General features: G+C 64.1%; 94 protein-coding genes, 1 tRNA gene and 5 pseudogenes (2 of these 100 running past the window's edge). 72 read left to right on the top strand and 28 right to left on the bottom strand.

Annotated elements, in window-relative coordinates:
• Positions 1-715 carry the final stretch of a prolyl oligopeptidase family serine peptidase gene (locus tag OKW41_RS33725; RefSeq protein WP_429575297.1) on the top strand. 1,403 nt of this gene lie to the left of the window's left edge, so only the last 715 of its 2,118 coding nucleotides appear in the window; its start codon lies off the left edge, out of view; the stop codon is at positions 713-715.
• 51 nt (positions 716-766) lie between these two features.
• Here the strand turns inward: OKW41_RS33725 and xth are convergent, their stop codons facing one another.
• From xth to OKW41_RS33685, 8 genes and pseudogenes are all read right to left on the bottom strand, one after another.
• Complete coding sequence (gene xth / locus OKW41_RS33720) at positions 767-1,543, bottom strand: exodeoxyribonuclease III (RefSeq protein ID WP_090800854.1); 777 nt, start codon at positions 1,541-1,543, stop codon at positions 767-769.
• A gap of 246 nt (positions 1,544-1,789) precedes the next feature.
• Positions 1,790-1,915, bottom strand: a pseudogene (locus tag OKW41_RS33715) (integrase); the annotation flags it as partial.
• A gap of 50 nt (positions 1,916-1,965) precedes the next feature.
• Complete coding sequence (locus OKW41_RS33710) at positions 1,966-2,985, bottom strand: ABC transporter ATP-binding protein (RefSeq protein ID WP_184006046.1); 1,020 nt, start codon at positions 2,983-2,985, stop codon at positions 1,966-1,968.
• On the bottom strand, positions 2,982-3,983 hold the full coding sequence (locus OKW41_RS33705; RefSeq protein WP_429450464.1) for an ABC transporter ATP-binding protein: 1,002 nt from the start codon (positions 3,981-3,983) through the stop codon (positions 2,982-2,984). Before OKW41_RS33705 ends, OKW41_RS33710 begins: the two co-directional genes overlap by 4 nt.
• Position 3,984: 1 nt before the next feature.
• Positions 3,985-4,839: an ABC transporter permease gene (locus OKW41_RS33700; RefSeq protein WP_429454474.1), complete on the bottom strand. Its 855-nt coding sequence runs from the start codon at positions 4,837-4,839 to the stop codon at positions 3,985-3,987.
• Positions 4,840-4,936: 97 nt separating this feature from the next.
• Positions 4,937-5,872, bottom strand: coding sequence for an ABC transporter permease subunit (locus tag OKW41_RS33695; protein ID WP_184022273.1), 936 nt, complete (start codon positions 5,870-5,872; stop codon positions 4,937-4,939).
• Between the two features lie 17 nt (positions 5,873-5,889).
• Positions 5,890-7,506, bottom strand: coding sequence for a peptide ABC transporter substrate-binding protein (locus OKW41_RS33690; protein WP_429575296.1), 1,617 nt, complete (start codon positions 7,504-7,506; stop codon positions 5,890-5,892).
• Positions 7,507-7,636: 130 nt separating this feature from the next.
• Positions 7,637-10,327, bottom strand: coding sequence for a TonB-dependent receptor plug domain-containing protein (locus OKW41_RS33685; protein WP_429575295.1), 2,691 nt, complete (start codon positions 10,325-10,327; stop codon positions 7,637-7,639).
• Between the two features lie 1,074 nt (positions 10,328-11,401).
• On the opposite strand from OKW41_RS33685, the gene OKW41_RS33680 reads away from it, so the two are divergent.
• The 12 genes from OKW41_RS33680 (at position 11,402) to OKW41_RS33625 (ending at position 26,233) form a co-directional block, all read left to right on the top strand.
• The gene (locus OKW41_RS33680) at positions 11,402-12,013 is read left to right on the top strand and encodes a MotA/TolQ/ExbB proton channel family protein (RefSeq protein WP_429575294.1); all 612 of its coding nucleotides are present in this window, start codon (positions 11,402-11,404) and stop codon (positions 12,011-12,013) included.
• 24 nt (positions 12,014-12,037) lie between these two features.
• Positions 12,038-12,457 (top strand): ExbD/TolR family protein, encoded by a 420-nt coding sequence (locus OKW41_RS33675; RefSeq protein ID WP_429575293.1) that lies wholly within the window; start codon positions 12,038-12,040, stop codon positions 12,455-12,457.
• Complete coding sequence (locus OKW41_RS33670) at positions 12,454-13,194, top strand: energy transducer TonB (protein WP_429450456.1); 741 nt, start codon at positions 12,454-12,456, stop codon at positions 13,192-13,194. The genes OKW41_RS33675 and OKW41_RS33670 overlap by 4 nt, the downstream gene beginning before the upstream one ends.
• 178 nt (positions 13,195-13,372) lie before the next feature.
• Complete coding sequence (locus OKW41_RS33665; protein WP_429454472.1) at positions 13,373-15,271, top strand: extracellular solute-binding protein; 1,899 nt, start codon at positions 13,373-13,375, stop codon at positions 15,269-15,271.
• Positions 15,272-15,278: 7 nt separating this feature from the next.
• A complete protein-coding gene (locus tag OKW41_RS33660) occupies positions 15,279-16,331 on the top strand; it encodes a microcin C ABC transporter permease YejB (RefSeq protein ID WP_429575292.1) in 1,053 nt (350 codons plus the stop codon).
• Complete coding sequence (locus OKW41_RS33655) at positions 16,285-17,397, top strand: ABC transporter permease (protein ID WP_429450452.1); 1,113 nt, start codon at positions 16,285-16,287, stop codon at positions 17,395-17,397. Before OKW41_RS33660 ends, OKW41_RS33655 begins: the two co-directional genes overlap by 47 nt.
• On the top strand, positions 17,397-19,043 hold the full coding sequence (locus tag OKW41_RS33650) for an ABC transporter ATP-binding protein (protein ID WP_429450450.1): 1,647 nt from the start codon (positions 17,397-17,399) through the stop codon (positions 19,041-19,043). The genes OKW41_RS33655 and OKW41_RS33650 overlap by 1 nt, the downstream gene beginning before the upstream one ends.
• Entirely contained in the window at positions 19,040-20,479 is a 1,440-nt protein-coding gene (locus OKW41_RS33645; protein ID WP_429575291.1) for a TldD/PmbA family protein, read from the top strand. Before OKW41_RS33650 ends, OKW41_RS33645 begins: the two co-directional genes overlap by 4 nt.
• Positions 20,476-21,864, top strand: coding sequence for a TldD/PmbA family protein (locus OKW41_RS33640; RefSeq protein ID WP_429575290.1), 1,389 nt, complete (start codon positions 20,476-20,478; stop codon positions 21,862-21,864). The genes OKW41_RS33645 and OKW41_RS33640 overlap by 4 nt, the downstream gene beginning before the upstream one ends.
• Before the next feature lie 34 nt (positions 21,865-21,898).
• Positions 21,899-22,480: a GNAT family N-acetyltransferase gene (locus OKW41_RS33635; protein ID WP_429575289.1), complete on the top strand. Its 582-nt coding sequence runs from the start codon at positions 21,899-21,901 to the stop codon at positions 22,478-22,480.
• Positions 22,477-23,040 carry a GNAT family N-acetyltransferase gene (locus tag OKW41_RS33630; protein WP_429575288.1) on the top strand — a complete coding sequence of 188 codons (564 nt, stop codon included), beginning with the start codon at positions 22,477-22,479 and terminating at the stop codon, positions 23,038-23,040. The genes OKW41_RS33635 and OKW41_RS33630 overlap by 4 nt, the downstream gene beginning before the upstream one ends.
• Positions 23,041-23,047: 7 nt before the next feature.
• Positions 23,048-26,233 (top strand): multidrug efflux RND transporter permease subunit, encoded by a 3,186-nt coding sequence (locus tag OKW41_RS33625; RefSeq protein WP_429575287.1) that lies wholly within the window; start codon positions 23,048-23,050, stop codon positions 26,231-26,233.
• A 5-nt stretch (positions 26,234-26,238) separates the two neighbouring features.
• On the opposite strand, the gene OKW41_RS33620 is transcribed toward OKW41_RS33625, so the two are convergent.
• Positions 26,239-26,502 (bottom strand): GNAT family N-acetyltransferase, encoded by a 264-nt coding sequence (locus OKW41_RS33620; RefSeq protein ID WP_429575286.1) that lies wholly within the window; start codon positions 26,500-26,502, stop codon positions 26,239-26,241.
• A 101-nt stretch (positions 26,503-26,603) separates the two neighbouring features.
• Between OKW41_RS33620 and OKW41_RS33615 the strand changes: the two genes are divergently transcribed.
• Positions 26,604-26,680: transfer RNA gene (locus tag OKW41_RS33615), tRNA-Met, on the top strand.
• Positions 26,681-26,900: 220 nt separating this feature from the next.
• Here OKW41_RS33615 and OKW41_RS33610 read toward each other — a convergent pair.
• Positions 26,901-26,996, bottom strand: a pseudogene (locus OKW41_RS33610) (aspartate racemase); the annotation flags it as partial.
• A gap of 113 nt (positions 26,997-27,109) precedes the next feature.
• On the opposite strand from OKW41_RS33610, the gene OKW41_RS33605 reads away from it, so the two are divergent.
• The gene (locus OKW41_RS33605) at positions 27,110-27,946 is read left to right on the top strand and encodes an RNase A-like domain-containing protein (RefSeq protein ID WP_429575285.1); all 837 of its coding nucleotides are present in this window, start codon (positions 27,110-27,112) and stop codon (positions 27,944-27,946) included.
• A gap of 7 nt (positions 27,947-27,953) precedes the next feature.
• Positions 27,954-28,244 (top strand): contact-dependent growth inhibition system immunity protein, encoded by a 291-nt coding sequence (locus OKW41_RS33600; protein WP_429575284.1) that lies wholly within the window; start codon positions 27,954-27,956, stop codon positions 28,242-28,244.
• A gap of 161 nt (positions 28,245-28,405) precedes the next feature.
• On the opposite strand, the gene OKW41_RS33595 is transcribed toward OKW41_RS33600, so the two are convergent.
• Positions 28,406-29,104, bottom strand: coding sequence for an aspartate/glutamate racemase family protein (locus tag OKW41_RS33595; protein WP_184057359.1), 699 nt, complete (start codon positions 29,102-29,104; stop codon positions 28,406-28,408).
• Positions 29,105-29,267: 163 nt separating this feature from the next.
• Between OKW41_RS33595 and OKW41_RS33590 the strand changes: the two genes are divergently transcribed.
• Complete coding sequence (locus tag OKW41_RS33590) at positions 29,268-30,569, top strand: amidohydrolase family protein (protein WP_184057358.1); 1,302 nt, start codon at positions 29,268-29,270, stop codon at positions 30,567-30,569.
• A 130-nt stretch (positions 30,570-30,699) separates the two neighbouring features.
• On the opposite strand, the gene OKW41_RS33585 is transcribed toward OKW41_RS33590, so the two are convergent.
• The 4 genes from OKW41_RS33585 to fixL form a co-directional block, all read right to left on the bottom strand.
• On the bottom strand, positions 30,700-32,805 hold the full coding sequence (locus tag OKW41_RS33585; RefSeq protein WP_429575283.1) for a M3 family metallopeptidase: 2,106 nt from the start codon (positions 32,803-32,805) through the stop codon (positions 30,700-30,702).
• A 332-nt stretch (positions 32,806-33,137) separates the two neighbouring features.
• Positions 33,138-34,001 carry a bifunctional methylenetetrahydrofolate dehydrogenase/methenyltetrahydrofolate cyclohydrolase FolD gene (folD, locus tag OKW41_RS33580; RefSeq protein ID WP_429450431.1) on the bottom strand — a complete coding sequence of 288 codons (864 nt, stop codon included), beginning with the start codon at positions 33,999-34,001 and terminating at the stop codon, positions 33,138-33,140.
• A gap of 436 nt (positions 34,002-34,437) precedes the next feature.
• The gene (gene fixJ / locus OKW41_RS33575) at positions 34,438-35,082 is read right to left on the bottom strand and encodes an oxygen response regulator transcription factor FixJ (RefSeq protein ID WP_062129599.1); all 645 of its coding nucleotides are present in this window, start codon (positions 35,080-35,082) and stop codon (positions 34,438-34,440) included.
• Positions 35,079-37,595 carry an oxygen sensor histidine kinase FixL gene (gene fixL, locus OKW41_RS33570; RefSeq protein ID WP_429576524.1) on the bottom strand — a complete coding sequence of 839 codons (2,517 nt, stop codon included), beginning with the start codon at positions 37,593-37,595 and terminating at the stop codon, positions 35,079-35,081. Before fixL ends, fixJ begins: the two co-directional genes overlap by 4 nt.
• 275 nt (positions 37,596-37,870) lie before the next feature.
• Here fixL and aceE point away from each other — a divergent pair.
• From aceE to lpdA, 3 genes and pseudogenes are all read left to right on the top strand, one after another.
• Positions 37,871-40,568 (top strand): annotated as a pseudogene (gene aceE / locus OKW41_RS33565) (pyruvate dehydrogenase (acetyl-transferring), homodimeric type).
• An 83-nt stretch (positions 40,569-40,651) separates the two neighbouring features.
• Positions 40,652-42,310: a dihydrolipoyllysine-residue acetyltransferase gene (gene aceF / locus OKW41_RS33560; RefSeq protein ID WP_429575282.1), complete on the top strand. Its 1,659-nt coding sequence runs from the start codon at positions 40,652-40,654 to the stop codon at positions 42,308-42,310.
• A gap of 137 nt (positions 42,311-42,447) precedes the next feature.
• Positions 42,448-44,226, top strand: a complete 1,779-nt coding sequence (gene lpdA, locus OKW41_RS33555) for a dihydrolipoyl dehydrogenase (protein ID WP_429575281.1) — start codon at positions 42,448-42,450, stop codon at positions 44,224-44,226.
• 318 nt (positions 44,227-44,544) lie between these two features.
• On the opposite strand, the gene OKW41_RS33550 is transcribed toward lpdA, so the two are convergent.
• Entirely contained in the window at positions 44,545-45,120 is a 576-nt protein-coding gene (locus tag OKW41_RS33550) for a phasin family protein (protein WP_013089827.1), read from the bottom strand.
• Between the two features lie 745 nt (positions 45,121-45,865).
• Between OKW41_RS33550 and pbpG the strand changes: the two genes are divergently transcribed.
• Positions 45,866-47,056 (top strand): D-alanyl-D-alanine endopeptidase, encoded by a 1,191-nt coding sequence (gene pbpG, locus OKW41_RS33545; RefSeq protein ID WP_429575280.1) that lies wholly within the window; start codon positions 45,866-45,868, stop codon positions 47,054-47,056.
• Between the two features lie 136 nt (positions 47,057-47,192).
• Here the strand turns inward: pbpG and OKW41_RS33540 are convergent, their stop codons facing one another.
• The gene (locus tag OKW41_RS33540; protein WP_429450422.1) at positions 47,193-48,023 is read right to left on the bottom strand and encodes an IclR family transcriptional regulator; all 831 of its coding nucleotides are present in this window, start codon (positions 48,021-48,023) and stop codon (positions 47,193-47,195) included.
• A 178-nt stretch (positions 48,024-48,201) separates the two neighbouring features.
• Here OKW41_RS33540 and OKW41_RS33535 point away from each other — a divergent pair, with 178 nt between their 5' ends.
• Together OKW41_RS33535 and OKW41_RS33530 are read left to right on the top strand one after the other, a co-directional pair.
• Positions 48,202-48,924: a (Fe-S)-binding protein gene (locus OKW41_RS33535; protein ID WP_429450420.1), complete on the top strand. Its 723-nt coding sequence runs from the start codon at positions 48,202-48,204 to the stop codon at positions 48,922-48,924.
• Between the two features lie 111 nt (positions 48,925-49,035).
• Positions 49,036-50,452, top strand: a pseudogene (locus OKW41_RS33530) (lactate utilization protein B).
• Positions 50,453-50,547: 95 nt separating this feature from the next.
• On the opposite strand, the gene OKW41_RS33525 reads toward OKW41_RS33530, so the two are convergent.
• Positions 50,548-51,075, bottom strand: a complete 528-nt coding sequence (locus tag OKW41_RS33525) for a hypothetical protein (protein ID WP_429575279.1) — start codon at positions 51,073-51,075, stop codon at positions 50,548-50,550.
• 274 nt (positions 51,076-51,349) lie between these two features.
• Here OKW41_RS33525 and OKW41_RS33520 point away from each other — a divergent pair, with 274 nt between their 5' ends.
• The 10 genes from OKW41_RS33520 to iscX all read left to right on the top strand — a co-directional run bounded on the left by OKW41_RS33520 (position 51,350) and on the right by iscX (position 58,568).
• Positions 51,350-51,589: a hypothetical protein gene (locus OKW41_RS33520; protein WP_429450415.1), complete on the top strand. Its 240-nt coding sequence runs from the start codon at positions 51,350-51,352 to the stop codon at positions 51,587-51,589.
• A gap of 152 nt (positions 51,590-51,741) precedes the next feature.
• The gene (locus OKW41_RS33515) at positions 51,742-52,239 is read left to right on the top strand and encodes a low molecular weight protein-tyrosine-phosphatase (RefSeq protein ID WP_429575278.1); all 498 of its coding nucleotides are present in this window, start codon (positions 51,742-51,744) and stop codon (positions 52,237-52,239) included.
• Positions 52,240-52,400: 161 nt separating this feature from the next.
• Complete coding sequence (gene iscR / locus OKW41_RS33510; RefSeq protein WP_018417524.1) at positions 52,401-52,931, top strand: Fe-S cluster assembly transcriptional regulator IscR; 531 nt, start codon at positions 52,401-52,403, stop codon at positions 52,929-52,931.
• 83 nt (positions 52,932-53,014) lie between these two features.
• Entirely contained in the window at positions 53,015-54,238 is a 1,224-nt protein-coding gene (locus tag OKW41_RS33505; protein WP_184005994.1) for an IscS subfamily cysteine desulfurase, read from the top strand.
• A gap of 72 nt (positions 54,239-54,310) precedes the next feature.
• On the top strand, positions 54,311-54,724 hold the full coding sequence (gene iscU / locus OKW41_RS33500) for a Fe-S cluster assembly scaffold IscU (RefSeq protein ID WP_184022374.1): 414 nt from the start codon (positions 54,311-54,313) through the stop codon (positions 54,722-54,724).
• 78 nt (positions 54,725-54,802) lie between these two features.
• Positions 54,803-55,126: an iron-sulfur cluster assembly protein IscA gene (gene iscA / locus OKW41_RS33495; RefSeq protein ID WP_184022376.1), complete on the top strand. Its 324-nt coding sequence runs from the start codon at positions 54,803-54,805 to the stop codon at positions 55,124-55,126.
• A 137-nt stretch (positions 55,127-55,263) separates the two neighbouring features.
• Positions 55,264-55,791, top strand: a complete 528-nt coding sequence (gene hscB, locus OKW41_RS33490) for a Fe-S protein assembly co-chaperone HscB (protein WP_090800792.1) — start codon at positions 55,264-55,266, stop codon at positions 55,789-55,791.
• A gap of 164 nt (positions 55,792-55,955) precedes the next feature.
• Complete coding sequence (gene hscA, locus OKW41_RS33485; RefSeq protein ID WP_429575277.1) at positions 55,956-57,827, top strand: Fe-S protein assembly chaperone HscA; 1,872 nt, start codon at positions 55,956-55,958, stop codon at positions 57,825-57,827.
• Between the two features lie 186 nt (positions 57,828-58,013).
• Positions 58,014-58,355, top strand: coding sequence for an ISC system 2Fe-2S type ferredoxin (gene fdx / locus OKW41_RS33480; RefSeq protein ID WP_429450407.1), 342 nt, complete (start codon positions 58,014-58,016; stop codon positions 58,353-58,355).
• A gap of 15 nt (positions 58,356-58,370) precedes the next feature.
• Positions 58,371-58,568: a Fe-S cluster assembly protein IscX gene (iscX, locus tag OKW41_RS33475; protein ID WP_027198111.1), complete on the top strand. Its 198-nt coding sequence runs from the start codon at positions 58,371-58,373 to the stop codon at positions 58,566-58,568.
• 97 nt (positions 58,569-58,665) lie between these two features.
• Here iscX and OKW41_RS33470 read toward each other — a convergent pair whose 3' ends face one another.
• From OKW41_RS33470 to OKW41_RS33450, 5 genes are all read right to left on the bottom strand, one after another.
• Positions 58,666-59,364 (bottom strand): glycine zipper 2TM domain-containing protein, encoded by a 699-nt coding sequence (locus tag OKW41_RS33470; RefSeq protein ID WP_429575276.1) that lies wholly within the window; start codon positions 59,362-59,364, stop codon positions 58,666-58,668.
• A 346-nt stretch (positions 59,365-59,710) separates the two neighbouring features.
• The gene (lysS, locus tag OKW41_RS33465; RefSeq protein ID WP_429450403.1) at positions 59,711-61,237 is read right to left on the bottom strand and encodes a lysine--tRNA ligase; all 1,527 of its coding nucleotides are present in this window, start codon (positions 61,235-61,237) and stop codon (positions 59,711-59,713) included.
• 178 nt (positions 61,238-61,415) lie between these two features.
• A protein-coding gene (gene prfB, locus OKW41_RS33460) for a peptide chain release factor 2 (RefSeq protein ID WP_113061858.1) occupies positions 61,416-62,520 on the bottom strand; the annotation gives its coding sequence in 2 pieces (ribosomal slippage) (positions 61,416-62,438 and positions 62,440-62,520; 1,104 coding nt in all).
• A gap of 110 nt (positions 62,521-62,630) precedes the next feature.
• On the bottom strand, positions 62,631-64,337 hold the full coding sequence (gene recJ, locus OKW41_RS33455) for a single-stranded-DNA-specific exonuclease RecJ (RefSeq protein ID WP_429575275.1): 1,707 nt from the start codon (positions 64,335-64,337) through the stop codon (positions 62,631-62,633).
• A 16-nt stretch (positions 64,338-64,353) separates the two neighbouring features.
• Positions 64,354-65,463, bottom strand: a complete 1,110-nt coding sequence (locus OKW41_RS33450; RefSeq protein ID WP_429575274.1) for a regulator — start codon at positions 65,461-65,463, stop codon at positions 64,354-64,356.
• A 306-nt stretch (positions 65,464-65,769) separates the two neighbouring features.
• Here OKW41_RS33450 and OKW41_RS33445 point away from each other — a divergent pair, with 306 nt between their 5' ends.
• The 9 genes from OKW41_RS33445 to ftsB all read left to right on the top strand — a co-directional run bounded on the left by OKW41_RS33445 (position 65,770) and on the right by ftsB (position 76,982).
• Positions 65,770-67,023, top strand: a complete 1,254-nt coding sequence (locus tag OKW41_RS33445; RefSeq protein WP_429450398.1) for a lipoprotein-releasing ABC transporter permease subunit — start codon at positions 65,770-65,772, stop codon at positions 67,021-67,023.
• 31 nt (positions 67,024-67,054) lie between these two features.
• Positions 67,055-67,771 carry a lipoprotein-releasing ABC transporter ATP-binding protein LolD gene (gene lolD / locus OKW41_RS33440; RefSeq protein WP_429575273.1) on the top strand — a complete coding sequence of 239 codons (717 nt, stop codon included), beginning with the start codon at positions 67,055-67,057 and terminating at the stop codon, positions 67,769-67,771.
• Between the two features lie 44 nt (positions 67,772-67,815).
• Positions 67,816-68,604: a TatD family hydrolase gene (locus tag OKW41_RS33435; RefSeq protein ID WP_184067570.1), complete on the top strand. Its 789-nt coding sequence runs from the start codon at positions 67,816-67,818 to the stop codon at positions 68,602-68,604.
• A 115-nt stretch (positions 68,605-68,719) separates the two neighbouring features.
• A complete protein-coding gene (locus OKW41_RS33430; protein ID WP_429575272.1) occupies positions 68,720-71,356 on the top strand; it encodes a DNA internalization-related competence protein ComEC/Rec2 in 2,637 nt (878 codons plus the stop codon).
• 116 nt (positions 71,357-71,472) lie between these two features.
• The gene (locus OKW41_RS33425; protein WP_429450394.1) at positions 71,473-72,276 is read left to right on the top strand and encodes an alpha/beta fold hydrolase; all 804 of its coding nucleotides are present in this window, start codon (positions 71,473-71,475) and stop codon (positions 72,274-72,276) included.
• A gap of 142 nt (positions 72,277-72,418) precedes the next feature.
• A complete protein-coding gene (locus tag OKW41_RS33420; RefSeq protein WP_184022401.1) occupies positions 72,419-74,080 on the top strand; it encodes a CTP synthase in 1,662 nt (553 codons plus the stop codon).
• Positions 74,077-74,931 carry a 3-deoxy-8-phosphooctulonate synthase gene (kdsA, locus tag OKW41_RS33415; RefSeq protein WP_429575271.1) on the top strand — a complete coding sequence of 285 codons (855 nt, stop codon included), beginning with the start codon at positions 74,077-74,079 and terminating at the stop codon, positions 74,929-74,931. Before OKW41_RS33420 ends, kdsA begins: the two co-directional genes overlap by 4 nt.
• Before the next feature lie 215 nt (positions 74,932-75,146).
• Entirely contained in the window at positions 75,147-76,430 is a 1,284-nt protein-coding gene (eno, locus tag OKW41_RS33410) for a phosphopyruvate hydratase (protein WP_176108207.1), read from the top strand.
• A 114-nt stretch (positions 76,431-76,544) separates the two neighbouring features.
• A complete protein-coding gene (ftsB, locus tag OKW41_RS33405) occupies positions 76,545-76,982 on the top strand; it encodes a cell division protein FtsB (RefSeq protein ID WP_090800763.1) in 438 nt (145 codons plus the stop codon).
• A 95-nt stretch (positions 76,983-77,077) separates the two neighbouring features.
• Here the strand turns inward: ftsB and OKW41_RS33400 are convergent, their stop codons facing one another.
• The 3 genes from OKW41_RS33400 to OKW41_RS33390 form a co-directional block, all read right to left on the bottom strand.
• The gene (locus tag OKW41_RS33400) at positions 77,078-77,440 is read right to left on the bottom strand and encodes a hypothetical protein (protein ID WP_429334813.1); all 363 of its coding nucleotides are present in this window, start codon (positions 77,438-77,440) and stop codon (positions 77,078-77,080) included.
• A 198-nt stretch (positions 77,441-77,638) separates the two neighbouring features.
• Positions 77,639-78,589 (bottom strand): Hsp33 family molecular chaperone HslO, encoded by a 951-nt coding sequence (gene hslO / locus OKW41_RS33395; RefSeq protein ID WP_429450388.1) that lies wholly within the window; start codon positions 78,587-78,589, stop codon positions 77,639-77,641.
• A 63-nt stretch (positions 78,590-78,652) separates the two neighbouring features.
• Positions 78,653-79,177 (bottom strand): gamma carbonic anhydrase family protein, encoded by a 525-nt coding sequence (locus OKW41_RS33390; protein WP_429575270.1) that lies wholly within the window; start codon positions 79,175-79,177, stop codon positions 78,653-78,655.
• Positions 79,178-79,457: 280 nt separating this feature from the next.
• Between OKW41_RS33390 and OKW41_RS33385 the strand changes: the two genes are divergently transcribed.
• The 10 genes and pseudogenes from OKW41_RS33385 (at position 79,458) to OKW41_RS33340 (ending at position 88,641) form a co-directional block, all read left to right on the top strand.
• Complete coding sequence (locus OKW41_RS33385) at positions 79,458-80,363, top strand: ferritin-like domain-containing protein (RefSeq protein ID WP_429575269.1); 906 nt, start codon at positions 79,458-79,460, stop codon at positions 80,361-80,363.
• 70 nt (positions 80,364-80,433) lie between these two features.
• Positions 80,434-81,318, top strand: coding sequence for an alpha/beta fold hydrolase (locus OKW41_RS33380; protein WP_429575268.1), 885 nt, complete (start codon positions 80,434-80,436; stop codon positions 81,316-81,318).
• A gap of 178 nt (positions 81,319-81,496) precedes the next feature.
• Positions 81,497-82,327, top strand: coding sequence for a 3',5'-nucleoside bisphosphate phosphatase (locus tag OKW41_RS33375; RefSeq protein WP_429575267.1), 831 nt, complete (start codon positions 81,497-81,499; stop codon positions 82,325-82,327).
• Between the two features lie 113 nt (positions 82,328-82,440).
• Positions 82,441-83,077 (top strand): annotated as a pseudogene (locus OKW41_RS33370) (L-threonylcarbamoyladenylate synthase).
• Between the two features lie 56 nt (positions 83,078-83,133).
• Positions 83,134-83,796: a site-2 protease family protein gene (locus tag OKW41_RS33365; protein ID WP_429450381.1), complete on the top strand. Its 663-nt coding sequence runs from the start codon at positions 83,134-83,136 to the stop codon at positions 83,794-83,796.
• A gap of 6 nt (positions 83,797-83,802) precedes the next feature.
• Positions 83,803-85,005: a tryptophan--tRNA ligase gene (locus OKW41_RS33360; protein ID WP_429450380.1), complete on the top strand. Its 1,203-nt coding sequence runs from the start codon at positions 83,803-83,805 to the stop codon at positions 85,003-85,005.
• Positions 85,006-85,033: 28 nt separating this feature from the next.
• Positions 85,034-85,636 carry a methyltransferase domain-containing protein gene (locus OKW41_RS33355; protein WP_429450379.1) on the top strand — a complete coding sequence of 201 codons (603 nt, stop codon included), beginning with the start codon at positions 85,034-85,036 and terminating at the stop codon, positions 85,634-85,636.
• A 43-nt stretch (positions 85,637-85,679) separates the two neighbouring features.
• A complete protein-coding gene (gene dapA, locus OKW41_RS33350; RefSeq protein WP_429450378.1) occupies positions 85,680-86,597 on the top strand; it encodes a 4-hydroxy-tetrahydrodipicolinate synthase in 918 nt (305 codons plus the stop codon).
• Positions 86,598-86,720: 123 nt separating this feature from the next.
• Entirely contained in the window at positions 86,721-87,860 is a 1,140-nt protein-coding gene (bamC, locus tag OKW41_RS33345) for an outer membrane protein assembly factor BamC (RefSeq protein ID WP_429450377.1), read from the top strand.
• A 7-nt stretch (positions 87,861-87,867) separates the two neighbouring features.
• Positions 87,868-88,641, top strand: a complete 774-nt coding sequence (locus OKW41_RS33340; protein WP_429575266.1) for an MBL fold metallo-hydrolase — start codon at positions 87,868-87,870, stop codon at positions 88,639-88,641.
• A 145-nt stretch (positions 88,642-88,786) separates the two neighbouring features.
• Here OKW41_RS33340 and OKW41_RS33335 read toward each other — a convergent pair whose 3' ends face one another.
• A complete protein-coding gene (locus OKW41_RS33335) occupies positions 88,787-89,485 on the bottom strand; it encodes a Bax inhibitor-1/YccA family protein (protein ID WP_018417558.1) in 699 nt (232 codons plus the stop codon).
• Positions 89,486-89,753: 268 nt separating this feature from the next.
• Here OKW41_RS33335 and ndk point away from each other — a divergent pair, with 268 nt between their 5' ends.
• From ndk to OKW41_RS33250, 17 genes are all read left to right on the top strand, one after another.
• Entirely contained in the window at positions 89,754-90,179 is a 426-nt protein-coding gene (gene ndk / locus OKW41_RS33330; RefSeq protein ID WP_429450375.1) for a nucleoside-diphosphate kinase, read from the top strand.
• Positions 90,180-90,389: 210 nt separating this feature from the next.
• Positions 90,390-91,541, top strand: coding sequence for a 23S rRNA (adenine(2503)-C(2))-methyltransferase RlmN (gene rlmN / locus OKW41_RS33325; RefSeq protein WP_429575265.1), 1,152 nt, complete (start codon positions 90,390-90,392; stop codon positions 91,539-91,541).
• A 212-nt stretch (positions 91,542-91,753) separates the two neighbouring features.
• On the top strand, positions 91,754-92,893 hold the full coding sequence (locus OKW41_RS33320) for a helix-turn-helix domain-containing protein (RefSeq protein ID WP_429450373.1): 1,140 nt from the start codon (positions 91,754-91,756) through the stop codon (positions 92,891-92,893).
• 85 nt (positions 92,894-92,978) lie between these two features.
• Positions 92,979-94,295: a flavodoxin-dependent (E)-4-hydroxy-3-methylbut-2-enyl-diphosphate synthase gene (gene ispG / locus OKW41_RS33315; RefSeq protein ID WP_429575264.1), complete on the top strand. Its 1,317-nt coding sequence runs from the start codon at positions 92,979-92,981 to the stop codon at positions 94,293-94,295.
• A gap of 21 nt (positions 94,296-94,316) precedes the next feature.
• Complete coding sequence (gene hisS, locus OKW41_RS33310; protein ID WP_429575263.1) at positions 94,317-95,657, top strand: histidine--tRNA ligase; 1,341 nt, start codon at positions 94,317-94,319, stop codon at positions 95,655-95,657.
• A gap of 66 nt (positions 95,658-95,723) precedes the next feature.
• Positions 95,724-96,353, top strand: a complete 630-nt coding sequence (locus tag OKW41_RS33305) for a YfgM family protein (RefSeq protein WP_429575262.1) — start codon at positions 95,724-95,726, stop codon at positions 96,351-96,353.
• Between the two features lie 79 nt (positions 96,354-96,432).
• The gene (gene bamB / locus OKW41_RS33300) at positions 96,433-97,578 is read left to right on the top strand and encodes an outer membrane protein assembly factor BamB (RefSeq protein WP_429450369.1); all 1,146 of its coding nucleotides are present in this window, start codon (positions 96,433-96,435) and stop codon (positions 97,576-97,578) included.
• A 471-nt stretch (positions 97,579-98,049) separates the two neighbouring features.
• Positions 98,050-99,387, top strand: a complete 1,338-nt coding sequence (gene der / locus OKW41_RS33295) for a ribosome biogenesis GTPase Der (protein WP_429575261.1) — start codon at positions 98,050-98,052, stop codon at positions 99,385-99,387.
• Between the two features lie 175 nt (positions 99,388-99,562).
• Positions 99,563-99,799 carry an RNA chaperone Hfq gene (gene hfq / locus OKW41_RS33290; protein ID WP_006051315.1) on the top strand — a complete coding sequence of 79 codons (237 nt, stop codon included), beginning with the start codon at positions 99,563-99,565 and terminating at the stop codon, positions 99,797-99,799.
• A gap of 30 nt (positions 99,800-99,829) precedes the next feature.
• Complete coding sequence (gene hflX, locus OKW41_RS33285; RefSeq protein ID WP_429450367.1) at positions 99,830-101,044, top strand: GTPase HflX; 1,215 nt, start codon at positions 99,830-99,832, stop codon at positions 101,042-101,044.
• 49 nt (positions 101,045-101,093) lie between these two features.
• Positions 101,094-102,488 carry an FtsH protease activity modulator HflK gene (hflK, locus tag OKW41_RS33280; protein ID WP_429450366.1) on the top strand — a complete coding sequence of 465 codons (1,395 nt, stop codon included), beginning with the start codon at positions 101,094-101,096 and terminating at the stop codon, positions 102,486-102,488.
• Positions 102,489-102,503: 15 nt separating this feature from the next.
• Positions 102,504-103,409 carry a protease modulator HflC gene (gene hflC, locus OKW41_RS33275; RefSeq protein ID WP_429575260.1) on the top strand — a complete coding sequence of 302 codons (906 nt, stop codon included), beginning with the start codon at positions 102,504-102,506 and terminating at the stop codon, positions 103,407-103,409.
• A gap of 43 nt (positions 103,410-103,452) precedes the next feature.
• Positions 103,453-103,644 carry a DUF2065 domain-containing protein gene (locus tag OKW41_RS33270; protein ID WP_013089773.1) on the top strand — a complete coding sequence of 64 codons (192 nt, stop codon included), beginning with the start codon at positions 103,453-103,455 and terminating at the stop codon, positions 103,642-103,644.
• Between the two features lie 217 nt (positions 103,645-103,861).
• A complete protein-coding gene (locus tag OKW41_RS33265) occupies positions 103,862-105,013 on the top strand; it encodes an ATP phosphoribosyltransferase regulatory subunit (RefSeq protein WP_429450365.1) in 1,152 nt (383 codons plus the stop codon).
• Between the two features lie 221 nt (positions 105,014-105,234).
• Positions 105,235-106,581 carry an adenylosuccinate synthase gene (locus OKW41_RS33260; protein WP_429450364.1) on the top strand — a complete coding sequence of 449 codons (1,347 nt, stop codon included), beginning with the start codon at positions 105,235-105,237 and terminating at the stop codon, positions 106,579-106,581.
• Between the two features lie 18 nt (positions 106,582-106,599).
• On the top strand, positions 106,600-107,172 hold the full coding sequence (locus tag OKW41_RS33255) for a phosphoribosyltransferase (protein WP_429450363.1): 573 nt from the start codon (positions 106,600-106,602) through the stop codon (positions 107,170-107,172).
• 260 nt (positions 107,173-107,432) lie between these two features.
• Positions 107,433-109,319 (top strand): potassium transporter Kup, encoded by a 1,887-nt coding sequence (locus tag OKW41_RS33250; protein WP_429450362.1) that lies wholly within the window; start codon positions 107,433-107,435, stop codon positions 109,317-109,319.
• A 149-nt stretch (positions 109,320-109,468) separates the two neighbouring features.
• Here the strand turns inward: OKW41_RS33250 and OKW41_RS33245 are convergent, their stop codons facing one another.
• Positions 109,469-111,823, bottom strand: a complete 2,355-nt coding sequence (locus tag OKW41_RS33245) for a Tex family protein (RefSeq protein WP_429575259.1) — start codon at positions 111,821-111,823, stop codon at positions 109,469-109,471.
• 319 nt (positions 111,824-112,142) lie between these two features.
• On the opposite strand from OKW41_RS33245, the gene OKW41_RS33240 reads away from it, so the two are divergent.
• The 3 genes from OKW41_RS33240 to OKW41_RS33230 all read left to right on the top strand — a co-directional run.
• Positions 112,143-113,090, top strand: a complete 948-nt coding sequence (locus tag OKW41_RS33240) for a hypothetical protein (RefSeq protein WP_429575258.1) — start codon at positions 112,143-112,145, stop codon at positions 113,088-113,090.
• A 148-nt stretch (positions 113,091-113,238) separates the two neighbouring features.
• Positions 113,239-113,457 carry a DUF465 domain-containing protein gene (locus OKW41_RS33235; protein WP_429575257.1) on the top strand — a complete coding sequence of 73 codons (219 nt, stop codon included), beginning with the start codon at positions 113,239-113,241 and terminating at the stop codon, positions 113,455-113,457.
• Positions 113,458-113,520: 63 nt separating this feature from the next.
• Positions 113,521-115,343, top strand: the 5' portion of a protein-coding gene (locus OKW41_RS33230; protein ID WP_429575256.1) for an ATP-dependent DNA helicase. It continues 442 nt past the right edge of the window; 1,823 of the gene's 2,265 nt are visible here — the first part of the coding sequence; its start codon is at positions 113,521-113,523; its stop codon lies beyond the right edge, outside the window.

The following is a 115,343-nucleotide window of genomic DNA, read 5'->3' as shown; positions in this document are numbered from 1 at the left end:
GGGCGATGACAGCCCGACGCGCCCATGTCTGCTGAGCGGCTACGGCGGCTTCGCGATTCCGCTGCTGCCGAGCTATCTGACGGGGCAGGGCATCGGCTGGCTCGAACGCGGCGGCGTGTACGTGGTCGCGCATATTCGCGGCGGCGGCGAGTTCGGCACGCGCTGGCACACGGCGGCGCAAGGCGAGCATCGCCAGCGCGCGTTCGATGATTTCATCGCGGTCGCCGAGGCACTGATCGCGACCGGCGTGACGAGCGCCGCACAGCTCGGCATTCAGGGCGGCAGCAACGGCGGTTTGCTGGTGGCCGCCTGCATGGTGCAGCGGCCGCAGCTATTCGGCGCGGTCGTCTGCGAGGTGCCGTTGCTCGATATGAGCCGCTATCACCTGCTGCATGCGGGCGCCTCGTGGATCGACGAGTACGGCGACCCCGACGAACCCGATGAAGCGCGTGCGCTCGCCGCGTATTCGCCGTATCACAACCTCGCGGCGGGTGTCGCGTATCCGCCGGTGCTATTCACGACGTCGACCGCCGACGATCGCGTGCATCCCGGCCATGCGCGCAAAATGGCCGCGCGCATGCAGGCGCTGGGCGCGCAGCACGTGTGGTATCGGGAGAATACGGAAGGCGGCCACGGCGGCTCCGATGAGCTGGAGCAGGCCGAGCATGATGCGATGGTGTTCGGGTTCCTGTGGGGTGTGCTGGGCGGCGCTTGAAGCAATAGGGACACGAGGCGGCGCTGCCTCGTTTCGTCGCTGTATTCCGGATCAACCCAGCTGCGCGAACACTGGCGCGTGATCCGACGGCTGCTCCCACTTGCGCGGCACCTTGTCGATGTCGCACGCCGAGCAGATGTCGGCCAATGCCTTCGACAGCAGGATGTGATCGATGCGCAGTCCCGCGTTGCGACGGAACGCCATCATCCGGTAGTCCCACCACGAATAGATTTTTTCCTGCTGCTCGAACTGGCGGAACGCGTCGAGCAGGCCGAGGCCGATCAGCCGCACGAACGCGGCGCGTTCCTCGGGCGACACCAGATTCTGACCTTCCCATGCCTTCGGATCGTGCACGTCGCGATCGTCGGGCGCGATGTTGTAGTCGCCGAGCAAGGCGAGCTTCGGATGCAGCGTCATCTCGGTTGCGAGCCAGTCGTGCAGCGCGTCGAGCCAGCGCAGCTTGTACGCGAACTTGTCGGTGCCGGGCGCCTGGCCGTTGGGGAAATACGCGGAGATGATGCGCACGCCGTCGATGGTTGCCGCGATCACGCGCTGCTGCGGGTCCTCGAAACCGGGGATGTTGCGCACGATGCTGCTTTCGTCGACGTTCAAACCTTCGCGCACCAGAATGCCGACACCGTTATAGGTTTTCTGACCCGCGTACCAGCTTCGATAGCCGACCGCCTCGAGTTCGGCGCGCGGAAATTTTTCGTCGGGAAGCTTCAGTTCCTGCAGGCACAGCACGTCGGTGCCGCTGCTCGCGAGCCAGTCGATGACGTGTTGCTGGCGGACTTTGAGGGAGTTGACGTTCCAGGTGGCGATTTTCATCAGTTGCACAAGTTGTTGATTTTCAATAAATATTTGACTTGATGTGGTCGTGATATACGTATCGATATACCATTGCGCGACTGGTGTTCCGTTACTCAGGAGTCACACGCCAATGCCAGTCCGGCGTCGCAGCCTATATGATACGGCGTGTCAGGCCGGGGGCGCGGGTTCGAGTCCCGTCCACTCCGCCAGAAAGCCCGTTCATGGGAACTTGAACGGGCTTTTTTCTGTTGGCCCATCACCAGGCTGGTGCTTGAGGTTGCCGGCCGCCTCGATGAGACGACGCACTTCATCGGGACTGAGCACGACGGGCAATGTGCGGGGCACGCGCACCGGGTGCATTCTGACCATCAGCTCGGGCCGGTCGAGCGTGGGCTTTCGCCGCTGTCCCGGTTGTTGAGCTGCCGCCCATGAAACAGGCGCTATTCGGTAGGAACGGGAACCCGGATGCACGCAACCCGCCGTGCATCGCCTTGCTGGGAAACCGCTTGCGGTTGCGCATCGCCGCATGCGTCGATCGCGGCGGGGCAGCGCGTGCGGAACGCGCATCCCGACGGCGGTTGCAAGGGCGACGGAATCTCGCCTTGAAGCAGCAGATGCCGTCGCGCGCGCTCGACGGTCGGGTCGGGAACCGGTACGGCCGACAGCAATGCACGGGTATAGGGATGCGCAGGTGCCGCGTACAGCGCGCGTTTTTCGCCGAACTCTATCACGCGCCCCATATACATCACCATCACGCGATGGCTGATTGCTTTCACCACGGCCAGATCGTGTGCGACGAACAGCAGCGACAACGACAGTTCGCGTTGCAAGTCGCGCAATAGATTAACGATTTGCGCTTGAATCGACACGTCGAGCGCGGACACCGGTTCATCGCAGATCACGAGTTGCGGCTCGCTGATCAATGCGCGCGCAATTCCGACGCGCTGACATTGCCCGCCCGAAAACTCATGCGGATAGCGCCGCAGATGCTGCGCATTCAGGCCGACGCGTTCGAGGATGGTCAGCACGCGAGCGCGCACATCGGCGCGCGCGACATCGGGCCGATGCGTGATCAACGGCTCCGCGACGATCTGCTCGATCGTCATGCGCGGATCGAGCGACGCCAGCGGGTCCTGAAAGATCATCTGCACGTCGCGCCGCAAGATGCCGAGATCGCGCTTCGCGCCTTGCACGGTTTCGACGCCATGAAGCTTGACGCTGCCGCCCGACGCAGGCGCAAGACCGACGATCGCGCGCGCGAGCGTGGACTTGCCGCAGCCGGATTCGCCCACCAGCCCGACGGTTTCGCCGCGCCGTACATCGAACGACACGCCGTCGACAGCGCGCAGCGTGGCCTTGCCAGACCACGGTAATTTGCCGCGCGGCACGCTGAAATGCACCTTCAGTTCGTTCACCGACAGCAGCGGTTCGGTACTGTTGCAAGCGGAATGCTGGTTCATCGAACGGCCCCCAGAATGGCTGGAACCGGACGGTGGCACGCGCGCAATGCACCCGCCAGATCGCTACGCGCATCGAGCGACGGCACTGTGGTGCGGCAAGTATCGTCTGCAAACGAACAACGCGGTGCGAACGCGCAACCCGCGCCGATTTGCCCCGGCAAGGGCGGATTGCCCGGAATGGTTTGCAACGGGCGGTCGTCGTCGTCGGTGATGCGCGGCAGCGCGTTCAGCAGGCCGATCGTGTACGGATGGGTCGGCGCGGCGAACAGCGCGTGCGCGTCTGCCTGCTCGACCGTGCGCCCTGCATACATCACCATCACGGTATCGCACAACCCGGCAACCACGCCCATGTCGTGCGTGATGAGGACGATTGCCGTGCCGCGCTCGCGATTCAGTTCGCGCAGCAATTCGATGATTTGCGCCTGAACGGTGACGTCGAGCGCGGTAGTCGGTTCGTCGGCAATCAAAATTTCCGGTTCGGACAGCAACGCCATCGCAATCATCACGCGCTGCCGCATACCACCGGAAAACTCATGCGGATACATGCCGATGCGGCGTGCGGCATCGGGAATCCGCACCGTGTCGAGCACCTCGATGGCACGCCGGCGCGCTTCGCGACGCGACAGCTTCTTGTGCAATTGCAGCGATTCCGTCATCTGCCGTTCAATGGTCAAAAACGGATTGAGCGCCGTCATCGGGTCCTGAAACACCATGCCGATCCGGTTGCCGCGAATCCTGTTCAGCGCTGCGTTGTTCATCGTCAGCAGATCGCCGCCGTCTTCGCCACGATACAGTGCGGTGCCCGACACGCTGCCGTTCGACGACAGCAGACCGAGCAGCGCCATCACGGTCTGACTCTTGCCCGACCCCGATTCGCCGACGATGCCCAGCGTGCTGCCCGCGTCGAGCGAAAACGACACGCGTTGGACCGCATCGACCGGCGGGCCTTCGCGGCGCGTGAAGCGCACACTCAGGTCCTTCACTTCGAGTAGCGCCATGTCAATGATCCTTGGGGTCGAGAGCGTCGCGCAAACCGTCGCCGACGAAGTTCACGCAATAAAGCGTCACGCACAGCATGACGGCAGGGCAGAGCAGCAGCCACGGCATCGATTCGAGTTTTTGGGCACCGTCTTCGATCAGCACGCCCCAACTCGTCATCGGCTCCTGGACGCCGAGTCCGAGAAACGACAGCACCGATTCCGTCAGCACGATCGAGGGCACTGTGACCGTGGCATACACGACCACCACGCCGATCAGGTTCGGCACGATATGCCGCGCGATGATGGCGCGGGTGCTGACGCCAGTCGCACGCGCCGCGTCGACGAATTCGCGCGAACGCAGCGACAGCGTCTGACCGCGCACCACGCGCGCCATATCGAGCCACGAAAACGCGCTGATGGTCAGCACGACCAGATAGAATGCGCGGCCGAACAGCGTCATCATCATGATCGCGATCAGCATGTACGGAATCGCGTACATCACGTCGACGACGCGCATCATAACGGCATCGACGCGTCCGCCCATGAAGCCGGCTGTCGCGCCCCACGCGACGCCGATCAGTCCGGACACCAGCGTGCCGAGCAACCCGACTTCGAGCGATACGCGCCCGCCCACCAGCGTGCGCGCGAGCAGGTCGCGACCGAGTTCGTCGGTACCGAACAGATGCATGCCGAGCCACGACGGCGGCAGACTGATCGATCCCCAGTCGCTGTCGACCGGATTGTTGGGCAGAAACAGCGGCCCCGCAAAGCATGCGACGACGATCAGCAGCAGGATCACCAGACTTGCAAATGCCGCGCGATTACGTAAAAAGCGCATGCCGGCAATCGCGAACGGTCCGCGCGAAGTCTTCATGACGATGCCGCCGGACAGACAGCCGCCTGCGGACGCCGCATCGGCCGGCGGCGCGACGAACGCACGCGCGGCCAGGTTGAATCGACGAATCTTCATGTCAGTACCGGATGCGCGGATCGAGCCATGCGTAAGCAAGATCGACCAGCAGATTGAACAGGACCGCGAATGCCGTGATCAATGCGACCAGACCGAGCACCAGCGTGTAGTCGCGATTGATCGCGCCGTTCACGACCAGTTGCCCGAGACCGGGCAGCGCGAATACGGATTCGGTGACGACCGCAGCGGTGATCGACGAAATGCACAGCGAGCCGAGTAGCGATACGACCGGCATCAGCGCCGGTTTCAGCGCATGACGCAAGACGATGGTGCGCCCGGCCAGACCTTTCGCGCGCGCGGTCCGGATGAAATTGCCGGACAGCACTTCGATCATGCTGCCGCGCATCACGCGCGCAATCGTCGATACGTTGATAATCACGAGCAGTACGATCGGCAATACGCGGTAGTGCCAGTCGCCATCACCCCAACCGCCAGCGGGCAGCAGACCATGCTCGCCGCGCTTGATCAGGATCGCGAAGACCCACACCAGCACGGGGCCGAGAATGAATGGCGGCACCACACCGCCGAGATTGCCGAGCAACATCACGCCGTAGTCGATCACACCATTGCGGCGCACCGCCGCAACCGTGCCGAGCGCCACACCGATCACCAGCGCGATCGGCACCGAAATGCCGCCGACGCCGAGGCTGACCGGTAGGGCTTTCCACACCAGTTCGCTGACCGACCAGTCCGTGTAACGGAACGACGCGCCGAGATCGCCGTGCAGCAGCGAGTCGATGTACAGCAAATACTGCTTCCACAGCGGCTGATCGATGTGGTATTTCGCGTCGAGATTGGCAAGCACGGCCGCCGACAGATGCTTCTCCGAATCGAACGGGCCGCCGGGCGTTAGGTGCAGCAGCAGGTAGCACGCGGTGATCACGGCGAGAATCGTCGGGATCGCCCATAACGCGCGGCGCAATGTATAAGCCAGCATGGCAAGGCTCCTTGCGCTCAGTGCTTGATGATGTACATGTCCTGCGACTGCCGCTGATCGACGTAGTTGGTCGGCGAATAGCCGCCCACATACGATTTCACGAGCCGCACTGCCGAGTACTGGAACATCGGAATCAGCGGATAGTCGTTCATCGCGATGTCGTGCGCCTGCGTTAGCATCGCGGTGCGCTTCGCTTCGTCCATCTGCTGGTTCGCCTGATCGATCAACGCATCGACCTTCGGATTGCAGTAGTGCTGGTCGTTCTGCAGGCTGTTGCAGCGGATCAGGTCGAAGAACGACATCGCGTCGTTGTAGTCGACGAACCAGCCGTCGCGCGACGCCTGCACCTTGCCGTCGTGGCGCATTTTCAGCAGCACGCGGTTCTCGACGTTTTCGAGCTTCACGTTGACGCCGAGCTTGGTGCGCCATTCCGATGTCGTGAATAGCGCGACCTTCTTGTGCAGGTCGTTGGTGTTGTATGTCAGCGTGAACGTCAACGGCTTTGCAGCGGAATAGCCCGCCTGTTTCAGCAGGTCTCGCGCGGTTTCAATGCGCTTCGCCATCGGCCACGCGGCCCAGTCGGGCTGGAATTGCGCCGCGCCTTGCGTGCCTGTCGCAATCAGGCCGTACAGCGGCAACTCGCCGCTTGCGGTCAGTTTAGACGTCAGCAGGTTGCGGTCGATCACCATCGATAGCGCCTCGCGCACGCGCTTGTCCCTGAAGGCCGGGTCGGCGTTGTTCAGCGAGTAGTAGTAGGTGGCGATAAACATCCCGGTCTTCAGCTCGGAACCGAACTGCTTGCTGACCTGGTTATAGATGCCGGACGGAATGGTATACGTGTAATCGAACTGGCCGGCCTGATACATCCGCATTGCCGTTTCGTCGCTTTCGATCGGCAGATAGGTGACTTTCGTGATCGCGACCTTGCTCGCATCCCAGTACTTGTCGTTCTTCACCATCACGAGACGGTTGCCCGGTTGCCAGTCGCTCAATGCATACGCACCGTCGCTGACCATGTGGCCGGGACGGGTCCATTCGTCGCCATACTTCTCGACCGTCGCGCGGTTCACCGGCGCCATCGTCGACATCGCGGTCAGTTGCGGAAAGAACGCGGTCGGGTCTTCGGTCTTGACCTCTACCGTGTACGGATTGACCGCGCGCACGCCGAGACTGGAGAGCGGCGCCTTGCCCGCCAGAATCGCCTTCGCGTTCTTCACGAACTCGACCAGGATTGTGTATTTCGAGCCGGTCTTCGGATCGACCACGCGTTGCCACGAATAGACGAAATCGGCGGCCGTGACCGGCTCGCCGTTACTCCAGCGCGCGTTGTGGCGCAGCTTGAAGATCCATGTATCGGGCGCGCTGCGGCTCCACGATTCCGCCACGCCCGCCACGACCGCACCGTCGGCGGCGATTCGCGTCAAGCCTTCGAACAGGTCGAGGCCGATGGTATTGGCGGCCCAGGACTCGATATGCGCGGGGTCGATCGATTCTGCCTCGACGGGTGTTTGCCGCGTGAGTTCCTGGGTGGCTGCGAGCGTGACGCCGGGCGGGATCGTCACGGCGTGGGCGGGGGAGAGAAGGGCGAGCGCGAACGCGGCCAACGCCGCCTGGGTGGCGTGAATCGGTTTCATTGCGTATTTCAAGTGGTATCCGTAAAGCAAAAAAGCCGGCGGTGCGCGAGGCACCGCCGCCAATCCTCTTCAACAACGACGAAGAGGCAAGAGGAGACCTACGGTCCTGCGATAAAGCCCGCTGCGACGATCAGAAGCGGTAGGTCGCACCGATCTGGAAGAAGCGGCCCAGATTCGTGTACAGCGACTGGTCGTAGCCGGTGATGTCCGGCGTTGATTGCCACTCCACGTCGAACGGCGGCTCCCTGTCGAAGATGTTCTGGATGCCACCATAGATCGTCCAGTTCTTGAAGCCGCGATACGTCATCATCAGGTTGAACTGGCTATACGACGCCACCGAACCCGTGCCACCGTCGCCGAACTCGGCTGCCACTGCGTTGGTGTACGGACCCGTGTACTGCCAGCTCAGCGTCGTGGTCATCTTGCGGTAATCCCACGTCAGGCTCGTGTTGCCCTTCCAGCGGGGATTCGACGCACCGAACGGTTGCAGCAGCGCGAGGTTGTTACCCGCGAAGTCCTGCGTTGCAGAGCCCGGGCTGTTCAGCTTGAAGTGCCACACGTACGCCCAGTCGCCCGACAGCGTGAACGTGCCGTACTTCGTGCCGACCGACTTGCGGAAGTTCATGTCGAAGCCGTCGGTATCCAGCGAGCCGAGGTTGATGAACTGTTGCGCGATGTAGCGGATCGTGCCGTCAGGATTGCGCACGACCCTCGACGGGTCGTTGGCATCCAGCACGGCATTCGGATCGTCGGTACCGATCACGCCGTCGATATGAATCTTGTAGAACGCTGCACCGATATCGGTCGACGCATCCGGCGACAGTTCGAAGCCGATGTTGTAGTTCTTCGTGTGCTCCGGTTGGAGGTTCGGATTGCCGTTGATCTGTTCGGTCGTGAAGTGCTTGGTCGGCACGCCGCTCGGGTCGTTCGGATCGACGAGGTTCTGGTGAGCCAGGTAGGTTGCCTGCGAGTTTTCGATCAGCGTCGGCGCGCGGAAACCACGGCTGTACGACGCGTACGTCGTCAGCATCTGGACCGGTTGGAAGCGCAGTGCGAAGTTCGGCGAGAACGCGCCGCCGAAGTCGCTATAGTGGTCATAGCGGCCCGCTTGCGTGAACGTCAGGTTGTGGATGATCGGAATATCGATCTGGTAATACACGGCCGCGATGTTGCGTTCGCCGTCGACGGACTGAACGTTCGCCGGCACGACGATCCCTTGCGACGAGTACGTGCGCGGGTGGATCAGCGAGCTTTCGTGACGGAATTCCGTACCGAAACCGATGCCGACCGGGCCAGCCGGCAGGTTGAACAGATTGCCGGTCGAGGTCTTCGCCGTCACGCTGTCGAGCTTCGAGATCGCCTGCTGGTAGTCGTTCTGGAACAGGCCGTTCAGACCGTTCGGCGTCGATGCGGGGTTCGCGAAGTTGTAGCCGCCGTTCGGGCCGAGGATGTTTTCAGCCGCGGCCGTGTTGATCATGTTCGAGTACGTCGTGTCGACCGTGCTCTGCGAATGACCGTAGTCCACCGACCAGTCCCAGTCGCCGACCTTCGGCGTGGTGAACGAACCTTTCACGCCCGTCGAGGCCTTCCAGAACGTCGATACCGTGTCTGACCGCTGCGCAATGCCCGGGAAGGTCAGGTTGATCGGCGTATCGACTCCGTACGGGTTGTACGGATTCAGCGCCGACACCGTGCGGTTGAGTTGCGACACCGAGCCGGTCACCGGATTGAACACGTTCGACGTGCTGGTGATGGCCGGGCTGCCGAAATACTGGACCGTCTCGTTGCGGCTCGCCCACAGGTCGGCGTAAGCCTGTGTGTCGTCGTTGATCTTGAAGGTACCACGCACCTTCGCGTTCATACGCGTCGTCTGTGGAATAAGCGAGTACGTGTTCGCGTTGTTGTACACGCACGATGCGCCCGCCGCGTTAGTGCTGCCCGGAGGGCATGGGTTCAACGCGGCGGTCGAGCCGTCGGGCAGTTTCCAGAATGACTGCTGATTCGGACCCAGAGGACCAGCCGACCCACCTGGGAACTGGCTGAAGTCTTCGTTCTTGGTCATGTCGCGCTGGTCGAGCGTCGAACCGGAATCGCGATAGTAGCTGGCGGCAGCCGTCACGTTGAACCGATCCGAGTTCAGGTCGCCGAAGCCGCCGAGCACGCTGAAGTTGCCCTGAGCGTTGCCCGGATGCTGTGCCTTGCCGAGCTGCCCGTCGATCTCAAGACCCTGGAAGTTCTTCTTCGTGATGATGTTGACCACGCCGGCAATCGCGTCGGAACCGTATGCGGACACGGCGCCCGTTTTCACGATTTCGATGTGATCGACGATGTTCAGCGGGATCGTGTTGACGTCGAAGAACGTGTCGGTGAAGTTCACCGCCTGTGCGTAGTTCGCGACGCGTTGGCCGTCGACCAGCACCAGCGTGTACTTCTCGGACAGACCGCGCAATGCGATCCCCGAGCCGCCCGGCGCCGTGCCGTTCATCGTGGTGGAACCCCAACTGGACGCGGAGTTGGCGGACATGCCGCGCAGGAAGTCGGCCACGGTCGTGTAGCCGCTTTGCTGGATATCCCTTGCTGTAACGGTCTGGACTTCGACGTTGCCGGTCTTGTCCGATGTGCGGATCAGCGAACCGGTGACTTCTACTTTTTCGAGCTTGCTGACGGCGGGGGGAGTCGCCGCTGGCGTGCTTGCGGCCGTCGGAGCGGCCGCTGTATCAGGTTGGCTCTGTGCGTGTGCCAGCGGGACGAACGCCGCTGTCAACACCAGCTCGGCTCCGATGATTCTTTTGATGGCTGAGGCCAATCGCTTTTGTTTCACTTCCGCTCCTTCTTGTCGTTAAGGCCACTTCCGTTGAACGATCACGCAAACGCAGGCGCGAGTTGCGCATGCGCTGCCGTGCGTTGACGTCAGCGAGTTCTTCGCTGTCCGGCGCATCCCCGCGCCGTCCCGCACATTCCGTCCAGGGTGCGTCGCCGATCGTGTCGGACGCGCGCCTTGGTCTTGAAGCGAGCGCAGCAAGAGCACGAGATATGCCATGTGTGAGGTCGCGGATCGTCGGAAAGGCCTTGAGCGGCCTCCGCAAATGCATCGAAGCGATTGATTTGCTTAGGAATTCAGAGTTACGAAAAATTGTGTCGCGCGGGTAGTGCCTGGAAATAAGGCATTCCTCGCGCGTAACAGAACCCCGGAAAGTTTCCATTAGAAAAAAATAAAGTTAGACGGCTTATTTTAATTACGATTTGGTGCAGATTACGCACCGTAAGAATGCTTAATTACAGAATTGGTGCATTAAATAAAAAATAGTCCATGGCGATTAAATTCCCTAATTCGGGGCGATTAATGTGCCGTTGAAAGGAATGGTAATAAGTGTAAGAAAGTGGTTCGTTAAGCTTGTTTCGCGCTACGTGTAGGCATTTGTGGGTGGTAGCTGGTCTTCAATTGGTGCCTATTGTCATACTAAATTGACAGTAATATGAAAGGTGCATGTAATGAAATTGTCTATAGGCATTCTGAGATTGCACCAAAACGCTTCAAGTGCAACTTTTCGCACCATTTCTGCAATAGGGAATTAAAGGCTTTGGCAGAAGAAGTCTCGGAAAGCGGACTTACTCTAATTACAAAAATAAATTTGTTTTGCTACATGCGTGCGCGGGCGCCACGCAAGCCGCGGGCATGCGAGATCTTTGTCGCGCTCGGCAAGTCCATGAAATAAAAGGCAAAGCGTCCTGTGTAAAGGACTGGCGACGTTCGTTACGGAGAAACCGGTCGCCTGACCTGGTACGGGCTTTGCATAGGTGGCGGGCCTTTAGCCGGCGACTCACAAGGCAGCCGGCATCTCGAAACCTACCGTTATTCAACGGCCGCTTGAGCCTGTACTAACCGGAGTCCGCAGTGCTGAATACCCTCATTAACTACTCGATCCAGTCGATGGGTCTGATCCCTCTCCTCGCGTTCATCTTCCTGCTCGGCATCGCGATCATCATCGAACGATTGATGTTCTTCTCGCGTGCCGTGCGTGCCGGCAAGACCCTCGAACACGACCTGAAACTCGTCGATGCAGCCAATCCCGACGATGCCGCCAAAGTGGCCGAGCACTACAAGCAGACCGTGCAAGGCGAACTCGTGAAGTCGGCGATGAAAGTGAAGGGCAAGAGCGAAGCCGTGGTCGAACGCGAGATCGAGGAAACGATCATGTTCCAGTTGCCGCGTCTCGACCGTAACCTGTGGATTCTCGATACGGCCGTGACGCTCGGCCCGTTGCTGGGTCTGCTTGGCACGATCATCGGCATGGTCGAATCGTTCAACGTGCTCGGCACCAGCGGCACCGCGAACCCGAACGGTGTGACGGGCGGCATCGGTCACGCGCTGACGGCCACCGCGTGCGGCCTGACCATCGCGATCATCTGCGTGATCTTCCTGAACTACTTCAACAAGCGTATCCGGATGACGGTCAACCAGTTCGACCTCATCAAGTCGCTGCTCGTATCGCGCTTCGCAGTCTGACGCCGGCACTCAAGGAGACGGACCATGCGAAACCATCGCAGCCATTACCTCGGCGGTGAAGAGAAAGCGCGCATCGAGATCATCCCGATGATCGACATCATGATGTTCCTGCTGGTGTTCTTCATGCTCGCGACGCTGAAGATGATCCAGGGCGCAGGCATCAAGCTCGACCTGCCGCAATCGAGCACCGCCGAGCAGTTGCAGCAGACCATCAAGGTATCGATCGGGGTGACGAAGACGGACGAAATCTATCTGGATTCGAAGCCCGTGACGCCCGACGAACTGACCGCGCGTCTGCAAGGTCTGGTTCGCGACTCGAAGAAAGTAGATGTCGCGATTGCCGGCGACGAAGGCACGAGCTACAAGAATATCGTCAAGGTGATGGACCTGGTGCGCGCGGCGGGCATCAGTTCGGTTGCATTGGCCACGAACCCGACGACATGAGTTCACCGGCCATCGACATGAAAGATCCGCAAAACCGCCTGGACGGTGCACTCTGGGCATCGACGACGCCGGCGCATCACGGTCGCATGCCCATGAAGCTGGCGATCGGCGTTGCGGTGCTGGTCGAGGCGCTGGTGATTCTGGGCGTGTCGCACATGAAGTTCCAGCCGCCGCCGCCGCCGCCGCCGAAGGAGATGCGCGTGCAGATTGCGCCGCCGCCTCCGCCACCGCCGCCCGAGGTGAAGAAGCTGGAGCCGCCGCCGGCGCCGCCCAAAGCGCAGCCGAAGCACGAAATACCGAAGCCGACCCCGACGCCGCCGCCGCCGCGACCGACGCCGCAGCCGGTGATCCAGCCCACGGCGAATCCGGCTCCGAACGCTCCGGCGGTCGCGTCGCCGACACCTGCGCCGGCACCCGCTCCGGCACCGGCCGCGCCGCCGGCGCCACCCGCGCTGCATGGCGTGGTGGACGGCCGCGGTCATTGCCAGTCGGTGCAGCCGGTGATTCCGCGCAAGGCATTGACGGACGGTATTTCGGCGGACGTGATCGCGCATCTGACGATCGGTACGGACGGCAATGTCAGCGACGTGAAGATCATGCGCGTCACGCCGCCGACGTCGGTGTTCAACGAAGCCGTGATTGCCGCAGGCAAGGCGTACAAGTGCGAGAAGAATGCCGAGCCGTATGTCGGCGAAGTTCAGTTCTCGTTCAAGACCACACCGTCCGACGACGAGTAACCACGACGAGTGACGACGACGAATAAGCTCAGCTTCGACGCGAACTTCCGGCCTTCGCAATTTATACCCCTCCGGCCTTCAACCCGGAACCACGCGAGCGGTGGCTACCCGCCGCCGCCCGCGCGGTTTCGAAGCATCGCGCGTCGGCTACGAGCCGATGCGCGTCCAGACACGCATGATGACAACCGACAGGTTTCGAGGCCCGCGCGCGCGCGTCGTTACGGCGTTCGCGGCGCGGGTTGCGATGACGCTCGTCGCGGGGCTGCTGGTCGTGCCGTTGACGACGGCGCCCGCGTTCGCGAGGGCGTCGATCGCGCAATACGACGCGCCGAAGTATCCGTCCGGGTTCACGCATTTCGATTACGCGGACCCGAATGCGCCGACCGATGGCACGCTGGTCTTCCAGAACTACGACGAAGCGCAAAGTTACGATTCGCTGAATCCGTTCCTGACGCGTGGTGCGCCGGCGCCGGACATCCTGCATCTGATGTTCGATACGCTGATGCAGCGCAGCTGGGACGAACTCGCGTCGGAATACGCATTGATCGCCGACGACGTGGAGGTGGCGCCGGATGGCAAATCAGCGGTGTTTCATATCGACCCGCGAGCGCGCTTTTCGAACGGCGATCCGATCACCGCCGACGACGTCAAGTATTCGTTCGATACGCTGACCAGCCCGCAGGCATCGCCGCTGTTCAACTCGCAGTTCGCGGTGATCAGCCGCGCCACGGTGCTCGACCCGTCGCGGGTGCGCTTCGACTTCAGGCACGTGGAACGCGACGCGCCGTTGATCGCAGGCGACCTGCCGGTTTTCTCGCGAAAGTGGGCAATGCAAGCCAACGGCACGCGCATCGCGTTCGATCAGTTGACCAATGTGCCGCCGGTGTCGAGCGGCCCGTATCTGATCGAGCAGCGCAAGAACGACACGCAGATCGTCTACCGTCGCAATCCGGCTTACTGGGCCGCAAATTTGCCGTCGCGGCGCGGCATGTACCATTTCGCGCGCGTCGCGTTCAAGCTCTATCACGATCATTACACGCAGCTCGAGTCGCTGAAAGCGCTCGATACCGACGTGATGGTCGAATACAGTTCGATGCAATGGGCGCGCCGTTATATCGGCAAGAACTTCGAGAACGGCGCGTTGCAGCGCAAACTGTTCCCAGATCACGGCGCGCAGATGCAGGGGCTGATGTTCAACACGCGCAGGCCGATGTTTTCGGATGTGCGGGTGCGGCATGCCCTTGCACTTGCGTTCGACTATGACTGGCTGAACCGGATGACCTTCTACGGCCAGTACCGGCGCACCAACAGCTACTTCGACGATAGCCCGTTCGCCGCGCAAGGCGTGCCCACCGATGCCGAACTCACGCTGCTCGACCCGTATCGCGCGAGTTTGCCGGCGGCCGTGTTCGGTCCAATGGTCAGGCAGGCCGACACGATTGCGCCGCACACATTGCGCGAGAACCTGCGCGAAGCGCGCGGCCTGCTCGCTGAAGCGGGTTGGACAGTGCGCGACGGCCAGTTGCGCGACGCGCACGGCAACCCGATGTCGATCGAAATCATCGACGATCAGCCGGGCATGGATCGCGTACTGCTGGCGTATATGCGCAACCTGCAACTGCTCGGCATCGATGCGCATATGCGCGAGATAGATAGTGCGTTGTATCAGAAGCGGATCGACAACTTCGAGTTCGATATGACGACGTTCATCTATCTGCGCGTGACGATTCCCGGTGCCGAACTGGAGCGTCGTTTCAGCAGCGCATCGGCATCGCAGGTCGGCTCGGAGAACTATCCGGGCGTGAAGTCGCCGGCGGTCGATGCGCTGGTGCGCGCGGTGATCCACGCGAGCACGCTGAACGAACTCGAAACCGCGACCCATGCGCTCGACCGCGTGCTGATCAACGGCTATTACCTGGTGCCCGAATATTTCGCGCCGGATACGCGGATCGCGTACAAAAGCGCGCTCGGCTACCCGTCGGTGACGCCGGTCAGTTTCCAGGGCGAGGACTGGATCGTCAGCTACTGGTATCGCAAGATGCCGTCCGCTGCGGCCAACACCGCCGCTGCGAAGTGAGGGGCTTATGTTTATCTACATCATCAAACGTCTGCTACTGATGATCCCGACGCTGATCGGCGTCGTTACGCTGACTTTCTTCGTGACGCAGTTCGTGCCGGGCGGCCCGGTCGAACAGATGATGACGCAGTTGCGTCACGGCCAGCAGCGCGGCGGCGAAGGCGGAGGCGGAGGCAACGCGTATCACGGCAGCCAGGGCGTCGATGCGCAGCAGATCGAGCAGATCAAGAAGCAGTTCGGCTTCGAGAAACCACCGCTGACGCGCTATCTGAAGATGCTGAGGGACTACGCGAGTTTCGATCTCGGCCAGTCCTACTATCACCATCAGAGCGTGTGGGCGGTGATCCGCTCGAAACTGCCCGTGTCGATCACGCTCGGGTTATGGACGGTCGTGCTGACCTACATCGTGTCGGTGCCGCTCGGGATCGCGAAAGCGGTGCGCAACGGCTCGCGCTTCGACACCGCCACCAGCGTGATGGTGCTGACCGGCTACGCGATTCCGGGCTTCGTGTTCGGCGTGCTGCTGCTGATGCTGTTTGGCGGCGGCACGTTCTGGCAGGTCTTCCCGATGCGCGGCCTCACGTCCGATAACTTCGACGAACTCAGCGCGTTCGGCAAGGTGCTCGATTATCTATGGCACATCGCGTTGCCGGTGACGGCGTCGGTGGTTGGCAACTTCGCGATCGTCACGATCCTGACCAAGAATACGTTTCTCGAAGAGATTGGTCGGCAATACGTGCTGACCGCGCGGGCGAAAGGTGCGCCCAAGCGTGACGTGCTGTGGAAGCACGTATTGCGCAACGCCGCGATTCCTTTGCTGACCGGACTGCCCGCCGCGTTTATCGGCGCCTTCCTGAACGGCAACCTGCTGATCGAAACGCTTTTTTCGCTCGACGGCATGGGCCAACTGTCTTATGACTCGGTGATCCGCCGCGACTATCCGGTCGTGCTGGGTTCGCTGTTCCTGTTCACGCTGATTGGTCTCGTGACCAAACTCATTGCTGACGTCTGCTATGTCCTCGTCGACCCCCGCATCCAATTCAACAGCCTGGACCGATAAGCTGCCGCCCGGCGCGTTGCCGGTGTCCGTGTCGCCTGGGCGACGCGTATGGCAGCGTTTCCGCCAGCAGAAGCTCGGTTACTGGAGCCTGATCGTGTTCGCAACGCTGTTCGTGCTGAGCCTGCTCGGCGAAGTGCTCGCGAATGACCGGCCGTTGATGGTCCGTTACGACGGCCATGACTATTTTCCGATCGTGAAGGATTATCCGGAAACGATGTTCGGCGGCGATTTTCCGACCCGCGCGAACTATCTCGATCCGTTTATCCGCAAGCAGTTGACTGAGAAAGGCAACTTCGCGATCTACCCGCCGAATCACTACCACTACGACACGATCGATTACTTCGCGACGCGGCCGTTTCCGGCGTCGCCGTCCGCGACCAACTGGCTCGGCACCGATCAATACGGCCGCGATGTGCTGTCGCGATTGCTGTACGGCTTCAGGCTGTCGGTGTTGATGGCGCTTGCGCTGACGGTGTCGGGTATCGTGCTGGGCGTGCTGGCGGGTGCGTTGCAAGGCTTTTACGGCGGCCGCACCGACCTGATCGGGCAGCGCCTGATCGAAGTATGGAGTTCGATGCCGGACCTGTATCTGCTGATCATCTTCGCGTCGATCTTCGAGCCGAGTTTTTGGCTGCTGTTTATCCTGCTGTCGATGTTCGGCTGGCTGGTGCTGTCCGACTATGTGCGCGCCGAATTCCTGCGCAACCGTTCGCTCGATTACGTTCGCGCCGCGCGCACGATGGGTTTGAGCAACTGGCAGATCATCTGGCGTCATCTGCTGCCGAACAGCATGACGCCGGTGATCACCTTCCTGCCGTTCCGGATGAGCGCCGCGATTCTGTCGCTGACGAGTCTGGACTTTCTGGGGCTGGGTGTCGCACCGCCCACGCCGAGCCTTGGCGAACTGCTTCAGGAAGGCAAGAACAACCTCGACGCATGGTGGATTTCGGTATCTGCGTTTGCCGCGCTGGTGATCACGTTGTTGCTGCTGACGTTCATGGGCGACGCGTTGCGCAATGCGCTCGACGCCCGTTCACGCGGGTCGGCGTTCGGCGGGAGGAAGTGATGAGCGACGCAACGTTGCACAAGCCCTTGCTGGAAATCGACACGTTCTCGATCCGTTTCGGCGACAAGGTCGCGGTTCGCGAACTGAATCTGACGATCGGGCGCGGCGAGCGGGTTGCGCTGGTCGGCGAATCCGGTTCGGGCAAGAGCGTCACGGCGCTGTCGATCCTGCGCCTCGTCGAACATGCGCAGACCAGCGGCCAGATCCGTCTCGACGGCTTCGATCTATTACAGAAAACCGAGCAGCAGATGCGCGGGATTCGCGGCGCCGCCGTCGCGATGGTGTTTCAGGAGCCGATGACCGCGCTCAATCCGCTGTTCACGATCGGTCAGCAGATCGCCGAAAGCCTGCGTCTGCACGAGGGTTTGCGGTCGAACGCGGCGCGCGCCCGCGGCATCGAACTGCTGCGCCGTACCGGCATTGCCGAGCCGGAACGGCGGATCGACAGCTACCCCCATCAACTGTCCGGCGGACAACGCCAGCGCGCGATGATCGCGATGGCGCTCGCGTGCCGTCCGCGCCTGCTGCTCGCCGACGAACCCACTACCGCGCTCGACGTCACCGTGCGTCAGCAGATCGTCGATCTGCTGGTCGAACTGCAGGAACAGGAAGCCGCCGATCGCGGCATGGCGGTGCTGCTGATCACGCACGACCTGAATCTCGTGCGCCGCTTCGCCCAACGCGTGGCGGTAATGGAAAAGGGTGTGCTGGTCGAAACCAATACGACCCAGGCGCTGTTCGCAGCGCCGCAGCATCCTTACACGCAGCGATTGCTCGACAGCGAACCGCAACGCGAGATCGGGCCGATCGAACCACACGCGCGTCGGGTGCTCGAGGTGCAAGGCCTCGCGGTCGATTACCGGACGGCCGCGAAAGGCTGGCGCTCGCTGTTCAGCGGTTCGACGTTTCGCGCAGTGCACGACGTCGATCTGACGCTGCGTCGCGGTGAGACGCTCGGCGTGGTCGGCGAATCGGGCTCCGGAAAATCGACGCTGGCGGCGACGCTGCTCGGTCTGCAACGGCCCGCCGCCGGTCATATCCATATCGACGGCGCGCCGTTATCGGCTTTGCGTGGCGCGAACTCGCGCCGCGCGTTGTACTCGCGGATGCAGGTGGTGTTTCAGGACCCGTTCGGGTCGCTATCGCCGCGTATGACGGTCGAGCAGATCGTCGGGGAATGGATCGAGGTGCACCGGCCGGAAATCGACGCGCGCACGCGCCGCGCGCGGGTGGGGACGATGCTCGAAGAAGTGGGCATGCCGCAAGAATCGATGCTGCGCTATCCGCACGAGTTTTCCGGCGGGCAGCGGCAGCGGATAGCGATCGCGCGTGCGTTGGCGGTCGAACCGGAAGTGCTGATTCTCGACGAGCCGACCAGCGCGCTCGATGTGTCGATCCAGCAACAGGTGCTTAAGTTGTTGGCGGGCTTGCAGAAGAAGTACCGGTTAAGCTATCTATTGATCACCCATGATCTGGCGGTGATGCGTGCGATGGCGCATCGCGTGATCGTGATGAAGAACGGCCGCGTGATTGAGGCGGGAGACACGCTCGACGTGCTGCATGCGCCGTCACATTCTTATACGCAGTCGTTGCTCGCCGCGTCGATGATCGCGCCGGAGCACGACGAACCCGAGGTACTGCAATGAGCGAATCGCGCTGGACGCAGGCCGCCCGTGCGTTGAAGAGCAATGCGGCGTTCTGGTCCTTACGGATTGTCGATGAACAGATCGACGACCACGAAGTACGCAACGACGTCGCGCAGCCGCTGCGCACGCAGCGCGAACGCGGCGCCATGCTGACCGCGTGGGCCGGCGCGGGCGCGGGCTATGCGGCAACCACGGATCTGTCCATCGGGGGCTTGCAGGCTGCGCTCGATATCGCGACGCAACGTGCGCTGGCGAGCGCCGGCGCATCGCTGATCGACCATCGCGCGGTGTCGCGCGAAGCGCTCAGCGGCGCGTATGTCTCGCCCAATGCCGACCAGCCGCTGCCGACGCGCGGCGAATGGCTCGCGCGTCTCGCGCACGAATGCGCCGCCGCGAAAATCGACGACCGGATCGTCGAGCGCACGGCATCCGTGCAGATCACGCGCACCGAACAGGTTTATCTGACCAGCGACGGCGCGCGAATCGACCAGCGCTTTTGCCTCGTGATGCCGGAAATGAGCGTCGCGGCGCACGCGAACGGCGACACGCAGGTGCGCACGCTCGGCGGCAATTACGGCACGCTCGCGCAAGGCGGCGTCGAAGTGCTGGACCGCTACGCGTTCGACGGCGCAGGCGTGCGGCTCGCCACCGACGCGCTGACCTTGCTGGCCGCGCCGAACTGTCCGGCTGGTCCGCGCGACCTCCTGCTGATGCCCGATCAGATGATGTTGCAGATTCACGAATCGATCGGGCATCCGCTCGAACTCGACCGGATTCTCGGCGACGAACGCAACTTCGCCGGATGGAGTTTCGTGAAGCCGGAGATGTTCGGCACTTACCGTTACGGCTCGGAACTGCTCAACGTGACATTCGATCCGTCGCTGCGCGAAGAAGCCGCGTCGTACGCATTCGACGACGACGGCACTGAAGCGCGCAAACAATATCTGATTCGCGATGGCGTGCTCGAACGTCCGCTCGGTGGCGCATTGTCGCAACAGCGCGCAAAGATGGCGGGCGTCGCGAATTCGCGTGCGTCGAGCTGGAATCGCGCGCCGATCGACCGGATGGCGAACCTGAATATCGAACCGGGAACCAGCACGCTGGGCGAAATGATTTCCGGCATCGAACACGGCATCCTGATGCGCACCAATACGTCGTGGTCAATCGACGATCACCGCAACAAGTTTCAATTCGGCTGCGAGTTCGGCCAGTTGATCGAAAACGGCAAGCTCACGCAAATCGTCAAGCAACCGAATTATCGCGGCATATCCGCGAATTTCTGGCGCAGTCTGAGCGCGGTCGGCAATGCCAGCACGCGCGAAGTGTTCGGCACGTCGATGTGCGGCAAAGGCGAACCGGCGCAACTGGTGCGCGTCGGCCATGCGTCGCCGCCGTGCGTGTTCACGCATGTCGATGTATTCGGAGGCGCGCGATGACTACAACCAATGCAGTCAATGCATCGAGCGGCTTCGATTTCGCCTCGAACGCGCAGTTGCCGGATTGGCACGCGCAATTCGCGCTGCTCGCCGATGCGATCGACACGCTGCTCAGCGGCGACGAAGTGGCGTTGACGAGGCTGTCGGCGGAGCAATCCGACTTTATCCGCTTCAACGGTGGCAAGGTCCGGCAGATCGGCCAGGTGTCGCAAGGCAAACTGACCGTCCGCCTGATCGACGGCGCCAGGCAGGCGTATTCGAGCTTCACGGTATGCGGCGATCCAGCGACGGATCTGCGCGATATCGCCGATGCGCTGAATACGTTGCGCGACGGCTTGCGCGATGCGCCCGACGACCCGCATCTGTTGTACGACGCCACCCAATGGACCCAATCGACGCGCCGCAGCGGCAAGCTGCCCGCGCCCGACGCACTGTTGCGGATCGCCACCGAAAGCGCGCGCGGACTCGATTTCGTCGGCTTCTATGCAGGTGGCTCGATGGTGCGCGGCTTCTCGTCGTCGCGCGGCAGTCGCGGCTGGTACGAAGTCAGCAACTTCAGCTTTAGCTGGTCGTTGTACGACCCGAGCGGCCGTGCGATCAAAAGCACGTACACCGGCGACCACTGGGACGACAGCGTGTTCGCCGCGAAGGTAGAACAGGCCGCCGCACGTTTGCCGGTGCTTGGACACACGCCGCGCGCGTTGTCGCCGGGGCGGTATCGCACGTATCTGGCGCCGTCGGCGATGCTGGAACTGGTCGGCACGGCGTCGTGGGGCGGGTTTTCCGCGCGCGCGAACGCCACCGCGCGCAGCCCGTTTTACCGGCTGCACAGCGGCGAAGTCGCGCTCGATCCGCGCGTGTCGATGACCGAAGACCTGAGCCTGAATATCACGCCGCGCTTCAACGAAGACGGTTATCAGCGCGACAGCGTGCCGTTGATTCACGACGGCCGCAACGCCGGGCAACTGACCAACGCCCGTAGCGCGCGCGAATACGGATTGACGCCGAACGGCGCGCTCGCCAGCGAAACGCCTGAGTCGCTGGCGATGGCTGGCGGCGATCTCGACGCCGCCGATATCCTTGCCGCACTCGATACCGGGCTGTATGTCGGCAATCTCTGGTACGTGAATTTTTCTGACCGGATGAATTGCCGGTTGACCGGCATGACGCGTTTCGCGACGTTCTGGGTCGAACGCGGGCAGATCGTCGCGCCGGTCGAGGCGATGCGTTTCGACGACAGCCTGTACCGTTTGCTGTCGAGCGAACTCGAACGTCTCGACGCCCAGCCGGAACTGCTGCTGAACGATGGAACGTGGGGCGAGCGGCAGACCGGCGGCTGGAAACTACCCGGCTTGCTGGCACGCTCGTTCGAACTGACGCTGTGAGTGAGTTTCCGATGACAGACTGAACGCCATAACAATGACAGAACCAAAGACAATATTTGAGAGCACGACACGGTTCGGGACCGAACCGTTCGAGATCAGCATCAGGCCGCTGCATCCGGACGACGCCGCGCAACTCCACGCGCTGCGTTCATGCCCCGGTGTGATGCGCCAGAACCCGATGCGTCCGTATCCGACCTTGCAGCAGACTCAAGGCTGGCTCGCGAAGCTCGCGGCGCCGTCGATGGCGATTGCAGCGCTGGTGGGCGATACGCTGGTCGGCTCGGCCGATCTGCATCCGGGCGCGCTGCGTCGCGCGCATAGCGGCTGGCTGGGTATCAGCGTGCACGACGACTGGCAGGGCAAGGGCGTCGGCACGCGGCTGATGGCCGAACTGATCGATGCCGCCGACAACTGGTACGGGCTGCGCCGTCTCGAGCTGAACGTGTTCGCCGACAACCATCGCGCGATTGCGCTGTATCGCAAGTTCGGTTTTTCGCACGAAGCGACCTTTCGCGGCGCCGTGCTGCGCGACGGCATGCTGATCGACTCGGTGTTCATGGGCCGCTTACGCGCGCCGATGGGTCATCTGCAAGCGGAAATCGAGGCGGCCGTATGAACGTCTCGTTGAAACCCGACACGGCGCATGTGATTATCCGCGCCCGCGAAGAGTCCGACCTCGACGCGATCACTTCGTTGATGAACTGCCCCGGCGCGCGGCATGGCACGTTGCAGACGCCGTATCGCTCGAACGCGACGGTTGGGAGCTGGCTCGAAAAAATGCCCGCGAACAGGCTCGGACTGTGCGCGGAGGCGGGCGGTCGCGTAGTCGGGATGATCGACGTGTTGCCGCGCATGCACCGGATGGCGCATTGCGCGGGAATCGGTCTCTGCGTGCATGACGATTACGTCGGGCGCGGCGTCGGCACGGCGCTGCTCGCGGCGGCCGTCGAGTGCGCGGATACGCTGCTCGGCCTGCGTCGGCTGGAGTTGACCGTGTTCGTCGACAACCACCGCGCGATCGCTCTGTACCAGCGCTTCGGTTTCGTCGAGGAAGGACGCTCGCCAGCGTTCGCGATGCGCGACGGCAAGCTGGTCGATGCATTCCATATGGCCCGTTTCGCCGATGCGCCGGTGTTCGCTTCGCCGGTCGCGCTCGCACCGAACCCACACGCGTGAGCATGCCTTGGCCGCCTTTTTTATCGACCGACCGGTCTTTGCGTGGATTCTGGCGCTTGCGGTAATCATCGCGGGCGCGCTCGCGTTGACGCAACTGCCGGTCGCGCAATATCCACGACTCGCGCCGCCGCGTATCGTGATCGATGCCGTCTATCCGGGTGCATCGACGGAAGCCGTGGATGCGAACGTTGGCAGCATCATCGAAGAAAGTCTCGACGGTGCCGACGGGATGCTTTACTACGAAACCGGCAGCGACGGCCTCGGCAACCTTGAAATCGCGGCGACCTTCGCGCCCGGCACCAACCCCGATATCGCGATGATGGACGTGCAGAACCGGCTCAAGCAGGTCGAGCCGCGTTTGCCGCAACAGGTGGTGCAGCAAGGCATCAGCGTTTTCAAGGCCGCCAACACGTTCCTGATGCTGGTCGCGCTGACATCCACCGATGGCACGCGCGATTCCGCGCAACTAAGCGACATCCTCAGCCGCGACATCATGCGCGAACTGAAGCGCGCGCCGGGCGTCGGTTCCGCGCAACTGTGGGACGCCGACGAAGCGTTGCGCGTCTGGCTCGATCCGATGAAGCTGCGCGAATTCGGCCTCGCCGCGTCCGACGTCAACGCCGCGATTGCCGCGCAAAACGCGAGCGTCGCGGCAGGCGCACTCGGCGCCGCGCCGCTGGTGGACGGCCAGCAGCTGACCGCGTCGGTGAATGTCAAAGGGCAGTTGCTGTCGCCGGAGGAATTCGGCCAGATCGTGCTGAAAGCGCACCCCGACGGCTCGGCAGTGCGGCTTGCCGACGTCGCGCGGGTCGAGATCGGCCGCGACAACTATACGTTCTGGTCGCGCCTGAACGGCAAGCCGTCGGCGACGGTCGGGATTCAACTCGGGCCGCGCGGCAACGCGCTCGAAACATCGGACGCGATTCGGGCGCGGCTCGCGGAACTGGCGAACCGTTTGCCGCCGGGCGTCGCGGTTCAGGTGCCGTTCGATAGCGCGCGCTTCGTCAACGTTGCGATTCGCGAAGTGCTGATCACGCTGGCCGAGGCGATCTTGCTGGTGTTTCTCGTGATGTGGCTGTTCCTGCGCGATCTGCGCTACGCGCTGGTGCCGACAGTGGTGATTCCGGTCACGCTGATGGGTGCGTTTGTCACGATGTACGCATTCGGCTTGTCGATCAACGTGTTCACGATGTTCGGCCTCGTGCTGGCGATCGGCATTCTGGTCGACGACGCGATCGTGGTGGTCGAGAGCGTGCATCGCGTGATGGACGAAGAGGGCATGGCGCCGCGCGACGCGACATTGAAAGCGATGAAACAGATCGGCGGTGCGATCGTCGGCGTGACGGCGGTGCTGACCGCCGTGTTCGTGCCGATGGCGTTCTTTCCTGGCGGCGTCGGTGGGATTTACCGGCAATTCGCGGTCGCGATGATTGCGTCGATGCTGGTGTCGTCTTTCATGGCGCTTTCGTTGACGCCCGCGTTGTGCGCGAACCTGCTGAGCGCGCCTGCGCAATCGGTCCGTCAGCGTGACGCGCGACGCGGTTTGCGTGGCGTTGCCGCCCGCCTCTCGACGCGTTTCGAACAGGGCTTTGATCGCGCGTCGCGCGCCTACCGGGCCATGACGGCCGCCGCGATGCGCCGGGTCGGGCCGCTGCTCGCGGTGTATGCCGTATTGCTGCTGCTGTGCGGCGCGTTGTACTGGCGGATGCCGGGCGGCTTCCTGCCCGTCGAAGACCAGGGCCAGCTGCAGGTGATGATCCAGTTGCCGGCCGGCGCGACGCAGGCGCGCACGCTCGCCGTCGTCGAAAAGACCGAGTCGATTTTGCGCATGCAAACGGCGGTGGCGAACGTGACAAGCGTGATCGGCTGGAGTTTCGAGGGCAGCGGACAGAACGTAGCGATGTCATTCGTCACGCTGAAAGACTGGGGCCAGCGCGGCGTTGATGCGATGACGCTGCGCGACACGTTGAACCGGTCGTTCAGCCGGATTCTCGACGGCAACGTGCAGGCGCAATTGCCGCCGTCGGTGCCGGGCGTCGGGCATTCGGACGGCTTCACGTTCCGGCTCGAAGATCGCGGCGGCTTGGGCCGCGACGCGTTGAAGGCCGCCCGCGACCAGCTTGCCGAGCGCGCGAAGGCCGATCCGTCGCTGACGTCGATTCATTTCGAGGATCTGCCCGACGCGCCGCGTATCGAACTCGACGTGGACCGCGCGAAGGCGTACGCGCTCGGCGTATCGTTCGACCGGATTGCGGACGTGTTGGGCAGCACCTTTGGCTCGTACTACGTCGACGATTTTCCGGCGGGTGGCCGGATGCGCCGCGTCCTGGTGGCGGGCGATGCGTCGACGCGGATGACGGAAACCGATCTGCTGGCGTTGTCGGTGCCGAACCAGTCGGGCGCGATGGTGCCGCTGTCGTCGGTTGCGACGCGCCGCTGGACCATCGGGCCAGTCGCATTGACGCGCTACAACGGCTATCCGTCGCTCGATCTGAACGGCCGTGCGGCGAGCGGTGTCAGTTCGGGGGCGGCGATGGAGGCGATGGAGCGGCTCGCGGCGAGCTTGCCTGCGGGCATCGCGTTCGACTGGGTCGATGCGGCGCGCGAAGAACGCGCGGCGGCGCGGCTGACGCCGTTGCTGCTCGGACTGTCGCTGCTGGCGGTGTTCATGGCGCTGGCCGCGCTATACGAAAGCTGGACGATTCCGCTCGCGGTGTTGATGGTCGTACCGCTTGGCGTAGTCGGCGCCATTGCGGCGATGCTGATGCGCGGCATGCCGAACGACGTCTACTTCAAGGTTGGGATGATCACAGTGATCGGCTTGTCCGCGAAAAACGCGATCTTGATCGTGCAATTCGCGCGCGACCTGAGCCTACGCGGCGTGCCGCTGACGCGCGCGGTGATACGCGCGGCGGGCGCGCGATTTCGCCCGATCGTGATGACGTCGTCGGCGTTCCTGCTGGGCGTCGTGCCGCTGGTGCTGGCGAGCGGCGGCGGTGCGGAAAGCCGCCGGTCGATCGGTACGGGCGTGTTCGGCGGCGTCGTGACGGCGACCTTGCTCGGGCTGGTGTTTGCGCCGGTCGCGTTTCAGGCGGTGGCGGTGGTCGCGCAGCATGGGCCGCGCGGCGCGCTGCGGCGCTTGCATGGCTATCGGCGTCAGTCGCGCGAGTTGATTCGCGATGTCAGCACATGATCGGCTCACGCGCCGTCGATCTTCAGATACGCACGCGCGAGGCCTTCGTTTTCGAAGCCGAGCCGCTCGAGGAGTCGCGCGCTGCGCAGATTGTCGGGCCGGTAATTCGCCATTACGCGATGCAGTTGCAGCGTGCTAATGACATGGTCGATTGCGTTGCTCAACCCTTCGCGCGCGAAGCCGCGACCTTCGAAGCGCCGCGATACCGAGAACCTGAGATGACACGCCTGGAAGGATGCGCGACCAAAGATAGAGCGCGTGCGACGCATCGCGCCGCGCGAATGTGCCGCTTGCTCGACCGCACTCGATATGTATTTCGCGCCAACATTTGACGTTGTGTCAGCGATCCGATATACTCTTTTTTCTCTGACGCGGGGTGGAGCAGTCTGGCAGCTCGTCGGGCTCATAACCCGAAGGTCGTAGGTTCAAATCCTACCCCCGCAACCAAAGCATTGTTGAAAGCCCGCATCGCGCAAGCCATGCGGGCTTTTTGACTTTCGGCGCTACGTTTTGCTTGTGGCGCTCGCTGCGTATGCTGCGCGCGTGAATAGATGCAACACGATTCGCGCGGGATCGAGGCCTCGAGCCCATCGTCACTCTCCTCCAATCGCCCACTGCACCGCCGCCTCGTCATGCAACGCGGCGGTATCGAAGCCGGGCAGCACTGAATCGTCCGGCTCGTGTTCGTCACGAGAATCATGAGATCGGCGCCGCTGCGTTCGAATTGGCGCGCGGCGTTGGCCATCCGTTCGCCGAGCGCGAGTCAGTATCCGAATCTTCGTTGACCGATGGGACGCAAGAATCATCCATCGCCCATATCCGATGTCTAAGCCGACGGTTAGCGTGGTCGTCCCAACGACCAGGAGTAGGTTTCAGATGTCATATGAACAGGATTCAGACAGCGTGCGCGTGGTGCTGAGCGCCCCGCAGCTGTCGGCCGTGCTGGCTCGCCACTCGATTAGCCCCACCGAAATGCTTTCCAACCGTCTGTGGGGCGGTTTGCAGGTTGTCGGCGGGGTGCTTGAAATGGCTGGAGCGGCAGCGCTGTGCGTGTTGCCCGAACCGACGATGGCAAGCAAGGCCGGGTGTGTGGTGTTCGGGGCGCATGGTTCGGACACGGCCGCGGCGGGCCTGCGTCAGGTCTGGACAGGGCGCGATACCGCCACCTTGACTCAGCACGGCACGGCGAAGCTGGCAGAGGCGATGCGGGTCAGCCCTGACAGGGCAGACCAGATCGGCCTGTCTATCGATATGGCCGTGCCGTTCGGCTTTGCTGGCTCGATCAAGGCAGCACGCGCGGCCAGCGTTAGGATGGGCAGGATCCATCTGCAAATGCACGAGGCGAAAGCGCTCAATCCAAGGTTCGGAGGGCACACGCTTCAGAAGCACGTTGGCAAGGACGAAGCATGGCTCAGGGAGCGGCTGAAACGTGAACCAAAGCGAAAAATCGTATCCTCGTTTATAACCCTTGAGCATGCCGAACGCGCCATTTCGGAAACGGTGCAGGCCAATGCCGTAAGAATCAGGACGTGGGCGCAGTCCCCAACTCGAAACGCAAAGATCACAGTCACCAAAGTCGTCTCTGGCGACATCGGCTATGGAGTGACGCGGGCTACTGGCGAACTTACGCGAATGAACAACGTCTTCGTCACGCTGAAATACGAAACCTACAACGGCATGCCTTATTACATCCTCACCGCCTACCTTGAATGAGAGAGAAATGAGTTCGTCAGAGCGCTATCCCGCAATGGACCACCTCATGAGAACGTATTTCGGCCAGGACTTCGACCTGTTCGGAGAAACCGTCCCGGAAATAGTCGCGTGTTACAAGCAGGACAGTCCTCATGATTACGCCAATTTAGTTCGGGAAATAGACTCGTTCAGGAACGAACACCCGCACGATCTGGCCATGGCGTTCGATCAGATGTATGGGCGCGGATTTTCTCCCGAGCCGTGGGGCTACACCGTCGCCTCTTTTCTTGACGAGATCCAGCGCCTCCTCAACGAGTAATCGGCTTGTTGCAAGGCGCGGACCGTTCCATCCGGTCCGATGTGTATGCAAAGGACGTTATGAGTGTCGATCTATCGCTTTCGACTCGCGCCTTCTCTCACCGACAAAGGGAGGCGAATCTGTTTTCCTTCCGGCGCAAAAGCAGAGCCCCGCGCCCATTTTCACTCCGCCCCGATCGCCCACTCCACCGCCGCCTGCGCATGCAACGCAGTGGTATCGAACACCGGCAGCACCGAATCTTCCGGCTTGATCAGCAGCGTGATCTCGGTGCAGCCGAGTATCACCGCCTGCGCGCCACGCGCGGCCAGATGCTCGATCACGCGTTGATAAACCTTGCGCGACGCGTCGGCCACGTTACCGTGGCATAGCTCGTCGTAAATGATGCGGTGCACGTCCGCGCGTTCGTCCTCATCAGGCACGAGCGTGTCGAGTCCATAGCGCTCGCGCAGCCGGCCCATATAGAACGTCTGCTCCATCGTGTAGCGCGTGCCGAGCAGGCCCACCCGCTCGACGCCCGCCGCGCGCAGCGCCGCGCCCGTCGGATCGGCGATGTGCAGGAACGGCACCGTGATTGCCTGCTCGATCGATTCGCACACGCGATGCATCGTGTTCGTCGCAAGAATCACGAGATCGGCGCCGCCGCGTTCGAGCTGGCGCGCGGCGTCGGCCATCTGTTCGCCGAGCGCGTGCCAGTCGCCGGCGCGCTGGTTCGCCTCGATCGACGCGAAATCGACGGTCAGCAGAAGACTGCGCGCGTTGTGATGGCCGCCGAGCCGCGCCTTCGCGTGTCGGTTCAGCAGCCGGTAATACTCGGTGGACGACTCCCAGCTCATTCCGCCGATCACGCCGATCGTTTTCATCTGTACGCTCCGTCAGTGCATGGCCGAAACGGCGAGTATAGGCGCGTCGCATCGCGCGCAGCCGGTACGGATTTCGGCCTGCGCGCCGGTACGCATCGGTGCCCGCATTATTCTGGCGCCGATAGAATCGTAGCGAGTCCGAATGCGATCAACCGGAGCGAACATGGATCTGATCATCCGCCACGCGACGCTGCCGCGCAGTGCCGCCCAGCTGTCCCCGCATCACCAGTCCCCAGTCGACATCGGCATCGACGCGGGCCGTATCGTCGCCATCGAGCCGAACCTGGCCGCGAGCGCGCGCGACGAAATCGACGCGGCCGGTTCGCTCGTCACGCCGCCGTTCGTCGACCCGCATTTCCATATGGACGCGACGCTGTCGTACGGTTTGCCGCGCGTGAACGCGTCGGGCACGCTGCTCGAAGGCATCGCGCTATGGGGCGAGCTGAAGCCCGAGCTCACGCAGCAAGCGTTGATCGAACGCGCGATGCAGTATTGCGATTGGGCGGTCGCGCGCGGCCTGCTCGCGATCCGCAGCCACGTCGACGTGTGCGATCCGCGTCTGCTCGCGGTCGAGGCATTGCTCGAAGTGAAGCGCCGCGTCGCGCCGTATCTCGATCTGCAATTGGTTGCCTTCCCGCAAGACGGTCTGCTGCGCAGCGCCGGTGCGTTCGATAATCTGAAGCGCGCGATCGACATGGGCGTCGACGTGGTCGGCGGCATTCCGCATTTCGAGCGGACGATGGCCGACGGCGCGCAGTCGGTGCGCATGCTGTGCGAGTACGCGGCCGAAAAGGGCCTGCGCGTCGACATGCATTGCGACGAATCGGACGATCCGCTATCGCGCCACATCGAAACGCTCGCGGCCGAAACGCACCGGCTCGGCCTGCACGGACGTGTCGCCGGTTCGCACCTGACGTCGATGCATTCGATGGACAACTACTACGTGAGCAAGCTGTTGCCGTTGATTCGCGAGTCGGGCGTCGCGGCGATCGCGAATCCGCTGATCAACATCACGCTGCAAGGCCGCAGCGACACGTACCCGAAACGGCGCGGCATGACGCGGGTGCCGGAGATGCTGGCCGCGGGCATCACGGTCGCGTTCGGCCACGACTGCGTGATGGACCCGTGGTACAGCCTCGGTTCGGCCGACATGCTCGAAGTCGCGCAGATGGGCCTGCATGTTGCGCAGATGACCAGCGTCGACGGCATGCACGCCTGTTTCGACGCGGTGACCGTGAACGCGGCGCGCATTCTCGGTCTGGAAGACTATGGCATCGCGCCCGGATGCGCGGCCAATCTCGTCGTGCTCGATGCGCGCGACGAGCTCGAGGCGATCCGTCTGCGCGCCGCGCGGCTCGTGGTGGTGAGCCGGGGCAGGGTGGTCGGCCGCGCGCCGGCCGCGAGCGTGTCGTTATCGCTCGAAGGGCGGCCTGAGCAGGTCGATTTCAAGCTGCATCGCGCGTAGCGACGTATCTCGCGCATCAATGACAAACCGGCGGCCTGCGCGAGCAGACCGCCGGTTTTTCTATCGGCATCGTTCATTCAGCGCCATCGCATCAAGGCCGAACGAACGATCATCGCGACGTTTCAATCGCTCAGTGCGCGGCACCCGGCGCCATGCCGTTATGCCGCAGCAGCGCATCGATATTCGGCTCGCGGCCACGGAACGCCTTGAACGATTCCATCGCCGGACGGCTGCCGCCCACTTCGAGAATCTCGCGACGATAGCGCATGCCGGTCGTCCGATCGAGCACGCTGCCCGCCGCTTGCGCGGCTTCCTCGAACGCAGCATACGCGTCGGCCGACAGCACTTCGGCCCACTTGTAGCTGTAGTAGCCGGCCGCGTAACCGCCCGCGAAAATATGGCTGAACGTATTCGGCCAGCGCGAGAACGGCGCTTGCGGCACGACGTGGAAGCGTTCGTTGATTTCGCGCGCGAGTTCGTTGGCGCTCTTCGCGCCGTTCGAGTCGAAGCCGGTATGCAGTTGCATGTCGAACATCGAGAACACGATCTGCCGCAGCGTGCCGAGGCCGCTCTGGAAGTTCTTCGCGGCGAGCATCTTGTCGAACAGCTCGCGCGGCAGCGGCTTCGCGGTATCGACGTGCGAGGTCATGTCGGACAGCACGTCCCACTCCCAGCAGAAGTTCTCCATGAACTGCGAAGGCAGCTCGACCGCATCCCATTCGACGCCGTTGATGCCCGACACGCCGAGCTCATCGACGCGCGTGAGCATGTGATGCAAGCCGTGGCCGAACTCATGGAACAGCGTGATCACTTCGTCGTGCGTGAAGCAGGCGGGCTTGCCGCCGACCGGCGCCGAGAAATTACAGGTCAGATACGCGACCGGCGTTTGCACCGCGCCATGCGCGAGCTTGTGACGGCCGCGCGCGTCATCCATCCAGGCGCCGCCGCGCTTGCCTTCGCGTGCATACAGGTCGAGATAGAACTGCGCGACGAGGCCGCCGTCCTGATTCTCGACGCGGAAGAAGCGCACGTCCGGATGCCAGACGGCCGCTTCGTCGCGGCGGATGCGCACGCCAAACAGCGTCTCGGTGACCTTGAACAGGCCCTTGAACACCGCGTCTTCCGGGAAGTACTGCTTCACTTCGTTTTCCGAGAACGAATAGCGCTTCTGGCGCAGGCGCTCGGCGGCGAACGTCATGTCCCACGGCTGCAGATCGGTCATGCCGAGTTCGCTCGCGGCAAATTCGCGCAGCTCTTTCCAGTCCCGCTCGGCATGCGGACGCGCGCGCGTCGCGAGGTCTTCGAGGAAGGCCATTACCTGCGCCGGCGATTCGGCCATCTTCGGCGCGAGCGAGACTTCGGCGAAGTTGCCGTAGCCGAGCATCTGCGCTTCTTCGGCGCGCAGCTTCAGTTCGTCGGCGAGCACCTGGGTGTTGTCCCACGCGGTCTTGCCGTTGCCGTATTGCGCGCCGAGCTCGGACGCGCGCGTCACATAGGCGCGATACATCGCTTCGCGCATCGGACGGTTTTCCGAGTACTGCATGACCGGGAAATAAGACGGGAAGTGCAGCGTGAACTTGTAGCCAGTCTTGCCGTCTCGCTCGCCGGCTTCCTTCGCGGCTTCGATCACGTCTTCGGGCAGTCCCGCCAGTTGCGTTTCGTTGCCCGCATCGACGATGTACGCATACGCGTTGGTCGCATCGAGCACGTGATCCGAAAACGCCTTCGACAGCCCCGCCTGGCGCTCCTGCAATTCGGCGAAACGCGGCTTCTGGTCTTCCGGCAACTCGGCGCCCGACAAACGGAAATCACGCAGCGCGTTGCTGAGGATCTTCTTGCGTTCGCCGTTCAGCGATGCGAATTCGTCGCTGGCGTTCAGTGCCTTGTACTTCTCGTAGAGCGCGAGATTCTGGCCGACGCTCGACCAGAACTCGGTCACGCGCGGCAGGTTTTCGCCGTACACGGCGCGTAGCTCGGGCGTATCGGCGACGGCATTGAGATGACCGATCACGCTCCACGCGCGCGACAGCGGCTCGGTGGCGCGCTCGACCGGTTCGACGACGTCGGCCCACGACGCGGGCGTGGCCGGCAACGCGGCACGCTCGACGGCGGCCGCCGCGTCAGCGAGCAGCACGTCGAGGGCGGGCGTCACGTGTTCGGGTCGGATGGAGCCAAAGCGCGGCAGATCGGAAAAATCGAGGAGCGGGTTGTCTTGATGCGTGGCGGTAGTGGACATAAGGCTTCCTGTCTGACGCGGGTGAAGGGGGCGGTGCGGCGCTCGCGCGTGCCGTCTCGTGCTGGGTCGCTCGACGCCCGGCGCCCGGCGCATGGCGCATGGCGGCACCGGCTACGGACATTATTGGGGCGGGGGGCGCCGATTCCAATCCATCGGCTGACAAATTAACAGATGTTGCGGCGCGTTGGGCGCGCGTTGGGGCAGGGCGTGGGCCGTGGGATCCGGCGACGCGGTAAGGAGGTGGTGCTTCTGCGAGAGAGAAGGGCGGGTGATGACCCGGTGGACGAGACGGATGACTCGCCTCACTCCGCCTCGCGCTCACCGCCCGGCGGTTACGCCTTGGCCGCGCCCGCCTCGCGCTCGGCCGCTTCGATCGTGTTGACGAGCAGCATCGTGATCGTCATCGGGCCGACGCCGCCCGGCACCGGCGTGATATGGCCGGCCACTTCCTTGACACCCGCGAAGTCGACGTCGCCGCACAGCTTGCCGGCGTCGTCGCGATTCATGCCGACGTCGATCACGGTCGCGCCCGGCTTCACCATGTCCGCGGTCAGGATGTTGCGCAGACCGGTCGCGGCGACCACGACGTCGGCGTTGCGCGTGTGCGCGGCCAGATCGCGCGTCTTGCTGTGGCAGATCGTGACGGTCGCGCCCGCTTCGAGCAGCAGCAGCGCCATCGGCTTGCCGACGATGTTCGAGCGGCCGATCACGACCGCGTTCGCGCCCTTCAGATCGATGCCGTAGGCCGCGAACATCTTCATCACGCCGTACGGCGTGCACGGACGGAACAGCGGCTGACCCGTCATCAGCGCGCCCGCATTGGCGACGTGGAAACCGTCGACGTCCTTCTCGGGCGCGATCGCCTCGATCACCTTGTGGCTGTCGATGTGCTTCGGCAGCGGCAGCTGCACGAGAATGCCGTGGATGGCCGGATCGCGATTCAGCTCGTCGATGCGCGCGAGCAGGTCGGCTTCGGGCAGATCGGCCGGATAGCGGTCAAACGACGAGCCGAGGCCGTTGTCGTGGCAGGCCTTCACCTTGTTGCGCACATACACTTCGCTGGCCGGATTGTCGCCGACCAGAATCACGGCGAGGCCCGGCTGATGGCCGCGGGCGGTCAGGGCGGCGGCGCGCGCCGCGACGTCGGCGCGCAGGGTCTTGGAGAGGGCGAGGCCGTCGATCAGTTTGGCAGTCATGGTCGGTCGAACGTTGGGTCGAGATTGGGATCGGGAATCAGGTCGGGACAGACGGTTTGGCAGGCGGGGCGAAGCGCTCGCGCGGAGGGGCGCGCGACGGCGTGCTTCGGCTGGCTGACGGAGCCCCGTCGCCCTGCGACAGGCGCGCTGCCGGTTCGGGCAAGGTGCCGCTGCGAAGTCCGACATTATACCGGCGCGGGGGCGCGCTTTCGCAGTGGATTCGGGGCGCGCGGCGCGCGTGGGAGCGTCCGGGATGTGAGGCGGCGGTCCTGTGGCGGCCAGGAAGCGCACTGCGAGCGGCGGGGCAGGCCGCTCGCACGCCACGCGCACGCCGGACTCGGCGTCGGTCACGCCGTCGCGAACCGGCGACGCAACCGCCACGGATGGCGGCCACGTACCAACGGCCCCTCCGAACGAAGGGCCGCCCGTGCCTCTGTTACTGCGCCGTTTGCGGCTTGTTCGACAGCGCGAGTCGCAGCAGATCGGCGACCGTGTTGACGTTCAGCTTTTCCATGATGTTCGCGCGATGCGCTTCGACCGTCTTGATGCTGATGCCGAGGTCGTCGGCGATCTGCTTGTTCAGGCGGCCCGCGATGATCCGCTCGAGCACCTGATGCTCGCGCGCGGTCAACTTGCCGAGGCGCTCGGCCGCGGCGCGCTGCTGCTGGACGCTGGTGCTTTCGCTGCGTGCCTTGTCGAGCATGCGCTCGACAAGCTTGCGCAGTTCGGCTTCGTCGAACGGCTTTTCGATGAAGTCCATCGCGCCTTTTTTCATCGTCGACACCGCCATCGGCACGTCGCCGTGGCCCGTCACGAAGATGATCGGCAACGACGCGTTGTCGGCGATCAGGCGTTCCTGCAACTCTAGCCCGCTCATGCCGGACATCCGCACGTCGAGGATCAGACACGCGATCTGGCCCGGATGCTGATGCGGCTGCCATGCGTCGATGAACTGCTCGGCGCTCGAGAAGCACTGAACGCGGTAGCCGTTCGCCTCCAGCAGCCAGCGCAGCGAATCTCGCACGGCCTCGTCGTCGTCGACGACAAAGACGGTTTCCTGTGTGGTGACTGGGCTGTTCATAGCTCTCCCGTAACGGTTTGTGGTATCGGCGCCTCGGACCCGCCGTTGCTCGGGCCGTCAGGCTCCCCAATGGGCAGACTGCAATGGAACGTGGCGCCCGTGATGTGGCCGTCGGATTCGACGTTGTTGACCACCCACAGACGGCCTCGGTGCGATTCGATAATCGAACGGCAAATGTTCAGCCCCATGCCCATGCCATCGGACTTGGTGCTGTAAAACGGTTCGAACAGACGCTCGGCGGTCGCTTCGTCGACGCCGGGCCCCTGGTCGACGACGCTGATGCAGACGAAGCCGCTCTCCAGTCGCACGACCACGCGGATGACTGGGTCGACCGCGTTCGGGCGCGCTTCGGCCATCGCTTCGACGCCGTTCTTCAGCAGGTTCACGAGCACCTGCTCGATCAGCACCGGATCGACGTAGATCACCGGCAGCCGCGAGCGCAGATCGGTAACGATGCGAATGCGCCGCTTCCTTGCCTCGATTTCGGCGAGACCCACCGCGTCCGCGACGATATCCGCGACCCGCGTGGCCTGCCGCTTCGGCTCGCTGCGCTTCACGAACTCGCGGATACGCTTGATGATCATGCCGGCGCGCACCGCCTGCTGCGCGGTCTTTTCGAGCACCGGCAGCAGATTGTCGGGCGTCGTTCGACCGGATTTAACCAGTGCGACGGTTCCGGAGCAATAGTTATTGATGGCGGCGAGCGGCTGGTTCAGTTCGTGCGCGAGCGACGAGGCCATTTCACCCATCGTCATCAGGCGGCTCGTGAACTGCAGCTTCTCGTCCTGCTGGCGCGCGAGTTCCTGCGCGCGCTTGCGGGTCGTGATGTCGGTCGCGATCTGCATCTGCGCGAGATGGCCGTCGACCCACTGGATGTACTGGCGCCGTACCTCGAACCACTTCTGGATGCCGGGGATGTAGATTTCCTGCGCGTCGGCGGCGCTGTCGGTCAGCGCGGCGGCGGGCAGGCCGACGAAGGTGTCGACCATGTCGATCGAATCGGACGACGCCTGCGAGGCGTCGAAGCCGCCGCCCGCGAGTTCGAGGTGGCCGTCCGGGCGGATGCCGAACAGATGCCGGTAATAGCGGTTCGCGAACAGCAGCTCGGCTTCGTCGGCGGCGAGCACGGACACCGCCGCATCGAGGCTTTCGAGCACGGTCGTGAAGCGTTCGTGGGCGGCGGCGAGCTCTTCGCGCGCGCGCTTCGGCTCGGTGATGTCGGTCATCGACGACATCCAGCCGGTCTGGCGGCCCGAGCTGTCGATCAGCGGCGACACGTAGAGCCGCGCGTGGAACGTCGAGCTGTCCTTGCGCCGCACGCGCAGCTCGAAGCCGGACGAGGGCGCCTTGCCGCGCAGCGTCATGTCGAGCTGACGCTGCATCTCGGGGTATGCGTCGCGCGGCCAGTAGGCGAACGGCGCGCTCTTGCCGACGAGGTCGCTTTCGTCCCAGCCGGTCATGCGGCAGAACGCCGGGTTCACGTGCGTGATGCGGCCGTGCATGTCGAGCACGCGCATGCCGATCAGCACCGAGTTTTCCATCGCGCGGCGGAAAAACGCTTCCGCGTAGAGCGCCTGCTGTGCCTCGAAGCGCTGGCGCGTGTGCTTCCACAGACTCCACAGGCTCCACAGTACGAAGCAGGAGAGGCCGGCCACCAGCCACACCAGCGTGTTGTTCGTGAAGTTGGTGATCTGCGGGAACGCGTACACGCGCACCGAGATGCCCTGGCCCGGCGGGTCGAGCGGCAGGTCGTAGAACATGTCGCGCGGCAGGCGCGGGCGGGTCGACGTGGTGGTCAACTCGCGGTTGTTCACGTCGATGATCGAGATCTTGTATTTGGCCGACAGCTCGGGCGGGATGTCGCGCTTCAGAATGCCTTCCACCGAGAACACCGCGGCGATGGTGCCGAGGAAATCGCGATCGCGGAAGATCGGCGTTTGCAGCGTGATGAAGCCGTTGCCGAGGTCGTCGTAGATGAGCGGCGAGTACACCTGGCGGCGCGTGTTGCGCGCCTCGGCGAAGCCGGCCTTGACAGCTTCGTCCATCTGCGCGTCGTTCGGACGCGCGAGCCGCTGGCCGAGCACCGGCGGCGCGGCGTTGGGCCAGCGCGGCTGCTGCTGGCCCGTGTACCAGTTCATGTAGAGGATCTCAGGATGCCCCTGCATGATGTCCGTGGTGCTCACCTGGAACGAATGCTCGTCGGCATGGCCGGCGGCGAGGTCGCGCGCGAGTGCCTGGATCTGCTCTTGCGCGCCCGTCATCGACAGGCGGATCTGCTGCTGCGCCCACGCGACGTTGCGGTACAGCGTGTCTTCCTGCTGTTGCTGCTCGCGCCGGTTCAGACTCCACAGAATCAGGCTCATGACGACCAGGAACACCAGGATCGACAGGAGCGGCGTCAGCAAATAGGAATTGGACCACCAGGGTCCGTGGTGCCAGCGCGAGGACGGCGACGAATCCGCCGGCGAACCCGCGGTGCGCGCCGAGCGAGAGAAGAGCCGTTCGGTCAACATGCGTGGCATTGTAGCTCAGCACGTCCCCGACAAATGACGCAAAAAAGCACGGAAAGTGCAGTTGATCGGCGCAAACTAGCCGACGGATCAGTCGATCGGCAGTCAAACCAGGTTGCGTTGCAGCAATTTGCCGCATTATGAGAATTGATCTCGTAATTTGAAAATTTGGTTGCGCTGACGTCTGGACCCTCATTACAATCGGCCGGAGCTGCCGCGGCCATTCCTGCGTCCGCGTCGTCTGATCAAAAGTGCGTTCCCATACCCAGGAGACGAGCATGTCCGCTGTACCCGACGAAGTCATGAAATATGTCGCCGCCGATAAAGACGACGATCCCCAGGAAACCGGCGAATGGCTGGAAGCGCTGGATGGCGTGATTTCTGCTGTTGGCCCTGACCGTGCCCACTACCTGATCGAAAAACAGATCGAATTCGCACGCGTGCACGGCGAACATCTGCCGTTCTCCGCTAACACTCCTTACATCAACACGATTCCGGTCGCGCGCCAGGCCAAGAACCCCGGCGACCAGGACATCGAGCACCGTATCCGCTCATACACCCGCTGGAACGCGATGGCGATGGTGCTGCGCGCCGGCAAGGAAACCAACGTCGGTGGCCACATCGCGTCGTTCGCGTCGGCCGCCACGCTGTACGACGTCGGCTACAACCACTTCTGGCACGCACCGTCGGCCGAGCATGGCGGTGACCTCGTGTTCGTGCAGGGCCACTCGTCGCCGGGCGTCTACTCGCGCGCGTTCCTGCTCGGTCGCCTGACCGACAAGCAGCTCGACAACTTCCGCCAGGAAGTCGGCGGCGAGGGCATCTCGTCGTATCCGCATCCGTGGCTGATGCCGGACTTCTGGCAATTCCCGACCGTGTCGATGGGCCTGGGCCCGATCATGGCGATCTACCAGGCGCGCTTCATGAAGTACCTGCAGGCGCGCGGCATCGCGAAGACCGACGGCCGCAAGGTCTGGGCCTTCCTCGGCGACGGCGAAACGGACGAGCCGGAATCGCTTGGCGCGATCGGTATGGCCGGCCGCGAGCGTCTGGACAACCTCGTGTTCGTGATCAACTGCAACCTGCAGCGTCTCGACGGTCCGGTGCGCGGCAACGGCAAGATCATCCAGGAACTCGAAAGCGAATTCCGCGGCGCGGGCTGGAACGTCATCAAGGTCATCTGGGGCAGCCGCTGGGACGCGCTGTTCGCGCGCGACAAGTCGGGCGTGCTGATGCGTCGCATGATGGAAGTGGTCGACGGCGAGTACCAGACGTACAAGTCGGAGTCGGGCGCGTTCGTGCGCGAGCACTTCTTCAACACGCCGGAGCTGAAGGCGCTCGTCGCCGACTGGTCCGACGACGACATCTGGAATCTGAACCGCGGCGGCCATGATCCGCACAAGATCTACGCGGCGTTCACGGAAGCGTCGAATTCGAAGGGCCAGCCGACCGTCATCCTCGCCAAGACGATCAAGGGCTACGGCATGGGCGAAGCCGGCCAGGCGATGAACATCACCCACCAGCAGAAGAAGATGCAGGTGGAGCAGCTGAAGAAATTCCGCGACCAGTTCCGTTTGCCGATCACGGACGAGCAGATCGTCGACGTGCCGTACCTGACGTTCGAGGAAGGCTCGAAGGAACTCGAATACATGCGCCAGAAGCGCATGGACCTGGGTGGCTATCTGCCGGCGCGTCGTCAGAAGGCCGAGTCGCTGCCGGTGCCGGAACTGTCGGCATTCGAGCCGCTGCTCAAGGGCACGGGCGAAGGCCGCGAGATCTCCACGACGATGGCGTTCGTGCGGATCCTGAACATCCTGCTGAAGGACAAGGCGCTCGGCAAGCGCGTCGTGCCGATCGTGCCGGATGAATCGCGTACGTTCGGTATGGAAGGTCTGTTCCGTCAGATCGGTATCTGGAATCAGGACGGCCAGAAGTACGTGCCGGAAGATTCCGACCAGCTGATGTTCTACCGGGAGTCGGAGACCGGTCAGATCCTGCAGGAGGGCATCAACGAAGCCGGCGGCATGGCCGACTGGATCGCGGCCGCGACGTCGTACTCGACGCACGGCGAGATCATGATCCCGTTCTACATCTTCTACTCGATGTTCGGCTTCCAGCGCATCGGCGACCTCGCATGGGCCGCTGGCGACATGCGCTCGCGCGGCTTCCTGCTGGGCGGCACGGCGGGCCGCACGACGCTGAACGGCGAAGGTCTGCAACACGAAGACGGCCACTCGCTGATGTGGGCGGCTTCGGTGCCGAACTGCATCAGCTACGACCCGACGTTCGGCTACGAACTCGCGGTCATCGTGCAGGACGGTCTGCGCCGCATGGTCGGCGACCAGGAAGACGTCTACTACTACGTCACCGTGATGAACGAGAACTACGAGCACCCAGCGATCCCGCAGGGCGAGACCGTGGCGGCCCGACATCATCAAGGGCATGTACTCGTTCAGCAAGACCGCAGCCGATAAAAAGGCGCCGCACGTGCAGCTGATGGGCGCGGGCACGATCTTCAACGAAGTGATCGCCGCGGCCGACCTGCTGAAAAACGACTGGGGCGTCAACGCCGACCTGTGGAGCGTGCCGAGCTTCACCGAGCTCGCGCGCGAAGGTCACGAAGTGCAGCGCTGGAACCTGTTGCACCCGACCGAAGAGAAGAAGCTGTCGCACGTCGAGAAGCTGTTGAAGGATGCGCCGGGTCCGGTCATCGCATCGACCGACTACGTGCGCGCGCTGACCGAGCAGATCCGCGCGTTCGTGCCGCAGAAGTTCGTCGTGCTGGGCACCGACGGCTATGGCCGTTCGGACACGCGCGAGAAGCTGCGTCACTTCTTCGAAGTCGATCGCTACTGGGTCACGGTCGCCGCGCTGAACGCGCTGGCGGACGAAGGCACGATCGAACGCAAGGTGGTCGCCGAGGCGCTCAAGAAGTACAACCTTGATCCCGCCAAACCCAACCCGATGACCGTCTAAGGCATCACCCGTGTGCCACGATGCACGTGCTTGCTCCTCATCGCGAGGGGCCGGCGGCGTGCGCGGCCCAGGAGACACTAACAATGAGTCAAGCGATCGAAGTCAAGGTGCCGGACATCGGCGATTACAAGGACGTCCCTGTGATCGAGGTGCTGGTGAAGGCGGGTGACACCGTCGAAAAAGAGCAATCGCTCGTTACGCTGGAATCCGACAAGGCGACGATGGACGTGCCGAGCTCGGCCGACGGCGTCGTCAAGGAAGTGAAGGTCAAGGTCGGCGATGCGGTGTCCGAAGGCACGCTGATCATCGTGCTGGAAGGCGCCAACGCCGCTGCCGCGGCGCCCGCGCCGGCGGCGGCCGCCGCACCGGCTCCTGCTCCTGCGCCGGCGGCAGCTCCCGCTGCGGCGCCCGCGCCCGCGGCAGCAGGCGGTGGCGTGCAGGAAATCAAGGTGCCGGATATCGGCGACTACAAAGACGTTCCCGTGATCGAGATCGCGGTGAAGGTCGGCGATCGTGTCGAGAAGGAACAGTCGCTCGTCACGCTCGAATCCGACAAGGCGACCATGGATGTGCCCAGCTCGGCCGCCGGCGTCGTCAAGGAAGTGAAGGTCAAGGTTGGCGATACCGTGTCGGAAGGCTCGGTCATCGTCGTGATCGCAGCGGAAGGCGGCGCTGCCCCGGCACCCGCGCCGGCACCGGCCGCGAAGGCACCGACTGAAAAGCCGTTCGACGCGCCGGCCACGCCGACCCCGGCACCGGCCGCGCCGTCCGCGCTCGCGCAGGCGCCGCTGATCCCGGCTGGAGAAGGCGGCTCGCGTCATCCGAGCCATGCGTCGCCGTCGGTGCGCAAGTTCGCGCGCGAACTCGGCGTCGATGTCGGCCAGGTGAAGGGCACGGGTCCGAAGGGCCGCATTACGCAGGCCGACGTGACCGCGTTCGTGAAGGGCGTGATGACGGGCCAGCGCGCGGCGCCGGCTGGTGCGGCGGCGCCGGCCGCCGGCGGTGGCGAGCTGAATCTGCTGCCGTGGCCGAAGGTCGACTTCACGAAGTTCGGTCCGATCGATCCGAAGCCGTTGTCGCGTATCAAGAAGATCTCGGGCGCGAACCTGCATCGCAACTGGGTCATGATCCCGCACGTCACGAACAACGACGAAGCGGACATCACCGAGCTCGAAGCGCTGCGCGTCAAGCTGAACAAGGAACACGAGAAGGCGGGCGTCAAGTTCACGATGCTCGCGTTCGTGATCAAGGCCTGCGTGGCGGCCCTGAAGAAATTCCCGACCTTCAACGCGAGCCTCGATGGCGACAACCTGGTGTTCAAGCAGTACTACCACATCGGTTTTGCCGCGGACACGCCAAACGGCCTCGTCGTTCCGGTGATTCGCGACGCGGACAAGAAGGGCCTCGTCGACATCGCGAAGGAAATGGCCGACCTGTCGAAGGCCGCGCGCGAGGGCAAGCTGAAGCCGGACCAGATGCAGGGCGGCTGCTTCTCGATCTCGTCGCTGGGCGGTATCGGCGGCACGCACTTCACGCCGATCATCAATGCGCCTGAAGTCGCGATTCTCGGCCTTTCGCGCAGCGCGATGAAGCCGGTGTGGGACGGCAAGCAGTTCGAGCCGCGCCTGACCATGCCGCTGTCGCTGTCGTACGACCATCGCGTGATCGACGGAGCGGAAGCCGCGCGCTTCAACGCATACCTCGGTTCGATTCTTGCCGATTTCCGGCGTGTGATTCTTTGACCGGCTGGTGAGGTCCGCCGGCGCGTGCGCGGATGGTTTCGACCGATCCGCGTCGCGCCGTCCGCGCGTTCGCGCTCGCGTGTGCTGTGCGCGTCGAAGGCGCCGCTCATCATCGATCAATAAGAGAAGGGGACACCATGAGTCTCGTCGAAGTAAAAGTGCCGGACATCGGTGACTTCAAGGACGTCGACGTCATCGAAGTCAACATCAAGCCGGGCGACACCATCGAAAAAGAGCAGTCGCTGCTGACGCTCGAATCCGACAAGGCGTCGATGGAAGTGCCGAGCGATACCGCCGGCACCGTCAAGGAAGTGCGTATCAAGCCGGGCGACAAGGTCTCGCAGGGCACGGTCATCGCGCTCGTCGAGGCAACGGCGGGCGGCGCGGCTGCGGCCGCTGCGGAGCCGAAAGCGCCCGAGAAGGCGGCTCCCGTGCCGGCGCCTGCCGCTGCGGCGCCGAAGGCCGCCGCAGCGGCTGCGCAAGCCGGAAGCTATTCGGGCAGCGCCGACATCGAGTGCGACATGCTCGTGCTTGGTTCGGGCCCCGGCGGTTATTCGGCCGCGTTCCGCTCCGCCGACCTCGGCATGAAGACCGTGCTGGTCGAGCGTTATCCGACGCTCGGCGGCGTGTGTCTGAACGTCGGCTGCATCCCGTCGAAGGCGCTGCTGCACACCGCGCTCGTCATCGACGAAGCGGCTGATCTTGCCGCGCACGGCATCACGTTCGGCAAGCCGCAGATCGATCTCGACAAGCTGCGCGATTTCAAGTCCGGCGTGGTCAAGAAGCTGACCGGCGGCCTCGCCGGCATGGCGAAGGCGCGCAAGGTCGAAGTGGTGGTCGGTACGGGTGCGTTCGTCGATCCGAACCACATGGAAGTGCAGACCGAGGGCGGCAAGAAGGTCGTCAGGTTCAAGCAGGCGATCATCGCAGCGGGCTCGGAAGCGGTGAAGCTGCCGTTCATTCCGGAAGATCCGCGGGTCGTCGATTCGACCGGCGCGCTCGAACTGCGCCAGATTCCGCAGCGCATGCTCGTGATCGGCGGCGGCATCATCGGTCTTGAAATGGCGACCGTGTACTCGACGCTCGGCGCGCAGATCGACGTCGTCGAAATGCTCGAAGGCCTGATGACCGGCGCGGACCGCGATCTGGTCAAGGTCTGGGAGAAGTACAACAGCAAGCGTTTCGCGAACGTGATGCTGAAGACCAAGACCATCGCCGCCGAAGCGAAGGACGACGGTATCTACGTGTCGTTCGAGGGCGAGCAGGCGCCGGCCGAGCCGCAACGCTACGACCTCGTGCTGGTGGCCGTCGGCCGCTCGCCGAACGGCGGGCGGATCGGCGCGGAAAAGGCCGGCGTCGCGGCGACGGATCGCGGCTTCATCGAAGTCGACAAGCAACAGCGCACGAATGTGCCGCACATCTTCGCGATCGGCGACATCGTCGGTCAGCCGATGCTCGCGCACAAGGCCGTGCATGAAGGCCACGTGGCGGCGGAAGCCGCGCATGGCGAGAAGGCGTACTTCGACGCGCTGCAGATTCCGTCGGTGGCCTACACCGATCCGGAAGTGGCATGGGCCGGCAAGACGGAAGACCAGCTGAAAGACGAAGGCGTCAAGTTCGGCAAGGCGGTGTTCCCGTGGGCCGCATCGGGTCGCGCGATCGCCAACGGTCGCGACGAGGGCTTCACGAAGCTGCTGTTCGATGAGGAAACGCATCGCGTGATCGGCGGCGGTATCGTCGGTCTGAATGCGGGCGACCTGATCAGCGAAGTCTGTCTCGCGATCGAGATGGGCGCGGACGCAACGGATATCGGCAAGACGATCCATCCGCATCCGACGCTCGGCGAATCGATCGGCATGGCGGCCGAGTTGTATGAAGGCGTCTGTACCGATCTGCCGCCCGTCAAGAAGAAGTAACGCGGTGCGCCGCGCCTGCGTGACGACATGCGGGCGCGGCAAAGCCGGTCGAGCCGTACGGCAAAGAAAAACGGCGCGCTCCATGTCGGAGCGCGCCGTTTCTGTTTTCGTGGCGGCCGGTAGCGGGCAAAAAAATCCCGGCTTGGCGGCCGGGCAAACGATACGCCATTGCAACGTATCGGAGCGTTCGGCTCATCAAACCGTATAAGCGGCAACGGCACGACGCTGTTGCTTGCGATAACGCCGGCGCAGCGCATAGGCTGGGCCGGCGCGAAAGACGACGCGAGGCATAAAGCCTGGCGTGTTGACGCGTGAAGCTTAGACGGCCTTCTTGGCGGCGGCGCGCGATGCTTGCGCAGCGGCTTGCGAAGCTGCCTTCGAAGCGGCCGTTGCAGCTGCGTTGAAGTTGCTTTCGGCGATTTCGACAGCCTGGCGGGTTGCCTTGTGGACCGTTTCGTACGTGGTGTTGGCGGCGGTGATAGCCGACTTCATCACGGCGACAGCGGTTTCCGAACCGGCCGGTGCGTTCTTGGCGACGTTTTCGACGAGCGCCTGAACCTTGCGGTTTTGCTCTTCGAATTGCGCTTCCGCGACGCGGGTGAATTCACCCTGCGTTGCCGAAACGATTTCGTACACATGGCGGCCATACGACAGCGCCTTTTCAGCCACCGGCTGCGCGAGGCTTGCTTGCAGTGCCAGCAGTTCCTGCGCGTCCTTCACGGACAGCGCGCGTTGGGCATTTTCCTGGCTTTCGGCGAGCGTCGACTTCACAACTTGCAGGTTCAGCTCGACCAGCTTTTCGACACCTTCAAATGCTTTGGTCGTCAGGCCGAACAGGGTTTCGAAGTTGGCTTTCTGGGCTGCGGCGAATTGCTCAGGGGTCAGCAGAGTCATGGTTTACGCTCCTGGATCGCGGCCGGTCTGTGCGGACCGCATTGGGTGGGTGGCGAGACGCAGATTCATCGTCTCCCCGGACCGCGATGTATTGTGCATCGCAGCAATGGTTCCCATTTTAGGATGCCCACGAGGAATGTCAAGCGTTTTTTGTGCGTCGCACAATATTAAGAAAGTGCCGACAAAACAATAGGTTATACAGTAGGCATGTCATTAATATGACGCGGAACGATTGCTCGTTGCACCGTGCTGGTGCGACATAAACCAGCCGTTCAGCAGGCCGTCGCGAGATTATTTTTCCGTGTGGCAGCAATTCGCCCCTAAAAACCGATCATCATCAATTCGATGTAAACCACAAGATGACAAGGAACGTTAAAGAACGATGGCAGTCGAACGCGCGTTAGCGACTTTCGTCAGACACTTAAAAAAGTCCGTCGCACGCTCGCAACGCCTTCATGGCGCGGCGCAGTAGTTTCCGCCTGTGCTGACAGTATTTCCCCGGATCAAGGTTGTCTCAAAATTGCCGTTATCCTGCAAGGATCTGCTCGATTGGGCAGGGCGGCGGCAATGGCGAGGCTTGCTGGCGACGATCGTTTTTTTCGATCGAGGCGCGGCACTTATTTGTGTTTTCGCGATCGGAGCTGACAAGCCGGTTTAAGGAGCGCGCATAAGTGCTTCAAATTGCTAATTTTTCGTTGCTTTACTACACTTGCGGAAACCTCTCGCCGCTCCCTATCGAACACCCATGAAAACCGACATGTTTTCGTCGCTAAAAGTGCTCCACGGCGCGGCGCGCAGCACCGCTCTGTCGCTGGCCGTCTCGCTGGCCGTCGCAGCGGCGTTCGCTACGCCTGTCAGCACTTTTGCAGCTACGTCTGCTGCATCCGCAAAAACTTCCAAACACGCTAAAACTGCCAGGAAGCCGGCGCAGGCGGCCGCCACCGAAAAGGTGTCGAGCCCTGCTGCGAAAGCCGGCAAGGGTGAGGCCGTGAAAGCCGCTGCGGCGGACGAAGATGCCCCGCACGCCGGCGTCAAACGCAAGCGCGTTACGTTCACGGCGAACGGCCGACACCGTTCGGTGATGCGACGCGTCGCGTACGAGCCGCGCCAGCCGAGCGTCGGCCAGGCGTTTGGTCTGCACGAGACGCCGGACGCGCTGATGCTGCGCTCGAGCGTCGCCTATGTGATCGACCAGAACAGCGGCGAGACGCTGTTCGACAAGAACTCGCGCGCCGTGGTACCGATCGCATCGATCAGCAAGCTGATGACGGCGATGGTGGTGCTCGATTCGAAAGAGCCGATGACCGATCAGATCGAAGTCACCGACGAAGACCGCGACTACGAGAAGAACACCGGTTCGCGTCTGTCGGTGGGCTCGGTGCTGTCGCGCGAGGACATGCTGCACATCGCGCTGATGGCGTCGGAAAATCGCGCGGCGGCGGCGCTGTCGCGCTACTACCCGGGCGGCCGTCCGGCGTTCCTCGCGGCGATGAACGCGAAGGCCAGGCAGCTCGGCATGAACGACACGCACTTCGAGAACCCGACCGGTCTGACGAGCATGAACGTGTCGAGCGCGCGCGATCTCGTGAAGATGGTCAACGCGGCGTATCAGTACCCGTTGATCCGCAAGTTCTCGACCGATCACAGCTATGAGGTGTACACCGGCAAGCGCACGCTCGCGTACAACAGCACGAACGCGCTGGTGCGCAACCCGACGTGGGACATCGGTCTGCAGAAGACCGGCTTCATCAACGAAGCGGGCGAGTGTCTCGTGATGCAGGCGACCATCCATGGCCGGCCGATGATCCTGGTGCTGCTCGATTCGTCGGGCAAGTACTCGCGTTTCGCGGACGCGACGCGTCTGCGTACGTGGCTCGACAACGGCGGCGACCAGCCGCGTATCACGAGCGCCGATGCCGGCGGTCCGGGTACCTGAAGCCGCAACGCATGCTCAGCCGGTGGTAGTCAGTCCGGCTGCAGCTGACGTGCAAAGAAAAAGCCTCGCGGATGCGAGGCTTTTTTCATGGCGCCGGCCGGCGGGTGCAACGGCGGTTGGGCGGCCGCACCCTTTACTAATGCTGGCCGTGCGAGCCATGTGAGCCGTGCCCGCCGTGCGCATGGTCTTGCTGTGGCTGCGGCCGGTAGCCGAGCGATTCCGAAATCATCAACGCGGTCTGGCTCAACTGCCCGAGCCATGAATCCTGCAAACGATCGGCCGGCGCCGACAGCGACAGCCCCGCGACCAGCTTGCCGGTATCGTCGTAGATGCCGGCGGCGATGCAGCGCACGCCCAACTCCAGTTCCTCGTTGTCGCGCGCGCAGGCCTGCTGGCGCACATGCGACAGCTCGCGCTCGAGTTTCGCGAGATCGGTGATGCTGTTCTGCGTGTGGCCCGACAGACCGGTGCGTGTTGCGTAGGCACGCACGCGGGTGGCTTCGTCGGCCGCGAGGAACAGCTTGCCGACCGAGGTCAGATGAAGCGGCGCGCGCCCGCCGATCGCCCGCACCACCTGCATGCCCGAGCGCTCCGAATACGCGCGTTCGATATAGACGATTTCGTCGCCCTGACGCACCGACAGGTTCACGGTCTGCCCGGTCTCGCGGTGCAGCTCGCGCATCGGCGTGAGCGCCGCGTCGCGCACCGACAGGCGCGCCTTGACGAGATTGCCCAGTTCGAGCAGGCGCATGCCAAGACGGTAGGTGCCCGGGTCTGAACGGTCGACCAGCCGGCACATCACCATATCGTTCAGGATGCGGTGCGCGGTGGATGGATGCAGCTCGGTGCGGATGGCCAGTACTTTCAGGCTGACCGGGTCGCTATGCGCCGCCAGTGCGTCGAGCAGGCGCATCATGCGTTCGATCACCTGGATCGAAGTTTTGGGATCCGGGTTCGTATCGCTCATATGAGAATCGGTGGATGCGTCAAACAGCGAAAACTGATTGTATCTCGTATTGTGAAAAAAGCGAACGCTTCGAGGCGCACTTCCAATCCGGTGCGGCGTGCTTCCTATGCCTTCCGGCCGTTGGTATTGCACCGGCAAACAGCGGATAATCAGGGACGTTTCCCCGAAAGGAGGGCTCATGCGAGTTGGATTGTTCGTCACTTGCCTGATTGATCTGATGCGTCCCGAGATCGGTTTCTCCGTCATCAAGCTGATCGAAGGCGCCGGTTTCGAGGTCGTCGTGCCGCCCGCGCAAACCTGTTGCGGGCAACCTGCGTATAACTCGGGAGACCGCCGCCTCGCGCGCGACCTTGCCGAGAAAGCGCTGCGCGAGTTCGAACAGTTCGACTATGTGGTGGTGCCGTCGGGCTCGTGCGGCGGCATGATCCGCGCGCACTACGGCGACCTGTTCCGCGACGATCCCGAACTGATGAACCGTTTCGGCCGCCTGCGCGGCAAGGTGTTCGAGCTGACGGATTTCCTCGTCAACGTCGCGAAGGTGCAGTTGCAACCGGGCGAGTTCGCGGGACAGGTGACTTATCACGACTCGTGTTCGGGCTTGCGCGAACTGGGCGTCAAGGAACAGCCGCGCGAACTGCTCGCGCAGGTCGGCGTCGCGGTCACCGAGATGAAAGGCTGCGAGCATTGCTGCGGCTTCGGCGGCACTTTCGCGGTCAAATACGGCGATATCTCGACCGCGATCGTCGACGAAAAGTGCGCGAACATCGCCGCGAGCGGCGCCGGTGCGGTGGTGCTCGGCGACCTCGGCTGCATGTTGAATATCGAAGGGCGGCTGCGCCGCAACGGCGACTCGACGACGCGCGTGCTGCATATCGCACAGGTGCTGGCCGGCGACGTGTAATCCCCGCGCGGCGAACACCGCCATTGTTCGCGTCACGTTTATCTTGTCTGTCACGCATTGCGTCGGGCGCGAATGCGCCGCGCGTTTCAATCCGATCTCATCAGGGCCGCCATGCAAGTCCAATCGATGCAGTTCAAGGCTCGCGCCGGTCAGAAACTCGCCGACCAGCGCCTGCAGCAGAATCTGACCAAGCTGTCCACGAAGTTCGTGTCGGCGCGCGCGAGCGCGATGACCGCGATCGATTTCCCCGCGACGCGGGCCGCGCTCAAGGAGCGCCGTGATCGCGCGCTCGAGAATCTCGACGTGTGGCTCGAAACCTTCGAGCGCGAGGCGACCCGGCGCGGCGTGACTGTGCTGTTCGCGGAGACCACGCAGGAGGCCGCGCGGCTCGTCGGCGACATCGCGCGCAAGCACGACGTGAAGAAGGTGATCAAGACCAAGTCGATGGTCACCGAGGAAATGCGTCTGAACGAAGTGCTCGGGCAGATGGGCGTGCAGTCGATCGAAACCGACCTTGGCGAATACATCCTGCAGATCAACGACAACGAGCCGCCAAGCCACATCATCGCGCCGGTCGTTCACAAGGATAAGGACGAGATCGCCGATCTGTTCGCGAAGACGCACGGCCGGCCGCGGCTCACCGAGATTCCCGACATGACGCGTGAGGCGCGCGAGATGCTGCGGCCGCATTTTCTGAGCGCGGACATGGGCGTGACGGGCGGCAATTTCATCATCGCGGAAACGGGCTCGGTCGCGGTCGTGACCAACGAGGGTAACGAAGGTATGTGCACGGTGATGCCGCGCGTGCATGTCGCTGTCACCGGCATCGAGAAGGTGCTGCCGACGCTCGAGGATCTCGCGACGGCTATGCGCCTGCTGCCGCGTTCGGCAACCGGCCAGGCCACCTCGAACTATTTTTCGATGCTGACCGGGCCGCGTGGCGCGGGCGATCAGGATGGGCCCGAGCATATGTACGTGGTGCTCGTCGACGGTGGCCGCACAGGGCTGATCGGCGGCGACTTCCAGGAGATGCTTCGCTGCATCCGCTGCGGCGCGTGCATGAACCATTGCCCGGTGTATCAGAAGGTCGGCGGGGCACGCGTATGGCTGGGTCTATCCGGGGCCGATGGGGTCGGTGCTTACGCCGAGCTATGTCGGCATCGACAAGGCGCTCGACCTGCCGCAAGCGGCGACGTTATGCGGCGAATGCAATAGCGTGTGCCCGGTCGGTATCCCGCTGTCCGATCTGTTGCGCAAGCTGCGCGAAAAGCAGATGGAGCGACACCTGCGGCCGTGGAAGGAGCGCGCCGGGTTGGCGCTGTGGGGCTGGCTCGCGCTGCATCCCGATGCCTATGCGCTCTTTACCAAACTCGCCGTGCGCGTGCTGGAGCGCATGGGTGGGCGCAATCGGTCGATCGCCAAACTGCCGCTCGGCGGCGCGGGCTGGACAGATACGCGCGACATGCCGGCGCCGGTGGGTCGTACGTTCCGCGAGTTGTATGCCGCGCAGCGCAGCCATATTGGCTGAGCGGGCGGCATTGCGATTGATTTGACGGCTGCGCGCTCGCGCAGCCGTCAAAATGGGCGAAGAAGCCGGCGGGATGCTTCAGCGCCGCTTGGTCTTCAATGTTCGGTCATCTGCCCCGGCTGACGCGCGGGCGCATTTCTCCCCAAATCGTTGCCTCGTCCGCCGCCGTTGCCGGCTTGCGGCTGGCCCGGCGGCGGACCGCCCGCGCCGGGGTGCGGGCCGCCATTGGCGCCACCAGGGCCGTGCGGACCGCCCGCTGCGCCCTGCGGCGGCGGGCCGCCGTGCGCTTGTCCAGGACCGCCGCCATTGTTGCCATGACCGTTGCCGTGATCGCCGTGGTGCCAGTCGTTGTCGTTCGGATGACCGCGATCCGGATAGCCGCGATAGCCAGAGCCCGGCGCCGGGCCGTAGTAGCGTCCCGGACCGTAATCGCCGTAACCGAGGTACACATTGGTTTGCGGCACGACCGCGGCACCCGGCGCGTATGCGGAATCGTCATAACCGTTGTAGCCGCTATAGGCGCCGTAGCCGTTGCCGTACGTCGGCGTGCCGTCCGGATAGACCGCGCAGCCGCCGAGCAGCGCGGCGGCCACCAGGCCAGCGAGAGGTGCAATGCGTTTCATTTTGTGGGACCGATGCAAGTGCAAAGAAACGTAAGGGTAAGAATAAGACCGTCATTGTCGCCGTCCGTCGCGGCGGCTTTGTATGCGTTTGTAAGCTTTACTTTTGTGTGCCAGCGACGCGCCACTCTTCCCGAAAGACGTGTCAATTGACTGTTTCGTATCAAGCAACGATCTATCTCGCGCGGGCGGGTTTTTCCCGATTGTGAATTCCTATAGCATTTCGTTAGGGCATAGTGCGTCATAAGCTCATGCGCCCCTAATTGAAAAACACATCATGAAAAAGACAATATCGGTGTACTGGCCCCTAGCCATCGTTGTACCGCTCGCGGTGCTCGCCTTTCTGCACGTCAACGGCCAAACCGCTTCGCGCGCTTCGCAGATGCCGCTCGACGCCAACCATCTGACCGCCGAACTCGCACGCGCGGTGTCGTACGGCATGATCGACACGGCGTCGGCATTGCCGGCCAAGCCGATGCGTGCCGTCACTGCGACGCCGCTCGCCGAGGCATCGTAAGCCGACGCGGCGGACCGCGACGGTCCGAAGCCGCTGATCTTGCTGGCTGCGCCCCGCTCGGCGCGAATCTGTCGAGATTTGTATAATCGCGGCGCAGTCCGCTGACTGTCTGACGACCTGACGCGCGGCGCCTCGAGCGTCGAAAATCCCTGATGAAAACTGTATCCATCTGTTTCGTTTGCCTCGGGAATATCTGCCGTTCACCGACGGCGGAGGGCGTGATGCGTCATCTGATCGACGAGGCGAAGCTTGCGGACTGCATCCTGATCGATTCGGCCGGCACCGGCGATTGGCACATCGGCGCGGCGCCCGACGAACGCGCGCAACGCGCGGCCCGCCAGCGCGGCTATGCGCTCGACGCGCTGCGGGGCCGCCAGATCACGGGCGCGGACTTCGAGCGCTTCGATCTGCTGATTGCCATGGACGACCGAAACGTCGCCGCGTTGCGTCAACTGTGCCCGCCCGCACAGCGCGACAAGATCCGTCTGCTGATGGAGTTCGTGCCTGAGTCGGATGGCCGCTGGAGCGGCGCGCGAGAGGTTGTCGATCCGTATTTCGGCGGCGCGGAAGGCTTCGAGTTGGTGCTCGATCAGTGCGAAGCAGCCTGCCGCGGGCTGATCGCCGCGCTGCGCCCGCAGTTGCTCGCGTAGGCATCGGGCGAAGAACGCAGGCGCACCACGGGTGGGGGCGCGGCGTCGACGTATGGCGATCAATTAAGCGAATGACACAAAATTTACCGCCCATACTTGACTAAAATGCTCATGTATTTATACTTGACCAAACTTGTCGAGAATTGCGGTTCCCACATCATATGAGACTCACCACGAAAGGCCGTTTCGCCGTCACGGCGATGATCGACCTGGCGCTGCGCCAGGAGCAGGGCCCGGTGACGCTTGCGGGTATCAGCCAGCGCCAACACATCTCCCTGTCGTATCTCGAGCAGCTGTTTGGCAAGCTGCGCCGTCATGAAATCGTCGAGTCCGTGCGCGGACCGGGCGGTGGCTACAATCTCGCGCGCCGTGCCGAAGAGGTGACGGTGGCCGACATCATCATCGCGGTCGACGAACCGCTCGACGCCACCCAGTGCGGCGGTAAGGGCACATGCGAAGGCACCAAGCAGCACGACGGCCACTGCATGACGCATGAACTGTGGTCGACGCTGAACCAGAAAATGGTCGAATACCTCGATTCGGTTTCGCTGAAGGATCTGGTGGATCAGCAGCGTTCGCGCGAAGGCACGCCGGCCGTGCTGCGCGACAGGCGCAACGACGCTCCGGCGGTCGAACCCGTCCGCGTGGCGCCCAAGGGTCCCAATTCCGTTTTCAACATGGCCGGTTCGTGAAGCGCGGCACGCAAAAGAAAACCCTCGCCGCAGCCCCATATCGAACCCAGAAGCCAGAGCACATGACGTCCCCGGAGCAATTGATGAACAACGACTCTCTCCATCTGCCCATCTACATGGACTACAGCGCCACGACGCCGATCGATCCGCGTGTGGTGGACAAGATGATCCCGTATCTGCGCGAGCAGTTCGGCAATCCCGCGTCGCGTAGTCACGCTTATGGCTGGACCGCCGAGCGCGCAGTCGAGGAAGCGCGCGAGCAGGTGGCCGCGCTCGTGAACGCTGATCCACGCGAAATCATCTGGACCTCGGGTGCGACGGAGTCGGACAACCTCGCTCTGAAAGGTGCCGCGCACTTCTACAAGAGCAAGGGCAAGCACATCATCACGGTGAAGACCGAGCACAAGGCGGTGCTGGACACCACCCGCGAGCTCGAGCGCGAAGGCTTCGAAGTCACCTATCTGGATGTCAAGGACGACGGTCTGATCGACCTCGACGCCTTCAAGGCGGCGCTGCGCCCGGACACGATTCTGGTGTCGGTGATGTCGGTCAACAACGAGATCGGCGTCATCCAGGACATCGAGGCGATTGGCGAGATCACGCGCGAGAAGGGCATCATTTTCCACGTCGACGCGGCGCAGGCCACCGGCAAGATCCAGATCGATCTGCAGAAGCTGAAGGTCGACCTGATGTCGTTCTCGGCGCACAAGACCTACGGCCCGAAGGGCATCGGCGCGCTTTACGTGCGTCGCAAGCCGCGTATCCGAATCGAGGCGCAGATGCACGGCGGCGGTCACGAGCGCGGCATGCGTTCGGGCACGCTCGCCACGCACCAGATCGTCGGCATGGGTGAAGCGTTCCGTATCGCGCGTGAAGAGATGGCGACCGAAAACGAGCGCATCCGCATGCTGCGTGACCGGCTGCTGAAAGGCCTGTCGCAAATCGAGGAAGTGTATGTGAACGGCGACATGGAAAAGCGTGTGCCGCACAACCTGAACATCAGCTTCAATTTCGTCGAAGGCGAATCGCTGATCATGGCGGTGAAGGACGTCGCGGTGTCGTCGGGCTCGGCGTGCACATCGGCGTCGCTGGAGCCGTCGTACGTGCTGCGCGCGCTTGGCCGCAACGACGAACTCGCGCACAGCTCGATCCGCTTCACGGTGGGGCGCTTCACGACCGAGCAGGAAATCGATTACGTGATCAACCTGCTGAAGTCGAAGATTTCCAAGCTGCGCGATCTGTCGCCGCTGTGGGAAATGCACAAGGACGGGATCGATCTGTCGACCATCCAGTGGGCCGCGCACTGACGCGCCGGCTGGACGAAGCGGACATCGAACGTTCATCGCATTGCAGGTTGAAACGAATCAAGGAGTGTAATCATGGCATATAGCGACAAGGTCCTCGACCACTACGAAAACCCGCGCAACGTCGGTTCCTTCGCGAAGGACGACGACACGGTCGGTACCGGCATGGTCGGCGCGCCGGCCTGCGGCGACGTGATGAAGCTGCAGATCCGCGTCGGCGCGGACGGCATCATCGAAGACGCGAAGTTCAAGACCTACGGCTGCGGCTCGGCCATCGCATCGAGCTCGCTCGTCACCGAATGGGTGAAGGGCAAGACGCTCGACCAGGCGATGTCGATCAAGAACACGCAGATCGCCGAAGAACTGGCACTGCCGCCGGTGAAAATCCATTGCTCGATCCTCGCGGAAGACGCGATCAAGGCAGCGGTCGCCGACTACAAGCAGCGCCACGGCGAAGCAGCGGTTGTCGAAGACGGCAAGGCCGCCTGAGCAACAGGGTAAGAAAGAAGCAACCGGTGAGCGCGGCGCGAACACGCGCGCCGCGCACTCTGGCAACTGAGAAACGTTATGGCAATTACGTTGACCGAAAAGGCAGCACAGCACGTCCAGAGGTATCTGACCCGCCGCGGTAAAGGCATCGGGTTGCGCGTCGGCGTGCGCACCACCGGTTGCTCGGGCCTCGCCTACAAGCTTGAGTACGTGGACGAACTCGCGCCGGAAGATCAGGTGTTCGAGACGGGCGGCGTGAAGGTCGTCGTCGACCCGAAGAGTCTCGCGTATATCGACGGCACGGAGCTCGACTTCGCGCGCGAGGGGCTGAACGAAGGCTTCAGGTTCAACAACCCGAACGTGAAAGACGAATGCGGCTGCGGCGAGTCGTTCCGCGTCTAGATTCGTTACCTTCCGCGTGCGGCGGATAAAAGGCGGCGCGGGCCGCCTTTTTAGTTTGATCCGCGCTCCACTGAACCGGTCACGCCTGACAAGGCCCAACGTCTCCATACCAGTTTTCATCAACGGACTTTAATCCGATGGCCTCGCTGAACGACAGCCACTTCGATCTGTTTGGTCTGCCGGCGCAGTTCGCGCTCGACGCGAGCACGCTCGATCACGCGTACCGCACCGTGCAGGCGCAGGTGCATCCGGATCGCTTCGCGGCGGCCGGCGATGCGCAAAAGCGTATCGCGATGCAGTGGGCGACGCGCGCGAACGAGGCCTATCAGACGCTGCGCGATCCGCTCAAGCGCGCGACCTATCTGCTGTCGTTGCGCGGCATCAACGTCGGCGCGGAGAACAACACGGCGATGGAGCCCGCGTTCCTGATGCAGCAGATGGAGTGGCGTGAGAACATCGAGGATGCGGCCGCGGCGAAGAACGTCGACGCGCTCGACGCGCTGCTCATCGAGTTGCGCGACGAGGAGCGTCGGCGCTTCGACAAGCTCGGCGCATCGCTCGATCACGGCGCGAATCAGGCGGCGGGCGAGGCGGTGCGGCAGCTGATGTTCATCGAGCGCGTCGCGTCGGAAATCGATGCCCAGATCGAGCGGCTCGAAGGCTAGCGCGCTTTCGTGCGACGCGCGCAAAAGCGCGGCGCGGGCAAGCAGCAACAGTAGGCAGCGACGTAGTAAGCGACAAACAAAAAACCAGAGCGGCCGCGAGCCGCGGCATCACCCCAGCAACGCGAACATTCAGGACGGGGCACAACGTCCCCGAGAAGATCCAGATGGCCTTACTGCAAATCTCCGAACCCGGCATGGCGCCGGCGCCTCACCAGCGGCGTCTGGCGGTCGGTATCGATCTCGGCACCACCAACTCCCTCGTCGCCGCTATGCGCAGCGGCGTGCCCGATGTGCTGCCCGACGAAGACGGGCACGTGCTGCTGCCGTCGGTGGTGCGTTACCTGGAACAGGGCGGTCGTCGCATCGGCCGCCGGGCGAAGGCCGAGGCCGCGAGTGACCCGCGCAATACGATCGTGTCGGTCAAGCGCTTCATGGGTCGCGGCAAGGCCGAGGTGGAGGGCGCCGAGAACGCGCCGTACGATTTCGTCGATGCTCCCGGCATGGTGCAGATCCGCACCGTCGACGGCGTGAAGAGCCCGGTCGAGGTATCGGCTGAAATTCTCGCGACGCTGCGCCAGCGCGCCGAAGACACGCTCGGCGACGAGCTGGTCGGCGCGGTAATCACGGTGCCCGCTTACTTCGACGAAGCGCAGCGCCAGGCGACCAAGGACGCCGCGCGCCTCGCGGGGCTGAACGTGCTGCGTCTGCTCAACGAACCGACCGCCGCGGCGATCGCCTACGGTCTCGACAACGGCGCCGAAGGTTTGTACGCGGTCTACGACCTCGGCGGCGGCACCTTCGACCTGTCGATCCTGAAGCTCACCAAGGGCGTTTTCGAAGTGCTCGCGGCGGGCGGCGATTCCGCGCTCGGCGGCGACGACTTCGACCATGCGCTATATCGCCATGTGCTCGAACAGGCCGGCATCGCGTCGCAGACGCTCGCGCCGCACGACGTGCGCCTGCTGCTCGATAGCGTGCGCGAGGCCAAGGAGGCGCTGTCGAGCGCGTCGCAAACTACCCTCAAGCTCACGCTTGCCAACGGCACCGCGCTCGATCTGACGATCGACGAAGCCACTTTCGAGACCGTCACGGCCGCGCTGGTGCAACGCACGCTGGGCCCGACGAAAAAGGCGCTGCGCGACGCGAAGGTCACCACGAAGGAAATCAAGGGCGTCGTGCTGGTCGGCGGCGCGACGCGCATGCCGGTGATCCGCCGCGCGGTCGAGGCGTTCTTCGGCCAGCCGCCGCTCGTCAATCTCGATCCGGATCAGGTCGTCGCACTCGGCGCCGCGATCCAGGCCGATCTGCTGGCCGGCAACCGCGGGGCGGAAGGCGACGAATGGCTACTGCTCGACGTGATTCCGCTGTCGCTCGGCGTCGAGACGATGGGTGGCCTCACCGAAAAGATCATTCCGCGCAACTCGACGATTCCAGTCGCGCGCGCGCAGGATTTCACGACCTTCAAGGACGGCCAGACCGCGATGGCGATTCACGTCGTCCAAGGCGAGCGCGAGCTCGTCAGCGATTGCCGTTCGCTCGCGCGCTTCGAGCTGCGCGGCATTCCGCCGATGGCCGCCGGCGCCGCGCGCATTCGCGTGACCTATCAGGTCGACGCCGACGGCCTGCTGTCGGTGTTTGCGCGCGAGCTGGCGTCGGGCGTGGAGGCATCGGTCGTCGTGAAGCCTTCGTATGGCCTCGCCGACGACGACATCGCGCGCATGCTCGAAGACAGCTTTTCGACCGCTGAAATCGACATGCGCGCGCGCGCATTGCGTGAGGCGCAGGTCGAAGCGCAGCGTCTCGTCGAAGCGACCGACGCGGCGCTCGCCGCCGACGCCGAGTTGCTCGACGACAGCGAACGCGCCGAACTCGACGCGCTGCTCGCCGCGCTGCGCAACGTCGCGCCAGGCGAAGACGTCGGCGCGATCGAAGCCGCGACGAAAGCGCTCGCCGAAGGCACCGACGAATTCGCCGCGCGCCGCATGAACAAGGGAATTCGCCGCGCGCTGTCGGGCCGCAAGCTCGACGAGATCTGAACGGGCGAGCGTAGCGACAGCAACGTGCACGCGACGCGCGCTCAGGCCACGCACGAACTGCGCCCCCATGAACCACCGATCGCGCCGCGCGGACTTAAAAAGTCCGCGCGCCGCCAGTAAAATGGTACGGAGCCTGCACGCGGCATTGCTGGCAGCCGCCGTGCCTCAGACCCAAACGGAAACTGTATGCCTCAAATTGTTGTGCTGCCTCACGTCGAACTGTGCCCGGAAGGCGCGGTGATCGACGCCGTTCCCGGCAAGAGCATCTGCGACAACCTGCTCGATAACGGTATCGAAATCGAGCATGCGTGCGAGAAGTCGTGCGCGTGCACGACCTGCCACGTAGTCGTGCGTGAGGGTTTCGCCGCCTTGACGCCATCCGAGGAAGACGAGGACGATCTGTTGGACAAGGCATGGGGGCTGGAACCGGCTTCGCGCCTGTCGTGTCAGGCGGTCATGCCGGACGAGCAGGATCTGGTCGTCGAAATTCCGCGTTACTCGATCAATCACGCGAAGGAAAACCACTAACAGGAGGGTGCCGCCATGAAGTGGACCGATACGCAAGACATCGCGATGGCTCTGACGGACAAGCATCAGGACGTCGATCCACAGCAGGTGCGTTTCACCGACCTGCACCGCTGGGTGACCGAGCTCGAAGGTTTCGACGACGATCCGAACCGTTCGAGCGAAAAGATTCTCGAAGCGATTCAGGCGGCATGGATCGAAGACGCGGATTATTGAACGCGTGTTCGATCGAGTGCATTGAACTCCAAAGAAAAGGCGATTCCGATGGAATCGCCTTTTTTCATGGCGCGTCGACGAACGTTGGGCACCGAGCTCAGTCGGCGACGAGGCCGCCGTTCTGAACGCGCACGCGCTCGCCGTCGCGGAACGGCGGCGCCTCGCTATAGGTGAAGTAGCGCGTCTTGCCGTCTTCCATGTGCACGCGCACCGAATACGACGTCGTGCTGCGCAGATGTTTTTCGACCGAGTTGCCGGCGAACCCGCCGCCCAGCGCGCCGAGCAGCGTCATCGCGGTACGCCCGCCGCCGGCGCCGAATTGATTCCCGACGACGCCCCCGGCCACCGCACCGCCGACCGCGCCAATGCCGGTGCCATGTCCTTCATGCCGAACCGCCGAGATCGCGACGACGGTGCCGCAAGTCGAGCAATAAGCGGCATGCGGCGCCGGCTGCTGCGCATACTGCGGCGCGGCCTGTGCCTGCTGTTGCTGCGCGTATTGCTGCTGGGTCGGAGCGGCGGCAGGGGCGGCCGGCACCGCTTGCTGAGCCTGATCCTGCCGCTGCTGCGCAGATGGCTTGACCGGCGCGGCCGAATCGACGACGCCCGGCGCTTGCGTGCTGACCTGCGCGGCCTGCGTCCGATCGTTCTGTGCGCCGTTACCCGACGCCTTCGGGAACACGCCGGTGATCGCCGCGGTAGCGACGAGACTCGCGACGAGCACCGCGCCGGCGGCCACCGCGATCAAGGGATGAAGACGACGTGGCTGCGTGGGTTGATGAGTAGTGGTGTCCATGTAGGGCCTCCGTTTCTGACAGAGCCGACTTCTTGTGAGACTGAGTTTCGGGCAATTCGATCCGGGCAGCGTTTCTATTTGTAACCGGCCCGGTGGCGGCCAGGGGTGTGGATCGCTGGCCTCTACGTGGCGCGCCTTGGTCTCAGCAAGCTTTTAAGATTGTTGCGACCACGGCGACTTGCGCGCGATCGTGAAGCTTTTACCGCTGGTTACAAACGATCAGAAGCAGAAAACGGTCCCACGGAGGGAAAACGCGCGCATAAAAAAAACGCCCGGCATCAACCGGGCGCTCTTCAAACCATCGCATTGCGCGCGAAGCACAACGAGCGCTCGCGCCAAGCGTCGCTCAATCCTCGCGACGCAGATGCGGGAACAGAATCACGTCGCGGATGCTCGGGCTATCGGTCAGCATCATGACCAGACGGTCGATGCCGATACCGCAGCCGCCCGCCGGCGGCATGCCGTACTCGAGCGCGCGGATGTAGTCGGCGTCGTAGAACATCGCTTCCTCGTCGCCGGCGTCTTTCTGGTCGACCTGCTTCTTGAAGCGCGCGGCCTGATCTTCCGGATCGTTCAGCTCCGAGAACCCGTTGGCGATTTCGCGGCCGGTGATGAACAGCTCGAAACGCTCGGTGATGCCTTCCACCTTGTCCGACGCACGCGCGAGCGGCGACACCTCGATCGGGTAGTCGATGATGTAGGTCGGCTCCCACAGTTGCGACTCGGCGGTCTCTTCGAACAGCGCCAGTTGCAGCGAGCCGACGCCCGCGTTGAGGAACTGCGGCTGCGACGCATCGACGCCGAACTTCTTCAGCTCGGCGCGCAGGAACGTGCCGTCGGCGAGCTGCTCGTTCGTGTATTGCGGCGCGTATTTCTGGATCGCCTGCGTGATCGTGAGCCGATGGAACGGCTTCGACAGATCGAGCTCGCGGCCCTGATAAGTGATGGTGGCCGTGCCGAGCGCATCGATCGCCGCCTGGCGAATCAGCTGCTCGGTGAAGTCCATCAGCCACTTGTAATCGGTGTAGGCCGCGTAGAACTCGATCATCGTGAATTCCGGGTTGTGGCGCACGGATACGCCCTCGTTGCGGAAATTACGATTGATCTCGAACACGCGCTCGAAGCCGCCCACCACCAGCCGCTTCAGGTACAGCTCCGGCGCGATGCGCAGGAACATCTGCATGTCGAGCGCATTGTGGTGCGTCGAGAACGGCTTGGCCGCCGCGCCGCCCGGAATCGGGTGCAGCATCGGTGTTTCGACTTCCATGAAGTTCGCGTCGGCCATGTACTTGCGGATCGACGAAATCGCCTTCGTGCGCGCGACGAACGTGCGGCGCGTTTCCGGCGTGACGATCAGATCGACATAGCGCTGGCGGTACTTCATTTCCTGGTCGGCGAGACCGTGGAACTTGTCCGGCAACGGACGCAGCGACTTCGACAGCAGACGCAGCTCCGTGCAGCGCACCGATAGCTCGCCCTTGTTGGTGCGGAACAGCACGCCGCGCGCGGCGACGATGTCGCCCATGTCCCACTTCTTGAACGCGTCGTAGGTCTCCTGACCGACGTCGGCCGGTGTGATGAAGAACTGGATCTGACCCGAGCCGTCGCGCACGGTTGCGAAACTTGCCTTGCCCATCACGCGTTTCAGCATCATGCGGCCAGCGATCGCGACTTCGAGCGGATGCGCTTCGAGCGCTTCCTTGTCGGCGTGCTCGTACTGCGCCTGCAGATCTTCGGCGTGGTGCGTGGGACGGAAATCGTTCGGATAGGCGACGCCTCGCTCACGCATTTCGCGCAGCTTTTCGCGGCGCTCGGCGATGATCTTGTTGTCGTCCGCTTCGGGCACGACAGTCGGCTGGGTCGGTTCGGTCATGATGATTTGGTATTCGGTGGCCCGCCGCGGAGTGCTCCGCTGGCGGGAAGCCAGTCAGTCAGTGTAAAAACCTCAGGCGGTACTGGAAAAACGGCGAATAAATGGCGTGGAAGCAACGCAAAAGCAGCAACGAAGAAGGCGCGGTCCCGATCGGTGAACGGGGCCGCGCCGTGCGCGCTTAGACGCCCTGTTTCAGGCTCGCGCTGATGAACGGATCGAGGTCACCGTCGAGCACGCTCTTCGTATTGCTGATTTCGACATTGGTGCGCAGATCCTTGATGCGGCTGTTGTCGAGCACGTACGAACGGATCTGATGGCCCCAACCCACATCGGTCTTGCCGGCTTCCAGCTTGTCCTGCTCGGCCTGACGCTTGCGGATTTCCGCTTCATACAGGCGCGATTTCAGCATCGCCATTGCTTCGGCGCGGTTGCGGTGCTGCGAGCGGTCGTTCTGGCACTGCACGACGATGCCCGACGGCATGTGCGTGATACGCACCGCCGAGTCGGTCTTGTTGATGTGCTGACCGCCCGCTCCCGAAGCACGGTACGTGTCGATGCGCAGGTCGGCCGGGTTGATGTCGACTTCGATCGAGTCGTCGATTTCCGGGTACACGAACACCGACGAGAACGACGTGTGACGACCGCCCGACGAGTCGAATGGCGACTTGCGCACGAGCCGGTGCACGCCGGTTTCGGTACGCAGGAAGCCGTACGCGTATTCGCCTTCGATCTTGATCGTCGCGTTCTTGATGCCGGCGACGTCGCCTTCGGTCTGCTCGAGCACTTCGGTCTTGAAGCCCTTGCGCTCGCAATAACGCAGATACTGGCGCAGCAGCATCGACGCCCAGTCGCACGCCTCGGTGCCGCCGGCGCCGGCCTGGATGTCGAGAAAGGCGTTGTTGGGATCGGCCGGATTAGCGAACATCCGGCGGAATTCCATGTCGGCCACGCGTGCCTCGATGGCCTGGGCGTCACCCTCGCAGGCGAGCAGCGTGTCGTCGTCGGCTTCTTCGCGTGCCATCTCGAACAGGTCTTGCGCGTCGCGCACGTCGTTCGTGATCGACGTGAGCTTGCCGACCGTGTCGTCGAGCAGCTTCTTTTCCTTACCGAGTGCCTGGGCGTGCTTCGAGTCGTTCCAGACGTCCGGGTCTTCGAGTTCCCGGTTGACTTCGATTAGACGCAGTGCTTTGTCGTCGTAGTCAAAGATACCCCCGTAGGTCGTCCGCGCGCTTGCGCAGGTCGGCCAGAGAGGCTTCGATCGCGTTGAGACGTTCCGCTTCCATGTCGATCTTGTATAGCTTCGTAAAAAGGAGAAATTATAGCCGATCGGCACGCCGCGCCGGAGCCTCGCGGGCGATCTGGCGCGTGTTCGCGATTGATTTTGCGGAAGATTTCAGCTCACCGCGTGCTCGACGATCAGTTGCACGCGCGACACGCCGTTCCATGTATCGCTCGCGAGCCGGTAGGCGACGGTGGTGCGCGCGGGCAGCGTGTCGGTGTGATTGAACCAGATCGCGTTGAAGCGCTGGCGGCCGCGCAGCAGTTGCAGCTTCAGGTGCTTGTCCTTCACCAACGCCTGCGAGGCGACCTCGAATTCGCCGGAGAACACCGGCGCCGGAAAACCCTGGCCCCAGACGGCCGCGTCGAGCATTTCGACGAATTGCGGCGTGAAGTACGCGTCTTCGAGCTCGCCGTCGGTTTCGATCGTGCGCGCGAGCGCCTCCGCGGACAGCCACTCGCGGCCGACCGCCTCGAACGCGGCGGTGAAGCGCGGCACGTCGGCGGCCGCGATCGTCAGGCCCGCGGCCATCGCGTGGCCGCCGAATTTGACGATCAGGTCCGGCTCGCGCTTCGAGATCAGATCGAGCGCGTCGCGCAGGTGGAAGCCCGCGATCGAGCGGCCCGAGCCCTTGACGAGCACGCCGGTATCGTCGGCCGGCGCGAACGTAAACGACGGGCGGTGGAACTTCTCTTTCAGCCGTCCCGCGACGATGCCGATCACGCCCTGATGCCAGCCCGGATTGAACAACGTGATCGTGGTCGCGCCGTCGGGATCGACCGTCGACAGGTCGTCCAGCGCCTGCTGCTGCATGCCGGCCTCGATTTCGCGGCGCTCGCGGTTCATCGTGTCGAGCTGCTGCGCGAGTTCCCAGGCGCGGCCGACGTCGTCGGTGGTCAGGCATTCGATGCCGAGCGACATGTCCGACAGCCGACCCGCCGCGTTCAGGCGCGGTCCCAGCGCGAAGCCGAGGTCGAAGCCGGAGGCGTTGCGCGCATCGCGCGCGGCGGCGCGAAACAGCGCGGCGATGCCCGGCTGCATGCGGCCGCGGCGGATGCGCTGCAGACCTTGCGCGACCAGCACGCGGTTGTTGCCGTCGAGTTTGACGACATCGGCGACGGTGCCGAGTGCGACCAGATCGAGCAGGCCGTCGAGGCGCGGCTCGGGCAGCGCGTCGCCGAACGCCCCACGGCGGCGCAGTTCGGCGCGCAGCGCGAGCAGCACGTAGAACATCACGCCGACGCCGGCGAGGCACTTGCTCGGGAACGTGCAGCCGGGCTGGTTCGGATTGACGATTGCGCGCGCGACGGGTAGTTCGTCGCCGGGCAGATGGTGGTCTGTGACGAGCACGTCGATGCCAAGGGCGTTGGCCGCCGCGACGCCGTCGACGCTCGCGATGCCGTTGTCGACGGTGATCAGCAGATCGGGCTTGCCGGCCGCGCTACGCGCCGCCAGTTCGACGATTTCCGGCGTGAGCCCGTAGCCGTGCTCCATGCGGTTCGGCACCAGGTAGTCGATGCGCGCGCCGAACATGCGCAGCCCGCGCACCGCGACCGCGCAGGCGGTCGCGCCGTCGCAGTCGTAGTCGGCGACGACCAGCATGCGGCGCTGCTGCTGGAGCGCGTCGGCGAGCAGCGCGGCGGCCGCGTCGCAGCCCTTCAGTTCGGTTGGCGGCACGAGCCGCGCGAGGCCGGTTTCGACGTCCTCGGGCAGGCACACGCCGCGCGATGCGTACAGGCGCGCGAGCACCGGATGCAGGCCGCAGCGGGTCAGCACTTCGGCGTCGACAGGGGAGCAGGGGCGCGTAACGATTCGGGTCATGCGGAAGGGCCGTGGATCATTCGATGAAAAGCGAGGCCAGCACGCGCCGCCGCCAGAATTTGCGCAGATCGCCGCGCGTGACCGTCAGCGTCACCGAGCCGGTGTCGCCGCACAGCGTGAGGCCGAGCTCGGCGAGTTCGCCCGACTGCAGTGCCGCGAGCGCGGGCGCGAACCAGTCGGTCTGCAGCGCGGCGAATGCCTGGTTCCAGCGCGCCCAGTCCTGTTCGATGTAGGGCGCGGAGAAGGGGTCGAGTTCGACGAGCGTTGCGCCGCTGCCGTAGGTGGTACCGCGCAGCGCCGCGGCCAGTTCGCGATACGACGCCGGCGGCGCGCCTGTCGCGACCCCCGCGCTGAGCGCGAGACCGCGCGTTGCGGCGGCATCGGACAGCACCTGCGCGAACGGACTGCGCACGCTCCGCGCGGCGCCTTGCGCGTGAAACCAGATCGAGTTGACGGCCGGCAGCCCGCGCGCCTCCCGCGCTTCGTTGACCGGATGTTCGAACCACGCCATCTGCACCTCGTTCTGCAGCTTCATCCATGCGCGAGAGCGTTCGCCGGAATGCGCTTCGTGCGGCAACCAGATCTCGATGTTGCGGCCGCTCGCGCGCAACGGCGACGCGCCCGCGAGCGAACCGAAAGCGTCGCTCGACAGATACCAGCGGATTGGCTTGGGCGCCTCGATGCGCACGCCGAGTTCCTCGATCAGCGGACGCGCAAGCGCGAGCAGCGTGCTCGCTTCGTCGTCCGACAGATTGAGCGACGCCGGGTCGATCAGCACCAGGTGGTCGTGCGCGATGTGCACGTGCACCGGCTGCACGCAGGCCCACGTCGCGCTGCCGGGTTCGCCGCCGTCGGCGCGCAGCATGTAGGGCGCGAGCGGGGCTTCGTCGGCGGCGGCCGAGGCGCCGTCGGGCAGCGCGCCGAATTGTCGCGCGACCCAGCGCTCGTGCGGCAGCGTGCGCTGAAAATCCTCGCCGATCACGCGCTCGATGAGCGTCGCGCGCGCGATCAGCCGGTCGAGAGCGGGACACTGGATGTCGTGAAGCGCGGTGGATGCGTCGGCCGCGGCGGGCAGCGCGAAGGGCAGCAGAAGATGGAGGCGGTCGGCAGGCATGATGCTGCGCATTGTAGGGCAAACGGTGCGAGTATTTCGACGAAGCGCGGCCGGTTTGTCGATGGCGCCGCCAAGGCACGTCCTTTGCGCGAGCCGGCGGCATTGTGTGGCAAACTTCGCGCTTGATCGCTGGAGCCGGCAGGGTGGCGCACCGCGGCGCCGCGCCTCCATGCGCCGGCAGAGCCGCACAGCGGCCGGGCGAGCGAGGAACGATCCGCGCCGCCGCGAGCCCAACGATCACGACGCTCGGGCCGCACGGCGGACGCTCGATGTCCGCCGGTCCCGACATACAGTCGAAGAACGCACAAAAGGATTCGCTTGAAATTTCCCTACGAATGGCAGATTGGCTGGCGCTACACACGCGCCGGCAAACGCACGACCGGTAACGGCTTCATTTCGTTCATCGCGCTGGTGTCGATGTCGGGCATCGCGCTTGGCGTCGCGGCGCTGATCGTGGTGTTGTCGGTGATGAACGGCTTTCAGAAAGAGGTGCGCGACCGCATGCTGTCGGTGCTCGCGCACGTCGAGATCTTTTCGCCGACCGGTTCGATGCCCGACTGGCAGCTGACCGCGAAGGAGGCGCGCCAGAACAGGCAGGTGATCGGCGCGGCGCCCTACGTCGAGGCCCAGGCGCTGCTGACGCGCCAGGACGCGGTGAGCGGCGTCGCGTTGCGTGGCATCGAGCCGACGCTCGAGCCTGAAGTGTCCGATATCGGCAAGGAAATGAAGGGCGGCAAGCTGGCCGACCTCGTGCCGGGCGACTTCGGCATCGTGCTCGGCGCCGATCTCGCGGCCAATCTCGGGGTGCAGCTGAACGACAAGATCACGCTCGTCGCGCCCGAAGGCACGATCACGCCGGCCGGCATGCTGCCGCGCCTGAAGCAGTTCACGGTGGTCGGCATCTTCGAGTCGGGCCATTACGAATACGACAGCACGCTCGCGCTGATCAACATCAAGGACGCACAGGCGCTGTTCCGGCTGCCCGCGCCGACCGGCGTACGGCTGCGCCTCACGGACATGCAGCGCGCGCCGGAAGTCGCGCATCAGCTCGCGCGCACGCTGTCGGGCGATCTGTACATCCGCGACTGGACCCAGCAGAACAAGACCTGGTTCTCGGCGGTGCAGATCGAGAAGCGCATGATGTTCATCATCCTGACGCTGATCATTGCGGTGGCCGCGTTCAATCTGGTGTCGTCGCTGGTGATGACGGTGACCAACAAGCAGGCCGATATCGCGATCCTGCGCACGCTCGGCGCGCAACCCGGCTCGATCATGAAGATCTTCGTCGTGCAGGGCGTGACGATCGGCTTCATCGGCACGGCGACCGGCGTCGCGCTCGGCTGCCTGATCGCGTGGAGCATTCCGTGGCTCGTGCCGATGATCGAGCATCTGCTCGGCGTGCAATTCCTGCCGCCGTCGGTGTACTTCATCAGCGAGCTGCCGTCCGAGCTGGTTCCGGCGGACGTCGCGCGCATCGGCATCATCGCGTTCGTGCTGTCGGCGCTCGCGACGCTCTATCCGAGCTGGCGCGGCGCGAAGGTCCGTCCGGCGGAGGCGCTGCGCTATGAATGACCGCCTCGTCCATCCCTCAACCGATTCATCCATGACCGCTCAGGACTCCGCGTCGCATCCGTTCGTGCTCGAAGCCACCGGCATTTCCAAATCGTTCGTCCAGGGCGGCCTGAACGTGCAGGTGCTCAACAATGCGCAACTCGCCGTGCGGCGCGGCGAGAAGCTCGCGATCGTCGGCGCGTCGGGCTCCGGCAAGAGCACTCTGCTGCACGTGCTCGGCGGTCTCGACGATCCGAGCGCGGGCCACGTGTCGGTGCTCGGCAAGCCGTTCACGAAGCTCTCCGAGCGCGAGCGCAACGACCTGCGCAATCGCGCGCTCGGTTTCGTGTATCAGTTTCACCATCTGCTGCCGGAGTTTTCCGCGCTCGATAACGTCGCGATGCCGCTGCGGATTCGTCGCGAGACGACCGAAGTCGCGCGCCGCGAGGCCATGGCGGTGCTGGAGCGCGTCGGCATGGGGCATCGCGCGAAGCATCGGCCGGGCGAGCTGTCGGGCGGCGAGCGTCAGCGTGTCGCGATCGCGCGTGCGCTCGTCACGAAGCCCACCTGCGTGCTCGCCGACGAGCCGACCGGTAACCTTGACGGCGGCACCGCCGACACGGTCTTCAACCTGATGCTCGAACTGTCGCGCACGCTCGAGACGAGCTTCGTGATCGTCACGCACGACCCGGAGCTGGCGGGCCGCTGTGATCGCATCATGCGGTTGCGCGACGGCGTGCTGCACGAAGAGCCGCCGGTGCCGGTCTGAGTGCGGGCCGCCTTCGGTCCGTCCTCTTGCCAGCGAGATAATCCATGTGGATCGACACGCACTGCCATCTCGACGCTTCGGAGTTCGACGCCGACCGTGATGCGGTTGCGGCGTCCGCGCGCCATGCGGGGGTGTCGCGCATCGTGATTCCGGCGATCGGGCGACAGAACTTCGCGGCGGTGCGCGAGCTCGCGCATCGCGTCGACGGCGGCGCGTACGCGCTCGGCATTCATCCGCTGTTCACGCCGCACGCCGTCGATGCCGACCTCGACCTGTTACGCATGGAGATCGAGGCGAGTCTCGACGATCCGCGCTTCGTCGGCATCGGCGAGATCGGGCTCGACTATTTCGTCGACGGCCTCGACGATGCGCGCCAGCAGTTTTTCTACAACGGCCAGTTGCAGCTCGCGCGCGAATTCGATTTGCCGGTCATCTGCCATGTGCGCAAATCGCAGGATCAGGTGATCAAAGGGCTGCGCCGGCATCAGATTCATCGCGGCATCGCGCACGCGTTCAATGGCAGTTTCCAGCAGGCGCAGGCATACATCGATCAGGGCATGCATCTTGGGTTCGGCGGCAACCTCACGTTCGAGCGCGCCCGGCAGATCCGGCGACTCGCCGAACAGCTGCCGTTCGATGCGCTGGTCGTCGAGACCGACGCGCCGGATATCGCGCCGTCGTGGATGTACAGGCAGCGCAATTCACCCGAGCAGATTCCGGCGATCGGCGCGAGCCTCGCGCGATTGCGCGGTGTCACTTCCGACGCAGCCGCCCTTGGCACAACGGCTAACGCGCTCGCCGCGCTGCCGCGACTCGCGCTTTCCTCTGCATAATCGATTCCGTTGATCGAAAGGGTTCGCGTCGGGCGATCCCCACGCCCGGCGGGCTCGCTGCTGCCCGTTCGCTGGCGCGGTGACGAGGCCCGGCGCCAGCGGATACGGAGGGCGGATGCGGGCGGTCTGGTGTGGATTTGCGTTGGGGGTGGTCTGGCTGCAGCGACAGGCCGTGTTGCCGGATACAGGCGGATGGTGCGCGTTGATACTGCTCGGCTGCACGGCGGCCGGCGTTGCGGTGTGGGGTTTGCGTGGCGGCGGAGCGGCTGCGGCGGGTGTGACAGGTGCGGCCGGTGCGGCGCTCCAGCGCGAACACGAGCGGGGCTTCTCGCACCGGCTCGCTAGCCGCGTATGGCGCGACGCTCGCATGCGGCGGGTGGCCGGTTGGGGCGCGGTGTGGTGCGCGGCGATCTGCGTCGGCTTCGGCTATGCGGCCGTGCGCGCGCAAACGCGGCTCGCGGTGAGCCTGCCGCATGAGTGGGAAGGGCGCGATATCGAGGTGGTCGGCACGATCAAGGGATTGCCGACGCGTGACGATAAAGGCGCGCGCTTCCTGTTCGACGTCGATACGAACGGTGCGCGGCTCGCCGCTTTTCCGCGCGTGATCCAGCTAGCCTGGATCGCGCGCGACGCCGCGGCGCCGCGGCTCGAACCGGGCGAACGCTGGCGTCTGACCGTGCGCCTGAAGCGCCCGCACGGCAACGCGAATTTCGGCGTGCGCGATGCAGAGGCAAGTCTGCTCGCGCGCAACGTCCGCGCGACCGGCTACGTGAGCGTGCCGGACCATGCGCGGCGCCTGACCGGTCACGCGCGCGGGCTCGCCGTGCTGGTCGACCGCTGGCGTGCCGGGTTGCGTGCGCGTATCGACACGGTGCTTGCCGATGCGCCGCATCGCGGCATCGTCGTCGCGCTCGCGATCGGCGCGCAGGACGAAGTGAGCCCCGCCGACTGGCAATTGATGCGTGGCACCGGCACGAGTCATCTGGTGGCGATTTCGGGCTTGCATCTCGGCTTGGTCGCGGGGCTGACCGGCTGGCTCGCGGCGGCAATCTGGCGACGTTCGGGGTGGCTCGGCCGCAACTGGCCGCTGCGCTTGCCCGCGCAGCTCGTCGGCGTGACGGCGGGTGCGATGTTCGCCGCACTGCATGCCGCGCTCGCGGGCTTCAACGTGCCAGCGCAACGCGCGCTGTGGATGGCCGCGCTCGTCGCGCTGGCGTTCGTCGGCGGCCGGCAGCTAGCGCGCTCCACGGTGCTCGCGTGGGCGCTCGGGCTCGTGCTGCTGGTCGATCCGTGGGCGGTCGTGTCGGCCGGATTCTGGCTGTCGTTTTGCGCAGTCGGCGCGATCCTGTTCGCGATGTCGGGGCGGCCGCGCGTGCGGGTTCCACTGGCGTCCCGTCATCATGAAGACGAGGAGGGCAGCGCGGCGCGTCCCGTATCGATCCGGCGTCTGCGCGTGCTCGCCGAACGGTTGCGCAGCGCCGCTCACGCGCAGTTCGCGGTGACGGTCGCGCTGGCGCCGCTGACCGCCTACTGGTTCGCGCAAATTCCGCTCGTCGGTCCGCTCGCGAACGCGTTCGCGATTCCCTGGGTGAGCCTGCTCGTCACGCCGACGGTGCTCGCGGGCGTCGCATTGCCCGCGCCGCTCGATGCGTTCGCGTGGCGCGCCGCGCACACGCTGCTCGACGGTCTCGCGGCCGGCCTGCAACTGGCGTCGGGACCGCGCTGGACGCTGTGGTGGCTGCCGCAGCCGAATGCGTGGGCGCTGGCCGCGGCGGCGCTCGGTGTGCTGTGGTGTCTCGCGCCGCGCGGCTGGCCACTGCGCTGGGCGGCGGCGCTGTCGTGGCTGCCGCTGCTGATGCCCAGCGCAAGCGGCGCACTCGCCGAGCCATCAGGCGCGTTCCGTCTGACCGCGCTCGATGTCGGGCAGGGCTCGTCGGTGCTCGTGCAGACCGCGCATCACGCGTTGCTGTTCGATGCGGGTCCCGGTCCGGAATCGAGCCACGCTGGCGAGCGCGTGGTGGTGCCGTTCCTGCGGGCGCAAGGCGTGACGACGCTCGATACGCTGATGATCAGTCACGCCGATTCGGATCATGCGGGCGGCGCCCCTGCCGTTTTTGATGCGATCGAGGTGCGTCAGCTGGTGGCTGCTCTGGAGCCGGACAATCCGCTGTGGCCGAAGGCAAAACAGCATGGCACGCAGACGCTGCCGTGCGTGGCGGGGCAGCGCTGGCAGTGGGATGGTGTTGAGTTTGCCGTGCTGTGGCCTGACGTCGGGGCACTCACGGGCAAGGCGAACGAGCATTGCTGCGTGTTGAGGGTCAGCACGTTGCCGCCCACCAACGCAAGCCAGGCGGCGTTCGTCGGTGCGAACGCGCCGCGTTTCACGGCCCTGCTGACCGCCGACATTGAAGCGCCGACCGAACGCGCGCTGCTCGCGCGCGATCCCGCCATGCTGCGCGCGCAAGTGTTGATGGTGCCGCATCATGGCAGCAAAACGTCGTCGACCGAGCCGTTCCTCGACTCTATCGATCCGTCCATCGCGTTATTTCAGGTAGGCTACGAGAATCGCTTTCATCATCCGAACGCGGGCGTGTTCGCGCGATACGCGGCGCGTCATATCGAACTCGGGCGCAGCGATCGCGATGGCGCCGTGAGGGTCGACGTCGATCCGCGCGCGCGCGGTGAGGAGGGCGCCGCGCTCACGCTCGAGCGCTATCGGGACACGCAGCGCCGCTACTGGATGGAGCCCTGAGCGCGTCGCGGCCCGATGCGCGCAACAGCGCAGACAACAGGCGCAAGCAGCGGTATAAGCAGCGGCACAGGCAAAGCACCGCCCACGCGTAAAAAACACAACGGAGATCGCCGCAGTTGAAAAACATCATCCATTTCTCGCATGCGAACGGCTTTCCGGCCTCGACTTACCGGACGATCTTCGCCGAGCTCTCCGACGACTACGACGTGCGCTCGATCGAGCGGATCGGCCATGATCCGCGCTTTCCGGTCACGCAGGACTGGCCCCATCTGGTCGAGCAACTGCTTGACGACATCGTCCGCAAGTACGAGCAGCCGGTGTGGCTCGTCGGGCATTCGCTCGGCGGTTATCTGTCGCTGATGGCGGCGCTGAAAAAGCCGCAGTGGGTGAGGGGCGTCGTGATGCTCGACTCGCCGGTTATCGCCGGCTGGCGCAGCAGCATGCTGCGCGTGTCGCAATGGACCGGGCTCGACGAGCGGCTGTCGCCCGCCGCCGCGACGCGCAAGCGGCGCAAGCAATGGACGAGCCGTGACGAAGCATGGCGGCACTTCCATTCGAAGCCCGCGTTCGCGCGCTGGGACGAGCGCATGCTGTCCGACTACATCGACTTCGGCATTCCGCAGAGTTCGCCCGACGGCACCCGGGTGCTCGCATTCGATCGTCGCACCGAATACCAGATCTACCGGACGCTGCCGCATACGCTCGGCGCGCGGCTCGCGCGCGGCGCGCCGGTGCCGGTCGGGTTCATCGCCGGGACACGCTCGAAGGAAATCCGCCAGGCCGGGCTCGACGCGACGCGACGCGCGACCGGCGGGCACATCGAGTGGATCGAGGGCAGCCATCTGTATCCGATGGAAAAGCCGATCGAAACCGCGCGCGCGGTGCAACGCATGCTGCGTGAGCTGGAGCGAACCGCCTGACGTGCTGCGCGCACGAAGCGGGCCCCAAACCGCTGCGCCGGCTGCCACGCGAGGCGGCCTCGGCACGCGTGGGTCGGCCGTTTTTTGCTGGGTCGGGACCATCCTTTACGGTATAATCCGTTTTTCCCGCGAGCATCCAGCGATGACCAAATATGTTTTCGTCACCGGCGGCGTAGTATCTTCCCTCGGCAAGGGTATTGCCGCCGCTTCCCTCGCCGCGATCCTCGAATCGCGCGGTCTTAAAGTCACCCTCCTCAAACTCGATCCCTACATCAACGTCGACCCCGGCACGATGAGCCCGTTTCAGCACGGCGAAGTGTTCGTGACGGAAGACGGAGCGGAAACCGACCTCGACCTCGGCCACTACGAGCGCTTCATCAGCACGAAGATGCGCAAGGCCAACAACTTCACCACGGGCCAGATCTACGAGTCGGTAATCCGCAAGGAACGCCGCGGCGATTATCTCGGCAAGACCGTGCAGGTCATCCCGCACATCACGAACGAAATCCAGGCATTCGTCGAGCGCGGCGCAGCGTCTGCGACGTGCGGCGAGCCGGATGTCGCGATCGTCGAAGTGGGTGGCACGGTGGGTGACATCGAATCGCTGCCGTTCCTCGAAGCCGCGCGCCAGATGAGCCTGCGCCTCGGCCGCAACAGCGCGTGCTTCGTGCACCTGACGCTGGTGCCCTGGGTCGCCACGGCCGGCGAACTCAAAACCAAGCCCACCCAGCACAGCGTGCAGAAGCTGCGCGAAATCGGCATTTCGCCGCACGTGCTGCTGTGCCGTGCCGACCGCCGCATTCCGGACGACGAGCGCGCGAAGATCTCGCTGTTCTCGAACGTGCCCGAAGACGCGGTGATTTCCGTGTGGGACGCGGACAGCATCTATAAGATTCCGCAGATGCTGCACGACCAGGGTCTCGACGCGATCATCTGCGAAGAGCTGAAGCTCACGCCGAAGGCGGCGGACCTCTCCATGTGGTCGGACCTCGTCGAGAAGCTGCAGAACCCGAAGCACGAAGTGACGATCGGCATGGTCGGCAAGTATGTCGATCTGACCGAGTCGTACAAGTCGCTGATCGAAGCGCTGCGTCATGCGTCGATGCATACGTCGACGCGCGTGAACATCGAGTACATCGACTCCGAAGAAATCGAAACGCAAGGCGTCGGGAGCCTCAAGCATCTCGACGCGGTGCTCGTGCCGGGCGGCTTCGGCCGTCGCGGCACCGAAGGCAAGATCGCCGCGATCCGTTATGCGCGCGAAGCGAAGGTGCCGTATCTCGGCATCTGCCTCGGCATGCAGCTCGCCGTGATCGAATTCGCCCGCGACGTCGTCGGCCTGAAGGACGCGAACAGCACCGAATTCGATCAGGAAACGAAGAACCGCGTGGTCGCGCTGATCACCGAATGGTACGACCGCGAAGGCCGCGTCGAGAAGCGTACCGAAGAGTCGGATCTCGGTGGCACGATGCGCCTCGGCTCGCAGCGCTGTCCGATCAAGCCCGGCACGCTCGCCGAAGAGATCTACGGCACCGATGTGAACGAACGCCATCGTCACCGTTATGAGGTGAATAACCGCTTCGTGCCCCAGCTCGAAGGCGGTGGCCTCATCATTAGCGCCCGTACCCCGAGCGAGGATTTGCCGGAAATGATGGAGCTGCCGCGCAGCATGCACCCGTGGTTCGTCGGCGTCCAGTTCCACCCTGAATTCACGTCTACGCCGCGTGACGGTCATCCGCTGTTCAAGTCGTTCGTCGAAGCGGCGCTCGCGCATCAGCAGTCGAGGGTCGAGGAGAAAGCATGAAACTGGGCGATTTCGACGTCGGGCTCGACAAGCCGTTTTTCCTGATCGCCGGTACCTGTGTCGTCGAATCCGAACAGATGACGATCGACACGGCCGGCCGCCTGAAGGAAATCTGCGCGAAGCTGAACATTCCGTTCATCTACAAATCGTCGTACGACAAGGCCAATCGCAGCAGCGGCAAGTCGTTTCGCGGTCTGGGCATGGACGAAGGTCTGCGCATCCTGTCGGAAGTGAAGCGCCAGCTCGGTCTGCCGGTGCTGACCGACGTGCACGCCGAACACGAGATCGAGCAGGTGGCGTCGGTCGTCGACGTGCTGCAAACGCCCGCGTTCCTGTGTCGTCAGACCGACTTCATCCACGCGTGCGCGCGCTCGGGCAAGCCGGTCAACATCAAGAAGGGCCAATTTCTCGCGCCGCACGACATGAAGAACGTGATCGACAAGGCGCGCGACGCCGCGCGTGAAGCGGGTCTGTCCGAAGACCGCTTCATGGCGTGCGAGCGCGGCGTGTCGTTCGGCTATAACAACCTTGTGTCGGACATGCGTTCGCTCGCGATCATGCGCGAGACCAACGCGCCGGTCGTGTTCGACGCGACGCATTCGGTGCAGTTGCCGGGCGGTCAGGGCACGAGCTCGGGCGGCCAGCGCGAATTCGTGCCGGTGCTCGCGCGCGCCGCGGTCGCGGTCGGCGTCGCTGGTCTGTTCATGGAAACGCACCCGAATCCGGCGCAAGCGAAGTCGGACGGGCCGAACGCGGTGCCGCTCAATCGCATGGCCGACCTGCTCGAGACGCTCGTCACGCTCGACCGGGCCGTCAAGCGCGGGTCGTTCCTCGAAAGCGATTTCAACTGATTCAGGTGTGCGCCGCGTGTCACGATTGCCCTCGATAATCGACCCGCGGCGTTTTCGCATAACGGTCGTCGAACGTATCGGCGCGCGAGCTGTCTGTCGGGGAGACCGACAGGTGCTTTGCATGGGACCGGAGTAGGCGCTAAAGCGCCAACTCCGGTTCGACAGCGCGATGCAAGGTCACAGTAAAGAATTCAACGTCATCCTTTGAGGAAACCATGAGTGCTATCGTAGACATCATCGGTCGAGAGATTCTCGATTCGCGAGGCAACCCCACCGTCGAATGCGACGTGCTGCTCGAGTCGGGCACGATGGGGCGCGCGGCCGTGCCGTCGGGCGCGTCGACCGGCTCGCGCGAAGCGATCGAACTGCGCGACGGCGAAGCCGGCCGCTACGGCGGCAAGGGTGTGCTGAAGGCCGTCGAGCACATCAACACGGAAATCTCCGAAGCGATCATGGGTCTCGACGCTTCCGAGCAGGCGTTCCTCGACAAGACGCTGCTCGAGCTCGACGGCACCGACAACAAGTCGCGCCTCGGCGCGAACGCGATGCTGGCCGTGTCGATGGCCGTCGCGAAGGCCGCGGCTGAGGAGGCCGGTCTGCCGCTGTACCGCTACTTCGGCGGCTCGGGCGCCATGCAACTGCCGGTGCCGATGATGAACATCGTCAACGGCGGCGCGCACGCGAACAACAGCCTGGACATCCAGGAATTCATGATCGTGCCGGTCAGCCAGCCGAGCTTCCGCGAAGCACTGCGTTGCGGCGCCGAAGTGTTCCACGCGCTGAAGAAGATCCTGTCGGACCGCGGCATGAGCACGGCAGTCGGCGACGAAGGCGGCTTCGCGCCGAACTTCGGCAGCAACGAGGAATGCCTGTCCACCATTTTGCAAGCCATCGAGAAAGCAGGCTATCGCGCCGGTGAAGACGTACTGCTCGCGCTCGACTGCGCGGCCAGCGAGTTCTACCACGACGGCAAATACCAGCTCGCGGGCGAAGGCCTGCAGCTGTCGTCGACGGAATTCGCGGACTACCTCGCGAACCTCGCCGACAAGTTCCCGATCGTGTCGATCGAAGACGGCATGCACGAAGGCGACTGGGAAGGCTGGAAGACGCTGACCGACAAGCTCGGCGACAAGGTCCAGCTGGTCGGCGACGACCTGTTCGTGACGAACACGCGCATCCTGAAGGAAGGCATCGAGAAGGGCATCGCGAACTCGATCCTGATCAAGATCAACCAGATCGGCACGCTGACGGAAACCTTCGCGGCGATCGAAATGGCCAAGCGCGCGGGCTACACGGCGGTGATTTCGCACCGTTCGGGCGAAACTGAAGACTCGACGATCGCGGACATCGCCGTCGGTCTGAACGCCGGTCAGATCAAGACAGGTTCGCTGTCGCGTTCCGACCGCATCTCGAAGTACAACCAGCTGCTGCGTATCGAGGAAGATCTCGGCGATATCGCGAGCTACCCGGGCAAGTCGGCCTTCTACAATCTGCGCTAAGCGGTCTTCGCCAGATTGTTCACGCCGATCGATGAGCCGGTTATCCTTCGTTTCTGATTGACCTCGCCGCCCTGCGTATAGCGCAGGGCGGCGCGTATTTATTGTGCTTACTTCATGCGGCTTGTCACTGCTGTCCTGATCGTTCTGCTGGCGTTGATCCAGTACCCGCTCTGGTGGGGGCACGGCGGCTGGCTGCGCGTGCATGAGTTGCAGGGACAACTCGCGCAGCAATTGCAGAAGAATGCCGACGCGAAGCTGCGCAACGAGCGCATCCAGGGCGAAGTGCAGGACCTGCAGAATGGCACGGCCGCGGTCGAAGAGCGGGCGCGCTACGAAATGGGCATGGTCAAGGACGGCGAAGTGTTCGTGCAGTTCGTGTCGCCGAACCAGCCGTTGCCGTTGGCGAATACACCGTCGGCGAACACCTCGACGCGCGGTGAGGTGTCGGCCGCGCCGCTGCATGTGGTGCCGAATCCGGAGTCGCGCGCGAAGCCGGATCGCAAGCATGGCGGGAAGGCAGCGGCTGCGAAGGAGAAGAAGCCGGTGCACTGAGGTTCGATATTTCGCATCAGCCTCGCAGGAAGGCGCAAAAAAAGCGCGGTTCATCTTGAACCGCGCTTTTTTGTTTTTATGCTGCCGTGTTCGCCCTACCAGCCCCAATACGGCCCGAACCCGACGCCAATCCCGGTTCCCCAGCCACGTCCCCAGCCGCCGCTCGAGAAGCCCGCGGAAAACCTCACGGGCGGCGAACGCGAGTAATAGCGCGACCAGGCTTGCGCGGCGGCGTCCGCGGCCATCGTCTGATTCTGTTCGAACATGACCTGTTGCTCGATCGCGTCATAGCGCGCGCGTTCCTCCGGTGTCAGCGTCTGCGTATGACTGATGGCTTCGGCTTGATCGGGCGGCAGACGACTCAGAATCGGCGCTGGGCCAGGCGGATCGATCGAGCAGCCGGCCAGCACCGCGCTGCCCGTGAGGACGGCAAGGATCAACGAAAGCGTGTGCTTCATGGTCGAATCTCCATCGGTCCGAGGCTCGAGCAAGCGTCTTCCAACGCGCAGCGCCGCATCCTTCCAAAGTATCAACGCCGCGCTCAAAAGCAACGCGCCGCCCGAGCCGTGACGAGGCATGGGGCGGCGCGGTCAGGACTTGCGTTGAAGAGCACGATCAGTTCACGGGCACGTACTCCGCTTCGGCGAAAGCGCGGTCTAGTGCCGCTGCGCGGCCGCCGGCGTCACACCTTGTGAGAGTCCGCCGGCCACGAAAAGTTGCGCGACGTCGACCGGGTCGAACTCGTAGCGCTGATTACAAAACTCGCAGTGAATCTCGACGTGGCCGCGTTCCTCGATCACGCTGTCGACTTCATCGCGGCCAAGCATCTTCAGCATCGCGCCGACTTTTTCGCGCGAGCACGTGCATTCGAAGCGCGCGGTAACCGGCTCGAAATGCTGGACGTTTTCCTGCCAGAACAGGCGTCGGAACACCGTCTCAGGTTCTTCCTTCAGCAGCTCGTCGTGCGACAGCGTGCCGCCGAGCGTGCACACGCGTTCCCACGTATCCGCGTCGAGCTCGCCCGGATGTGGGACGATGCCGCCGTCGCCCGGCAGTTTCTGCAGCAGCATGCCGACCGCGCGCTCGGTGTTCGCCGCGAGCCACATGCGCGTGTCGAGCTGCTCGGAGTGATGCATATAGTGCTCGAGCACCTCGGCAATCGACTTCAGCGCTCCGTTCACGCCTGACAGCGGAACGATACTCTGGTACGGCTGCTGGCCGGGCCGCTTGTCGGTCGGGTCGAGCGTGATCACGCAGCGGCCGTGGCCGCTCGCGTTCACCAGATCGATGAGCGAGGTCGTGTCGTCGATCGTATGGGGGGCTTCGCCGGACAGCTTCGCGGTGGCGCGCATCGTCAGGTTCGAGCTGCACTGCACGACCAGCATCTTGACCGGGCCATCGCCGAAAATCTGCATGACGAGCGTGCCGTCGAACTTCAGGTTCGCCGACAGCAGCGCGCACGCGGCCATCATTTCGCCCAGAATCGTTCGCACGGGCGCCGGATAATCGCGGCGCGTCAGCACGTCCTGCCAGGTATTGCGCAGGGAAACGATTTCGCCGCGCACCGGCGCCGCGCTGAACATGAATTTTTGCAACTGGTCGCTCACAACTTTTCCTCGCTGGAATGACGCGGCATGACGCCGCGCCTTTGCGCACCGCGCGCCGGCCGTCTAGCCGATGCGTACGAGCTGCGCCTTGAAATACTCGCGGCGCCCGGCATAGCTTGCCGCGCCGCGCTGCATGTTGGCGATATCCGCTTCCGTCAGTTCGCGCACCGCCTTCGCGGGCGCGCCGAGGATCAGCGTATTGTCGGCAAACACCTTGCCCTCGGTGACGATGGCGCCCGCTCCGACCAGACAGTTGCGGCCGATCACCGCGCCATTCAAGACCACCGCCTGAATTCCGATCAACGCGCCTTCCTTGATCGTGCAGCCGTGCAGCATCGCCTGATGGCCGATCGTCACGTTCGACTCGATCGTCAGCGGATAGCCGGGGTCGGTGTGCAGCACCGCGCTTTCCTGCACGTTGCTGCCGGCGCCGATCGTGATCGGCTCGTTGTCGCCGCGCAGTGTCGCGCCGAACCACACGCTCGCGTTCTCCTCGAGCGTTACGTTGCCGATGATGTTCGCCGAATCCGCGACGAACACGCTTTCATGGATGATCGGGGCGGCTTCGCCCAGCTTGTAAATCGTCACAATGTCTCCTTGTTTGGTCAGAGCCGGGCCTTCGGTGACTCCGATCCTGTGCACGATGATGGTCTGCTCGGTTGCCACGCATGGGCGGGGCGGCGCGCAGCCGGCGCGGTGCGAGGTTGGCGGTCTTGCGTCGCCAACTGACGGGCGTACCCGAAAGCGCGCCGGTTGGTCGAATCGGGTATTGTAAACGGTTGTGTGCTTGAGCCGCTTGGCCGCTCGCGCGCGGCTCAGCCGCCGTCGGTCCGCCGTCTTTACCGCTTCCAACGCCGATCCGTTTGTCATGACGTCCGCCGCTTCGCCCGTTTCTGTCGCTTCTCCCGCATCGAATTCTCACGACGAGCCGCCGTGCGCGCGCCGCGCCGCGCTCGCCGCGTTGCGCGAGCGGGATCCGGCCGCGAAGGCCGCGGTGGCCCGCGAGCTGTACGCTGCGGTACTCGACGGTCGCGCGCTCTGTGACTCCGGCCTCGATCTCGCCGAGCCCGCTGGCCTGCCGGGCCGCCCCGAACGGCCCGAACTGGTCGAACCGCGCCAACTCGGTCGACGCAGCATGCAGTCGCCGCAGGGCCGCGCGGTGCTGCTCCACGCGCTCGCGCACATCGAGTTCAATGCGATCAATCTGGCGCTCGACGCCGTCTGGCGTTTCCCCGGCATGCCCGCCGGGTTCTATACCGACTGGCTCAAAGTCGCCGCCGAAGAGGCGTATCACTACTCGCTGCTCGCCGCGCGTCTCGCCGAATATGGCCACGCGTACGGCGACTTCCCGGCGCACGGCGGCCTATGGGACATGTGCGAGCGCACCCGTGGCGACGTGCTTGCGCGCATGGCGCTCGTGCCGCGTACGCTCGAAGCGCGCGGCCTCGACGCGTCGCCGCCGATCCGCGCGCGTCTGCAGCAGGCCGGCGATCACGCGTCGGCGGCGATTCTCGACGTGATCCTGCGCGATGAAATCGGCCACGTGCTGATCGGCAACCGCTGGTTTCGTCACCTGTGCGACGCGGACGGCCTCGATCCGCACCACACCTATCTGCGTCTCGCCGACCAGTATCACGCGCCGAAACTGCGTGGCCCGTTCAATTTCGAAGCGCGCCGCGACGCTGGTTTCGACGATGCCGAACTCGCCGCGCTCGCGAGTCAGGATGCGCAGCAAGCCATGCAGGCAACGGACGACCCAGCATCGCGTCAATAAACCGTTACCACTTCTTGCGCCGCAGTTCCTATAATCGAACGACCATTCTTTTTTTACGGGTGCGCCGTTCATGAATACATCCCGCTCTGAGTTCGCTGCCGCGCGCGGCGTCCGGCTGCACGTGCGGCGCTGGGGCCATCCCGATGCGCGGATACTGTTCATGCTGCACGGCTGGATGGACGTCGGCGCGTCGTTCCAGTTCGTCGTCGATGCGCTCGGTGGCGACTGGCAGGTGATCGCGCCCGACATGCGCGGCTTCGGTCTGTCCGACTGGCCGGTCGCCGAGCGCGGCGGCGGCAGCTACTGGGTGCAGGACTATCTCGGCGATCTCGACGCGCTGATCGACCACTACGCGCCCGACGGCCAGGTCAACCTCGTCGGTCACAGCATGGGCGCGAACGTCGTGTGCCTGTATGCGGGCGTGCGGCCGCAGCGGGTACGGCGCGTGGTCGATCTGGAAGGCTTCGGGCTCGCGCCATCGCATCCGGCGCAGGCGCCGAAGCGCCTGCTCAATTGGCTCGACGAATTGCGCGATCCACCGCAGCTCAAGCGCTACGCGTCGCTCGACGAGGTCGCCGCTCGCCTGATCAACACCAATCCGCGCCTCGATCCGCGGCGTGCGCAGTTTCTCGCGCAGCACTGGTCGAAGCCGGATGGCGAAGGGCGCTTCATGCTGCTCGCCGATCCGGCGCACAAGGTCCGCGGCCCGACGCTGTATCGCCTCGACGAGGTGATGGCGGTGTGGCGTAAGGTCAGCGCGAAGGTGCTGCACGTCGAGGCCGCCGGCTCGCCGACGCTCGCGCAGATCGCCGGCGACATTCCGGTCGCCGATTTCAAGGCGCGTTTCCAGGCGTTTCCCGATTGGCGCGAGAAGATCATCGACGGCGCGGGGCACATGGTGCATCACGACCAGCCGGAGCAGATCGCCGCGTTGATCGAGGGGTTCTGCGCCTGACACCGCGCCTGAAGCTACGTTTGAAACGGCGCTAGTGGGTCACCCGGAGGTCGCGGGATCGGCGCTGACTGGTCTTGACCTCGCGGCACGCCGGCAACCGGCACTGGCGTCGCGAGATACCCCTGCGGCCCCTTACTGCATTGCAGTAAAATGACCGCAGAACCCTTCCAGGACTACGATGAACGCCGATCTTCACTGCCACTCCACCGTTTCCGACGGCCAGTTCGCGCCGGCTGACGTCGCGCGCCGCGCGCACGCTAACGGCGTGACACTGTGGGCGCTCACCGATCACGACGAAGTGTGCGGCCAGCACGAGGCGCGCACCGCGGCCGAGGCTCTCGGCATGGATTACCTGAGCGGCGTCGAGATTTCGGTCACGTGGGCGGGGCGCACCGTGCACATCGTCGGACTCGGCATCGATCCGGGCAGCCAGATCCTGATCGACGGTCTCGCCCGCACGCGCGACGGCCGCGCCGCGCGCGCCGAAGCAATCGGCGAGCAACTGGCCACGCTCGGCATTCCAGACGCGTACGAGGGCGCGCTGCATTACGTGTCGAATCCCGACATGATGTCGCGCACGCATTTCGCGCGCTTCCTGGTCGAGCACGGCCACTGCACAAACACCCAGGAAGTGTTCGACCGCTATCTCGGCGACGGCAAGCCGGCTTACGTCGCGCACCGCTGGGCCAAGCTCGCCGACGCACTCGGCTGGATCCAGGCCGCGGGCGGCGTCGCGATCGTCGCGCATCCCGGTCGTTACGCGTATTCGCAACTCGAATTCGACGCGTTCTTTGGCGAATTCATCGACCTCGGCGGCGAGGCGATCGAGGTCGTGACCGGCAGCCACACGCCCGACCAGTACCGCGAATTTGCGGACGTCGCGCGTCGCTATGGCTTCGAGGCCTCGCGTGGTTCCGACTTCCATGCGCCTGGCGAAGGCCGCATCGAACTCGGTGCACTGCCGCCGCTACCCGCCGATCTGAAGCCCGTTTGGGAACGCTGGCTGTGACCGCGCGCCGTGCCGGAGCGGCACGGCGCGCGCGCGGGCCGACTGGATAGGGCACGCGCTCTGCTCGCCGCAGCCCATCCGCCGCAGTTCGTCTGCCGCCATCGTGAGTCTCCATGTCCCAATACTTTCGGCTTCACCCCGACAATCCGCAACCGCGTCTCGTCAAGCAGGCCGTGCAGATCATCAACGGCGGGCGGCGTGGTCGCCTTGCCGACCGATTCGACCTACGCGCTCGCCTGCCGTCTCGACGACAAGGATGCGGTCGAACGCCTGCGGCGCATCCGCGGACTCGACGAAAAGCAACTACTGTCGCTGCTCGTGCGTGATCTGTCGGAGCTCGCCAATTTTGCTATGGTGGACAACTGGCAGTACAGGCTGCTTAAGTCGGTGACCCCGGGTCCGTACGTGTTCGTGTTGCAGGCCACCAAGGAAGTGCCGCGGCGCGTGTCACATCCGTCGCGCAAGACGATCGGCCTACGTGTGCCGGATCACGCGATCACGCTCGCGATTCTCGAGGAGCTCGGCCAGCCGCTGCTCGGCTCGACACTGATCATGCCCGGCGAAACCGAGCCGCTGAACGACCCCGAGGAAATCCGCGCGCGGCTCGAAAAGCAGCTCGATCTGGTGATCGACGGCGGCGCGTGCGTGTGCGAGCCGTCCACCGTAATCGATCTGAGCGGCTCGGAGCCGGTGCTGGTGCGGGCAGGGCGCGGCCCGCTCGAGCCGTTCGGTCTCGAGGAAACGGCGTGAGCGTCGTGAGCGAAAGCGGACAGACACGCGCGAGCGCATTGTTACAATAGCGAGCTATGGATTCTTCCCTGATACAGACAATTGCGGTGTACGCGCTGCCGGTGATCTTCGCGATTACGCTGCACGAGGCTGCGCACGGCTACGTCGCGCGCTGGCTCGGCGACAACACCGCGTACGTGCTCGGCCGCGTGTCGCTGAACCCGATGCGGCACATCGATCCGCTCGGCACGATCGCCATTCCGCTGCTGCTGTACTTCGCGACGAGCGGCGCGTTCATGTTCGGCTATGCGAAGCCGGTGCCGGTCGCGTTCGGCAATCTGCGCAACCCGCGCTGGGGCAGCCTATGGGTCGCGGCGGCCGGGCCCGTGTGCAATTTCATCCAGGCGCTGTTCTGGGGCGTGTTCGGCGTTGCGCTCGCGGTGTTCAATGTCAACGAACCGTTTTTCACGCGCATGGCGGGCGCGGGCGTCGGCGTCAATCTCGTGCTCGGCGTGCTGAACCTGTTTCCGCTGCCGCCGCTCGATGGCGGCCGCGTGGTGATGGCCCTGTTGCCGCCGAAGCAATCGATCGCGTTGTCGCGGCTCGAGCCGTACGGCTTTTTCATCGTGATGGCGCTGGTGATGACGGGTACGCTCACGCGTTTCTGGTTGAGGCCACTCGTGACGCTAGGCTATAGCGCGATCACCGCAATTCTGACTCCACTTGTTTCGCTTTTCTAAATAACCATGTTCCCAGACCGTATCTTCTCCGGCATGCGGCCCACCGGGTCGCTGCACCTCGGCCACTATCACGGTGTGCTGAAAAACTGGGTGCGGCTGCAGTCCGAATACCCGTGCTTCTTCTGCGTGGTCGACTGGCACGCACTGACGACGCACTACGAAACGCCCGAAGTGATCGAAAAGAACGTGTGGGACGTGCTGATCGACTGGCTCGCTTCCGGCATCGATCCGGCGCAGGCGACGCTGTTCATCCAGAGCAAGGTGCCCGAGCATGCCGAGCTGGCGCTGCTGCTCGGCATGAGCACGCCGCTCGGCTGGCTCGAACGCGTGCCGACCTACAAGGAGCAGATGGAAAAGCTGAAGGACAAGGACCTGTCCACCTACGGCTTCCTCGGCTATCCGGTGCTGATGGCGGCGGACATTCTGCTGTATCGCGGCTCGCTCGTGCCGGTCGGTGAAGACCAGGTGCCGCACGTCGAGATGACGCGCGAAATCGCCCGTCGTTTCAACTACCTGTACGGCCGTGAGCCGGGCTTCGATGAGAAGGCGAACGAAGCCGCGAAGAAGCTCGGCGGCAAGCGCTCGAAGCTGTATCACGAGTTGCGCAACGCGTATCAGCAGGAAGGCGACGACGAAGCGCTCGAACGCGCGCGGGCGATGCTGCAGGAATCGCAAAGCCTGTCGATGAGCGATCGCGAGCGCCTGTTCGGCTATCTCGAAGGTTCGCGCAAGATCATCCTCGTCGAGCCGCAGGCGATGCTGACCGAGGCGTCGCGCATGCCGGGTCTCGACGGCCAGAAGATGTCGAAGTCGTACGGCAACACGATCGGCCTGCGCGAAGACGCGGAAACCATCACGAAGAAGGTCCGCACGATGCCGACCGACCCCGCGCGCGTGCGCCGCACCGATCCGGGGGATCCCGACAAGTGCCCGGTGTGGCAGTTGCATCAGGTCTATACCGACGAAGCGACCCACGAGTGGGTGCAGAAGGGCTGCCGCTCAGCAGGCATCGGTTGCCTCGATTGCAAGCAGCCGGTCGTCGAAGGGATTCTGCGCGAGCAGCAGCCGATGCTCGAACGCGCGCAGAAGTACATGGACGACCCGTCGCTGTTGCGCGCGATCGTCGCCGATGGCTGCGACAAGGCACGCCGGTTCGCGACCGAAACGATGCGCGACGTCCGTGAGGCGATGGGGCTGTTGTACAACTGATGCGCACCCGACGCACCGCGGTGCAGCGATGAGCACGCCCGTTACCAGTGGTTTGCATGGCCTCGGTGAACCGTCGCGCTGGGTGCGTCACTGGGCGCACCTGATCGCGCCGGGCGGCTCGGTGCTCGACGTCGCGTCGGGGGCCGGGCGGCATGCGCGCTTTTTTGCGTCGCTCGGCCATCCGGTCACCGCGATCGATCGCGACGCGGCTGCTCTCGACCTGCTGCGCGCCGCGCCGCTCGTCACACCTCTCGTGGCCGATCTCGAAGGCGCGACGTGGCCACTACCGGCCGATGCGGTGTTCGCCGCCGTCGTGGTCACCAACTACCTGCACCGGCCGCTTTTTCCGCAGTTGCTGCGCGCGCTCGCGCCCGGCGGCGTACTGGTTTACGAGACCTTCGCGCAAGGAAACGAAAGCGTCGGCAAACCCTCCAATCCGGCCTTTTTGCTCGCGCCTGGCGAACTGCTCGACACCGTGCGGGGCCACCTGCGGGTGATCGCATTTCAGGACGGATTTCTCGCCGAGCCGCGTCCGGCCTACGTTCAGCGCATCTGCGCGGTTCGGGAAACGGCCCGGGCGCATGATCCCGCACGGGCAACAGCGCCACCTTGTTACGAGTTGGCTGGCTAATCCGCTACAATCGCGGTTTACCTGATCATATTCATGGCGTTTCATGACTAACGGCAACCACAGCGGTCACCAGGACGGCGTTCAGATCCGCGGCAGCATTCCTGCCATCATCACTCCGATGCTCGAAGACGGCAGCCTCGATCTGCCGGCGTTTCGCAAACTGATCGACTGGCACGTCGAGGAAGGCACGAATGCGCTCGTCGTGGTCGGCACGAGCGGCGAGTCGGCCACGCTGTCGGTCGAAGAACACGTGCTGATGGTCAAGACCGCGGTCGAGCACACCGCTGGACGCATTCCTGTCATCGCGGGCGCGGGTGCCAATTCCACCGTTGAGGCGATCGAACTCACGCAACACGCGAAGGACGTCGGCGCGGATGCCACGCTGCAGGTCGTGCCGTACTACAACAAGCCGACCCAGGAAGGCATCTACCGCCATTTCGCGAAGATCGCCGAAACCGTCGATCTGCCAGTGATTCTGTACAACGTGCCGGGCCGCACCGTCGCCGACATGAGCAACGAGACCATCCTGCGCTGCGCGCAGGTGCCGGGCATCGTCGGCGTGAAGGAGGCCACGGGCAACATCGACCGCGCCGCGCATCTGATCAAGTCGGCGCCGGCGCATTTCGGCATCTATAGCGGCGACGACCCCACCGCGATCGCGCTGATGCTGCTCGGCGGTCACGGCAATATTTCGGTCACCGCGAACGTCGCGCCGCGCGCAATGAGCGAACTGTGCAAGGCCGCGCTCGCCGCGGACGTGAAGACCGCGCGCCACATTCATCTGAAACTCCTGTCACTGCACAAGTACCTGTTTGCCGAAGCGAATCCGATTCCGGCGAAGTGGGCGCTGCAGCAACTGGGGCGTGTGCAGGGCGGCATCCGCCTGCCGCTCACGCCGCTCGACGCGCAATACCACGAAGTGGTGCGCGGCGCGCTGCGCGAAGCGGGCCTGCTCGGCTGAACGGGCCGACCGTCCCGCCGCCCACGCAAGTCCGCCACCGGCATTTCATTAACCGACGTCGCTTCAGCCCACGTTCCCGGCAGATCGAACGAGGCATCGCGTTCCAGCATCACGAAGGACCTCATGAAACGTTCCGCACTTTCCCTCCACGCAACCCGCATGGCGGCGCTGGCGCTTGCCCTGTCGACGCTCGCCGGCTGTGACACGCTGAACGACTGGTTCGCTTCCGACCGCGTCAACTACAAGTCGACCTCGAGCGCGCCGCCGCTCGCCGTGCCGAGCGATCTGAGCACGTCGCCGAACGACCAGCGCTATGTGGCACCGCCGGCCAATCTGGCGCTTGGTGGCACGCCGACGCGCGCTGTCACGGCTGCCGGCAACGCGACCGAAGGTCAGCCGAACGCGCAGGATCCGCTCGGCATGCATATCGAGCGCGACGGCGACCGTCGCTGGCTGGTGGTAGACGGCCGTTCCCCGGAACAGCTCTGGCCGCAGCTGCAGGAGTTCTGGCAGGAAAACGGCTTCGTGCTGAAGACCGATGCGCCGGCCACCGGCATCATGACGACCGACTGGGCGGAAAACCGCGCGAACATTCCGGACGACTGGTTCCGCCGCACGATCGGCAAGGTCATCGACTTCGCCTATTCGTCGGGCACCCGCGACAGTTTCCGCACGCTGGTATCGCGCGGTCCGGACAGCGCGACCGATATCTCGATCACGCACAGCGCGATGGAAGAGGTGATGACCGGGCAGGACAAGACGTCTTCGCGCTGGGAAGAGCGTCCGCGTGATCCGGCGCTCGAGGCGCTGTTTCTCGCCAAGCTGATGCAGAAGTTCGGCCTGACTGAAGCACAATCGAAGCAGCTGCTGACCGACGCGCGCACCGCCGCCGCGCCGACCACGATCGAGCAGAACGCGGGTGCGTCGACGCTCGATCTGCAGGAGTCGTTCGACCGTGCCTGGCTGCGTGTGGGCCTCGCGCTCGATCGCACCAACTTTACGGTCGACAACCGCGATCGCGAGAAGGGCATCTACTACGTGCGCTTCGCGGATTCGATGCAGGAACTGAAGAAGGAAGGCCTGTTCGGCAAACTGTTCTACAGCGGCAATTCGACGCGTAAGCCGGGCCAGGAATTCCTCGTCAACGTGCGCGCGAAGGGCGACGCGGTGACGCAGGTCGCGGTCGTCGACGCGAATGGGCAGATCGACACGTCGTCGGACGCGCAGCGCATCGTGTCGCTGCTGCACGCGCAACTGAACTAAGGCGGTCGTGCGCTTCGCAAGTCTCGGCAGCGGCAGTGAAGGCAATGCGCTGCTGGTGGAGGCGCGCAGCGGTGCGGTCACCACGCGTGTGCTGCTCGATTGCGGTTTTTCCGCGCGCGAAGTCGAGCGGCGTCTGACGCGGCTCGGCGCGAGTGCCGAGCACCTCGACGCGATCCTGATTACGCATGAACATAGCGATCACATCGGTAGCGCATTGACGCTGGCGCGCAAGTGGTCGATTCCGCTGTACATGAGCTGGGGCACCGCGCGCGCGGTGGGCGCCGACGAAGCCGATGTTGACCTGCAGGTGCTGTGGGGCGACGAGGCGGTATCGATCGGAGAGCTCAGCGTTCTCCCTTATACCGTTCCGCACGACGCCCGCGAACCGCTCCAATACGTGTTCTCGAACGGCGCGAGCCGGCTTGGCGTGCTCACCGACGTGGGCACATCCACGCCGCATATCAGCGCGGTGCTGAGTGGCTGCGACGCGCTCGTGCTCGAATGCAATCATGACGTGCAGATGCTCGCGGGCAGTCGTTATCCGCCGTCGCTGAAGGCGCGTATCGGCGGCAATCACGGGCATCTGAACAATCACGCGGCGGCTGAAATCCTGGCGTCGCTCGACCGCTCGCGCTTGCGGCATCTGGTCGCAGCGCATCTGAGCCAGCAGAACAATCTGCCGGAACTTGCGCAGGCGGCGCTGGCGCGCGTGCTTGACGCGGCTCCCACGGAGGTGGTGGTTGCGTCGCAGAGCGAAGGTTTCGCGTGGTTGACGGTGTGACTGTGGCGCCCGGTTGGCGTCCGGTCGCGCTGCACGCCGTGCAGCGGGTGGTCAGGTAATGAAAAAGCCCATAACGAGCAATCGTTATGGGCTTCTAATTTGAGCGTCGAGTGCGGCGTGGGGCACGCCGCACGACCGGGCAAACTTAATTGCGGTTGCCGCCGAAAATGCCGAGCAGCGCAAGCAGATTGACGAACACGTTGTACAGATCCAGGTAGATCGCCAGCGTCGCCGTGATGTAATTCGTCTCGCCGCCGTTCACGACGCGCTGCACGTCGAACATGATGTAGGCGGAAAAGATCACGATTGCCATGACTGAAACCGTCAGCATCAGCGCCGGCAGTTGCAGGAACACGTTCGCGACCGAAGCCAGCAGGATCACGATCACGCCCATGAAGAGCCACTTGCCGAGGCCCGAGAAGTCGCGTTTGCTGACCGTGGCGATGGTCGCCATGGCCGCGAAGATCACACCGGTGCCACCAAAAGCGAGCATGATCAGCGACGGGCCGTTCGAGAAGCCGAGCACGAACGCGAGAATGCGCGACAGCATCAGCCCCATGAAGAACGTGAAGCCGAGCAGTACGAAGACGCCGACGGCGCTGTCTTTGGTGCGCTGGATCGCGAACATGAAACCGAAGGCGATCGCGAAGAATGCCAGCATGCTCATGGCGGGGCTGGTGGCGGCGAACAGTGAGAAGCCGGTGGCAAGACCGACCCACGCGCCGAGCACGGTCGGAATCATGGACAGCGCGAGCAGCCAGTAGGTATTCCGTAGCACGCGGTTGCGTGTTTCGACCGTGCTGACCGCGCCGTTGCGGCCAAACATATACGGATGTTCGTTCATGATCTCTCCTTACCTCGGAAGCGTGTTTCGTGATGGTGATACGGCAATTTGCGAAGCGCCGGCGGGCGCACCGTTCATCCGTAAGATTAGCGCGGCAGCACGGAGTTTCAATACCTCCAGTCGCCCACATGGCCTACGCTACCAGTATTTCGCGCCCTTTGCTTTGATCCTTTCAATGCTGTAAGGGTTCAATCGCAATGATACACGGGAGCATGCTACAATAGCGGATTCATTTGAATCTGTAACTTCTTAATTTTTTGGAGTTTTTATGGCGATCGAGCGCACCCTGTCGATTATCAAGCCGGACGCAGTGGCCAAGAACGTGATCGGCCAGATCTATACCCGTTTTGAAAACGCTGGTCTGAAGATCGTGGCATCGCGCATGGTTCATCTGTCGCGTGCTGACGCCGAGAAGTTCTACGCCGTGCACGCAGCACGTCCGTTCTTCAAGGACCTCGTCGAATTCATGATCTCGGGTCCGGTGGTCGTGCAGGCGCTGGAAGGCGAAAACGCGATCCTGAAACACCGTGATCTGATGGGTGCGACTGACCCGAAGAAGGCAGAAAAGGGCACGATCCGTGCCGACTTCGCGGACAGCATCGACGCCAACGCGGTGCACGGCTCGGACGCACTGGAAACGGCCGCGATTGAAATCGCATTCTTCTTCCCCCAAGTCAACGTCTACTCGCGTTGAGCGCCTCGCGCTGAGGTCAGGCACTGGCCTCAGTCGCAAGCCGTGTCCACCTGGCGCGTTTCGTGCAGCCGAAATGTTTGATCGCATGAATCGCGCGCGTTGCACGGCAAAGTAGTAAGGTGAAAGCAGCAGGAATGGGCGCGAATGGGCACGGCGTTCATGCAGCTTGTTGCATGAACGTAGTCTCGCAATGAAATTGCAGGATTCGATATGACGAGCAGTCCCTCCGTCAACCTTCTCGACCTCGACGCCCAAGGGCTCGTCGCCTATTGCGACAGCCTGGGCGAGAAACCGTTTCGCGCCAAGCAATTGCAGCGCTGGATTCATCAATACAACGCTGCCGACTTCGACGGCATGACCGATCTCGCGAAGTCCTTGCGCGAAAAGCTCAAAGGGCGCGCCGCGATCACGATGCCGGGCGTCGTCAGCGACCACGTTTCGTCGGACGGCACACGCAAGTGGCTGATCGACGTCGGAAACGGCAACGCCGTTGAAACCGTCTACATCCCCGAAGAAACGCGCGGCACGCTGTGTGTGTCGTCACAGGCTGGGTGTGCGGTCAACTGCCGGTTCTGCTCGACCGGCAAGCAGGGGTTCTCCCGCAATCTCACCACCGGCGAAATCATCGGCCAGTTGCGCATGGCTGAGTTTGCGCTGCGCGCGTCGCGTGGTGATGCTGGCGGCCGCGCGATGGGGGGCGACGGCAAGGGCGAGCGCGTCGTCACGAACGTGGTGATGATGGGGATGGGCGAGCCGCTGCTCAATTACGACGCGGTCGTGTCGGCCGTGCGCCTGATGCTCGACGACAATGCATACGGGCTGTCGCGCCGGCGCGTCACGTTGTCCACTTCGGGCGTCGTACCGATGATGGACCGACTCGGCGCGGATCTGCCCGTGGCGCTGGCGGTGTCGCTGCATGCCTCGAACGACGCGCTGCGCGACGTGCTGGTGCCGCTCAACAAAAAGTATCCGCTGCGCGAGCTGATGGCGGCGTGCGAGCGCTATCTGAAAGTCGCGCCGCGAGATTTCATTACGTTCGAATACTGCATGCTCGATGGCGTGAACGACAGCGAGGCGCACGCGCGCGAGTTGCTCGCAGTCACGCGTAACGTGCCGTGCAAGTTCAATCTGATTCCGTTCAATCCGTTCCCCGAGTCGGGCCTTATCCGTTCGAAGCCGGAACAGATCAAGCGGTTTGCGCAGGTGTTGATGGACGCTGGCGTCGTCACCACTGTGCGCAAGACCCGCGGCGACGATATCGATGCTGCCTGCGGTCAGCTGGCCGGCGCGGTGAAAGACCGCACGCGTCTTGCTGAGCGCACCGGGAAGGCGGCGAAGGTGATCGAGGTTCGCGCCGTGTAATCGCGAGGGGCGGCAGGGCGTCGGCGTTCGGCGGAAAGCACTGCGAGCGCAAAAATGCTCCCATGCCACCGACGATTAAAAGAAAGTTTGCAGAATCGATCGGGAGCGGTACACAAAGCCGCACATTTTGTTATAAACGGTCTGCGATTTGGACGTGACGCTCGAGCCCGTCCGGTCGCACGATTAAAAGAATCGACGCGAAAGGATTTGGGATGAGTGAGCCGCAGCACCCGCAGCCGCACGAGACAGACACGAGCGATGGCCATCCGGCACCCGTTGCAAGGGCGGTGGTCCAGCCTGTCGTGCAGCCGGCCCTTGATTCGTTGGCAGCGGTTGGCGCGCGCTTGACCCAGTTGCGCGAGTCGAAAGGCTGGACTATCGAGGACGTGTCGGCGCGGCTGAAGGTGTCGGTCGTCAAGCTGAGCGCGCTCGAGGCGGGCGACGTCAGCCATCTGCCGGACACGACGTTCGCACTCGGCGTCGTGCGCAGCTACGCGAAAATGCTGGGCGCCGATCCGGCGCCTTTTACGGCGGCGCTGCGTCGCGAGAAGGGCGTGCCGGCGCCGAATCTGTCGATGCCGGCGTCATCGGGCAAGGATCTGCCGCGCGGCAAGGTTTCCCTGTCGCTCGGCGACAGCGGGCATAAGAGCCGTTCGTGGCTGTGGGGCATTGCGGCGATCGTCGTCGCGGTCATCGCACTCGGGATGTGGCGCACTAACGGCGGTGATTCGTCCGCGTGGCTCGCGCGCCTGAAGGCAAGCGCGACTAGTTCGACTAGCAGCGACACGGCGGCTTCGGGCGCGGTCGCTCAGGGTCCGGCGACGGCGGCGGAAGAGGCATCGGCGCCGGACGCGGCGGCCACGGCTGACAACGCGGCGAGCGCGGATAATGCGGTGTCTGCGTCGGCAACGCCGATGCCGGCTCCGCTTGCCACTGGCACCGCCCCGGGCTCGGCCCCGGCAGCGAATACAGCGGCAACGCCGGCACCGACGGCCGCGGCACCGAAGGCCGGCTCGCAGGCTCAGGCACAGGCCGCCATGGAGAGCGCAAATGCACCGGCGGTCGTGGCGAACGCGTCGGCACCGGCGGTCACGCCAGCGCTCGGCGAGGCGGTCGTCGCGCTGCGCGTGACGCGGGACAGCTGGTTCAGCGTGCGTGACAAGAACGGCAAGGAACTGTTCTCCGGCCTCGTGCATGCCGGCGATCCGAAGGAAGTGACGGGTGTCGGTCCATTCAAGGTCACGGTCGGCAACAAGGCGGGTCTCGAGTCGGTGACGCTCGACGGCCAGCCGGTCGATCCGTCGAAATATGCGACAGCCAAGGGCAACGTGGCGCGCTTTGCGCTGCCTTGACAGATACGGTACGCGCCGCGGTCAACCGGTCCGCGGCGCTTTTTCAATTCAGGCGCTGCGTTTTTGCATAGCGCGTGCGGCGTAAATGGGTTTTTCGATGCAAACCGAAGCTCAATCCCAATTCTGTAGCAAGATCGTTTCAGACGAGCCGGTGTTCGGCGGCCCCGCGATGCGGCGCAAGTCGCATGCGGTCAACGTCCGCTGGGGCGGCCAGCTCGTGACCATCGGCGGCGATGCGCCGGTGCGCGTGCAGTCGATGACCAACACCGACACCGCCGACGCGATCGGCACCGCTATCCAGATCAAGGAACTGGCGCAAGCCGGGTCCGAACTGGTGCGTATCACCGTGAATACGCCGGAAGCGGCGGCGGCCGTGCCGGCGATCCGCGAGCAACTCGACCGCATGGGCGTGATGGTGCCGCTCGTCGGCGACTTCCATTACAACGGCCACCTGCTGCTGCGCGACTATCCGGGCTGCGCGGAATCGCTGTCGAAGTACCGGATCAATCCGGGCAACGTCGGGCACGGCGCGAAGCGCGACACGCAGTTCGCTCAGATGATCGAGACGGCGGTCAAATACGACAAGCCGGTGCGCATCGGCGTGAACTGGGGCAGCCTCGACCAGGACCTGCTCGCGAAGATGATGGACGAAAACGGCTCGCGCGCCACTCCGTGGGAAGCGCAAAGCGTGATGTACGAAGCGCTGATCCAGTCGGCGATCGGCTCGGCGGAACGTGCGGTCGAACTCGGCCTCGGGCGCGACCAGATCATTCTGTCGTGCAAGGTCAGCGGCGTGCAGGATCTCATTGCCGTGTACCGCGAACTCGCGCGCCGTTGCGATTTCGCGCTGCATCTTGGCCTGACCGAAGCGGGCATGGGCTCGAAGGGCATCGTCGCGTCGACCGCGGCGCTGTCGGTTCTGCTGCAGCAGGGCATCGGCGATACGATCCGTATTTCGCTGACGCCGGAACCGGGCGCGTCGCGCACAGGCGAAGTGATCGTCGGTCAGGAAATTCTGCAGACCATGGGCCTCCGGTCGTTCACGCCGATGGTGATCGCGTGCCCCGGCTGCGGCCGCACCACGAGCACGCTGTTCCAGGAACTCGCGTCGCAGATCCAGACCTATCTGCGTCAGCAGATGCCGGTGTGGCGCGACCAGTATCCCGGCGTCGAGCAGATGCACGTCGCGGTGATGGGCTGTATCGTCAATGGTCCGGGCGAATCGAAGCAGGCGAATATCGGCATCAGCCTGCCGGGCTCGGGCGAGAATCCGGCCGCGCCGGTGTTCATCGACGGCGAAAAAGTGAAGACGCTACGCGGCGAGAACATCGCGCAAGAATTCCAGCAAATCGTGAGCGACTACGTCGAGCGCCGCTATGGCCGCGCCGACGCGCTCAACTAAATACCGGCTATCGAAACACAGATGACTGAACAGAAGAAAAAGCTCGAGAAGCTGTCTGGCGTGAAGGGCATGAACGACATCCTTCCGCAGGAAGCCGGGCTCTGGGAATTTTTCGAAACCACCGTCAAGTCGATGCTGCGTTCGTACGGATACCAGAATATCCGCACGCCGATCGTCGAGCATACGCAGCTGTTCACACGCGGTATCGGCGAAGTGACCGACATCGTCGAAAAAGAGATGTACAGCTTCACCGACGCATTGAACGGCGAAAACCTGACGATGCGCCCAGAAAACACGGCGGCCGTGGTGCGCGCGTCGATCGAACACAACATGCTGTACGATGGCCCGAAGCGTCTGTGGTATATCGGTCCGATGTTCCGTCACGAGCGTCCGCAGCGCGGCCGTTATCGCCAGTTCCACCAGGTCGGTGTCGAGGCGCTCGGTTTCGCGGGTCCGGATGCGGACGCGGAAATCATCATGATGTGCCAGCGTCTGTGGGACGATCTCGGTCTGACTGGCATCAAGCTCGAAATCAACTCGTTGGGCCTCGCTGAAGAGCGCGCCGCGCATCGTGTCGAACTGATCGCGTATCTCGAAAAGCACATGGACGTGCTCGACGAAGACGCGAAGCGCCGTCTCTATGCGAACCCGCTGCGTGTGCTCGATACGAAGAATCCTGCGCTGCAGGAAGTCGCGCGGAACGCGCCGAAGCTGATCGATTTTCTTGGGGAAGAATCGCGCGCGCACTTCGAAGCTCTACAGCGTCTGCTGAAGGCGAACAACCTTCCGTTCACGATCAATCCGCGTCTCGTGCGCGGTCTCGATTACTACAATCTGACCGTGTTCGAGTGGGTGACCGACAAACTCGGCGCGCAAGGCACGGTCGCGGCGGGCGGCCGCTACGATCCGCTGATCGAACAGCTCGGCGGCAAGCCGACGGCTGCGTGCGGCTGGGCGATGGGCGTCGAGCGGATTCTCGAGTTGCTGAAGGAAGAACAGCTTGTGCCGGAAGACGAAGGTTGCGACGTGTACGTGGTCCATCAGGGCGACACCGCGCGCGAGCAGGCGTTCATCATCGCCGAGCGTCTGCGCGATACCGGTCTCGACGTGATCCTGCATTGCAGCGCGGACGGTCAGTCGGCAAGCTTCAAGTCGCAGATGAAGCGCGCCGACGCGAGCGGCGCCGCGTTCGCGGTCGTGCTCGGCGAAGATGAGATCGCCAACGGCACGGTCGGCGTGAAACCGCTGCGCGATACGCAAGCCCACGGCGTTAAGAACGAGCAACAGAACGTGCCCGCCGAAGACTTGACCGAATATCTAATCAATGCGATGGTTGCATCCGCCGAAGACGGCGACGACTGATCGCGATGTCGTTGGGCCGGCTGGCTCGACACGCACACGTAGCAAGAATGAGGAAATCGCCGGGCAATGAGTTACCACGACGAACAAGAATCGATTGAAAGTCTGAAGGCATGGTGGAAGCAGTGGGGCAATGCGACCACGTGGATCGTGCTGGTGGTGTTGCTGGCAGGCGCGAGCTGGAACGGTTGGAATTTCTGGCAGCGTCGTCAGGCCGCGGAAGCCGCCGTGCTGTATGACCAGGTTCAGCAAGCCGCGGCATCGGGCGATAAGGCGCAGATTGCGCGCGTCGCCGCCGACATGGAAGACAAGTTCGGCCGCACTGCCTACGCGCAGATGACCGCGCTCGGCGCCGCCAAGGCGCTGTACGCCGCTGGCGACGAAGCCGGCGCGAAAGCGCAGCTGCAATGGACGATCGATCACGCGAAGGACGACGAGTTCAAGCAGATCGCGAAGCTGCGCATGGCATCGCTGCTGCTCGACGACAAGGCATACGACCAGGGCCTCGCGCTCCTGGCCGAGCCACAATCCGATGCCTTCAAGGGCGTCGTGGCGGACCGCCGCGGCGACCTGCTCGCCGCCCAGGGCAAGCGCGACGACGCGCGCGCGGCCTACAAGCTCGCGCTCGACTCGCTGTCGAACAGCGACAGTTCGGCGCGCCAGCTGATCCAGTTCAAGCTGGATGCGCTTGGCGGCTGAGCGTCCCGCGCGGCGCGCCGCGAGCCACGACCGCAAGGCGGTCTCCTTTAATCCAATTTCCTGAATGCTTCGTCCACCGATGAATCTGCTGAAACGTTACGCCGTGCCCGTTATCTGTGCGATGACCGTTCTCACGCTGGCGGCTTGCTCATCCACGAAAGACGAGCGCCGTGTGCCGACGCCGCTCACCGAGTTCAAACCCGTGCTCGACGTGCAGCAGTCCTGGTCGGCGAGCGTCGGCAAGGCGGGCCGCTACCTGTTCTCGCCGGTTGCGGTCGGCAATGCCGTGTACGCTGCCGGCACGAATGGTACGGTCGCCAAGATCGACGCGCAAACGGGCAAGGACGTGTGGCGCGTCAAGTTGCACGATGATCTGTCGGCGGGCGTCGGCAGCGATGGCACGCTCACCGCGGTCGGTGGCTTGAAGGGCGACGTGTACGTGCTAGGCGCGGACGGCAAGCAGCTGTGGACCGCGAAGGCGCCGGGCGAGATCATTACGCCGCCGCTCGTCGGCAACGGCCTCGTGATCGTGCGCACGATCGACGGCCAGATCGTCGCGTTCAACGCGCAAACCGGCGAGCAGAAGTGGAACTTCCGCAACCGCGCCGTGCCGCTGAACCTGCGCGTGTCGTCGGGCATGACGTTCGCAGGTGACGCGGCCGTGCTGGCCGGCTTCCCGGGCGGCTCGTTCGCCGCGATCAACTTGCAGACGGGCGACGCCTACTGGCAGACGCCGGTATCGTATCCGAAGGGCGTGACCGAGGTCGAGCGTATCAACGACGTGACCGGCCCGCCCACGCTGGTGGGTTCGGAGACCTGCGCGGTGACGTTCCAGGGCCAGATTGGCTGTTTCGACGCCAACTCGGGCCGCGCGCTGTGGGGCAAGCCGTTCTCGAGCACGAGCGGCCTCGCGCAGGATGAGCGCAGCGTGGTCGCCGCCGACGACTGGTCGGTCGTGTCCGCATTCGACGTGAGCAACGGCTCGGCGCTGTGGAAGAACGACACGCTGAAGAACCGCGACCTGAGCGTGCCGACGCTGCTCGGCCGCGCGGCCGTGTTCGGCGACTACAAGGGCTTCGTGCATTTCCTGTCGACCGTCGACGGCACGCTCGTCGCACGAGTGAAGACCGACGGCAGCGCGATTACCGCGGCGCCGGTGCTGGCCGGCGACACGCTGGTCGTACAGACGCGCGACGGCGGCCTGTTCGGCTATCGTCCGCGCTGATCACTATAGATGATGTCAGGCGCGCAGGCCGGCTTTGCCGGCCGCGCGCTTTTTAGTTGAAGTCTGCACCGGCTTTGGCGTGCGGCTCCTGCGTCGGGTTGCCGCGCTGCCCGTCGCGTGATCGGGCAGGCTCAATAGAAAAAATCGCCGGATGGGTTGGTCCGGCAAGTCGGATCGAGGCTGCGGCCGCCGGCATGCAAGGCGGCGCGTGCGCTTCGTCGGCGGCCTTGTAAATTAAAGACGCCCTCGAACACGAGCGCGTCAGCCGTCGAGCAGCCCGGTCTGAAGCAGGCGCCCCCCGGCGGCGTCTGTGCAGCCCACGCCCGTCCGCCTGGATGCGCATATCGATCGCGCATCCGAAGCAGACTGAATTCGTGATAATTTCGTCAGAACGCCACCCCGTGGCGGCCGCCTGGCGTCGCTACGCGCGTGATCGGTTGCGATCCCGCGTTTCACCGTGAACAACATCAGATGAAACCCGCTATTGCCCTCGTTGGGCGCCCCAATGTGGGGAAATCCACGCTGTTCAACCGCCTCACGCGTTCGCGTGACGCGCTGGTTGCGGACCTGCCCGGTCTCACGCGCGATCGCCATTACGGCGAAGGACGTGCCGGCGAGCGGCCGTATCTGGTCGTCGACACCGGCGGCTTCGAGCCGGTCGCGAAAGACGGCATCCTGCACGAGATGGCGCGCCAGACCCGCCAGGCGGTCGAGGAGTCGGACGTCGTCGTGTTCATCGTCGATGGGCGCAACGGTCTCGCGCCGCAGGACAAGTCGATCGCCGACTATCTGCGCAAGGTCGGCCGGCCGATCTTCCTCGTCGTGAACAAGGCCGAGGGCATGAAGTACGCCAACGTCGCGGCCGACTTCTACGAACTCGGTCTCGGCGATCCGCGCGCGATTTCGGCCGCGCACGGCGACGGCGTCACCGACATGATCAACGAGGCGCTCGAAGTCGCGTATGCCGGTCAGCCGGAAGAGAGCGAGGAAGACAAGGAAGCGCGCGGCGTGAAGATCGCCATCGTCGGCCGGCCGAACGTTGGTAAGTCGACGCTGATCAATGCGCTGGTCGGCGAAGAGCGCGTGATCGCGTTCGACATGCCCGGCACTACGCGCGACTCGATCTACGTCGATTTCGAGCGCAACGGCAAGCCGTATACGCTGATCGACACGGCCGGCCTGCGCCGCCGCGGCAAGGTGTTCGAGGCGATCGAAAAGTTCTCGGTCGTGAAGACCCTGCAGTCGATCTCCGATGCGAACGTCGTGATCCTGCTGCTCGACGCGCGTCAGGACATCTCGGATCAGGATGCGCACATCGCTGGCTTCGTCGTCGAGCAGGGCCGCGCGCTGGTGGTTGGCGTGAACAAATGGGACGGTCTCGATCCGCATGTGCGCGAGCGCACCAAAGCCGACCTCGAACGCAAACTAAAATTTCTGGACTTCGCCAAATTCCATTTCATTTCCGCCGCGGAAAAAACCGGAATCGGGCCGCTGATGCGTTCGGTCGACGACGCGTACACGGCCGCGATGACGAAGCTGCCGACGCCGAAGCTCACGCGCGCGCTGATCGAGGCAGTCGAGTTCCAGCAGCCGCGCCGCCGCGGTCCGGTGCGGCCGAAGCTGCGCTATGCGCATCAGGGCGGCCAAAATCCGCCGATTATCGTGATTCACGGCAATGCGCTCGACGCGATCACGGATACATATAAGCGTTACCTCGAAAATCGCTTCCGGGAAACTTTCAAGCTGACGGGGACTCCATTGCGAATAGAGTTCAGATCGTCGACGAACCCTTACGCGGACAAAGGCTGAAGCAAGCTGAAGCTGGTCTTAAACCTGGGCTGAAACCCGCGTGTATGCTGGGTTTGGCCGGGGGTCCCGGGCACGCGCGTCGAAATGAAAATCAGCTATAGTGTAGCGGTTGGCGGCGGATCTCTTTTTCTTCGCCGTCAATTCAGTCAACCTGCAAAAAAATACGGAGTTTGCTATGAGCAACAAAGGGCAATTGTTACAAGACCCGTTTTTGAACGCACTGCGTAAAGAGCATGTGCCGGTGTCGATCTACCTGGTCAACGGCATCAAGCTTCAAGGGAACATCGAATCGTTCGACCAGTACGTCGTGTTGCTCCGGAATACGGTCACCCAGATGGTCTACAAGCACGCCATTTCGACGGTCGTGCCTGCCCGTCCGGTGAATTTCCACCCGGATTCCGAACAGTCCTAACCCTCGCCGCGGCCGGCACACTGTCGCCCGTTGGCGATCACTCCCGGCCGCGTCATTTTGATACCCTCCAATTTGATCAATGCAGCGCTCGTTGGCATCGACTTCGGCAAGATCGATTTCGAAGCCAGTCTCGAAGAACTCAGCCTGCTCGCGCAAAGCGCGGGCGCGAACCCCCTGGTCACCCTCACCGGACGCCGTTCCAGTCCCGACGCGAAGATGTTCGTCGGCAGCGGCAAGGCCGAAGAATTGCGCCTTGCGTGCGAAGCAAACGACATCGAACTCGTGATCTTCAACCATGCTCTGGCGCCTGCGCAGCAGCGCAATCTGGAGCGGGCGCTTAATCGGCGCGTGGTCGATCGCACCAGTCTGATCCTCGACATTTTCGCGCAGCGCGCGCGCAGCCACGAAGGCAAGCTGCAGGTTGAACTCGCGCAGCTGCAATATCTGTCGACCCGGCTGATTCGCGCGTGGACCCACCTCGAACGTCAGAAGGGCGGTATCGGATTGCGCGGTCCAGGCGAGACGCAGCTCGAAACCGACCGCCGGCTGATCGGCGAGCGCATCAAGGCGCTCAAGATCCGCCTCGACAAGCTGCGCCGCCAGCATGGCACGCAACGCCGGGCGCGGAATCGCAACCAGACGATGTCGGTGTCGCTCGTCGGCTACACGAACGCCGGCAAATCGACGCTCTTCAACGCGCTGACCAAGGCGCAGGCGTATGCCGCCGACCAGTTGTTCGCCACGCTCGATACCACCTCGCGGCGCGTGTATCTGGGCGACGAAGCGGGGCAGGTGGTGGTGTCCGATACCGTCGGTTTCATCCGCGAGCTGCCGCACCAGCTCGTCGCCGCGTTCCGCGCGACGCTCGAGGAAACCATTCACGCGGACCTGCTGCTGCATGTCGTCGATGCATCGAGCGCGGTGCGGCTCGACCAGATCGATCAGGTCAACGAGGTGTTGCGCGCGATCGGCGCGGACACGATCCGTCAGGTGCTCGTGTTCAACAAGATCGACGCGGTGCCAGAGCTGGCAGCCCGTGGCGACGCGGTCGAGCGGGACGAGTATGGTAATATTTCGCGCGTCTTTTTGAGCGCGCGTACCGGGCAGGGGCTGGATGCATTGCGCGCTGCCATCGCCGAAATCGCTACAGCCGAACCGCTTGCCGACATGCCGCTCGATGCGTCGCAAGATGACCGCGCAACGCAACTGCGCGACGACCACAAGGTTCCAGAACTCGGGCACTGACCCGTTCCAATTGCACTGACCCGCTGTCTACTCTGGTGAACGAACACAGGTGAACGATTACAACGAGCGGAGTATCTGGCTGCGTATGCGCGCCTTGCTTTCACTGAACGATCCGCGTTGGGGCCGGGGCGACGGCAACGGCGACCGGCAACGGCCGAACGATCCGAAGCGACCGGCACGCGACGGTGAAGGTCCGCCCGATCTCGACGAAATGTGGCGCGATTTCAATCGCCGTCTGTCCCGGATTTTCGGGCGCAGGGGCGGCGGTGGCCGTCCGGACAACGGCCGTGGCGCGCGCATCGGCGTCGGCATCGTGATCGGCGTGCTGATCGCGATCTATCTCGGCAGCGGTGTGTTCGTCGTGCAGGATGGCCAGGCGGCCGTCGTGCTGCAGTTCGGCAAGTATCGCTATACCGCGGCGCCGGGCGTGCACTGGCGTCTGCCGTTTCCGTTCGAGTCCCACGAGTTCGTCAATGTCGGGCAGATCCGCCAGGTCGAGATCGGCCGTAGCAATGTGGTTCGTCTCGCGAACGTGAAGGACGCGTCAATGCTCACGCACGACGGCGACATCGTCGACGTGCGCTTCGCCGTGCAGTACCAGGTGCGCAAGCCCAACGACTTTCTGTTTCGCAGCGTCGATCCCGATCAGAGCGTGATGCATGCCGCGCAGGCGGCGGTGCGCGGCATCGTCGGCGCGCATAGCACTAGCGATCTCCTCGATCAGGATCACGAAACTTTGCGCCAGCAGCTGATCGCGGCGATCCAGCAATCGCTCGATCAGTACCAGTCCGGTCTGGCAGTCACGGGCGTGATGATCCAGAGCGTGCAGGTACCCGAGCAGGTGCAACCGGCGTTCGCCGACGCTGCGAAGGTGCACGACGAAAACGAACGCGCGAAACGCGATGCGCAGGCTTATGCGGCCGATCTCCTGCCGCGCGCGCAGGCCGATGTCGATCGTCAGGTCCAGGAAGCCAAAACCTATAGCCAGACCACGGTCGCGCAGGCGCAGGCCGAGGCCGAGCGCTTCAACCAGGTCTACGCCCAATACGCGAAGGCGCCGGCCGTCGTGCGCTTCCGCCTGTACATGGAAACCATGCAGCAGATTTACGCGAACGCGACCAAGGTGTTCGTCGACGCGAAGAACGGCAACAACGTGCTGTATCTGCCGCTCGACAGGCTCGTCGAGCAGAACCGTGAACGCCAGGCCGCGGCGGCGGGCGCCGCCGCTTCGGGTCCTGCTGTCGCGGGCGCGCCGCAAGCGGCGAGTGCGGCCGCGCCGTCGGCCGCGTCGGCCGCTGAGACCGGTGCCGCGGCAGGCTCCGCCGCCGATGGCGCATCCGGACCCGCCGCTTCCGCGCCTGCGCCAGCGAGCCGGCCGAGCGCCGCGTCGCTGCGCTCGCGCGAAGCGTTCCGCAACCGCATGCGCGAAGACGACGTTCAATAAGGAGCGCACAAGAATATGAACCGAATCATTGCGCTCGTCGTCGCGGTCGTCATCGTGCTGTTCGCGGCATCGTCGATGGTGTTCGTCGTCGATCAACGGCATATGGCTGTGTTGTCCGCGCGCGGCGATGCGACGCCCACGCTGCTCGGCCCGGGGCTGCACGTGAAGCTGCCGCCGCCGCTGCAAACGGTCGCGTTCGTCGACAATCGCATCCAGTCGCTCGACGCACCCGACGAAGATCATTACGTCACGTCCGACAAAACCGATCTGCTGGTCAACCCGGTGATCAAGTTCCGCGTGACCGATCCGCTGAAGTTGATCGCCGAAACGAAGGGTGATCCGCAGAGTCTGCCCGACCGGCTCGCGCTGCTGTCGCGCGGCGCGCTCGGCGACGCGTTCGGCAAGTTCACACTGTCCGACGCGCTCGCCAAACAACCGGCGGTCGCCGAACAGGCCCGCGGTGTGATGGACAAGGGCGCGGCATCGCTCGGCGTATCGGTCGTGGATGTGCAACTCACGCGCGTCGATTTCCCGGCCGCGGTGGCCGACTCGGTATTCAAGCGCATGATCGCCGCGCGCCAGCAGGTCGCGGCGGACGAGCGAGCGAAGGGCGCCGCCGAAGCGAACCAGATCCGCGCGGACGCGCTCGCGAAGCGGCAGGCGGTGCTCGCCGACGGCCTCGCGCAGGCGCAGGGCATTCGCGGCGAAGGCGATGCAAAGGCCGCGGAGATCGCTGCCGAAGCGTTCGGCAAGGATCCGCAGTTCTACCAGTTTTATCAAAGCATGCAGGCGTATCGGAAGACCTTCAAGCCGGGCGACCTGATCGTGGTCGACTCCAGTAGCGAGTTCTTCCGCTTCATGCGTAGCCCGACCGGCGGCGTCGCCCCGGACGCTTCCGCGCCTGCTGCGCGCAAACGCTGATTACCGAAGGCCGCGGCACCCGCATCGCGGCTGCTTCAATCGCATGGACATAGCTGGTTCATTATTGCTCGCGATCGCGCTAATGCTGATTATCGAGGGGATGTTTCCGTTCGTTTTTCCGAGCGCCTGGCGCGACACGTTCCGTAAAATAGCGGAACGACCGCCGCATCAGATTCGTGTCGGAGGGCTCATCGTGATGTTGCTCGGGCTGGTTCTACTGTTCATCGCGACCTGAAGCCGGCTTGCTTGTCTGACGAACGCCGCGTGTTTCGGCGTGTTTTGCCGGCCCGAGCAAAACGCCTACTGACCGGTCACGCCGCCGCGCGTCGCGCGCGTGCCGCGAAACGCCGCCCGAGCGTCTGTGTCAGCCGCCAGAATCAAGCCGCTCTACGTCATTCACACTCATCATCGGCGCTGCAAGACGCCGTGTTCAACGCCGTAGGACTGTATCGATGTCGACCTGGTTGCTTCCTGAGAATATCGCCGACGTGCTGCCGTCGGAGGCCCGCAAGATCGAAGAATTGCGGCGTCATTTGCTGGACCGTTTCCGCTCGTACGGCTACGAGATGGTGATGCCGCCGCTGCTCGAATACATCGAGTCGCTGCTGACAGGCGGTGGGCACGATCTGAATCTACGCACCTTCAAGCTCGTCGATCAGCTGTCGGGCCGCACGCTCGGTCTGCGCGCCGACATCACGCCGCAGGTCGCGCGCATCGACGCGCATCTGCTGAACCGCCAGGGCGTCACGCGTCTTTGCTATGCGGGCAACGTCGCGCATACGCGCCCGCGCGGCCTGCATGCGACGCGTGAGCAGATCCAGATCGGTGCGGAAATCTACGGCCACGCAGGGCTCGAAGCGGACCTCGAAATCCAGCAGCTGATGCTCGACGCGCTGCGTCTCGCCGGCCTCGCGAAGGTGCGTCTGGACCTGTGTCACGCGGGCGTGCTGGCGGCGCTGATCGAAGCCGAGCCGGCCGCCGAGGAACTGGGCCAGGCGCTCTACGACGCGCTGGCCGGCAAGGACGTGCCGCGCCTGGTCGAGATGACCGCGCAATTCTCGCCGGTGATTCGCGATGCGCTGCGCGCGCTGCCGACGCTGTACGGCGACGCGTCGGTGCTCGAAGAGGCCCGCGCGCGTCTGCCGAATTCACCGGCGATCGCCCGCGCGCTCGACGACCTCGCGTTCCTCGCGAGCCAGGTCGACGGCGCCGAAGTGATGATCGACCTCGCCGATCTGCGCGGCTACGCGTACCACAGCGGCGTGATGTTCTCCGCTTACGTGGACGGCGTGCCGAACGCGGTCGCGCGCGGCGGCCGTTACGACCACGTCGGTCAGGCCTATGGCCGCGCTCGCGCGGCAACCGGCTTTTCGCTGGATCTGCGCGAAGTCGCGCGGATCTCGCCGGTCGAAGCGCGCAGCAGCGCGATCCTCGCGCCGTGGCGGCACGACGAAGCGTTGCGCGTGGCGGTCGCGGCATTGCGCGATGGCGGTGAAGTGGTAATCCAGGCGCTGCCTGGCCACAAGCACGATCTCGATGAATTCGCGTTCGACCGGGTGCTGGTCGAGCGCAATGGCGCCTGGGTGGTCGAACCGCGCGCTTGAGTCGCGCATTTCGATCAACGCTGCGGGGGACCCGTCCCCCGGCGCTCGCCAGGGGGCGGCGCAACCACCGCCCGAATCGCGCGCGGTCGAGCGAATCTTCGCGGCCGCGCATCCCTCGCAACACTCAACATAACGTGCATACCATTGAGCGGAAACGGAAAAATTCCGGAAGCTTCCGCGAACCTAGGTAAAATACGTTTTTAACCAGCTTACGAAACAACATGTCTGCCAGCGCAGTGAATGTGAACCCCGGGCGCAACGTCGTCGTCGTGGGTACCCAATGGGGTGATGAGGGCAAGGGCAAGATCGTCGACTGGTTGACGGACCACGCTCAGGGCGTCGTTCGCTTCCAGGGCGGTCACAATGCCGGTCACACGCTTATCATCGGCGGCAAGAAAACCATCTTGCGTCTGATTCCGTCGGGCATCATGCATCCCGGCGTCGCGTGCTATATCGGCAATGGCGTCGTGTTGTCGCCGGAAGCGCTGTTCAAGGAAATCGGCGAACTCGAAGCCGCCGGCATCGAGGTCCAGAAGCGCCTGTTCATTTCCGAAGCCACCACGCTGATCCTGCCGTATCACATCGCGATCGACCAGGGCCGCGAAGCGCGCCGCGGCGCGAGCAAGATCGGCACGACCGGCCGCGGCATCGGCCCGGCCTATGAAGACAAGGTCGCGCGCCGCGGCCTGCGCGTGCAGGACCTGTTCGACGCGCCAGCCTTCGCCGAGCGTCTGCGCGAAAACCTCGACTATCACAACTTCGTGCTCACGCAGTACCTCGGCGCCGCCGCGGTCGACTTCCAGCAAACGCTCGACACGATGCTGAGCTACGCCGACCGTCTGAAGCCGATGGTCACCGACGTGTCGCGCCGTCTCTACGACGTCAACGCGAACGGCGGCAATCTGCTGTTCGAAGGCGCGCAGGGCACGCTGCTCGACATCGACCATGGCACCTATCCGTTCGTCACCTCGAGCAACTGCGTCGCAGGTGCCGCGACGGCGGGCGCGGGCGTCGGTCCGCAGAAGCTCAACTACATCCTCGGCATCACGAAGGCGTACTGCACGCGTGTCGGTTCGGGCCCGTTCCCGAGCGAACTGTACGATGCGGACAATGCCTCGCGCCAGGACCCGATCGGCCTCGAACTCGCCACCGTCGGCAAGGAATTCGGCTCGGTCACCGGCCGTCCGCGCCGCACTGGCTGGCTCGACGTCTCCGCGCTGCGTCGCTCGATCCAGATCAACGGCGTGACGGGGCTGTGCATGACCAAGCTCGACGTGCTCGACGGTCTCGACGAAGTGAAGCTGTGCGTCGGCTACACGATCGACGGCCACAACGTCGATCTGCTGCCGCGCGGCGCGACGGAAGTCGCGCGCTGCGTACCGGTCTACGAAACCTTCGCGGGATGGAAGGAAAGCACGGTCGGCATCAAGGAGTGGGACAAGCTGCCCGCCAACGCGCGTGCGTACCTGTCGCGTGTGCAGGAAGTCGCGGGCATTCCGATCGACATGGTCTCGACCGGTCCGGACCGCGACGAAACGATTCTGCTGCGTCATCCGTTCAAGGTCTAAGCGATGCAAGGTGTACCCATGATCGCGATGAAAGATCCGCGCAACGACGACAAGAACCTGTGGGTCGGCTGGGACGAATATCACCGGCTGATCGAGGTGCTCGCACTTGCCGTGCACGAATCGGGTTGGAAGTTCGACAAGATCCTGTGCCTCGCACGCGGCGGTCTGCGCGTCGGCGACCAGCTGTCGCGCATCTACGATCTGCCGTTGGCGATTCTGGCAACGAGCTCTTATCGCGAGGCAGCGGGCACGCAGCAGGGCGAACTCGACATCGCGCAATACATCACGATGACGCGCGGCGAACTGCACGGTAACGTGCTGCTCGTCGACGACCTCGTCGATTCGGGCGTCACGCTCGCGCGCGTGCAGCAGCATCTGAAGGAACGCTATCCGGCCATCACCGCGGTGCGCTCGGCCGTGCTGTGGTACAAGGGCTGCTCGAAGGTGAAGCCTGATTACCACGTGCAGTATCTGCCGACCAACCCGTGGATTCATCAGCCGTTCGAGGAGTGGGACACGGTGCGTCCGCATAACCTCGGCGCGTGGATCAAGCGCGGCATCGCCCAGGCCGATGAGGCGTCGGGCAATTGACGCGAAGCCGCGCCTCATGCTTTGTCGCATCGGATCACGCGCGTCATCGCGGTGTCACAAAACGGAGCCCAGTCGGGCTCCGTTTTTTTATGCGTCACGCGCCGCGCCGGGACGTCCGCACCGCGGCAGACGCGTCCATATCGCAGTGCTACACTGCGCGGACATCCACGTGGCGTATCCACAACAAGCCGGGCGGTACCGGATGGGCAGTTTAAAATAGCGGTCGTTTTTTCCGCCCGGGAACGGATTTCCTCGCGTCCATGACAGATAACAATCACGTACACAAACAGCCACTGCCTTCCCTTGCGATTGCCGCGATCGGTGTGGTGTTCGGCGACATCGGTACGAGCCCGTTGTACGCGCTGAAGGAAGCCTTCAGTCCGTCGCACGGCATCCCGTTGACCGATCAGTCGATCCTTGGCGTTATTTCGCTGCTGTTCTGGGCGATCGTGATCGTGGTCGGCGTCAAGTACGTGCTGTTCGTGATGCGCGCCGACAACAACGGCGAGGGCGGCGTCCTCGCGCTCATGGCGCTGGCGATGCGCTCGGTCGATCAGAAATCGAAAATGGCCGGCCTTCTGATGATGCTCGGCATCTTCGGCGCCTGCATGTTTTACGGCGACGCGGTGATCACGCCGGCAATCTCGGTGATCTCGGCGGTCGAAGGTCTCGAAATCGCCGCGCCGCATCTGGCGAATCTGGTGATTCCGCTGACCGTCGTGATCCTGATCGTGCTGTTCTGGATCCAGCGGCACGGCACGGCCACGGTCGGCCGTCTGTTCGGGCCGATCATGACGCTTTGGTTCCTCGTGCTCGCCGTGCTCGGCCTGTGGCACATCATGCAGTCGCCGAATGTGATCCAGGCGCTCAATCCGTACTACGCGTACACGTTCATGGCCGCGCACGTGCTGCAGGCCTACGTGGTGCTCGGCTCGGTCGTGCTGGTGCTGACCGGCGCGGAGGCGCTGTACGCGGACATGGGCCACTTCGGCGCGCAGCCGATCCGCATGGCGTGGTACGTGCTCGTGATGCCTTCGCTCGTGCTGAACTACTTCGGCCAGGGCGCGCTGCTGATGCACGACCCAAAGGCGATCGAAAATCCATTCTTCCTGCTCGCGCCGGACTGGGCGTTGTTGCCGCTCGTCGTGCTGTCGACGATCGCGACGGTGATCGCGTCGCAGGCGGTGATTTCGGGCGCGTACTCGCTGACGAGCCAGGCGATCCAGCTCGGCTACGTGCCACGCATGAAGGTCCTGCACACGTCCGAACTCGCGATCGGGCAGATCTATGTGCCGGTCGTGAACTGGATGCTGCTGTTCATCATCCTGTGCATCGTGATCGCGTTCAAGAGCTCGGACAATCTGGCGGCCGCGTACGGTATCGCGGTGACTGCAACGATGGTGATCACGACGATCCTTGCCTGCGTCGTGATGGTGAAGGTGTGGAACTGGAACAGACTGCTCGTTGGGCTCATCATCGGCGTGTTCATGGTGGTCGACCTGGGCTTTTTCGGCGCGAACCTGCTGAAGGTCGAAGAGGGCGGCTGGTTGCCGCTGTGCATCGGCGGCCTGCTGTTCTTCCTGCTGATGACGTGGTTCAAGGGCAGGATGATCGTGAAGGAACGCACGGCCGCCGACGGTATTCCGTTGATGCCGTTCCTGCAAGGCCTGCTCGCGCATCCGCCGCATCGCGTGTCGGGCACTGCGATCTATCTGACCGGCAGCGATTCGCTGGTGCCGGTGAGCCTGCTGCACAATCTGAAACACAACAAGGTGCTGCACGAGCGCACGATCTTTCTGACCTTCGTCACGCGCGACATTCCGTACGTGAAGGACGCCGATCGCGTGACCGTGAAGGACATGAATGGTGGCCTGTGGCTGGTGAAGGCAGCCTACGGCTTTAACGAAACGCCCGACGTGAAGGCGGTGCTGCTCGACGTCGGCCGCACGCACGACATGACCTTCGAATTGATGGACACGTCATTCTTCCTCGCGCGCGAAACGGTGGTGCCGACGCAATTGCCGGGCATGTCGGTATGGCGCGAGCGTGTGTTCGCGTGGATGCATCAGAACGCCGCGAAGCCGACCGACTTCTTCAGCATCCCGGCTAACCGGGTCGTGGAACTGGGAACGAAGATCGAGATTTGACGGCTAGCGCGTGACGTGCGGGAGCGCAAACAAAAGGCCCACGCAATGCGTGGGCTTTTTGTTCATGCGCGCGTGCAAGCGGTTGAGCGCGCGACGCAGTCATGTCACGGACCGGAGCGCATGCGACGACGTGCTCCGGTCCGTGACGCTCACTTCTGCTTGAGCTTCGCAAACGCAGCCGCCATCGCGCCGCCCGGCTCCGGTTCGCGCGAGCGTTGCGGCGCACCGCGTCCCGCTCCGCCGCGATTGAAGCTGCCGCCCGAGCCACCGCGATCCTGCTGCGCACCGCCGCCGCTGCGCGCGGCCGCTGCACCGGGTTCGTCGTCGAGACGCATCGTCAGTGCGATACGCTGGCGCTTCACGTCGACTTCGAGCACCTTGACCTTGACGATCTGACCGGCTTTCACGACCTCATGCGGGTCCTTCACGAACTTCGTCGACATCGCCGACACGTGCACGAGGCCATCCTGATGCACACCGACGTCGATGAACGCGCCGAACGCCGCGACGTTCGTCACGACGCCTTCGAGCACCATGCCCGGGATCAGATCGCTGACCTTCTCGACACCTTCGCGGAACGTCGCGGTCTTGAACTCGGGACGCGGATCGCGGCCCGGCTTCTCGAGTTCGACCAGGATGTCGCGCACGGTTGGAAGACCGAAACGCTCGTCGACGAATTCGGTGGGTGACAGTCCGCGTAACGCGTCGCGATTGCCGAGCACTTCGCCGACCTGCTTACTGATCTTCGCGAGGATGCGCTGAACGACCGGATACGCTTCCGGGTGCACCGACGAACGGTCGAGCGGATTCTCGCCGTTATTGATGCGCAGGAAGCCGGCAGCCTGCTCGAAGGTCTTGTCGCCGAGACGCGGCACCTTGCGTAGATGCTCGCGCGACGGGAACGGCCCGTTCGCATCGCGATAGTCGACGATGTTGCGCGCGAGCGTTGCGTTTAAACCCGACACCCGCGCGAGCAGCGCGACCGACGCGGTGTTCGCATCGACGCCGACCGCATTCACGCAGTCTTCGACGACCGCGTCGAGCGAGCGCGCGAGTTCGCGCTGGTTCACGTCGTGCTGATACTGGCCGACGCCGATCGCCTTCGGCTCGATCTTCACGAGCTCGGCGAGCGGGTCCTGCAGACGTCGCGCGATCGACACGGCGCCGCGCAGCGACACGTCCATGGCGGGGAATTCCTTCGCGGCAAGCTCGGACGCCGAGTACACCGACGCGCCGGCTTCGGACACAACGATCTTCTGCAGTTTCAGCTCCGGATGACGCGCGATCAGCTCGCTCGCGAGTTTGTCCGTCTCACGCGACGCGGTGCCGTTGCCGATGCTGATCAGCTCGGCCTGCGTTTGCGCGGCGATTCGCGCGAGCTTCGCGAGCGAGCCGTCCCAGTCGCGGCGCGGCTCGTGCGGGTAGATCGTGTCGGTCGCGAGCACCTTGCCGGTGCGGTCGACCACCGCCACCTTCACGCCGGTGCGCAAGCCCGGATCCAGACCGATCACGGCCTTCGGACCAGCCGGCGCCGCGAGCAGCAGGTCCTTAAGATTGCGCGCGAACACGCGGATCGCTTCGTGTTCGGCTTCGTCGCGCAGATTGGTCAGCAGCTCGTTTTCGAGGTGCGGCTGCACCTTGACGCGCCAGCACCAGCGGCACACATCGGAGAGCCACTTGTCGGCGGGGCGGTTCTGATTGGCGATGCCGAAGTGCCGCGCGATCAGCGCTTCGCCCGGGTGCGGCACCTGCGCGTCGAGCTCTTCGCCGAGGCCGAGCTTGATCATCAGCACGCCGGCATTGCGGCCGCGGAACAGTGCGAGCGCGCGATGCGACGGCACTGTGCGGATCGTTTCGGCGTAGTCGTAGTAGTCGCGGAATTTCTCCTCTTCCGCGGTTTCCTTGCCTTCCACGACCTTCGACGACACCACGCCCTGGTTGAACAGATAGTCGCGCAGCTTGCCGAGCAGTTCGGCGGTCTCGCCGAATTGTTCGGAGAGGATGTCGCGCGCGCCGTCGAGCGCGGCCTTCACATCGGCGATGCCTTTGTCCGCGTCCACGTACGCCGCGGCTTCGGCTTGCGGATCGAGCAGCGGATTGCCGAGCAGCGCGTCGGCGAGCGGCTGCAAGCCGGCTTCGCGCGCGATCTGCGCGCGCGTGCGGCGCTTCGGTTTGTATGGCAGATAGAGGTCTTCGAGCACCTGTTTGCTGTCGGCGCCTTCGATCGCGCCGCGCAGCTCGTCGGTGAGCTTACCCTGTTCGTCGATGCTCGCGATGATCGCCGCGCGCCGGTCTTCCAGCTCGCGCAAATAGACCAGGCGTTCCTCGAGATTGCGCAGTTGCGTGTCGTCGAGATTGTCGGTCACTTCCTTGCGATAACGGGCGATGAACGGAACGGTCGCGCCTTCGTCGAGAAGTTCCACCGCGGCCGCGACCTGGCGCGGCTGGACGGACAGTTCGGTGGCGATGCGCTGGACGATCTTGAGTGCTACGGTTTCCGTCATAAGGTCTTGGTGTTCCTGCGGACTCAGTGATGGGCCGCGCGCGGGCGGCAAATCGGGACAGGCCGGGCGTGCGCCGCGACCAGGTTGCTAGAGCGGGGCATTTTGCCATAAATGCCAAAGGGCTCAACCGCGGGGTGTTAGAATTTCGGGCATGTTCCGTTGACCCTCTACGACGTTGCCAATCTCCTTGTCCCTCAACCGCCTGGTCTCTTCGCTGGCGTCAGGTTCACTGCCGGGTTCACTGCCGGGTTCGTCTCAATTGCCGCTGGTTTCTTTGCGCTCGTTCGGTCGGTCGGCTTTAACGGCTGCCGCGTCGTGCGTGATCGCCGCAGCGCTCGTCGTGCCGGTGTCGGCCGTGGCGCAAAGCGCGACGCCGGCGCAAGGTACGGCGCCCGTCGCGGCCTCGGGCCCGCAAGCCGCCGCAACCGCCGACGGCCCTCAAAGCGCAAGTGACGTAGCCGTGCTGGACAAGTCGTTCGACGAGCGGCAACAGGTGCTCAATCAGCGCACCGACGACAACAACTATCAATTCGCTGTCGCGCAACACAACTGCTACAGCCGCTTCTTCGTCAATCACTGTCTGAACCGCGCGCGCGACGCGATGCGCAGCGTGCAGGCGGACATCCGCAAGGAACAGCTCGCGCTCGACGCCGAGCAGCGTGCGCAGCGCGCCCGTGAACGCGACGAACGCACCGCGTTGCGGCGCGCGCAAAACGAGGCGGAAGCGCCGCAACGTGCCGCCGAAGACGCGCGCAACGAGCAGGCGTATCAGGAAAAGCAGCGTCAGCACGCGCTCGATCAGGCGCAGCACAACGCAGAGGCGCCGCAGCGCGAAGCCAATGCGCAGGCCTACGCGGAGAAGCAACGTCAGCACGCGCTCGATCAGGCGCAGCGCAACGCCGCGGCACCGCAGCACGAAGCCAACGCGCAGGCCTACGAGGAGAAGCAGCGCCAGCACGCGCTTGATCAGGCGCAGCGTGGTGTCACGCCTGCGCAGGCGGCGGCCAATCAGAAGGCCCACGACCAGAAGCAGAGCGACTACCAGCGCAAGCTCGAGGAAGCGCGTCGGCAGGGTGCGCAAAAGGCCGCGGAGCGCCAGCAGAAACAGGAGACTTTCGAGCGGAAGCAGGCCGAGGCCGCGCAGCACAAGCTCGATGTCGAAGCACGTCAAAAGCAGGCCGCCGGGAAGGCCGAGCAGAAGCGTCAGGACGAGCTGAAGCAGCGACAGCTCGAAGAGCAGCAAAAGCAGCAACAAGAGCAACAGTAAGCGTGCTGTAGTGGCTGTATCGTAGAGTAAGCCCTGGCGGTCGTGGCCAGGGCCGCCGTAGTCGCCGTAATGCGTTTTGAGGCGGACAGCAACCTCAGGCATCGGACCGCGCGCACGCGGTTCGTGCCGCCGACCAGAGGAGGCGAGCATGCGCGATCGTCATCACGTCATCGACGCAAACACACTTCGCGACCGCATTCTGCAACTGGAATTGGAGCATAGTGGACTCGACCGGTTGATCGACCGGATGTCGGATGAACCCGGCATCGACGACTTCGAGTTGCAGCGCCTGAAAAAGCGCAAACTTAAAGTCAAGGACACCATCATCTTGCTGCAATTGCAGCTCGAACCGGACGCGCGCGCCTGAGTTCGCGGCCTGGCAGGCGCCGGGCGCGCAGCGCGCGAGCCGGACTTAGCAGGAACGCTTACCTTGAATTCATCGCATGACACTTCATCCCGGGCCGCGCCGGACAACGCATCTGCTTCGGGCACGCCCGCGCCGCGCGCGGCAGCACCGGTGCGAGGTGTGTCGCTGAATCGGCGCCGCGCGAGCGAGCTCGACGACATCTTCGCCGACAACGGTCTGCTCGCACGGCAGATCGACGGATATCGGCCGCGTGCGTCGCAGATCGAGATGGCGCGCGCGGTTGCCGCGGCGATGGAGGCGTCGGGCCGCGCGATACCCGAGCCCGCGATGTTCGAGACGCAGAAGCGCCCGGCGCGGCGCCTGCAGCAGACCGGCGCTGAAGCCGTCTCTGAGTCGACCGAGAGCAACGCGCAAGCCGATGGCGTCGACGGTGGTGAGAATACGTTGATCGTAGAGGCGGGTACCGGCACCGGCAAGACCTATGCGTACCTCGTGCCGGCCATGCTGTGGGGCGGCAAGGTGATCGTCTCGACCGGCACCAAGCATCTGCAGGATCAGCTGTTCCAGCGCGACATTCCGACCGTGCGCGACGCGCTCGCGGTGCCGGTGTCGGTCGCGATGCTGAAGGGCCGCGCGAACTACCTGTGCCATTACTACCTGCAACGCACCGCGGACAACGGCCGTCTGTCGTCGCGCCAGGAGACCTCGTATCTGCAGGACATCGTGCGCTTCGCGAAGATCACGCGCACCGGCGACAAGGCTGAACTCGCGAGCGTGCCGGAAACGGCGCAGGTGTGGTCGATGGTCACATCGACGCGCGACAACTGTCTCGGCCAGGAGTGTCCCCACTACAAGGACTGCTTCGTGATGCAGGCGCGCCGCGAAGCGCAGCAGGCCGATATCGTGGTGGTCAACCACCATCTGTTTTTCGCCGACATCATGCTGCGCGATACCGGCATGGCGGAGCTGCTGCCGACTGCGAATACGGTCATCTTCGACGAAGCGCACCAGCTGCCCGAAACCGCGACGCTGTTTTTCGGCGAGACGCTATCGACCGCGCAGTTTCTCGAACTCGCACGCGATTCGGTGGCCGAGGGCCTCGGTCACGCACGCGATGCGGTCGATTGGGTCAAGCTCGGCGCGACGCTCGAGCGCGCCGCGCGCGACGTGCGGCTCGCGTTCAAGGAAGACTCGGTGCGTCTGTCGATCGGCCAGCTGCCCGACGATCATCCGCTGTTCGCCGCGCTCGAGACGCTCGAGGCCGAACTCGACGCGTTGGCCTCAGCGTTGGCGGGCCAGGCCGAGCGAGCCGAATCGCTCGGCGCGTGTTTGCGTCGCGCGCGCGAGTTGCAGGACGTGTTGAGCGGCTGGACCACGCCACCCACGAGTGCAGAACGCGACGCGGTTGCGACCCGCGAGGGTGACGCCAGCGCGGAGCGCGCCGATCCGAATGAAAAGGTGCGCTGGATCGAGGTGTTCTCGCACACGGTGCAGCTGCACGAAACGCCGTTGTCGGTCGCTCCGATTTTCGCGAAGCAGCGCGCCGGCGTACCGCGCGCGTGGATCTTCACATCGGCGACGCTGTCGGTGCGCGGCGACTTCACGCACTATGCGGCGCAGATGGGCTTGAACTCGAAGCGCTCGATGACATTGCCGAGTCCATTCGACTATCCATCGCAAGGGCTTCTGTACGTACCGCGCAATCTGCCACAGCCGTCATCGCCGATGTTCACCGACGCCGTGTTCGATGCCGCATTGCCCGCGATCGAAGCCTCGGGCGGCGGCGTCTTCATGCTGTGCACGACGCTGCGCGCGGTGGATCGTATCTCGGCGAAGCTGCGCGACGCGATCGAGTCGCGCGGCTGGGACTATCCGCTGCTCGTGCA

It is taken from the genome of Paraburkholderia sp. UCT70 (assembly GCF_050434085.1).
Classification (GTDB): Bacteria; Pseudomonadota; Gammaproteobacteria; order Burkholderiales; family Burkholderiaceae; genus Paraburkholderia; species Paraburkholderia tuberum.
The sequence above is the reverse complement of the archived record's forward strand: the minus strand, read 5'-3'. Positions and strand labels throughout refer to the sequence as shown.

Bases quoted from the DNA above. Each gene is read 5' to 3' on its own strand.
- xth (WP_090800854.1), bottom strand. From the start codon at position 1,543: ATGAAAATCGCCACCTGGAACGTCAACTCCCTCAAAGTCCGCCAGCAA.
- OKW41_RS33710 (WP_184006046.1), bottom strand. From the start codon at position 2,985: ATGAACCAGCATTCCGCTTGCAACAGTACCGAACCGCTGCTGTCGGTG.
- OKW41_RS33705 (WP_429450464.1), bottom strand. From the start codon at position 3,983: ATGGCGCTACTCGAAGTGAAGGACCTGAGTGTGCGCTTCACGCGCCGC.
- OKW41_RS33700 (WP_429454474.1), bottom strand. From the start codon at position 4,839: ATGAAGACTTCGCGCGGACCGTTCGCGATTGCCGGCATGCGCTTTTTA.
- OKW41_RS33695 (WP_184022273.1), bottom strand. From the start codon at position 5,872: ATGCTGGCTTATACATTGCGCCGCGCGTTATGGGCGATCCCGACGATT.
- OKW41_RS33690 (WP_429575296.1), bottom strand. From the start codon at position 7,506: ATGAAACCGATTCACGCCACCCAGGCGGCGTTGGCCGCGTTCGCGCTC.
- OKW41_RS33675 (WP_429575293.1), top strand. From the start codon at position 12,038: ATGCGAAACCATCGCAGCCATTACCTCGGCGGTGAAGAGAAAGCGCGC.
- OKW41_RS33670 (WP_429450456.1), top strand. From the start codon at position 12,454: ATGAGTTCACCGGCCATCGACATGAAAGATCCGCAAAACCGCCTGGAC.
- OKW41_RS33665 (WP_429454472.1), top strand. From the start codon at position 13,373: ATGACAACCGACAGGTTTCGAGGCCCGCGCGCGCGCGTCGTTACGGCG.
- OKW41_RS33660 (WP_429575292.1), top strand. From the start codon at position 15,279: ATGTTTATCTACATCATCAAACGTCTGCTACTGATGATCCCGACGCTG.
- OKW41_RS33655 (WP_429450452.1), top strand. From the start codon at position 16,285: ATGTCCTCGTCGACCCCCGCATCCAATTCAACAGCCTGGACCGATAAG.
- OKW41_RS33650 (WP_429450450.1), top strand. From the start codon at position 17,397: ATGAGCGACGCAACGTTGCACAAGCCCTTGCTGGAAATCGACACGTTC.
- OKW41_RS33645 (WP_429575291.1), top strand. From the start codon at position 19,040: ATGAGCGAATCGCGCTGGACGCAGGCCGCCCGTGCGTTGAAGAGCAAT.
- OKW41_RS33640 (WP_429575290.1), top strand. From the start codon at position 20,476: ATGACTACAACCAATGCAGTCAATGCATCGAGCGGCTTCGATTTCGCC.
- OKW41_RS33635 (WP_429575289.1), top strand. From the start codon at position 21,899: ATGACAGAACCAAAGACAATATTTGAGAGCACGACACGGTTCGGGACC.
- OKW41_RS33630 (WP_429575288.1), top strand. From the start codon at position 22,477: ATGAACGTCTCGTTGAAACCCGACACGGCGCATGTGATTATCCGCGCC.
- OKW41_RS33620 (WP_429575286.1), bottom strand. From the start codon at position 26,502: ATGCGTCGCACGCGCTCTATCTTTGGTCGCGCATCCTTCCAGGCGTGT.
- OKW41_RS33605 (WP_429575285.1), top strand. From the start codon at position 27,110: ATGTCATATGAACAGGATTCAGACAGCGTGCGCGTGGTGCTGAGCGCC.
- OKW41_RS33600 (WP_429575284.1), top strand. From the start codon at position 27,954: ATGAGTTCGTCAGAGCGCTATCCCGCAATGGACCACCTCATGAGAACG.
- OKW41_RS33595 (WP_184057359.1), bottom strand. From the start codon at position 29,104: ATGAAAACGATCGGCGTGATCGGCGGAATGAGCTGGGAGTCGTCCACC.
- OKW41_RS33590 (WP_184057358.1), top strand. From the start codon at position 29,268: ATGGATCTGATCATCCGCCACGCGACGCTGCCGCGCAGTGCCGCCCAG.
- OKW41_RS33585 (WP_429575283.1), bottom strand. From the start codon at position 32,805: ATGTCCACTACCGCCACGCATCAAGACAACCCGCTCCTCGATTTTTCC.
- folD (WP_429450431.1), bottom strand. From the start codon at position 34,001: ATGACTGCCAAACTGATCGACGGCCTCGCCCTCTCCAAGACCCTGCGC.
- fixJ (WP_062129599.1), bottom strand. From the start codon at position 35,082: ATGAACAGCCCAGTCACCACACAGGAAACCGTCTTTGTCGTCGACGAC.
- fixL (WP_429576524.1), bottom strand. From the start codon at position 37,595: ATGTTGACCGAACGGCTCTTCTCTCGCTCGGCGCGCACCGCGGGTTCG.
- aceF (WP_429575282.1), top strand. From the start codon at position 40,652: ATGAGTCAAGCGATCGAAGTCAAGGTGCCGGACATCGGCGATTACAAG.
- lpdA (WP_429575281.1), top strand. From the start codon at position 42,448: ATGAGTCTCGTCGAAGTAAAAGTGCCGGACATCGGTGACTTCAAGGAC.
- OKW41_RS33550 (WP_013089827.1), bottom strand. From the start codon at position 45,120: ATGACTCTGCTGACCCCTGAGCAATTCGCCGCAGCCCAGAAAGCCAAC.
- pbpG (WP_429575280.1), top strand. From the start codon at position 45,866: ATGAAAACCGACATGTTTTCGTCGCTAAAAGTGCTCCACGGCGCGGCG.
- OKW41_RS33540 (WP_429450422.1), bottom strand. From the start codon at position 48,023: ATGAGCGATACGAACCCGGATCCCAAAACTTCGATCCAGGTGATCGAA.
- OKW41_RS33535 (WP_429450420.1), top strand. From the start codon at position 48,202: ATGCGAGTTGGATTGTTCGTCACTTGCCTGATTGATCTGATGCGTCCC.
- OKW41_RS33525 (WP_429575279.1), bottom strand. From the start codon at position 51,075: ATGAAACGCATTGCACCTCTCGCTGGCCTGGTGGCCGCCGCGCTGCTC.
- OKW41_RS33520 (WP_429450415.1), top strand. From the start codon at position 51,350: ATGAAAAAGACAATATCGGTGTACTGGCCCCTAGCCATCGTTGTACCG.
- OKW41_RS33515 (WP_429575278.1), top strand. From the start codon at position 51,742: ATGAAAACTGTATCCATCTGTTTCGTTTGCCTCGGGAATATCTGCCGT.
- iscR (WP_018417524.1), top strand. From the start codon at position 52,401: ATGAGACTCACCACGAAAGGCCGTTTCGCCGTCACGGCGATGATCGAC.
- OKW41_RS33505 (WP_184005994.1), top strand. From the start codon at position 53,015: ATGAACAACGACTCTCTCCATCTGCCCATCTACATGGACTACAGCGCC.
- iscU (WP_184022374.1), top strand. From the start codon at position 54,311: ATGGCATATAGCGACAAGGTCCTCGACCACTACGAAAACCCGCGCAAC.
- iscA (WP_184022376.1), top strand. From the start codon at position 54,803: ATGGCAATTACGTTGACCGAAAAGGCAGCACAGCACGTCCAGAGGTAT.
- hscB (WP_090800792.1), top strand. From the start codon at position 55,264: ATGGCCTCGCTGAACGACAGCCACTTCGATCTGTTTGGTCTGCCGGCG.
- hscA (WP_429575277.1), top strand. From the start codon at position 55,956: ATGGCCTTACTGCAAATCTCCGAACCCGGCATGGCGCCGGCGCCTCAC.
- fdx (WP_429450407.1), top strand. From the start codon at position 58,014: ATGCCTCAAATTGTTGTGCTGCCTCACGTCGAACTGTGCCCGGAAGGC.
- iscX (WP_027198111.1), top strand. From the start codon at position 58,371: ATGAAGTGGACCGATACGCAAGACATCGCGATGGCTCTGACGGACAAG.
- OKW41_RS33470 (WP_429575276.1), bottom strand. From the start codon at position 59,364: ATGGACACCACTACTCATCAACCCACGCAGCCACGTCGTCTTCATCCC.
- lysS (WP_429450403.1), bottom strand. From the start codon at position 61,237: ATGACCGAACCGACCCAGCCGACTGTCGTGCCCGAAGCGGACGACAAC.
- recJ (WP_429575275.1), bottom strand. From the start codon at position 64,337: ATGACCCGAATCGTTACGCGCCCCTGCTCCCCTGTCGACGCCGAAGTG.
- OKW41_RS33450 (WP_429575274.1), bottom strand. From the start codon at position 65,463: ATGCGCAGCATCATGCCTGCCGACCGCCTCCATCTTCTGCTGCCCTTC.
- lolD (WP_429575273.1), top strand. From the start codon at position 67,055: ATGACCGCTCAGGACTCCGCGTCGCATCCGTTCGTGCTCGAAGCCACC.
- OKW41_RS33435 (WP_184067570.1), top strand. From the start codon at position 67,816: ATGTGGATCGACACGCACTGCCATCTCGACGCTTCGGAGTTCGACGCC.
- OKW41_RS33430 (WP_429575272.1), top strand. From the start codon at position 68,720: ATGCGGGCGGTCTGGTGTGGATTTGCGTTGGGGGTGGTCTGGCTGCAG.
- OKW41_RS33420 (WP_184022401.1), top strand. From the start codon at position 72,419: ATGACCAAATATGTTTTCGTCACCGGCGGCGTAGTATCTTCCCTCGGC.
- kdsA (WP_429575271.1), top strand. From the start codon at position 74,077: ATGAAACTGGGCGATTTCGACGTCGGGCTCGACAAGCCGTTTTTCCTG.
- eno (WP_176108207.1), top strand. From the start codon at position 75,147: ATGAGTGCTATCGTAGACATCATCGGTCGAGAGATTCTCGATTCGCGA.
- ftsB (WP_090800763.1), top strand. From the start codon at position 76,545: ATGCGGCTTGTCACTGCTGTCCTGATCGTTCTGCTGGCGTTGATCCAG.
- OKW41_RS33400 (WP_429334813.1), bottom strand. From the start codon at position 77,440: ATGAAGCACACGCTTTCGTTGATCCTTGCCGTCCTCACGGGCAGCGCG.
- OKW41_RS33385 (WP_429575269.1), top strand. From the start codon at position 79,458: ATGACGTCCGCCGCTTCGCCCGTTTCTGTCGCTTCTCCCGCATCGAAT.
- OKW41_RS33380 (WP_429575268.1), top strand. From the start codon at position 80,434: ATGAATACATCCCGCTCTGAGTTCGCTGCCGCGCGCGGCGTCCGGCTG.
- OKW41_RS33375 (WP_429575267.1), top strand. From the start codon at position 81,497: ATGAACGCCGATCTTCACTGCCACTCCACCGTTTCCGACGGCCAGTTC.
- OKW41_RS33365 (WP_429450381.1), top strand. From the start codon at position 83,134: ATGGATTCTTCCCTGATACAGACAATTGCGGTGTACGCGCTGCCGGTG.
- OKW41_RS33360 (WP_429450380.1), top strand. From the start codon at position 83,803: ATGTTCCCAGACCGTATCTTCTCCGGCATGCGGCCCACCGGGTCGCTG.
- OKW41_RS33355 (WP_429450379.1), top strand. From the start codon at position 85,034: ATGAGCACGCCCGTTACCAGTGGTTTGCATGGCCTCGGTGAACCGTCG.
- dapA (WP_429450378.1), top strand. From the start codon at position 85,680: ATGACTAACGGCAACCACAGCGGTCACCAGGACGGCGTTCAGATCCGC.
- bamC (WP_429450377.1), top strand. From the start codon at position 86,721: ATGAAACGTTCCGCACTTTCCCTCCACGCAACCCGCATGGCGGCGCTG.
- OKW41_RS33335 (WP_018417558.1), bottom strand. From the start codon at position 89,485: ATGAACGAACATCCGTATATGTTTGGCCGCAACGGCGCGGTCAGCACG.
- ndk (WP_429450375.1), top strand. From the start codon at position 89,754: ATGGCGATCGAGCGCACCCTGTCGATTATCAAGCCGGACGCAGTGGCC.
- rlmN (WP_429575265.1), top strand. From the start codon at position 90,390: ATGACGAGCAGTCCCTCCGTCAACCTTCTCGACCTCGACGCCCAAGGG.
- OKW41_RS33320 (WP_429450373.1), top strand. From the start codon at position 91,754: ATGAGTGAGCCGCAGCACCCGCAGCCGCACGAGACAGACACGAGCGAT.
- ispG (WP_429575264.1), top strand. From the start codon at position 92,979: ATGGGTTTTTCGATGCAAACCGAAGCTCAATCCCAATTCTGTAGCAAG.
- hisS (WP_429575263.1), top strand. From the start codon at position 94,317: ATGACTGAACAGAAGAAAAAGCTCGAGAAGCTGTCTGGCGTGAAGGGC.
- OKW41_RS33305 (WP_429575262.1), top strand. From the start codon at position 95,724: ATGAGTTACCACGACGAACAAGAATCGATTGAAAGTCTGAAGGCATGG.
- bamB (WP_429450369.1), top strand. From the start codon at position 96,433: ATGAATCTGCTGAAACGTTACGCCGTGCCCGTTATCTGTGCGATGACC.
- der (WP_429575261.1), top strand. From the start codon at position 98,050: ATGAAACCCGCTATTGCCCTCGTTGGGCGCCCCAATGTGGGGAAATCC.
- hfq (WP_006051315.1), top strand. From the start codon at position 99,563: ATGAGCAACAAAGGGCAATTGTTACAAGACCCGTTTTTGAACGCACTG.
- hflC (WP_429575260.1), top strand. From the start codon at position 102,504: ATGAACCGAATCATTGCGCTCGTCGTCGCGGTCGTCATCGTGCTGTTC.
- OKW41_RS33270 (WP_013089773.1), top strand. From the start codon at position 103,453: ATGGACATAGCTGGTTCATTATTGCTCGCGATCGCGCTAATGCTGATT.
- OKW41_RS33265 (WP_429450365.1), top strand. From the start codon at position 103,862: ATGTCGACCTGGTTGCTTCCTGAGAATATCGCCGACGTGCTGCCGTCG.
- OKW41_RS33260 (WP_429450364.1), top strand. From the start codon at position 105,235: ATGTCTGCCAGCGCAGTGAATGTGAACCCCGGGCGCAACGTCGTCGTC.
- OKW41_RS33255 (WP_429450363.1), top strand. From the start codon at position 106,600: ATGATCGCGATGAAAGATCCGCGCAACGACGACAAGAACCTGTGGGTC.
- OKW41_RS33250 (WP_429450362.1), top strand. From the start codon at position 107,433: ATGACAGATAACAATCACGTACACAAACAGCCACTGCCTTCCCTTGCG.
- OKW41_RS33245 (WP_429575259.1), bottom strand. From the start codon at position 111,823: ATGACGGAAACCGTAGCACTCAAGATCGTCCAGCGCATCGCCACCGAA.
- OKW41_RS33235 (WP_429575257.1), top strand. From the start codon at position 113,239: ATGCGCGATCGTCATCACGTCATCGACGCAAACACACTTCGCGACCGC.